Origin of the sequence: Candidatus Symbiopectobacterium sp. NZEC127, from assembly GCF_025962675.1 — a bacterium.
In the GTDB taxonomy this organism is placed as follows: Bacteria; Pseudomonadota; Gammaproteobacteria; order Enterobacterales; family Enterobacteriaceae; genus Symbiopectobacterium.
Window position 1 is genome coordinate 346,030 of sequence record NZ_JAGFPG010000002.1, and the last position, 115,343, is coordinate 461,372.

At 54.5% G+C, this 115,343-nt stretch carries 88 protein-coding genes and 5 tRNA genes (2 of these 93 only partly in view); 62 read left to right on the plus strand and 31 right to left on the minus strand.

Going from position 1 to position 115,343, the window contains the following annotated elements:
* A protein-coding gene (locus J5069_RS11675) for an SNF2-related protein (RefSeq protein WP_264644048.1) crosses the window boundary here: on the plus strand, positions 1–216 show its end. Its footprint begins 3,555 nt before the window's first position; the window shows 216 of its 3,771 coding nt (coding positions 3,556–3,771); its start codon lies beyond the left edge, outside the window; its stop codon occupies positions 214–216.
* 195 nt (positions 217–411) lie between these two features.
* Here the strand turns inward: J5069_RS11675 and J5069_RS11680 are convergent, their stop codons facing one another.
* From J5069_RS11680 to J5069_RS11705, 6 genes are all read right to left on the minus strand, one after another.
* Complete coding sequence (locus J5069_RS11680; protein ID WP_319801678.1) at positions 412–1,974, minus strand: TolC family protein; 1,563 nt, start codon at positions 1,972–1,974, stop codon at positions 412–414.
* 40 nt (positions 1,975–2,014) lie between these two features.
* Positions 2,015–11,065: a putative Ig domain-containing protein gene (locus J5069_RS11685; protein WP_264644050.1), complete on the minus strand. Its 9,051-nt coding sequence runs from the start codon at positions 11,063–11,065 to the stop codon at positions 2,015–2,017.
* A 278-nt stretch (positions 11,066–11,343) separates the two neighbouring features.
* The gene (locus J5069_RS11690) at positions 11,344–12,144 is read right to left on the minus strand and encodes a phage tail protein (RefSeq protein ID WP_264628213.1); all 801 of its coding nucleotides are present in this window, start codon (positions 12,142–12,144) and stop codon (positions 11,344–11,346) included.
* A gap of 306 nt (positions 12,145–12,450) precedes the next feature.
* Positions 12,451–14,556, minus strand: a complete 2,106-nt coding sequence (locus J5069_RS11695; RefSeq protein WP_264644051.1) for an HlyD family efflux transporter periplasmic adaptor subunit — start codon at positions 14,554–14,556, stop codon at positions 12,451–12,453.
* Complete coding sequence (locus J5069_RS11700) at positions 14,553–15,887, minus strand: efflux RND transporter periplasmic adaptor subunit (protein ID WP_264627906.1); 1,335 nt, start codon at positions 15,885–15,887, stop codon at positions 14,553–14,555. Before J5069_RS11700 ends, J5069_RS11695 begins: the two co-directional genes overlap by 4 nt.
* Positions 15,884–16,687: an efflux RND transporter periplasmic adaptor subunit gene (locus J5069_RS11705; protein ID WP_413542226.1), complete on the minus strand. Its 804-nt coding sequence runs from the start codon at positions 16,685–16,687 to the stop codon at positions 15,884–15,886. Before J5069_RS11705 ends, J5069_RS11700 begins: the two co-directional genes overlap by 4 nt.
* 371 nt (positions 16,688–17,058) lie before the next feature.
* Here J5069_RS11705 and J5069_RS11710 point away from each other — a divergent pair, with 371 nt between their 5' ends.
* The gene (locus J5069_RS11710; RefSeq protein WP_264644052.1) at positions 17,059–18,294 is read left to right on the plus strand and encodes a hypothetical protein; all 1,236 of its coding nucleotides are present in this window, start codon (positions 17,059–17,061) and stop codon (positions 18,292–18,294) included.
* A gap of 17 nt (positions 18,295–18,311) precedes the next feature.
* On the opposite strand, the gene J5069_RS11715 is transcribed toward J5069_RS11710, so the two are convergent.
* From J5069_RS11715 to J5069_RS11730, 4 genes are all read right to left on the minus strand, one after another.
* The gene (locus J5069_RS11715) at positions 18,312–18,989 is read right to left on the minus strand and encodes a two-component system response regulator DcuR (RefSeq protein ID WP_264644053.1); all 678 of its coding nucleotides are present in this window, start codon (positions 18,987–18,989) and stop codon (positions 18,312–18,314) included.
* A gap of 77 nt (positions 18,990–19,066) precedes the next feature.
* Positions 19,067–20,356, minus strand: coding sequence for a dicarboxylate/amino acid:cation symporter (locus J5069_RS11720; RefSeq protein WP_264644054.1), 1,290 nt, complete (start codon positions 20,354–20,356; stop codon positions 19,067–19,069).
* 625 nt (positions 20,357–20,981) lie between these two features.
* Positions 20,982–22,733 (minus strand): ShlB/FhaC/HecB family hemolysin secretion/activation protein, encoded by a 1,752-nt coding sequence (locus J5069_RS11725; protein ID WP_264644055.1) that lies wholly within the window; start codon positions 22,731–22,733, stop codon positions 20,982–20,984.
* A 16-nt stretch (positions 22,734–22,749) separates the two neighbouring features.
* Positions 22,750–28,035 carry a beta strand repeat-containing protein gene (locus J5069_RS11730; protein ID WP_264644056.1) on the minus strand — a complete coding sequence of 1,762 codons (5,286 nt, stop codon included), beginning with the start codon at positions 28,033–28,035 and terminating at the stop codon, positions 22,750–22,752.
* Between the two features lie 522 nt (positions 28,036–28,557).
* Between J5069_RS11730 and J5069_RS11735 the strand changes: the two genes are divergently transcribed.
* The 11 genes from J5069_RS11735 to cptA all read left to right on the plus strand — a co-directional run bounded on the left by J5069_RS11735 (position 28,558) and on the right by cptA (position 42,993).
* Positions 28,558–28,634 (plus strand) — tRNA-Met (locus tag J5069_RS11735).
* 218 nt (positions 28,635–28,852) lie between these two features.
* On the plus strand, positions 28,853–29,305 hold the full coding sequence (gene rimP, locus J5069_RS11740; protein WP_195312632.1) for a ribosome maturation factor RimP: 453 nt from the start codon (positions 28,853–28,855) through the stop codon (positions 29,303–29,305).
* A gap of 21 nt (positions 29,306–29,326) precedes the next feature.
* The gene (gene nusA / locus J5069_RS11745) at positions 29,327–30,838 is read left to right on the plus strand and encodes a transcription termination factor NusA (protein ID WP_264644057.1); all 1,512 of its coding nucleotides are present in this window, start codon (positions 29,327–29,329) and stop codon (positions 30,836–30,838) included.
* Positions 30,839–30,864: 26 nt separating this feature from the next.
* Positions 30,865–33,579, plus strand: a complete 2,715-nt coding sequence (gene infB, locus J5069_RS11750; RefSeq protein ID WP_264644058.1) for a translation initiation factor IF-2 — start codon at positions 30,865–30,867, stop codon at positions 33,577–33,579.
* 93 nt (positions 33,580–33,672) lie between these two features.
* Positions 33,673–34,074 (plus strand): 30S ribosome-binding factor RbfA, encoded by a 402-nt coding sequence (gene rbfA, locus J5069_RS11755; RefSeq protein WP_222159527.1) that lies wholly within the window; start codon positions 33,673–33,675, stop codon positions 34,072–34,074.
* Positions 34,074–35,018, plus strand: coding sequence for a tRNA pseudouridine(55) synthase TruB (gene truB, locus J5069_RS11760; protein ID WP_264644059.1), 945 nt, complete (start codon positions 34,074–34,076; stop codon positions 35,016–35,018). Before rbfA ends, truB begins: the two co-directional genes overlap by 1 nt.
* Positions 35,019–35,153: 135 nt before the next feature.
* Positions 35,154–35,423, plus strand: coding sequence for a 30S ribosomal protein S15 (rpsO, locus tag J5069_RS11765; protein WP_195312637.1), 270 nt, complete (start codon positions 35,154–35,156; stop codon positions 35,421–35,423).
* A gap of 300 nt (positions 35,424–35,723) precedes the next feature.
* Positions 35,724–37,850, plus strand: a complete 2,127-nt coding sequence (gene pnp, locus J5069_RS11770; RefSeq protein ID WP_264644060.1) for a polyribonucleotide nucleotidyltransferase — start codon at positions 35,724–35,726, stop codon at positions 37,848–37,850.
* A gap of 131 nt (positions 37,851–37,981) precedes the next feature.
* Entirely contained in the window at positions 37,982–38,866 is an 885-nt protein-coding gene (gene nlpI, locus J5069_RS11775) for a lipoprotein NlpI (protein WP_264644061.1), read from the plus strand.
* 176 nt (positions 38,867–39,042) lie between these two features.
* Entirely contained in the window at positions 39,043–40,953 is a 1,911-nt protein-coding gene (locus J5069_RS11780; protein ID WP_264644062.1) for a DEAD/DEAH family ATP-dependent RNA helicase, read from the plus strand.
* 315 nt (positions 40,954–41,268) lie between these two features.
* Positions 41,269–42,993, plus strand: coding sequence for a phosphoethanolamine transferase CptA (gene cptA / locus J5069_RS11785; protein ID WP_413542227.1), 1,725 nt, complete (start codon positions 41,269–41,271; stop codon positions 42,991–42,993).
* Positions 42,994–43,050: 57 nt separating this feature from the next.
* On the opposite strand, the gene J5069_RS11790 is transcribed toward cptA, so the two are convergent.
* From J5069_RS11790 to ubiU, 3 genes are all read right to left on the minus strand, one after another.
* Positions 43,051–44,082 (minus strand): luciferase-like monooxygenase, encoded by a 1,032-nt coding sequence (locus J5069_RS11790; RefSeq protein ID WP_264644064.1) that lies wholly within the window; start codon positions 44,080–44,082, stop codon positions 43,051–43,053.
* Between the two features lie 97 nt (positions 44,083–44,179).
* Entirely contained in the window at positions 44,180–45,058 is an 879-nt protein-coding gene (locus J5069_RS11795) for a U32 family peptidase (RefSeq protein ID WP_264644065.1), read from the minus strand.
* A gap of 25 nt (positions 45,059–45,083) precedes the next feature.
* Positions 45,084–46,079: a ubiquinone anaerobic biosynthesis protein UbiU gene (ubiU, locus tag J5069_RS11800; protein WP_264644066.1), complete on the minus strand. Its 996-nt coding sequence runs from the start codon at positions 46,077–46,079 to the stop codon at positions 45,084–45,086.
* A gap of 368 nt (positions 46,080–46,447) precedes the next feature.
* Here ubiU and ubiT point away from each other — a divergent pair, with 368 nt between their 5' ends.
* Both ubiT and J5069_RS11810 read left to right on the plus strand, forming a co-directional pair.
* Positions 46,448–46,972, plus strand: coding sequence for a ubiquinone anaerobic biosynthesis accessory factor UbiT (gene ubiT, locus J5069_RS11805; RefSeq protein WP_264644067.1), 525 nt, complete (start codon positions 46,448–46,450; stop codon positions 46,970–46,972).
* A complete protein-coding gene (locus J5069_RS11810) occupies positions 46,966–47,475 on the plus strand; it encodes a GNAT family N-acetyltransferase (protein WP_264644068.1) in 510 nt (169 codons plus the stop codon). Before ubiT ends, J5069_RS11810 begins: the two co-directional genes overlap by 7 nt.
* Before the next feature lie 204 nt (positions 47,476–47,679).
* Here the strand turns inward: J5069_RS11810 and J5069_RS11815 are convergent, their stop codons facing one another.
* Positions 47,680–47,982 (minus strand): GIY-YIG nuclease family protein, encoded by a 303-nt coding sequence (locus tag J5069_RS11815; RefSeq protein ID WP_264644370.1) that lies wholly within the window; start codon positions 47,980–47,982, stop codon positions 47,680–47,682.
* 290 nt (positions 47,983–48,272) lie between these two features.
* Between J5069_RS11815 and J5069_RS11820 the strand changes: the two genes are divergently transcribed.
* The 5 genes from J5069_RS11820 (at position 48,273) to deoD (ending at position 54,258) form a co-directional block, all read left to right on the plus strand.
* On the plus strand, positions 48,273–49,799 hold the full coding sequence (locus J5069_RS11820; RefSeq protein WP_264644069.1) for a methyl-accepting chemotaxis protein: 1,527 nt from the start codon (positions 48,273–48,275) through the stop codon (positions 49,797–49,799).
* 235 nt (positions 49,800–50,034) lie between these two features.
* Positions 50,035–50,814: a deoxyribose-phosphate aldolase gene (gene deoC / locus J5069_RS11825; protein ID WP_264644070.1), complete on the plus strand. Its 780-nt coding sequence runs from the start codon at positions 50,035–50,037 to the stop codon at positions 50,812–50,814.
* Positions 50,815–50,862: 48 nt separating this feature from the next.
* Entirely contained in the window at positions 50,863–52,197 is a 1,335-nt protein-coding gene (gene deoA / locus J5069_RS11830; protein WP_264644071.1) for a thymidine phosphorylase, read from the plus strand.
* A 67-nt stretch (positions 52,198–52,264) separates the two neighbouring features.
* Complete coding sequence (gene deoB / locus J5069_RS11835; RefSeq protein ID WP_264644072.1) at positions 52,265–53,488, plus strand: phosphopentomutase; 1,224 nt, start codon at positions 52,265–52,267, stop codon at positions 53,486–53,488.
* 50 nt (positions 53,489–53,538) lie between these two features.
* Positions 53,539–54,258 (plus strand): purine-nucleoside phosphorylase, encoded by a 720-nt coding sequence (gene deoD, locus J5069_RS11840; protein WP_264644073.1) that lies wholly within the window; start codon positions 53,539–53,541, stop codon positions 54,256–54,258.
* A gap of 90 nt (positions 54,259–54,348) precedes the next feature.
* Here the strand turns inward: deoD and J5069_RS11845 are convergent, their stop codons facing one another.
* Together J5069_RS11845 and fhuF are read right to left on the minus strand one after the other, a co-directional pair.
* Positions 54,349–54,828, minus strand: a complete 480-nt coding sequence (locus J5069_RS11845; protein ID WP_264644074.1) for a discoidin domain-containing protein — start codon at positions 54,826–54,828, stop codon at positions 54,349–54,351.
* A gap of 134 nt (positions 54,829–54,962) precedes the next feature.
* Entirely contained in the window at positions 54,963–55,709 is a 747-nt protein-coding gene (fhuF, locus tag J5069_RS11850; RefSeq protein ID WP_264644075.1) for a siderophore-iron reductase FhuF, read from the minus strand.
* 65 nt (positions 55,710–55,774) lie between these two features.
* On the opposite strand from fhuF, the gene fhuD reads away from it, so the two are divergent.
* The 3 genes from fhuD (at position 55,775) to J5069_RS11865 (ending at position 61,025) form a co-directional block, all read left to right on the plus strand.
* Positions 55,775–56,695, plus strand: coding sequence for a Fe(3+)-hydroxamate ABC transporter substrate-binding protein FhuD (gene fhuD / locus J5069_RS11855; protein WP_264644076.1), 921 nt, complete (start codon positions 55,775–55,777; stop codon positions 56,693–56,695).
* Positions 56,692–58,656, plus strand: a complete 1,965-nt coding sequence (fhuB, locus tag J5069_RS11860) for a Fe(3+)-hydroxamate ABC transporter permease FhuB (RefSeq protein WP_264644077.1) — start codon at positions 56,692–56,694, stop codon at positions 58,654–58,656. Before fhuD ends, fhuB begins: the two co-directional genes overlap by 4 nt.
* A 101-nt stretch (positions 58,657–58,757) precedes the next feature.
* On the plus strand, positions 58,758–61,025 hold the full coding sequence (locus J5069_RS11865) for a TonB-dependent receptor (RefSeq protein ID WP_264644078.1): 2,268 nt from the start codon (positions 58,758–58,760) through the stop codon (positions 61,023–61,025).
* A 49-nt stretch (positions 61,026–61,074) separates the two neighbouring features.
* Here J5069_RS11865 and rimI read toward each other — a convergent pair whose 3' ends face one another.
* The 3 genes from rimI to J5069_RS11880 all read right to left on the minus strand — a co-directional run bounded on the left by rimI (position 61,075) and on the right by J5069_RS11880 (position 62,655).
* On the minus strand, positions 61,075–61,515 hold the full coding sequence (rimI, locus tag J5069_RS11870; RefSeq protein WP_264644079.1) for a ribosomal protein S18-alanine N-acetyltransferase: 441 nt from the start codon (positions 61,513–61,515) through the stop codon (positions 61,075–61,077).
* Between the two features lie 15 nt (positions 61,516–61,530).
* On the minus strand, positions 61,531–61,947 hold the full coding sequence (locus tag J5069_RS11875; RefSeq protein ID WP_264644080.1) for a DNA polymerase III subunit psi: 417 nt from the start codon (positions 61,945–61,947) through the stop codon (positions 61,531–61,533).
* A gap of 162 nt (positions 61,948–62,109) precedes the next feature.
* Positions 62,110–62,655 (minus strand): chorismate mutase, encoded by a 546-nt coding sequence (locus J5069_RS11880; protein ID WP_264644081.1) that lies wholly within the window; start codon positions 62,653–62,655, stop codon positions 62,110–62,112.
* A gap of 243 nt (positions 62,656–62,898) precedes the next feature.
* On the opposite strand from J5069_RS11880, the gene rsmC reads away from it, so the two are divergent.
* Entirely contained in the window at positions 62,899–63,945 is a 1,047-nt protein-coding gene (rsmC, locus tag J5069_RS11885) for a 16S rRNA (guanine(1207)-N(2))-methyltransferase RsmC (protein WP_264644082.1), read from the plus strand.
* 68 nt (positions 63,946–64,013) lie between these two features.
* On the opposite strand, the gene J5069_RS11890 is transcribed toward rsmC, so the two are convergent.
* A complete protein-coding gene (locus tag J5069_RS11890) occupies positions 64,014–65,012 on the minus strand; it encodes an aldo/keto reductase (protein WP_264644083.1) in 999 nt (332 codons plus the stop codon).
* 112 nt (positions 65,013–65,124) lie between these two features.
* Between J5069_RS11890 and J5069_RS11895 the strand changes: the two genes are divergently transcribed.
* The 4 genes from J5069_RS11895 (at position 65,125) to J5069_RS11910 (ending at position 66,484) form a co-directional block, all read left to right on the plus strand.
* Positions 65,125–66,021: a LysR family transcriptional regulator gene (locus tag J5069_RS11895; RefSeq protein ID WP_264644084.1), complete on the plus strand. Its 897-nt coding sequence runs from the start codon at positions 65,125–65,127 to the stop codon at positions 66,019–66,021.
* Between the two features lie 121 nt (positions 66,022–66,142).
* A tRNA-Leu gene (locus J5069_RS11900) sits at positions 66,143–66,228 on the plus strand.
* Between the two features lie 49 nt (positions 66,229–66,277).
* Positions 66,278–66,363, plus strand: a tRNA-Leu gene (locus J5069_RS11905).
* Positions 66,364–66,397: 34 nt separating this feature from the next.
* Positions 66,398–66,484, plus strand: a tRNA-Leu gene (locus J5069_RS11910).
* 71 nt (positions 66,485–66,555) lie between these two features.
* On the opposite strand, the gene J5069_RS11915 is transcribed toward J5069_RS11910, so the two are convergent.
* Positions 66,556–66,846, minus strand: coding sequence for a DUF1435 domain-containing protein (locus tag J5069_RS11915; RefSeq protein ID WP_264644085.1), 291 nt, complete (start codon positions 66,844–66,846; stop codon positions 66,556–66,558).
* Between the two features lie 148 nt (positions 66,847–66,994).
* Positions 66,995–68,146, minus strand: coding sequence for a lactaldehyde reductase (gene fucO, locus J5069_RS11920; protein ID WP_264644086.1), 1,152 nt, complete (start codon positions 68,144–68,146; stop codon positions 66,995–66,997).
* Between the two features lie 778 nt (positions 68,147–68,924).
* On the opposite strand from fucO, the gene gcvT reads away from it, so the two are divergent.
* From gcvT to gcvP, 3 genes are all read left to right on the plus strand, one after another.
* Entirely contained in the window at positions 68,925–70,019 is a 1,095-nt protein-coding gene (gene gcvT / locus J5069_RS11925) for a glycine cleavage system aminomethyltransferase GcvT (protein WP_264644087.1), read from the plus strand.
* A gap of 133 nt (positions 70,020–70,152) precedes the next feature.
* The gene (gcvH, locus tag J5069_RS11930) at positions 70,153–70,548 is read left to right on the plus strand and encodes a glycine cleavage system protein GcvH (protein ID WP_264644088.1); all 396 of its coding nucleotides are present in this window, start codon (positions 70,153–70,155) and stop codon (positions 70,546–70,548) included.
* Positions 70,549–70,692: 144 nt separating this feature from the next.
* Positions 70,693–73,566, plus strand: coding sequence for an aminomethyl-transferring glycine dehydrogenase (gene gcvP / locus J5069_RS11935; RefSeq protein WP_264644089.1), 2,874 nt, complete (start codon positions 70,693–70,695; stop codon positions 73,564–73,566).
* Positions 73,567–73,742: 176 nt separating this feature from the next.
* Here gcvP and J5069_RS11940 read toward each other — a convergent pair whose 3' ends face one another.
* Entirely contained in the window at positions 73,743–74,351 is a 609-nt protein-coding gene (locus J5069_RS11940; RefSeq protein WP_264644090.1) for an HD domain-containing protein, read from the minus strand.
* Positions 74,352–74,653: 302 nt separating this feature from the next.
* Here J5069_RS11940 and J5069_RS11945 point away from each other — a divergent pair, with 302 nt between their 5' ends.
* Together J5069_RS11945 and trhA are read left to right on the plus strand one after the other, a co-directional pair.
* Positions 74,654–76,165 carry an alpha/beta hydrolase gene (locus J5069_RS11945; RefSeq protein WP_264644091.1) on the plus strand — a complete coding sequence of 504 codons (1,512 nt, stop codon included), beginning with the start codon at positions 74,654–74,656 and terminating at the stop codon, positions 76,163–76,165.
* A gap of 123 nt (positions 76,166–76,288) precedes the next feature.
* Positions 76,289–76,936, plus strand: coding sequence for a PAQR family membrane homeostasis protein TrhA (gene trhA, locus J5069_RS11950; RefSeq protein WP_264644092.1), 648 nt, complete (start codon positions 76,289–76,291; stop codon positions 76,934–76,936).
* A 61-nt stretch (positions 76,937–76,997) separates the two neighbouring features.
* Here the strand turns inward: trhA and ygfZ are convergent, their stop codons facing one another.
* Positions 76,998–77,999, minus strand: a complete 1,002-nt coding sequence (gene ygfZ, locus J5069_RS11955; RefSeq protein WP_264644093.1) for a tRNA-modifying protein YgfZ — start codon at positions 77,997–77,999, stop codon at positions 76,998–77,000.
* A 258-nt stretch (positions 78,000–78,257) separates the two neighbouring features.
* Here ygfZ and sdhE point away from each other — a divergent pair, with 258 nt between their 5' ends.
* Together sdhE and J5069_RS11965 are read left to right on the plus strand one after the other, a co-directional pair.
* Complete coding sequence (sdhE, locus tag J5069_RS11960) at positions 78,258–78,524, plus strand: FAD assembly factor SdhE (protein WP_196907542.1); 267 nt, start codon at positions 78,258–78,260, stop codon at positions 78,522–78,524.
* Positions 78,505–78,936 (plus strand): protein YgfX, encoded by a 432-nt coding sequence (locus tag J5069_RS11965; protein ID WP_264644094.1) that lies wholly within the window; start codon positions 78,505–78,507, stop codon positions 78,934–78,936. The genes sdhE and J5069_RS11965 overlap by 20 nt, the downstream gene beginning before the upstream one ends.
* 58 nt (positions 78,937–78,994) lie before the next feature.
* On the opposite strand, the gene fldB is transcribed toward J5069_RS11965, so the two are convergent.
* Together fldB and J5069_RS11975 are read right to left on the minus strand one after the other, a co-directional pair.
* The gene (fldB, locus tag J5069_RS11970) at positions 78,995–79,513 is read right to left on the minus strand and encodes a flavodoxin FldB (RefSeq protein WP_264644095.1); all 519 of its coding nucleotides are present in this window, start codon (positions 79,511–79,513) and stop codon (positions 78,995–78,997) included.
* A gap of 148 nt (positions 79,514–79,661) precedes the next feature.
* Positions 79,662–80,987 carry an MFS transporter gene (locus J5069_RS11975; protein ID WP_264644096.1) on the minus strand — a complete coding sequence of 442 codons (1,326 nt, stop codon included), beginning with the start codon at positions 80,985–80,987 and terminating at the stop codon, positions 79,662–79,664.
* 319 nt (positions 80,988–81,306) lie between these two features.
* Here J5069_RS11975 and xerD point away from each other — a divergent pair, with 319 nt between their 5' ends.
* From xerD to J5069_RS12030, 11 genes are all read left to right on the plus strand, one after another.
* Positions 81,307–82,206 (plus strand): site-specific tyrosine recombinase XerD, encoded by a 900-nt coding sequence (gene xerD, locus J5069_RS11980; RefSeq protein ID WP_264644097.1) that lies wholly within the window; start codon positions 81,307–81,309, stop codon positions 82,204–82,206.
* 78 nt (positions 82,207–82,284) lie between these two features.
* The gene (dsbC, locus tag J5069_RS11985) at positions 82,285–83,001 is read left to right on the plus strand and encodes a bifunctional protein-disulfide isomerase/oxidoreductase DsbC (protein WP_264644098.1); all 717 of its coding nucleotides are present in this window, start codon (positions 82,285–82,287) and stop codon (positions 82,999–83,001) included.
* Between the two features lie 74 nt (positions 83,002–83,075).
* Positions 83,076–84,809, plus strand: coding sequence for a single-stranded-DNA-specific exonuclease RecJ (recJ, locus tag J5069_RS11990; RefSeq protein ID WP_264644099.1), 1,734 nt, complete (start codon positions 83,076–83,078; stop codon positions 84,807–84,809).
* A gap of 124 nt (positions 84,810–84,933) precedes the next feature.
* Positions 84,934–86,032, plus strand: a protein-coding gene (gene prfB, locus J5069_RS11995) for a peptide chain release factor 2 (RefSeq protein ID WP_222159568.1) whose coding sequence is annotated in 2 segments (ribosomal slippage) — positions 84,934–85,008 and positions 85,010–86,032 — 1,098 coding nt in all. Because the reading frame shifts where the segments join, the coding sequence is not laid out codon by codon here.
* A gap of 8 nt (positions 86,033–86,040) precedes the next feature.
* Positions 86,041–87,558, plus strand: coding sequence for a lysine--tRNA ligase (lysS, locus tag J5069_RS12000; protein ID WP_264644100.1), 1,518 nt, complete (start codon positions 86,041–86,043; stop codon positions 87,556–87,558).
* A gap of 140 nt (positions 87,559–87,698) precedes the next feature.
* Positions 87,699–88,466, plus strand: coding sequence for an AraC family transcriptional regulator (locus tag J5069_RS12005; protein ID WP_264644101.1), 768 nt, complete (start codon positions 87,699–87,701; stop codon positions 88,464–88,466).
* A gap of 67 nt (positions 88,467–88,533) precedes the next feature.
* Positions 88,534–89,217: a LysE family translocator gene (locus J5069_RS12010; RefSeq protein ID WP_264644102.1), complete on the plus strand. Its 684-nt coding sequence runs from the start codon at positions 88,534–88,536 to the stop codon at positions 89,215–89,217.
* A gap of 82 nt (positions 89,218–89,299) precedes the next feature.
* Positions 89,300–89,373, plus strand: a tRNA-Gly gene (locus J5069_RS12015).
* A gap of 229 nt (positions 89,374–89,602) precedes the next feature.
* Entirely contained in the window at positions 89,603–89,812 is a 210-nt protein-coding gene (locus J5069_RS12020; protein ID WP_264628203.1) for a hypothetical protein, read from the plus strand.
* A 2-nt stretch (positions 89,813–89,814) separates the two neighbouring features.
* Positions 89,815–90,702 carry a hypothetical protein gene (locus J5069_RS12025; protein ID WP_264644103.1) on the plus strand — a complete coding sequence of 296 codons (888 nt, stop codon included), beginning with the start codon at positions 89,815–89,817 and terminating at the stop codon, positions 90,700–90,702.
* Positions 90,703–91,170: 468 nt separating this feature from the next.
* Positions 91,171–91,380, plus strand: coding sequence for a hypothetical protein (locus J5069_RS12030; RefSeq protein ID WP_264644104.1), 210 nt, complete (start codon positions 91,171–91,173; stop codon positions 91,378–91,380).
* A 102-nt stretch (positions 91,381–91,482) separates the two neighbouring features.
* On the opposite strand, the gene J5069_RS12035 is transcribed toward J5069_RS12030, so the two are convergent.
* Positions 91,483–91,767 (minus strand): HigA family addiction module antitoxin, encoded by a 285-nt coding sequence (locus tag J5069_RS12035; RefSeq protein WP_264644105.1) that lies wholly within the window; start codon positions 91,765–91,767, stop codon positions 91,483–91,485.
* A gap of 447 nt (positions 91,768–92,214) precedes the next feature.
* On the opposite strand from J5069_RS12035, the gene J5069_RS12040 reads away from it, so the two are divergent.
* The 16 genes from J5069_RS12040 to J5069_RS24220 all read left to right on the plus strand — a co-directional run bounded on the left by J5069_RS12040 (position 92,215) and on the right by J5069_RS24220 (position 109,589).
* Positions 92,215–94,650, plus strand: coding sequence for a DMSO/selenate family reductase complex A subunit (locus J5069_RS12040; RefSeq protein ID WP_264644106.1), 2,436 nt, complete (start codon positions 92,215–92,217; stop codon positions 94,648–94,650).
* Between the two features lie 13 nt (positions 94,651–94,663).
* The gene (locus tag J5069_RS12045) at positions 94,664–95,290 is read left to right on the plus strand and encodes a DMSO/selenate family reductase complex B subunit (RefSeq protein ID WP_264644107.1); all 627 of its coding nucleotides are present in this window, start codon (positions 94,664–94,666) and stop codon (positions 95,288–95,290) included.
* Complete coding sequence (locus J5069_RS12050) at positions 95,283–96,059, plus strand: dimethyl sulfoxide reductase anchor subunit family protein (protein ID WP_264644108.1); 777 nt, start codon at positions 95,283–95,285, stop codon at positions 96,057–96,059. The genes J5069_RS12045 and J5069_RS12050 overlap by 8 nt, the downstream gene beginning before the upstream one ends.
* 55 nt (positions 96,060–96,114) lie before the next feature.
* A complete protein-coding gene (locus tag J5069_RS12055) occupies positions 96,115–96,708 on the plus strand; it encodes a molecular chaperone (protein WP_264644109.1) in 594 nt (197 codons plus the stop codon).
* Positions 96,708–97,250: a ferredoxin-type protein NapF gene (napF, locus tag J5069_RS12060; protein ID WP_264644110.1), complete on the plus strand. Its 543-nt coding sequence runs from the start codon at positions 96,708–96,710 to the stop codon at positions 97,248–97,250. Before J5069_RS12055 ends, napF begins: the two co-directional genes overlap by 1 nt.
* Positions 97,251–97,647: 397 nt before the next feature.
* On the plus strand, positions 97,648–98,787 hold the full coding sequence (gene arnB / locus J5069_RS12065; RefSeq protein ID WP_264644111.1) for a UDP-4-amino-4-deoxy-L-arabinose aminotransferase: 1,140 nt from the start codon (positions 97,648–97,650) through the stop codon (positions 98,785–98,787).
* Between the two features lies 1 nt (position 98,788).
* Positions 98,789–99,781: an undecaprenyl-phosphate 4-deoxy-4-formamido-L-arabinose transferase gene (gene arnC, locus J5069_RS12070; protein WP_264644371.1), complete on the plus strand. Its 993-nt coding sequence runs from the start codon at positions 98,789–98,791 to the stop codon at positions 99,779–99,781.
* Entirely contained in the window at positions 99,778–101,757 is a 1,980-nt protein-coding gene (arnA, locus tag J5069_RS12075) for a bifunctional UDP-4-amino-4-deoxy-L-arabinose formyltransferase/UDP-glucuronic acid oxidase ArnA (RefSeq protein ID WP_264644112.1), read from the plus strand. Before arnC ends, arnA begins: the two co-directional genes overlap by 4 nt.
* Complete coding sequence (gene arnD, locus J5069_RS12080; RefSeq protein ID WP_264644113.1) at positions 101,754–102,671, plus strand: 4-deoxy-4-formamido-L-arabinose-phosphoundecaprenol deformylase; 918 nt, start codon at positions 101,754–101,756, stop codon at positions 102,669–102,671. Before arnA ends, arnD begins: the two co-directional genes overlap by 4 nt.
* The gene (gene arnT / locus J5069_RS12085) at positions 102,671–104,329 is read left to right on the plus strand and encodes a lipid IV(A) 4-amino-4-deoxy-L-arabinosyltransferase (protein ID WP_264644114.1); all 1,659 of its coding nucleotides are present in this window, start codon (positions 102,671–102,673) and stop codon (positions 104,327–104,329) included. The genes arnD and arnT overlap by 1 nt, the downstream gene beginning before the upstream one ends.
* A complete protein-coding gene (gene arnE / locus J5069_RS12090) occupies positions 104,326–104,652 on the plus strand; it encodes a 4-amino-4-deoxy-L-arabinose-phosphoundecaprenol flippase subunit ArnE (protein WP_264644115.1) in 327 nt (108 codons plus the stop codon). Before arnT ends, arnE begins: the two co-directional genes overlap by 4 nt.
* Positions 104,653–104,667: 15 nt before the next feature.
* Complete coding sequence (locus J5069_RS12095; RefSeq protein ID WP_264627815.1) at positions 104,668–105,057, plus strand: 4-amino-4-deoxy-L-arabinose-phospho-UDP flippase; 390 nt, start codon at positions 104,668–104,670, stop codon at positions 105,055–105,057.
* Positions 105,058–105,403: 346 nt separating this feature from the next.
* Positions 105,404–106,636, plus strand: coding sequence for a PocR ligand-binding domain-containing protein (locus tag J5069_RS12100; protein ID WP_264644372.1), 1,233 nt, complete (start codon positions 105,404–105,406; stop codon positions 106,634–106,636).
* Positions 106,637–106,652: 16 nt separating this feature from the next.
* Positions 106,653–107,747, plus strand: coding sequence for a response regulator transcription factor (locus J5069_RS12105; protein ID WP_264644116.1), 1,095 nt, complete (start codon positions 106,653–106,655; stop codon positions 107,745–107,747).
* 98 nt (positions 107,748–107,845) lie between these two features.
* The gene (metK, locus tag J5069_RS12110; protein ID WP_264644117.1) at positions 107,846–109,000 is read left to right on the plus strand and encodes a methionine adenosyltransferase; all 1,155 of its coding nucleotides are present in this window, start codon (positions 107,846–107,848) and stop codon (positions 108,998–109,000) included.
* A 19-nt stretch (positions 109,001–109,019) separates the two neighbouring features.
* Positions 109,020–109,589: a BMC domain-containing protein gene (locus tag J5069_RS24220; RefSeq protein WP_319801675.1), complete on the plus strand. Its 570-nt coding sequence runs from the start codon at positions 109,020–109,022 to the stop codon at positions 109,587–109,589.
* 462 nt (positions 109,590–110,051) lie between these two features.
* On the opposite strand, the gene J5069_RS12120 is transcribed toward J5069_RS24220, so the two are convergent.
* The 4 genes from J5069_RS12120 to J5069_RS12135 form a co-directional block, all read right to left on the minus strand.
* Complete coding sequence (locus J5069_RS12120; RefSeq protein WP_264644118.1) at positions 110,052–110,957, minus strand: permease; 906 nt, start codon at positions 110,955–110,957, stop codon at positions 110,052–110,054.
* A 152-nt stretch (positions 110,958–111,109) separates the two neighbouring features.
* Positions 111,110–112,027, minus strand: a complete 918-nt coding sequence (locus tag J5069_RS12125; RefSeq protein ID WP_264644119.1) for a glycyl-radical enzyme activating protein — start codon at positions 112,025–112,027, stop codon at positions 111,110–111,112.
* An 88-nt stretch (positions 112,028–112,115) separates the two neighbouring features.
* Positions 112,116–114,668 carry a glycyl radical diol dehydratase GrpM gene (gene grpM, locus J5069_RS12130; RefSeq protein ID WP_264644120.1) on the minus strand — a complete coding sequence of 851 codons (2,553 nt, stop codon included), beginning with the start codon at positions 114,666–114,668 and terminating at the stop codon, positions 112,116–112,118.
* 163 nt (positions 114,669–114,831) lie between these two features.
* Positions 114,832–115,343, minus strand: the 3' portion of a protein-coding gene (locus tag J5069_RS12135) for a DJ-1/PfpI family protein (protein ID WP_264644121.1). The gene runs 64 nt beyond the window's last position; 512 of the gene's 576 nt are visible here — the last part of the coding sequence; its start codon lies off the right edge, out of view — the gene reads right to left on this strand; its stop codon occupies positions 114,832–114,834.

Consider the following 115,343-nt stretch of genomic DNA (forward strand, 5'->3'; position numbering starts at 1 on the left):
AACGTTGTCTTCCGGAAAGTCTGTATCACCAACCAATTCTTCAATGGCCAAGCACATGAGCAAGCGGTATTCAATGATGTTTTGCTGATAGATCAAACCGGATTGGCCGACCTGTTGCAGCGTCACCTCGCGACAATGCTCGAACTCGACCAAATTCTCTATACCGAATGGGGGGCCATCCCCGAAGCAGTTGGGAACACTGTTAGAAGACATTGACAGTAAGGGAGGCGATGCTGGGGTTGACTGGCGAAGAACTGGCGTTCTATGACGCATTGACCCGTCCTCGGTACCAACATTAAGAAAAGACGTCGATTGACGTCTTTTTTTTATCTGTGTTTTACGAGTAACGGACTTTCCCTTCCTTCTCTCGCCGCGTTGCCCTGATGCCCGTTGGACATCAGGGCGGCTACCTTAGAACGATTGCAGCGTACTGATTTTACCCTGTTGCCATTCACTTTCTGATTGGCGCAGCGCTGTGCTGATGTCGACCAGTTTATCGGAAGGCAACGTTTTTGGCAGCAGGTCTAACCCGACGCTGGAGATAATCTGCCCGTAGGTATTGCGCAGCTCCGCATAGGCGAGATCCTGACGCAGGTCGGCATTCAATGCATTAAGCTCGCCCTGAATCAATTGCAGTTCACCGATGCTGTTGGCCTGGTAGCGGTTTCTCAACTGCTGGGCAATTTGACTATCCAAATCACGCAGCTCTGCGCTGGTTTTATACTGGCGCAGCGATTCGTTATAGTTGGCACGTGCCACATATAACTGCGCCATGATGGCCAGCGACATGGCTTGACGCTGGATCTCTGCCACCTGCTCGTTCGCCTGAGCCGTTTTACGTGCCGCAGGGCCGGACATCAGGTTAAACAGGTTCCAGGTGGCTTTGACGCCAACGTCGGCCCAACTGTTGTTAACCAGGAAGGAGTTACTGTCGTAATGGCCTCCCACACTCAGCTCAACGCCTGGCAGCATGCGCAGCAGCGCTTTACGGGTTTCAGCCGCGTGAATACGGACCTGATAATCCTGTTCCCGCAGTTCCGGTCGGCTGACCAGTGCGGCTTCTTCAAGGGTTTTTTGGTCTACGTTCAACTGCGGAACAATTTGCTCGCTGCTGCTCGGCAGTGCCAGTTTGAACGGGGTATCCAGCGGCAGGTTCATCAGAGTGGCAAGTTCAGTTTTGGCCAAGGACAGTGCCCGACGCTGTTCTTCCAACTGGCGGGTGGCATCGATCAGCGCCCGACGATAGCTCAATGCTTCAACAGGGTCACCGACCTGTTGCACCGTCATGCGCTCACTGGCCTCACGTGCCTGATTTACCCGTGCGATCAGCCCGTCAATTTGGCCCAATAAACGCTCAGCGGCGACCGCACGCCAATAGGCAGAACGCACATCTTGCAGAATGGTATGTACCACCTTGCGCTTGCGTTCCTCGGCAATCCAACGCTGATCGGATTTCTGTTTGGCGCTGACGTAGCTGACGCCGAAATCGAGTACGTTCCATACCATGGTGAGATCGGCCACGTCACGATCGCGATCTTGTGAGGTTGAATAAGGTACGGACGTGGCACCGGAATTCACGTTCCGGCTGCTGGATGCGCTGACGTTATTACGCCCCACGTAGCCCGCTGAGGCCGCCAGCTTTGGCAGCATGTCATAACGCGCCAACTCCAGTTGCTGCTGGGCCAGCGCATTCTCCATCACCTTTAAACGTGATTCGAGGTTGTATTTCAGAGCGCGCGCCATAGCGTCATACAGGCCAATCGGCGCGGTGACCGGTTCTTGCTGGCTGAACATCGCCACCCGATCCTGCTGGCTACGCTGCGTGCTTTCCGCCCTGGTAATGGGGTCGCTGGTCACGGCGCAACCGCTAAGTGCGACCACCAATGCACTCAGGCTAAAAAATTTGCGTCCCTTTATCCATATTTCACCGCTGCCCAAGGTTGTTAATGCCGACAACCGGCTTGCCACAAACATGTTCGTCATAACGTTAGCGCCTTCTGCTGTAGACTTGTTGTTATCCCTGTTGCTGACCCCTATCGGACAATGCCTGCTCAATGGCCGACAGGCGTTGTCCTTCAGCATCTCCAATCTGTTGTAATTGCTGATGCAACGACGGGGTAAATGTCGCTGCGGTTTGTTCGGTTACAGGAGTCGTGCCGCCTGCCCTCGCGGTATCTGGATTCGTGCCGATCCCCTTCCAACTGCCTTGGTCAAACACTTCCATTGGCGTTAGCGACGGCAAGTAAATGCCAGAGAACACGCTGGCAAGTGAGGATGAGCCACCCAATGCAGGATCCTTGCTGAAGCTTGGGAACGATCCCAATGAACTGTCAAACTGGGTACCGTTACTGTGTGCCCGCCCACCAGCGAAGGTCGAGGCCACCTCGCTGGTTGGCACGTTGTCCGCTGGGCGGTCGTGGCGCGTGGAGGCGAAGATGGTGGACATCATTGAACCTGCTGCGGCTGTATTTCCCGTGTTGAAACCGCCGAGCGAGTTTGATGAGAACAGTGAACCCAAGGTCTGTGGCGCAGCGCTCGCTGTCAGGGATTGCGGCGTTTGGCTTTCTCCCGAAGGGGATACGCTGACACCGTTGGACACGCGGAACTGCGGATCGCCGCTGGGAACATCCGTGCGGGTCACGGTCAGGGTAAAGTTGGTGCTGACCGACGCATCGCCATCATTGGCGGTCACCTTGATGCTCAGGTTGCCGACATCGCCATTGCCCGGCGTGCCAGAGAAGGTGCCGGTGGCCGGGTTAAAGCTCAGCCAGCTTGGCAGCGGAGAGCCGTTTGCCAGCGTGGCACTCAGTGTCAACGGGTCGCCATCCGGATCGGTGAAGGTGCCAGCCGGTACGGTGAAATTGAAGCTGCCATCCTGCGCCACGCTCTGCGGCGGGATAGTACCGGACACTACCGGTGCGTCATTGACGTTGGTGACGGTCAGGGTAAAGCTGGTACTGACCGAGGCATCGCCGTCGTTGGCGGTCACCTTGATGCTCAGGTTGCCGACATCGCCATTGCCCGGCGTGCCGGAGAAGGTGCCAGTGACCGGGTTAAAGCTCAGCCAGCTTGGCAGCGGAGAGCCGTCTGCCAGGGTGGCACTCAGCGTCAGCGTATCGCCATCCGGATCGGTGAAAGTGCCAGCCGGTACGGTGAAATTGAAGCTGCCATCCTGCGCCACGCTCTGCGGCGGGATGGTGCCGGACACTACCGGCGCGTCATTGACGTTGGTGACGGTCAGGGAAAAGCTGGTACTGACCGAGGCATCGCCGTCGTTGGCGGTCACCTTGATGCTCAGATTGCCGACATCGCCATTGCCCGGCGTGCCGGAGAAAGTGCCGGTGGCCGGGTTGAAGCTGAGCCAGCTTGGCAGCGGAGAGCCGTTTGCCAGGGTGGCACTCAGTGTCAGCGTATCGCCATCCGGATCGCTGAAGGTGCCTGCCGGTACGGTGAAAGTGAAGCTGCCATCCTGCGCCACGCTCTGTGGCGGGATGGTGCCGGACACCACCGGTGCGTCATTGACATTGGTGACGGTCAGGCCAAAGGTGGTGCTGACCGACGCATCGCCATCATTGGCGGTCACCTTGATGCTCAGGTTGCCGACATCGCCATTGCCCGGCGTGCCAGAGAAGGTGCCGGTGGCCGGGTTAAAGCTCAGCCAGCTTGGCAGCGGAGAGCCGTTTGCCAGCGTGGCACTCAGCGTCAGCGTATCGCCATCCGGATCGGTGAAAGTGCCAGCCGGTACGGTGAAATTGAAGCTGCCATCCTGCGCCACGCTCTGCGGCGGGATAGTACCGGACACTACCGGCGCATCATTGACGTTGGTGACGGTCAGGGTAAAGCTGGTACTGACCGAGGCATCGCCGTCGTTGGCGGTCACCTTGATGCTCAGATTGCCGACATCGCCATTGCCTGGCGTGCCGGAGAAGGTGCCGGTGGCCGGGTTAAAGCTCAGCCAGCTTGGCAGCGGAGAGCCGTTTGCCAGCGTGGCACTCAGTGTCAGCGTATCGCCATCCGGATCGGTGAAGGTGCCTGCCGGTACGGTGAAATTAAAGCTGCCATCCTGCGCCACGCTCTGTGGCGGGATAGTACCGGACACTACCGGCGCGTCATTGACGTTGGTGACGGTCAGGGTAAAGCTGGTACTGACCGAGGCATCGCCGTCGTTGGCGGTCACCTTGATGCTCAGGTTGCCGACATCACCATTGCCCGGTGTACCGGAGAAAGTGCCGGTGGCCGGGTTAAAGCTCAGCCAGCTTGGCAGCGGAGAGCCGTTTGCCAGGGTGGCACTCAGTGTCAACGGGTCACCATCCGGATCGGTGAAGGTGCCTGCCGGTACGGTGAAATTAAAGCTGCCATCCTGCGCCACGCTCTGTGGCGGGATAGTACCGGACACTACCGGTGCGTCATTGACGTTAGTCACGGTCAGGCCAAAAGTGGTGCTGACTGAGGCGTTGCTGCCATCGGTGGCGGTAACTTTGACGGTCAGGCTGCCAACATCGCCATTGCCCGGTGTACCGGAGAAGGTGCCGGTGGCCGGATTAAAGCTCAGCCAGCTTGGCAGCGGAGAGCCGTCTGCCAGCGTGGCACTCAGCGTCAGGGGGTCGCCATCCGGATCGGTAAAGGTGCCTGCCGGTACGGTGAAATTGAAGCTGCCATCCTGCGCCACGCTCTGTGGTGGGATGGTGCCGGACACCACCGGTGCTTCATTGGGCAGTGTTACTGTCAGGGTAAAGTTGGTGCTGACCGAGGCATCGCCGTCGTTGGCGGTCACCTTAATGCTCAGGCTACCGATATCGCCATTGCCCGGCGTACCGGAGAAGGTGCCAGTAGCTGGGTTAAAGCTCAGCCAGCTTGGCAGCGGAGAGCCGTCTGCCAACGTCGCGCTCAGCGTCAAGCTATCCCCGTCCGGATCGCTAAAGGTGCCAGCCGGTACAGCAAAGCTCAGGCTGCCATCCTGCGCCACGCTTTGCGCCGGGATCGGGGTTGCGACCACCGGTGCATCATTGACGTTAGCCACGGTCAGGCCAAAAGTGGTGCTGACTGAGGCGTTGCTGCCATCGGTGGCGGTAACCTTGATGGTCAGGCTGCCCACATCACCATTGGCGGGGGTGCCAGAGAAGGTACCGGTAGCCGGGTTAAACGATAGCCAGCTGGGCAGTGCCGTGCCGTCTGCCAGGGTGGCGCTGAGCGTCAGTGTGTCACCATCCGGATCGCTAAAGGTGCCTGCCGGTACGGTAAAGTTCAGGTTGTTATCCTGATCTACACTTTGCGCCGGGATAGGGGTTGCGACCACCGGTGCGTCATTGACGTTGGTGACGGTCAGGCCAAAGGTGGTGCTGACCGAGGCGTTGCTGCCATCGGTGGCGGTAACCTTGATGGTCAGGCTGCCAACATCACCATTGGCGGGGGTGCCCGAGAAGGTACCGGTAGCCGGATTAAACGACAGCCAACTGGGCAGTGCCGTACCGTCAGCCAGCGTGGCGCTGAGCGTCAGGGTATCGCCATCCGGATCGGTAAAGGTACCGGCGGGTACGGTGACACTCAGGCTGCCCCCTTGTGCAATGCTCTGTGCCGGAATTGTATTGGAGACTACCGGCGCATCATTGACGTTAGTCACGGTCAGGCCAAAAGTGGTGCTGACCGAGGCATTGCTGCCATCGGTGGCGGTGACCTTGATGGTCAGGCTGCCAACATCACCATTGGCGGGGGTGCCAGAGAAGGTACCGGTAGCCGGGTTAAACGACAGCCAACTGGGCAGTGCCGTGCCGTCAGCCAGTGTGGCGCTGAGCGTCAGGGTATCGCCATCCGGATCGCTAAAGGTACCTGCCGGTACGGTAAAGTTCAGGCTACCATCCTGCGCCACGCTTTGTGCCGGGATCGGGGTTGCGACCACTGGCGCGTCGTTAACGTTGGTGACGGTCAGGGTGAAACTGGTACTGACCGAGGCATCGCCGTCGTTGGCAGTGACCTTGATACTCAGGTTGCCGACATCGCCATTGCCCGGCGTACCGGAGATGGTGCCAGTGGCGGCATTAAAGCTGAGCCAGCTTGGCAGCGGTGAACCGTCTGCCAGCGTAGCGCTCAGGGTCAGCGTGTCACCATCCGGATCGCTAAAGGTGCCAGCCGGTACGGTGAAACTCAGGCTGCTATCCTGCGCCACGCTTTGCGCCGGAATTGGGGTTGCGACGATCGGCGCGTCATTGATGTTAGCCACGGTCAGGCTAAAAGTGGTGCTGACCGAGGCGTTGCTGCCATCGGTGGCGGTCACTTTGATGCTCAGGCTGCCAACATCACCGTTGGCGGGCGTACCCGAGAAGGTGCCGGTAGCCGGGTTAAACGACAGCCAACTGGGCAGTGCCGTGCCGTCTGCCAGCGTGGCGCTGAGCGTCAGGGTATCCCCATCCGGATCGCTAAAGGTGCCTGCCGGTACGGTAAAGTTCAGGCTGCTCTCCTGATCGACACTTTGTGCCGGGATCGGGGTTGCAACCACCGGTGCATCATTGACGTTGGTGACGGTCAGGCCAAAGGTGGTGCTGACCGAGGCGTTGCTGCCATCGGTGGCGGTAACCTTGATGGTCAGGCTGCCAACATCACCATTGGCGGGGGTGCCCGAGAAGGTACTGGTAGCCGGATTAAATGACAGCCAGCTTGGCAGTGCCGTGCCGTCTGCCAGTGTGGCGCTGAGTGTCAGCGTATCTCCGTCCGGATCGCTAAAGGTGCCTGCCGGTACGGTGAAGTTCAGGCTACCTCCCTGCGCCACGCTTTGCGCCGGGATCGGGGTCGCCACCACCGGTGGATTCCCTGCGATCAGCGTCAAGGTGGAGGTCGCGGTGCTGGTGGCATCATCGTTGACCGTGACCGACACGGTACGGCTACCCGCCGTCGGCGTTACGGCAGCATTGTTATACACAATGGCGCGCAGCGCGATCTGGAAAGCTTCCACCGTCGCACCGCCCGTCAGTGTCACCGTCTGGCTACCATTACCGGTGACGTTGATACCGGCAGCATGGGCGGCGAGTAACGCCTGCTGTGAAAGGGATAAGGACTCACTATTGCCGTTTGTCGTCCCGGCCAAACTGAGCGTCAGTGTCCAGAGGCGGGAATCCCCGTCGGTTTGACTCAGGGTTGCCAACGCATCCGTCACCGCAATGCCCGTAGCAGCGGATGTTGGCACCGTGGTGGTGTAATTAGTGCCAGTGGTACTGCCATTCAAATCGACCTGCGGGGCGGTGCCGGAAGCAAACTGTGATTCATAGGCACCGATATCCACACCGCCCTGACGAACGCGATCCAGCCCGCGCACATCCGTCTCGCCAGTAACATAAAATCGGCTGCCCTGATTGATGGCGTTGCTGGCCGTGGCGGCCAGTCGCGGATCGGATGACGACACCTGATCCACACTGCCACTCAGAATGTTGTTGCCGCCGTACAGGGTGTAGCTGCCGCCACCCGGTTGTCCTATTGGGGTGTAGGCTACAATATCCTGGCTGGTGCCGGTAATGATGGAATTGCGCACGCTGGCGACCCAACTGAGGGCATTGTTAATGAATTCAAACACGATGCCGGTGTCCTGACCGGTGATGGTGGTGTTTGCCAGACTCAGATAGGTGGTAGTGGGATTGCCTTGGTTGCCCGTTAGCCAGAGACCGGCCACACCGAAGGTGCTGCCCGCCGGGTTGATACCGGTATTGTTGTGGATGGCTGAGTTGCTGATCGACAAGGAGACGTTTTGCTGGGTACTCGACACGAACAGCCTGATCACACCTTCATTCAGATTGCCAATCATCAAGTTATCGTGAATATTGACCCGATCCAGATCGATGTTGTAGCTGCCGGGGGCGAGAGCGTTCAAGTCGATCATCCCGTTGCCAAAGGCGGTGTCACGGTTGCCGGAAATATCGACGTTGTACAGCCGGAAGTTGACATCGCTGGCACTGTAACTCAAGCCCAACACGCCGCCGGTGCTGTCACTGTAGTCTGTGGTGAAATTCGTTAGCGTCAGATTTTGGATCGCCAGGGTGATGGATCCGGTGACAATCTGAAAACCGGAGTAGCCACCGCCATTCAGGGTGAAGCTCTGGCCGTCAATCAACAGGGTATCTGTCGGTGACAGCAGTGAACTGGCCAGGGTGACGTCGGTCTGGAATACGATGCGGTCGACGCCGACTGTCTGGTTGGCCCAATACAGTGCTTCGCGTAGGCTGAGTCCGCCGCCGTCATTGGCGTCCTCTTGCAGGGAACTGCCGAAGGCGGAATCAGCGCCGGTGTCGTTGCCTGAGGTGACATACAACGCGCCATTGCTGGCCAGCACATTCACCGATGAAGTGACATTAAGTGCCGCACTGTTGTTGCTGCTGCCGCTATCGTTGACGGCGTTCAACGTGATCTCCCGGGCTGCTGCGGTGACACTGGCGCTGCTATTGCCATAGCGCAAGCCATCTACCAACCCGGCGATCTCACTGTTACTGGCGCTCATGCCGCTTAATTGCAGCGTGACGGTGTTACCGGAGCGTATCACGCTGTAGTTGCCGATACCGGTCAGAGTGCCGCTGCTGTTGGCGCTCAGATTGATATTGTTGCCGCCAACGTTGATAAATTCACCGCTGTCGGTGACATTGGAAACGGTCAAGGTCAGCGAACTGAAGGTCTGGCCGCTGTCGTTGGTATTGGCTAGCACGCCGCTGAACAGATCAACTGAGCCCGCCATCCCGCCGATAAACACCGGGTTGCTGCCGGTGGCACTCAATGTCGGCGCATGGCCTGCGCTGGCCGTGGTGGCATCCACCTTGACCACACTGACCGTATTATTACCCGCGCTGTCCCTGGCCACCACATACACATCATACGCGGTGCTGGCGGCAAGGCCGGTCAAGGTAAAGCTGAAATTGTAGGGCGCGCTGTTCAGCACCTGGCTGCCCGAGGCGGGGGCGGAACCCCCTGCGGCATTTTGCCCGGCAATTACCTGTGCGGCGGTCGGCGCGCTGGCACCATCGGCCACCACCACATAATAGACATTCCCCCCCTCACTGACGCTGCCGCTGAGATTGAAGCCGCCCGCTGTGGCGTTGGAGACCGCTGGCGACTGGTCGAACGTCGGGGCGATATCATCGGCTACCACCAGCGTCACTACCTTGTCATAGGTGGCTTCGCCATCAGACACTTGCAAGCGTACCGAGTAGGTGCCCGCCGCCATGCCGTTGGCGTTGACCGCTTTCAGGGTGTTGCCGCTAATGGTGAACAGGGCGTTATCGGTGCTGCCGTTACCGCTGACCAGACTGTAGGTAAACACGCTGGAATCCACATCGGTCGCCGTCAGGGTGGCGACAGTCCCGTTGCTGCCGAGCGATTGCGCAAAGGTGGTGGAGGAGAGCGTAATATCGGTCGGTGCATCGTTCACCGGTACCACGGTGACTTCGCTGCTGATATTCGGCGCAACGGTATTGTTGCTGGTGCCGGAATCGGTCAATTGCGTTAGCGTGACCGTGCGTGTGGCATTGCCGGGGTTGTCGCTGCTGTTGCCGTAGGTTATGCCGGACAGCAGGCTGCCCATGTCGCTGTTGCTTAGCGTGGCACCGGTGATGCTGACGGTGGCGATACCGCCGCTCAGGCTGACACTGGCGGTGCCAAAACCGCTGCCGAGCGAGACGCTGTTACCGTTGCTGAGCGCGACATTGATGCCGTGAATGGTCAGGTATTCGGTGCTGCCCGCCACGTTGCTGACGGTAAATGCCGCGCTGGAGAAGGTTTGCCCTGTGTCATGGGTGTCGACACTGATGCCGGTAAACACACCGACTTCTGCGCCGTTCTCGGTGAACGTGGGGTTGGTCCCGCTGCCGCTGGCCGTGGGGGCATTATCGGCAGATTGACCCGAATTGGTGGAGGTAAAGTGCCACACCAGTACGCCGTCACCACTGGTGTTTTGTGTGTTGACGTGAAAGGTGATGGTTTTATCATTGCCATTGACCGTGGCAGAGATATCCGCCGCACTGGTAGTTGCTGCGTTGTCCTTGGTGACTGAGGTGATAGCCAGTAGCGTGCTGCCGGAGAAGGTAAAATCAAACGATTCCAGTCCGTCGCTGGCGTAGATGCCATTAAGCATGACCATGGTAATGGTCGAGTGGACGGGGTCGATATCGGCGTACCAGTTGGAATTGTCGACATCAAACCCGCCATCAAGAAACAGTTCGACCCCGGAACCCACTGTGCCAGTGGAAAAGGGAAAATCGTCAATCAGGAAATCGACCGTGGTACCGCTGACATCGAGCGTGTGGCGATAACCGTCAATATGTATTGCGCTGGTTTCGATACTGCCGCTCTGACTTTCCAAAACCCAATCGCCGCCCAGTCCGCTGGCACCCGTAGTATCACTGGAGGCCGCCACATCAGCGCCAGTGAGCTGTGCCAACAGCGTGACGAAACTTTGCCCGGAGTCCTGCGCCACGTCGCAACCGTAAATCAGCAAATCCCCCGAATCTGTTAGCGCGGCACCCAAGGTGGCGAGATCGGCGGCACGGGTGTTAGCGGTGTCGCTGTTTAGCGTCAGGCTGCCTAACTGGATTTCCCCTTCTGAACCGTGGCTCAGAATATGGATGGCGTCATAGCCGTTGTGGCTTTGTGCCCACTGCACCAACTGGCTGAGGCCATCTTTGCTGCCGTCAAACAGCTCGACTTCAATGCCCGCCGGGACGTTATCCACCAGCGTTTGGTAATCGGTGACAGAGGTATCGATAAACACCACTTCTTTACGTACTGTTTCGCCGACGACCGCAATATCGCTGGTACCGCTGCTGTCATCGTGATTGTTGGTGTGATCGGTTTGGCTATTTTGCGTCTGGGTACCGTCCCCTGCATGGGGCGCGTCGCTGCTGTCGTTCGCGGCGGTGGCGTTGGCATCCGGTGCCGATGACGCGGTGTCCGTCTGGGCGACAGTGGCGGCGACAGCACCATCAAACATCATGCGTGCTTCAAGTAGCACCCCGAGTGGGGTCGGTGAGGTAGCATTGAATGCGGCAGTGTTTCGGTCGCTGTTTCTGCGGGTTTGTAACAAATGGCGCCATAGCATAAAAATACTCCCAAAATCATTGCCTGGTGATCACAATCGGAAGGGGAGACGCTAAACCTCACGTAACAAAACAGCGAAAAAAAGTTGCCACATGATTGTTTTGTTGTCTTGGTGTAAATCTAAGTTAAAAACTTATCCTTGGAAATGTAAATTTAGCAATCGGTGCTAAAAAAATAGAGCGTCTTTTGGCAATGCCAGGTTAATAACCGTGAGTGGCAGATCATTGCAAAAAAAACCCTATCGACCTGATGTTGCCAATAGGGTCTAGGGGATAACACTTACTGACGCTGTGGGTAAATTCCTTGTGCGGCGATGCAGGCGGTCAGCCCTAACGCTGGGTCTCGAACCGAGAAGGCCGCGCCGGAGCCGGTCACGCCGACTGAGACGTCAGGCACCTTGAACGAAAACGCCGGGATGGTAGGCGAACCCGTAACGGCAACATCGGCCTCCAGCTTGGAACCGACAGGTGGTTTGGTCTGCACATAGGGCCCTTTGAAAGTGGCATTCTGGTTGCCGGCACCCACTGGCACCGTGGCGCTTATCACTGACAGATAGTTAGTCCCTGCCGCGGGTACGGCGGTGCCGCTGCTGGGTATCGTGGTGGAAAGCGGCAGGCTGGCGGTGACGCTCAGCGTACCTGGCACGGCCGGTATGGTGACGTTATCCGCAGTCGGCTGCACCTTGGTGACGACATGGGTGTGCGGTGCCAGATTGCTGGTGTTGAGCGCGATGCTTTCCGTCCCCATCACTTGCCCACGGGTGATGGTGCTCAACCCCGGCCCTTGGCCGACGCCGACAGCACTCCTGCCGCGCAGGTCAGGAATACCGAAGGTGCCTTGTGCCTGGTTTCCGCCGAAGGTGTTGCCGACCAGTGTGAAAAGCGCCTGATAGGCATTGATCGAGAGAATTTGTCCTTGTGCGGGCAGGTATCCCTGCGGGCAGAAATCGGTGACCATATAGCAGACAGACCCGGTTAGCGGGTCTGCCGCGCATGCAGAAGCCTCTTCCGGGTGCAGTAAGACAACAGCCAGAGAGGTTGCCAGCGCAGTTTTGGCAAATAACGATGCAGTGAATTTCATATTGACTCTCCTTGCGAAAAACTCGTCTTTAGGGAACAACATGGATGTAAAAAATGATTAGCTTTCTTATTATTTTAAATAAGGACTAAAATGCAGAAATAATTGCTATCTAAACACCATAGCTCAGCGTTTTTGATTTGTTAGTGTTAGAGAGAAAATTTTAATTTATTTAAAACACTCCCCAGGCTTGATAGGGGGTATACGCGGGAATAACCGAATTATCTCAGTTAATGTGTGGTATTCATTATCTAATAAAATAGGTAACGCATTGAAATGTAATTACATGTGATGATTTTTTATCCGGAATTAAAATCCGCTCTCTCTTATTCCCAACGCTGCGATACGTCGCCACGCTGCACCCAACAACGATTCTTTCTCGCCTTGTAAAATAACGCTGCCGCGTAAAGGTTGCTGTGGCAATGGGGTTTGCGACATCAGCGTGAAGCGCACGCTGTAGTGCGCCTGTACCGGTTGGGGATATTGCTGATTGTCGCGGCGAACAGCAATGGGGCCATGGCGGTCAGACGCCAGCATTTCCTGTTGCAAATAAGCGCTACCGGTAGGCGCAATCGTGGCTAAGCGCACTGCCTGACGTGGAAAGGCCGGGTCATCGGCGAGGAAGACGCCCTCCATACCTTGCTGAGCGCGTGTCAGGCGATCTTCGGGAATATAACCCATCACTCGTCCTTGAAGGGGGTCTATGACCCGTAACAGGGGCGTATCCGCGGTTACCCAGCGGCCAAGGGTGGTATCCCGGGCAATGTCACGCACTACCCCGGCTTGCGGTGCGCGTAGCACCAGGCGTTGCTGTTGCGCAGCCAAGCCCCGGTAGCGAGCCAGTGATTCCGCCAATTGCCTGTCGAACACCTGCGTTTCACTGGCCGTCTCCTGACGAGCGGCTCCCCGCCGTAACTGCTGTTGCAACAGTGCAATACGCTGGCGTTCAATATCGAGGCGATAATCGAGGTCGCTGGATCCCAGCTCCAGCAGGATATCTCCGGCATTAACCTGCTGACCATCGGTAACATAGAGGCGTTTTACCTGTGCGGGCAGCGGTGAGTAAAGGGTGCTGACGTTGGCGGCTTCCAGTACTGCCGGGATATGCACGCTACCGCGCCAGGGATAAAGCAGGACAAGCAGCGCCAACAGGCAAAACAGGATGGCGCGCAGCAGGGATGCAGGCTGTATGGATGACCGCATAGACCACCAGATATAAGCTTCTTTTAAGATAGGCAACGCGATAAACCAGGCAATCTCAATCAGCATCAGGCCGATACCGATCACCTTGATAAAAAAGTGGTACACCACCAATGCGATGCCAAAGAACAGGAAGAAACGCCAGATCCACGAGGCGTATCCCCAGATAAGCAGTTTACGTTGCAGGTCAGGTGACCAGGTTTCCGGCGGCGGATGTCCGTAGCCAAACAGGCTTTCACGCAGTCGCCAACGGCATAGGGCGTAAGCACGCTCCTGCAAGTTTTCCACGCGCCAGAAATCGCTCAGTAAAAAGTAACCGTCAAAGCGCATCAGGGGGTTCAGGTTTACCGCCAGCGTGGTGACCCAGGTTGCACTGGAAAGCATAAAGGCCGCGGTGCGCATCGGGCCATCGGGCAGCAACGCCCAAACCAACAGCGCAATCCCGGCCAGCAGCATTTCGGCCAGAATGCCGCCAGCGCCAATCAACAGGCGTGAGCGCCGATCCTTAAGTTTCCAGGCATCGCTGACGTCAGTATAAAACAAGGGAAACATGACAATAAAGGCCACCCCCATGCTTTGCACCCGACAGCCGGCCCGTTTGGCCATGAAGGCATGGCCTAGCTCATGAATAAATTTGGCGAACACCAGAGAGACACCGAACACCGCCATGCCGGACAGGCTGAACAGATGAGGAAACGCGTGGGTATAGCGCACCCAGTCACGGCTGACCAGAAACAGGCCCAACGCCAATAGCAGCGGAAACACGCCAATGAGAAAAGGCGTGCCATAGCGCTGTAACCAGGGCCAGCAACGATTGAGAATCGGGTCCGGACGCCACAGCGGAATGCGAAAAAACAGATATTGATGCAGTATCTTTTTCCACCAACGGGTATGCAGGGCGCGCGCTTTGTCCAGATAGCGTTGGCGCTGCTCGGCATCCCCGGAACTAACCAAATCGTGCTGACGCAAAAACTGCAACAGTTGCTCCAGCTCCTTTACCCGCAGCGGCAAACCCGGTTCCTGATTGGCTGCGGCCAGAATCTGCTGCGGATGGCGCAGCGACCAATAGCGCAGCATCCGGATCGCGGACGGTGCCAGCGTGAAGTAACGCCCGGTGATCGGATCGGAAAGCACCCATTGTGGTGCGCCGTTGCTGCCGGGGGCGGATTCTGTCAATTGAAGATCGGCGCGCAGTGCTGGCAACAGCGGATTCATAGCCCAATAGCCTGACGGATCACGGCCAGCGGCCGACGGAACAGATAAACCGCCAATGGAACGTAGTCGCCAGACAGTTTAGCCGTACCGCGCAGGCCAATACGCGGCGGTGCGTCGGTAAAGCGACCATCCAGTCGGTAAGCCAGATTCCCTGCCGGTGTCTGCTCTGATTCATAGGCGATACGCGACAACTGCGCCGCGTGGGGCGTCAGGGGATCGCTGTCGAGGAACAGCGTAATCGGTGCATCCTGCTGCAATTGAATGGCATCGCCGACATCCAGCTCGATACGCAATGCGGCCAGCATCGGGTCCGCCAGTTCCATCAACCGTTCGCCGGTGCGCACGGGTTTACCCGTCCAACGGTCCGCGTCGGCGAATACGGCGATACCGTCACGGTCGGCCCGAATCTCCGCTCGGTTAAGCAGGGCAGTGGAATAATCACGCTCGGCGCGCTTTTGCGCTACCTGAGCAGACAGGAAGTCCAGACGCGCTTTGGAATCCGCATCCTGAAACGCACGCTGCGAGCTAGCGCGGTATTCCGCTTCGGCGACGTTGAGCGCTCGCTCCGCCACGTCAGCTTGCGCTTTTAGGGTGGTGTCATCAAAACGCACCAGCACGTCGCCCTGATGGACGCGTTGGTTCGGTTGCACGACAAAAGATTGAATCACGCCATCCAGTGGAGCCGCCACGACGCGGCCCTGATGAGGGACCACTTCCGCGGGTGCGAGCACAGACTGACGCACCGGAATAAACAGGCAGGCAACTATTAGTAGCAGTGGCACGGCGATTTTCCAGCCAGCCCGGCGCTTGCGCCAGCGCGAGGTTTGCGGCTCAAGCGCCAGCCAGGCGTGGCTAAAGGCCCCGCCAAGCTGCTCTGCCAGAACCCGATCGGCGTTCTGCCACGGCTGCTCACGCGCATACCAGATGGCTCCAAAGGTGTTTCCTTTACGATCGGTTAGCGGCGACCACAGCGCTTCGGGAGCGGATAACGCTTGCCAGTCACGACGGCTCTGCTCATCAAGCTGTGTGGCTTCGATCACCGAGCATTGCCGAAATGTGTCGTTATCTGCTGCTTGCAACTGGGTGCAAGCTCGCTCGATAAACGCGACAAACGGCGCATGGGGCGCCGGTTGCGTAACGCCGGTCACTGCGCGTACCCGTCCATTGACGATCAGGGCGGCATGGCGAAAGCCAAACAGCGGTTGGCTATCGTTGACGATGCAGTAGGCCAGTTCTTCGCTGGTGGCCGCCGCACGAGCCTGCCTTTCGACGTCGAGAAAACGGGCGAATACCGCGGCACTGGCCGTGGTAGGCGAGGCGGGGCTGGTCACTTCGCCTCCGGGAACTGCGCAGTACCGCTCATTCCTGCCATCAGGCTCTGATCGGGATGCGCCAGGGATCCGGTCAGACCGAGGGTCTGGCTGCTCTCATCAATGCGCGCACCCAGTCTTGCTACTGTGGCTTGCAGCGGTTTGCCGGTTTCGTCAGGTGTAAACGTGAAGGTTAAACCGGGTTTTAACACTGACAGCAGGCGTGACGAAACCAGTAAGTTAATTTCCAGATGGCGGTTGTTCACGACATCCAGCAGCGGTGCGCCTTGCGCGACACTCTCATAGGTCTGAGCGCGGCGTTTAACGACTTGTCCGTCGAAGGGGGCGTTGATGCGACAACGATTGACCTGAATCTGGTACACCTGGCTTTCCGCCTGCGCCTGCGCAAGATGGGCGGCGGACAATGCCACGGCGTGTTTACCAACGGATTTCAACTGGGCCAACTGCTGATTTTGGTTCAGTTCAGCCTCTGCCGCCCGCGTTGCCGCTTGCGATGCGTTGAGTTGGGCTTGATAAATGGCGCAATCAAAACGCACGACTACGTCGCCTTTTTTGAACGCTTCCCCCTCCTTGAACGGCATCTCGACAATGCGTCCCGGCAGATCGCTGGAGAGGGTGGCCTGATCGACCGCGACCAAAATGCCGCGCGCTTGATTATCGGTGCGGTTCATCGGCGTATCGCTGGCGACAGTGGGGGCGAGAAGCGGATCCGACACATTCGCCCGTACTGGCTGAAGCAGTGAACCAAGAAAAAGCAGACCTACCGTACAGCGGTAACCCAACATGTTAACTCTATTCACTCTCGCCTGCCTTTGCTGCGAAGGTCGTGATTAACACCGAGAATACACGATGGAATTCGGTGTTACGTTCTGTTAATTGTTTGTATTTTAATGTTTCGCAGTATAGCAAATGGGGCCAAAGTCGGAAGAGGGTGACGATCGGTTCCGGTAAAAATTCCTTGTGACAGCGATCTTTCCGCAAACGCACGCTTCAAACCCGACCCTATACGTGATAGGCGTTTTGTTTACGCCTCATCGCGTAAAGGCGTTCCCTTAAAATTTCATTGTGCTGGTTATGAAATAATCATCGTCACACATGTTGCCGCTCTATTGGCAATCTACATAGTTGTAAGTCATGAAATGATGAGTAATTAACGAGAGGTACAAGCGTAATGACGGTAAACAATAGCGGGATCATACAATCAACGCGAGTGAATGGAGCAAGGGCCACCAGCATCGGAGACGGTGGTGTGAATACGCGTACTGAACCCCAAAAAGCGGCACCGAAGGGTAAATGGCAACAGCTCTTATCGGGCATCAGCAACCGTTCTTGTGCCTTTACTCATACTGTAAAAAAAGTATTTGTCGGTATCGGTGACGTTTTCAAAGGCATTACAGCCAAATGGGGAAGGGATGCGTCCACTCCCTCGCGTATGCCGATGCAAAAGGCTTCCGCTAATGATGGAACGGCTTGCAAAATGGACCCGGTGGTAGCAATGGTCTATCACGAGAGAGCCAATATCGTGACGGCAAAAAGCATCTTGAGCCCACTGTTTAACGACGGAAAGTCTAATAGTAGTGCTAGCAGTATCGACAGCGATGAAAAAATGATTTCTGATTACCTCCTTAAAAATCCAACGAGCCATTTGTTTAGCAGCGACAATATCCGTTGCCAGGGCGATTACATCTATTTCAACAAGCCTATTTCACTGGTTCGACAGGGTAACGATCTCTTATTTATCACCAATCCTATGGAAGGACGGGCGATCTCCAAGGTGAAGATTGATATGCGTCCTGGAACGAATGGGGAGTTCCGTGGTGAAACCGCCATGAAAGTTTTGCAAGACAAAACGCTAACATTCACAAGTCTGGCCGATCTATGCCAAAAAATGACCGCGAATCCGCAACGTAATATCAGCGCGATGATGACAGGTAATACACTTAAAACCTTTTTCAATGGTGATAAAGCCCAGGCAAAATTACTCCTTTCCGGCGAGCACGCTGAGCGGTTTAAGGCATTTGTTTCAGTCGATGCCTCCGGGAATTATATCTCGAAATATCCTGTCAGCGATCTGGCGCAACCGACAACGTGGCAGCGTGTCGAGACTAATGGCGCGCTGAACGCATCGGACGCCCCCGCTGTGCCGCATCATGCCTCTTCCCGGGCTTCCTCCAACAACCTGTCCGCTACCCGTCGCACCATCAGCCCTGGCGCGGGACATGTGCGTGAGATGGCTAAGCGTTTTGATGCGCGACCGCCTGTTACTGACCACGCTTCGGCTCAGCATGAGGCACCAGCCCGCAAGCAGGAGATATCTTCTAAGATTAAGGCTCTGCAAGATACATTGGCTGCGAAGGTGAACCAGAACAAACCGTTAGGTGGCGGTATTCGCCAACGCTCCCGGTGATAGCGCTACTATGCTGATTACTGAGCGGAATGAGAGAATAAGCGGTACATATACATAGGCCTTCCTGAGGTGCCATAGTGAAACTGTGCAGTAAGCATCTGTTTTTCAGAAAGATAGAGCAGATATTTTCGACAAGATACGCATGATAAACCGATAGCGTTTGCCAGCATTTTGGTGGAGAAGGCTTGCTCTTGATTGCTTTTAATCCAAGCAAACACGATGCGTAATGTCACGTTCGTTAGCCCTTTGGGTAATGCACGTGATGCTGTTGGGATTAAAACGGGTGTATCACTTGCCCATTGTCTATATACCGCTAATTTTTCCCGATAGGCACTTAAATTATGCTCAAGCCGGGTGAATTGAAAAGGCGCTAATAACCAATCAACCATGCGGTGAGCATACGGGGCATCTTTTTGGTTGAGGACATGACAGTCTTTTTTGGAAGCGATAAGCATGACATGGACATGGTCATTCTCCTCACACAGCTCAGAAAGTAAGCTGCCTTCATGGGTATAGGGGATGTTTTGATTGAGTAGCACAAGGTCGACCTTAGGTTCATCCTGTGCTAAGAAACATTTTGCTTGTATGAGCGAAGAGGCTATTCCTGAGCAGTTAAATCCGCGAACATGGTTGACGTAGATCCGGTTTAATTCTGCGACCGGCATATTATCGTCAACAATCAGTACATTAATCACTGTATCTCGTCTCCATTCGCACGATAATAGGCGGGCAATAGCACGTCTATTATCGTTTCGATTTTTCTATGTATAAATCAGCTGGATTTTGTTTCTGCCATTACCAATATTGTTTCCTCTTCGGAATGGTCATAATCGTCTTCCAGTTTGGCAACGACAGCGGTAGCGATACCATTTCCAATGACGTTGGTCGCTGTACGCCCCATATCAAGGAACTGATCGATACCAATGATGAGCAAAATGCCAGCTTCCGGTAAATTGAACATCGGTAATGTCGCGGCTACGACAACAACGGCTGCACGAGCGACACCTGCCATTCCCTTGCTTGTTATCATCAGCGTCAGAAGAATCATGATTTGCTGTGACAGATCCAGATGGATGTTGTAAGCCTGAGCGATAAACAGGATGGCAAACGCTTGGTAGATCATGGAACCCACAAGATTAAACGAATACCCTAATGGCAGAACAAAACTGGTGATTTTCTTCGGCACGCCAAAGGTATCGAGTGCATCCATGGTTTTAGGATAGGCCGCTTCACTGCTTGCGGTAGCAAATGCCAGCATGCACGGTTCACGTAACAATCGCGCCAGATTCCACGTTGCATTTTTACCCAGAAACAATGAACCGACGCCCAGCATCAATGCCCACAACAGCAGTAGACCGAGGTAAAACTCACCAATCAATTTACCAAAATCAAACAGCAGGCCCATTCCTTGTGTTGTGATTGACGATGCGAGTGAGGAGAAGACAGCAAGCGGAGCCAGGCGCATCACGTAGTCTGTGATACGAAACATCACTTTGGCCAATTCTTCAATCATCTTTTCCATGCTTACGCCGTGCTTACTTTGCCCTTTGACGTAAGCTAACGCAGAACCAAAAAACAATGAGAACACGAGAATTTGTAAGATCTCATTATTTGCCATGGCTTCGACGATGCTGCGTGGGAAGATATGACTAATAAAACTTTTCAGCGTAAAGCCTGTCACGTTCATCCCAGTATCAATTGTGGCTGTTGCCGCCGGGATCTCCAGGTTCATACCGACGCCTGGTTGAAATATATTTGCGAACAGAATACCGATGAAAAGTGAAACGAGAGAGGCGCTGACAAACCACGCCATGGCTTTTAAACCAATGCGTCCTACAGATGAGGAATTTCCCATGCTGGCTAATCCTGAAACCAGAGTGGCAAATACCAGCGGTGCGATGATCATTTTGATCAGACGGAGGAATACATCGGTGATCAGGTTAAAATATGAAGCAATATTTTTGGCTTCATCAATACGCAGGTACGTGTGACAAGCTCCACCGACGATAATACCTAGGATAATCGCCAGTACGATATAAAACAGCAATCTATTTTTTTTCATTCTAGGGAACCTTTTGAGGGTGAAGTAGCCAGGCAATAATCTATCTCTGCAATATTTTTTAACATATTATAATGGGGCGTTTTTTTTGCCCTCTATAGAGTGATGCTGAAGTAAGATGCTATATAACAGCCATAAGTTGTACCTTGCTTTTAATGATAAAGATAAAATGATTACGTTAAAGAATAGGGAAATAAAAACCACCTGATAAAGTATCTGCAATTGAATGCGGTAGTTTGTGTCAACCTATCTGCTACACCTTTCCCTGTGTGATCGCTATTTAATATGATGTGTAAATAGGTATCTATCACAGCGCGCTCACATCAACCGTCACGGAGCATTGCGTCTTTTCAACACCAAATAGAAATATCACATAGGTAGAGTGCAATATGGCAATCGTTGGATGCAGTCTAGTGGAGCGTATAGCGGTAAAATGGGCAATTTATCACTAATTAATCGTTTCTAATGAAGAGATGTAGCCAAAATGTATCTGAGTGAAAAATCTAATCCCATAATAAAGTGGTAGGTAATCAGTAGAGATCGCTACGTGGTGGTATATGCCTGCGGTTGTGGTGAGGAGTGCGGAAAAAATCCGCATACCTATAAGGCATGCGGATTAACAAAGGGATCAGAAGAAGGTTAGTACGCGCAGATTGACACGATCGTCATCAGGTTCGCCGCTTTGTTTACCTCGGGCATATTCAACGGAGACCATGGCGCTGTTAGGGCTGGCTATCTGGCTGGTACTCAGACGTAAACCCAGACCGTAAGCGCTACCGTGCACTTCTTTTTGTTCTAACGCTGTCGGTTTTGAGAGCCCAACGGTGCCCAGTGAGCCAAAGGCGTAAGGCATCAGTGCATTTCCAAAGGTTGGTGCCCAGGAAAATGCGCCTAATGGCTGTGGCAGACCCACTTCTGCGCGCCCTATCAACGCACTGTCACCGCTCATCGTGCCAGCGTCGAAAGCGGAGATCCAACTTGAACCGCCCATAGAGACTTGCTCGGAAGAGGGCAATACGTTGTTAAATGCCGTTTGTGCCAATCCAGCCAGTGAGAGCTGCACCTTGCCGTCAGCCAACCCCTGGCTGTAGTTCATGGTCAATTCCAATTTTTGAAAATCGGGTTTGGCACCGTCTTTGCTCATGGGGAGGTCAACGCTTCCCTTTCTGGCTCCGAGCCCATCGATGCCGAAAGAGGCGGTCAGGGAGGAAGAAAAGCGGGAGGCGTAATCCGTTGTGACATCGAACGACTGCGTCACACGCAAGATGCGGAGCTTATCCTGTGTAAACGGGATATCGAGATTGTTGAGTTGCAGATCCTGCTGCTCATTCTGAATATCAAAAGCCACCAGCGTCGAGGTATTGATATCGCGGGCGCGCAGCCAATGGTACCCCACGCGGGTTGAAAAACGGTGATACCGATCGCGGGTGGTGACAGCTGTTTCCGATGTCGGTTTGGTGCGGCTATCAACCCCTTCAAGGTTTAGCCAGAAACCGTCGGTGCCTAAGGGGACGACAAGCCCAAGCGCAAACTGGCGGCTGCGCGGCTCGCTGTCCATGATGGCATCATCGCCGCGTGGATAACCGTTCAAACGCATATAGAGCTGATCGCCCAAACCGGTGATGTTGTTGAGCTCTCCGCCGACGCCGAGTGAATATTTGCCGAGCTCATCGGACTGCCCGTTATCGAGTGAGACGCTCCCGGTGATAGGGTTATAACGCCCATCGACGATCAACACGGTGGATCCGGGTTTGCTTCCCGGTTGCAGGGTTGATTTGAGCATTACGCCCGGCGTATCGCCCGCCAGCAGTAAACGACGTTCTAGCAGGCTACGCGTAAGGCGTTTTTCTCCCACAAGCGGAGCCAGCACGCTTTCCATCCGGCGGCGGGCCGTGATCGGAAAGGCGGAGGCATCGATTTTTTCAATAAAGCCATCGGTGATAATCACCCTCAGCGGCGCGCCGTCATTAATTTGCTGAGGTGGCAAGGTGACGCGCGTTAGCAGGTAGCCTGCGTTGGCATACGCGGCTTCCAACTCTCGTGCCGCAGCAAATAGCAGGGCAGCCGAAACGCGCTTGCCTTTGAGCGTGGACTCAATACGGGCTGTTTCTTGCGCCAGTTCAGGATAGCCACCCTCAACGATGATGCCTGATGGCACAACGTACAACTGCTCTGAACCTTGCGGCGCATGCAGACCCGTGGTTGCAGGCAAGGTGATCCGCCCGCTATCCCGTTGCTGCACGGGGGCGTAAGTAGGTTGTGCTAACTGGCCCGCCGATGGCGCAGCCGATGCTGCGCTGGTGCTGAGGCCGATACCGATGCACAGGCTGAGCAGCGTCGGTGACAAAAATGCTGGTGAAAACAAAGATGATACTCGCATCAAAAATCTCTTTTTATTATTTGCCTGAGCAAGAAAGTGCGTAGTCCGCGCCTAACATACATACCGCGCCTGCAAGGCGAGGCTCGACGGTGGCCATGACGTCATTGTTGGCACTGCTGCTATCCGTTTGTCCCGATGCCGTTGAGGCTGTAGTGGCATCGTGCGTTACCACCATGCTTGAGCCGGTGAGCTGTTGCGTCAGGTTTTGGGTAGCGAAACGGTTACCAATATTGGCAGCGAGCGGTAAATCCGTGGGGATCGGCAGGTCGACGGTTAGTGCGCCATTTACATAGGTAATGTTGTAGTTGGCAAGGCGATCGCCCAGCGCATTTTCAGCCACGACAGCATATTGACCCACCGCCGCAGAACGATCGGCACCTGAACTTGATACGGTTACCGACTCGACGGTATCCCCGTTCAACAGTCCATTAGCCTGATAGCCGAGGGTTGCTGTTTGACCATAAAGCTTGCTGGCGTTATCGGCGCTAATGGTGAGTGCCGCCGGGGTTACGGTCAGTGCGCCATCGTTATAGCTGATGGTGTAGTTGCCCAGTTTGCTACCGGTTGCATCGCTGGCGGCGATGCCGTAGCTGCCGACGTTGGCGGTGCTGGCGTTACCGGTGCTGGTCAGGGTTAACCCATCAACCGTATCGCCGTTCACCAGACCTGCGGTGGTATAACCGAGATTTGCACTGTTGCCGTAGATCTTGCTGGTGTTATCGGCACTGATAGTGAGTGCCGCCGGGGTAACAGTCAGCGTGCCATTGTTATAGCTGATGGTGTAGTTACCCAGTTTGCTGCCGGTTGCATCGCTGGCGGTGATGCCGTAGCTGCCAACGTTGGCAGTGCTGGCGTTACCGGCGCTGGTCAGGGTTAACCCGTTAACCGTATCGCCGTTCACCAGACCTACTGCGGTATAACCGAGGTTTGCACTGTTGCCGTAGACCTTGCTGGCATTGTCGGCGCTGATAGTAAGTGCCGCCGGGGTAACGGTCAGCGTGCCATTGTTATAGCTGATGGTGTAGTTGCCCAGTTTGCTGCCCGTGGCGTTGCTGGCTGCAATACCATAGCTGCCGACATTGGCGCTGGCGGCGTTACCGGCGCTGGTCAGGGTTAACCCGTCAACCTTATCACCGTTGACCAGTCCTGCGGCGGTATAGCCGAGATTCGCGCTGTTGCCGTAGATTTTGCTGGCGTTGTCAGCGCTGATGGTGAGTGCCGCAGGTGTCACGGTTAGGGTGCCGTCGTTATAGCTGATGGTGTAGTTACCCAGACCCGTTCCGGTCGCATTGCTGGCCGCGATACCGTAGCTGCCGACATTAGCGCTGGTGGCGTTACCGGCGCTGGTCAGCGTCAGTCCGTCAACCGTATCGCCGTTCACCAGACCTGCGGTGGTATAGCCGAGATTCGCGCTGTTGCCGTAGATTTTGCTGGCGTTGTCGGCGCTGATAGTCAGTGCGGCGGGTGTCACGCTTAGGGTGCCGTTGTTGTAGCTGATGGTGTAGTTACCCAGCCCAGTGCCGCTAGCATTGCTGGCCGCGATACCGTAGCTGCCGACAGTGGCGCTGGCAGCGTTACCGGCGCTGGTCAGCGTCAGTCCGTCAACCGTATCACCGTTTACCAGCCCCTCAGTGGTATAACCAAGGTTTGCACTGCTGCCATAGATTTTGCTGGCGTTATCAGCGCTGATGGTAAGCGCCGCCGGAGTGACGGTCAGCGTGCCGTTGTTGTAGCTGATAGTGTAGTTACCCAGACCCGTTCCGGTCGCATTGCTGGCCGCGATGCTGTAGCTGCCGACGTTGGCGGTAGTAGCGTTACCAACGCTGGTCAGCGTCAACTCATTAACCGCATCGCCGTTTACCAGCCCCTCAGTGGTATAACCGAGGTTTGCACTGTTGCCATAGATCTTGCTGGCGTTGTCGGCGCTGATGGTAAGTGCCGCAGGCGTTACGGTCAGCGTGCCATCGTTATAGCTGATGGTGTAGTTGCCCAGTTTGCTGCCGGTAGCATTGCTGGCCGCGATACCATAGCTACCGACAGTGGCGCTGGTGGCGTTACCGGCGCTGGTCAGCGCCAGCCCGTCAACCGTATCGCCGTTCACCAGACCTGCGGCGCTATAACCGAGATTTGCACTGTTGCCATAGATCTTGCTGGCGTTGTCAGCGCTGATGGTGAGCGCCGCCGGGGTGACGTTCAAAGCACCACTGTTATAACTGATGGTATAGTTGGACAGCCCGACACCGCCTGCACCACTTACTGCGAGACTATAGCTGCCAACGTTGGCCGTGGAGGAGAAACCTAAGCTTGTATAGCCCATCGAGGTAATATAATCCCCATTGACTAATCCGGAAGCGGTGTAGGAAAGGAAGGGGAAGCTGCTGCCATAGACTTTACTGGTGTTATTCGCGGTGATGGTCAGCAGCGCGGGCGTAACGGTGCCGCCAAGGCTGATAATACTTGCCGCTTGTCCGCTCGCGCTCGTAGCGGTCAGCCCTGCGGTGCTTAATGTGTGAGTGCCAACGCTGTCTGTAAGCTGAAGCCCATCGGTTAAACGGCCGCTTATCGCGTTCCAGAAACCGGCACCGTAGTAGGTTGTCGTGGGTGTCGCGCCGTAAACGGCATTCTGTGCCACACCGACGACGCCTGAGAAACCAAACAGTGCGGGGGACGCGGAACCGCTAGCGGGTGCCCAAACTGTGCTATCAAGCCCGCTAAAGTTACTGGCGTTTTTCATTTGAGCGGTAGTGAGCCCAACGACAGTGCTGTTGCTGCTGCCGGAGCCTACCCCCACCGAGGAGGAGGTTTGGGTATTCCAATAGAGATTTTGCAGCGTGCTGAAGCCGTTATATCCGATCAATCCGCCATAGAAGGAGGGCGGCGTCGAGTAGTTAAAGACAGCGGCGGCATAACTATTGGCGACAGTACCACTTGCGTTATAGCCGACCAATCCCCCTGCCCAAGAGTTAATGCCTGTATTCAAGGTACTGGTGGTGTAGACATTATTCAATGCACCGGCGTTATAACCGACCAGTCCTCCGATAAAGGATGCGGCACCGCCCATACCCGATGCGGTTATATTGGCAGCAGAGTAGCTCTGGTTAACTTTAGCCCCGAACGCGTTGTATCCGACTAGTCCCCCGACATTCTGTGAGCCATTGCCGGATGTTCCTGAGAGATTGATGGTGCCATCGGCATAGCTTTGCAGAATATCTTTATTATTTTGCCCCACCAGTCCGCCCCAATAGGAACCGTTTGAACTGTTGGTCGCTGTGATGTTGGCACCAGAATGGCTGTATTTCACTGTTCCGATATTTTGCCCAACCAGTCCACCCATATAGGTGGTGGCTGTGGAAGTGCGCGTCAAGCTACCGGCCGCAGAGGCATAGGCCACCGTACCGGTGTTATAGGCGGCCAACAGGCCAGCATAGAAGGTGGCGGCGGATGAGCCGGTCAATTGCGCTGCCGTCAGCGCGACATTTCTGATGGTGCCGGTGTTGTAACCAAACAGCCCTACATACGCATCGGCACTGTTGATTTTCAGGTTGGAGAGGGTGTTGCCAAGACCGGTGAAGATACCGCTGAATGCAGTTCCTGACGATGTTCCGACAAGAGCATTGCTGTAAGTTGTGCCGTTGGCATTCACATTCTGTGCCAGCGCATAACGACCCGATAATCCGGTGGTATCAATGGCATCCAACTGCGCCATCGAGCGTATCAGCGTGTAGTTCTCGCCGCCGATAGAAAGTGATGAATTGGCGCCAGACAGGGTGACGGATTTGCCCGATAGCAACGTATAGTCTTTTCCACTACCATAATTGAGCGCCAGACCCGCGTTGGTGCCGGTCGCAGCGATATTGCCGTTAAGGGCAATGTTGCCAGCAGCCTCCAGCGTTAACGTGGTATCAGCGGACCAGCCAATATTGCTGGCAACGGTAATATCACCGCTCTGTGTACCGCTGGAGCCTGTTGAAACGGTCACATTCGCCAATGCCAGCGCCCCTTGCAGCGTGCCTGCATTGATGACGCTATCATCAGCGCTGGCGCTGAACCCCGATCCTGTATCGGCGGCCGATGAGATAATCACATTGTGCGGATCGAGCAGCAGGTTACCGTATTTACCACTGTCCGCCGACAGATCGGTTTTGCCCGTGTAAGCGAGTGTCGCTTTGCCTGAGACTTCTGCTTCGCCACCGCTGCCAGCACCCGCACCGCGTGCGCTGATGTTGCCGGCAAAGCGGGTATGCTTATCTGACCACACAACAACGTTACCGCCGTTGCCCTCGATGATCGCATCCGCTTTTACTACGGTGGAGGCATCAAGCGTGGTAGTTGTGGCGCGCTGTGTGCTGCCTTTACCTTGACGTTCACCGCCAATGTTGACGGTGCCACCGCCGGTTTTACCGGAGACATCCACCTTGGCACCCGCCAGAGCAATCGAATCGCCGGTAATGTTCACCTTACCGCCATTTCCCTGCGCCGCGGTGGCGGTAACGGTGCCCGATACGGCAACGTTGCCACCCTCGCCGCCGCCAATGGTGATGGCGCCGTTTTGGCCGCCCACGCTGTTGGCTTCAACCACGCCGGAGAGATTGATGGCGTTGCGTACCGCATTGCGCGCGGTTGCGGCCGTCATGATAACCGCCCCTCCGTTGGCCGATACGGTCCCGTTATTCTGAATCAATGCTTCTTTCACGCCGGAAGTGCTCGGTACGGCAACCTGGAGGAAACCATCGCCAGAGAGATCGAGGGTCGCTTTCTCGGCTGCTCCCAAGCCCACTTTGCCTACCGGTACATTGATAAGTCCGTCATTTTTTACGCTCCCTCCCATCAACGCTGCATATCCGCCGCGCCCGACGCTGATGATCCCGGCGTTACTCACCTCTGCCGAGTTTCCGTTTCCGGTAAACTGACGTTTCCCTTTAAGGAAATCCTCATCTTTGATGTCCAGCGTTGAAGCGACAAATCCGCCGCCCACCTTGACCGAACCGGAGGAGGTAATCGCAATTCCGTTCGGGTTAATCAGATAAACCTGCCCGTTCCCGGTGACCGCGCCCGCTATCGAGGAGCGAGTGGCGCCGGTTACCCGATTGAGAATCGCAGAGGAACTGCTCGGCTGGATAAAATTAACTGATTGGCCCTGACCGACAGAAAAACTGTTCCAGTTAACAATGGCCGTATTGGATTGCTGCGTTACCGTCATCGCATTGCCGTTTCCGCCAATAGACACGTTACCCGCTGCGACCGAGGCACCGCCTGGCAATTCTCCGCCCAGGGTGGGGGCGGTGATTGCGGTGCTGACCAAAAGTGCGATGATACGTTTGTTAAACCTGGTGTTAATTTTGCTGTGCTGCGTATAACAAGATGTTACTAAAAAAGGCGATGTCATTAGCATCATTCCTAAAAATGGTGATAGTTGTAAATTTCGTTTCCTTATTATCACACTCTAAATTTACGGTAAATTTACATTTGCACTCATTGGGTTACAAAGTGAGCAAGTGAACAGCGCGAAGGATTAAAGCTGATTAGACGCGCTGTTGATTGTTTTAAATGCGTTTATCACCAGGATGTGGAGCGTTTTTTGCCAATGGAGTTTCTTAAAAAATGGGATACGACTTTAATGCTGTTTTTTTCATCGTTTTTGCGCTGAATTGAGACGTTTTTCTCTGTTTTTTGTGAGCGCGCGGCGGGCTGTTTTTCAAGGGTTGACAACTGTCTTTTCTTTTCAATAGAATACGGGAAGATTTCAGATCTTGTCCTCGCATCATCTCTGATTGATAGCTTGCATTTTCACGGTTGGCGGCGTACTATTTGCCACGTTTTCGGACGCGGGGTGGAGCAGCCTGGTAGCTCGTCGGGCTCATAACCCGAAGGTCGTCGGTTCAAATCCGGCCCCCGCAACCAAATCACTTCTTTCGCTTAAGTTTTTTTTCAAATGAACTGTGAGTGGCGGTATGACACCCACAGCGGTTTTTTGAAAAAATCCTTGCGAGAAGTAATGCCGCAGCCTGTAGCGGTATATAGGGTCCAGTTGCATAAAGCCCCGATATTTCGGGGTTTTTTGTTATTTGGCAACAACATGACTGGGCTTTTAGCCCTTTTTTTATGTCTTGGGGGTGGGCTTGTCCACATTAGAACAGAAATTGACAGCGATGATCTCGGCACCCGTTGAAGCATTAGGCTACGAATTGGTGGGCGTTGAGTTTATCCGTGGTCGCCAATCGACGCTGCGTATCTATATTGATAGTGAAGACGGCATCACAGTTGATGATTGTGCTGATGTCAGCCACCAGGTGAGTGCGGTGCTGGATGTTGAAGATCCCATTACGGTTGCCTATAACCTGGAAGTGTCATCACCTGGCCTGGATCGTCCTTTATTCATCGCAGAACATTACGTGCGTTTCCTCGGCGAAGAAGTGACCCTGGTGTTGCGCATGGCGGTACAAAACCGTCGTAAATGGGCGGGAATTATCAAATCCGTTGAAGGTGAGATGATTACCGTAACAGTGGAAGGCAAAGATGAAGTGTTCGCACTGAGCAACATCCAGAAGGCGAACCTGGTACCCCACTTTTAAAGTTTGGATGAGGCAACTAGGATGAACAAAGAGATTCTGGCTGTTGTTGAAGCAGTTTCCAACGAAAAAGCCGTTCCGCGCGAAAAAATTTTTGAAGCACTGGAAACTGCGTTAGCGACAGCGACAAAGAAAAAATACGAACAGGAAATTGACGTTCGGGTTTGCATCGATCGCAAAACCGGCGATTTCGATACGTTTCGCCGTTGGGTTGCCGTTCATGAAGTGACACAACCAACGCGTGAAATCACGTTGGAAGCGGCCCAATTTGAAGATCCGAGCATCGAGCTCGGCGGTTACGTTGAAGACCAGATTGAATCCGTCACGTTTGACCGTATCACCACGCAAACGGCCAAACAGGTTATCGTGCAGAAAGTACGTGAAGCTGAACGTGCCATGGTGGTCGATCAGTTCCGTGAGCAGGAAGGCGATATTGTTACCGGCGTCGTCAAAAAAGTGAACCGCGACAACATTTCGTTGGATCTGGGCAACAACGCAGAAGCGGTGATTGGCCGTGAAGATATGCTGCCGCGTGAAAACTTCCGTCCGGGCGACCGCATTCGCGGCGTGCTGTACTCAGTAAGACCGGAAGCGCGTGGCGCACAGCTGTTTGTCAGCCGTTCACGCCCTGAGATGCTGGTGGAACTGTTCCGCATCGAAGTGCCGGAAATTGGCGAAGAAGTTATCGAGATCAAAGCGGCTGCTCGCGATCCAGGTTCTCGCGCCAAAATCGCGGTGAAAACCAACGACAAGCGTATCGATCCGGTGGGTGCGTGCGTGGGTATGCGCGGTGCGCGTGTACAGGCCGTCTCCAGCGAACTGGGCGGCGAACGCATTGACATCATTCTGTGGGACGATCATCCGGCACAGTTCGTCATCAATGCCATGGCACCGGCAGACGTCGTTTCCATCGTGGTTGACGAAGATACCTGCACCATGGATATCGCCGTGGAATCCGGCAACCTGGCGCAGGCGATTGGCCGCAACGGGCAGAACGTGCGTCTGGCTTCCCAACTGCTGAAACAGCACCGTTCAGATGACCGCTGGGAACTGAACGTGATGACCGTGGAAGACCTGCAAGCCAAGCATCAGGCGGAAGCACACGCGGCGATCGACGTATTTACCAAGCACCTCGATATCGACGAAGAGTTCGCCACCGTGCTGGTAGAAGAAGGTTTCTCCTCACTTGAAGAACTGGCCTATGTGCCTATCAAGGAACTCCAGGAGATCGATGGTCTGGATGAGGAAACCATCGAAGCACTGCGTGAACGTGCCAAAGCGGCATTGACCACGTTGGCGTTGGCGCAGGAAGAGAGCCGTGGCGGTGGCCAACCGGCGGAAGATTTGCTCAGTTTACCGGGTTTACCGCGCGAGTTGGCGTTCACTCTCGCCGCGCGCGGAGTATGTACGCTGGAAGATCTTGCTGAGCAGGGCGTTGACGATCTGACGGATATTGAAGGGTTGAACGATGAGAAGGCCGGTGAGTTGATCATGGCCGCCCGTAATATCTGCTGGTTCGGCGACGAAAACGAATAATGACACTGTAGCAGGAAAGGAACAGCATGACAGAAGTGACCATACAATCGCTGGCCGTAGAGATTCAGACTCCGGTAGACCGCCTGATACAGCAATTTGCTGATGCGGGAATCACCAAGTCTGCATCGGATAACGTGTCCCAGCAGGAAAAAGAGACGCTGCTGGCGCATTTGAACCGCGAACGCGGTTCTGCGGCCGGTAAGTTGACTCTGCAACGTAAAACGCGTAGCACCTTGAATATTCCGAGCACTGGCGGAAAAAGTAAATCAGTGCAGATTGAAGTCCGCAAAAAACGCACGTATGTTCAGCGCGATCCGCTGAACAGTCAGCAGGCTGAAGAAGAAGAGCGTGCACGGCAGGAAGCGGAAGAACTGGCTCAACGTGAAGCTGAAGAGCAGGCCCAACGTGAAGCTGAAGCAAAAGCTCAGCGTGAAGCGGCTGAAAAAGCGAAACGTGAAGCTGAAGAGCAAGCCAAGCGAGAGGCCGCTGAAAAAGCCAAGCGTGACACAGCGGAAAAAGACAAATTGAGCAACCAACATAATCATAGTACGACAAAGTCTGTTCCGGCGACAGACAAGGCCCGCCGTGAAGCTGAGGCTGCTGAACTGAAGCGTAAATCTGAAGATGCTGTTCGCAGCAAAGTCGAAGAAGATGCACGCCGTGTTGCGGAAGAAGCACGCCGTATGGCGGAAGAGAACGCTGCCAAATGGGCCAGCGAGACACCGCGTGAAGAAGAGGATAGCACTGACTATCACGTCACTACCTCGCATCATGCCCGCGTCGCTGAAGATGAAAACGATCGTGAAGTCGAGAGTAATTCTCGCAGTCGCACCCGGACAGCTAAAGCGCCCAAGCAGAAGAAAGGCAACCGCCTGTCTGAAAATAAAGCTGATCGTGAAGAGGCGCGCGCCGCAACCCGTGGTGGTAAAGGCAAGCGTAAGCCCAGTACGTTACAGCAAAGTTTTAACAAGCCGGTTCAGGCTGTTAACCGTGATGTGATGATTGGTGAAACCGTTACGGTTGCCGAATTGGCGAACAAAATGGCGGTGAAAGGCTCTCAGGTCATCAAGACGATGATGAAGCTGGGTGCCATGGCGACCATCAATCAGGTTATCGATCAGGAAACGGCGCAGTTAGTGGCGGAAGAAATGGGCCACAAGGTTATCCTGCGTCGCGAAAACGAGCTTGAAGAAGCGGTAATGAGTGACCGTGATATGGGTGTTGCGGCAGAATCGCGCGCACCGGTCGTGACCATTATGGGCCACGTTGACCACGGTAAAACCTCACTGCTGGACTACATTCGCTCCACTAAAGTGGCTGCGGGCGAAGCAGGCGGGATTACCCAGCATATCGGTGCCTATCACGTTGAAACTGACAATGGCATGATCACCTTCCTGGATACCCCGGGCCACGCCGCGTTTACCGCGATGCGTGCGCGTGGTGCGCAGGCAACGGATATCGTGGTGTTGGTGGTTGCTGCTGATGACGGCGTGATGCCACAAACCATCGAAGCGATTCAACATGCCAAAGCGGCCAAGGTGCCAGTGGTGGTTGCGGTCAACAAGGTTGACAAGCCAGAAGCCGATCCGGATCGCGTCAAAAATGAACTGACGCAATACGGCATCATTCCGGAAGAGTGGGGCGGTGAGTGCCAGTTTGTCCCTGTATCAGCCAAAGCCGGTACCGGTATCGATGATTTGCTTAACGCCATTCTGCTGCAAGCAGAAGTGCTGGAACTGACGGCTGTCCGTAAAGGTATGGCAAGCGGCGTGGTGATTGAATCCTTCCTGGACAAAGGCCGTGGCCCGGTAGCAACGGTACTGGTGCGTGAAGGTACGCTCAACAAGGGCGATATCGTGCTGTGTGGTTTCGAGTATGGCCGCGTGCGTGCCATGCGTGATGAGCTGGGCCGCGAAATTACCGAAGCGGGTCCGTCCATTCCGGTAGAAATCCTCGGCATGTCCGGTGTTCCGGCTGCGGGTGATGAAGCCACCGTGGTGCGTGACGAGAAGAAAGCCCGTGAAGTGGCGCTCTATCGTCAAGGCAAATTCCGCGAAGTGAAACTGGCGCGTCAGCAGAAATCCAAGCTGGAAAACATGTTCGCCAACATGACCGAAGGCGAAGTGTCCGAACTGAACATCGTGATGAAAGCCGACGTTCAGGGCTCTGTGGAAGCGATTGCCGATTCGTTGCAGAAACTCTCCACCGACGAAGTGAAAGTGAAGATTGTGGGCTCCGGCGTAGGTGGGATCACCGAAACCGACGCGACGCTGGCCGCAGCGTCCAACGCCATCATTCTCGGCTTCAACGTCCGTGCCGATGCCTCTGCCCGTCGCGTTGTCGAAGCGGAAAGTCTGGATCTGCGTTACTACTCCGTCATCTATGATCTGATCGACGAAGTGAAGCAGGCGATGAGCGGTATGCTGGCACCGGAATACAAGCAAGAGATCATCGGCCTGGCCGAAGTTCGCGACGTATTCAAATCACCGAAGTTTGGCGCAATCGCTGGCTGTATGGTGACGGAAGGTATCGTGAAACGTCACAACCCGATTCGCGTGCTGCGTGACAACGTGGTTATCTACGAAGGCGAGCTGGAATCTCTGCGCCGCTTCAAAGATGACGTTAACGAAGTGCGTAACGGCATGGAATGCGGTATCGGCGTGAAGAACTACAACGACGTGCGTGTTGGCGATAACATCGAAGTGTTCGAAATTATCGAGATCAAACGTACTATCGCTTAACCTGTCAGGGTAGGGCGAGACGCGCAACGTTTGCACGTCATATTGACTTATAGGGGGCCTAGTGCCCCCTGATTTTTCCTTGAGGACTCGATTATGGCTAGAGAATTCAGTCGCACTCAGCGCGTGTCGCAAGAGATGCAGAAAGAGATCGCCATTATTCTTCAGCGTGAAGTGAAGGATCCGCGCGTGGGCATGGCGACAGTTTCTGGTGTCGATCTGTCACGCGATTTGGCGTATGCCAAGGTATTTGTGACGTTTCTGAACGATAATGAACCTGAGCAGGTGAAAGCGGGTATCAAAGCATTGCAGGATGCCTCTGGTTTTATTCGTGTGCTGCTCGGTAAGGCAATGCGTTTGCGCGTGGTGCCGGAATTGACTTTCGCCTACGACAACTCGTTGGTGGAAGGGATGCGGATGTCCAACCTGGTGACCAATGTCTTGCGCAGTGATGCCGAGAAGCGTTCTGCCAACGGTGACGACGATCGGGAGGATTGATGAGTCGTCCTCGTCGTCGCGGCCGTGATATCCACGGCGTGTTATTGCTGGATAAACCGCAAGGTGCGTCATCCAATGACGTGCTGCAAAAGGTAAAACGCATTTTTAATGCCAACCGGGCCGGACACACCGGTGCGCTGGATCCGCTTGCTACCGGTATGCTGCCGATCTGCCTGGGGGAAGCCACCAAGTTCTCTCAGTATTTGCTGGATTCGGATAAGCGTTACCGGGTGATTGCTCGTCTGGGGCAGCGTACTGACACCTCAGATGCCGATGGCAATGTGGTGGAAACGCGCGCGGTGACGTTTACCGAGCAGGCATTGGCGGATGCACTGGAAAGTTTTCGTGGCACTACGCAGCAGGTGCCATCGATGTATTCTGCGCTGAAGCATCAGGGCCGTCCGCTGTATGAGTATGCGCGCCAGGGGATCACTGTCCCGCGTGAAGCGCGCGATATTACCGTGTATGAACTGCTGTTTATCCGCCACGATGCCGATGAGTTGGAGCTGGAAATTCACTGTTCCAAAGGTACCTACATTCGTACCATCATCGACGATCTCGGTGAAAAGCTCGGCTGTGGTGCCCATGTGACTTATCTGCGCCGCGTGCAGGTTGCCACTTATCCGGCAGAGCGCATGGTGACATTGGACAGTCTGCAAGCCCTGTTGACGCAGGCGCAAGCGGAAGGGCAACCCCTTGAAGCGGTGCTGGATCCGCTGCTGATGCCGATGGACAGCCCGGTCAGTGATTATCCTGAGGTGAATTTGCCGCCAGCCGTGGCGGGTTACCTCAAGCTCGGGCAGGCTGTTGCAGCGGCTAACGCCCCCGCAGAAGGGATGGTACGCATCACCGAAGGTGACGCCCATTCGTTCATTGGCATGGGGATTATCGATGATGCCGGACGCGTGGCTCCCAAGCGTCTGGTGGTCGAATTCTCGGAATAAGGCTCACCGCGTCTGCCTTGCGATCGGCCATGGCTGAGAGTAGAATGGCGCGGCCTATTTTTAATAGGTTACAGAGGTCGCTGAATTAGAGATCGGCACCTGTTTTTTTTATCTATACTGTTTTGGAGTATTACAATGTCTCTAAGCGTTGAAGCTAAAGCAAAAATCGTCGCAGAATTCGGTCGCGGCACTAACGACAGTGGTTCTACCGAAGTGCAGGTTGCTCTGTTGACCGCGCAGATTAACCATCTGCAAGGCCACTTCTCCGAGCACAAAAAGGATCACCACAGCCGTCGTGGTCTGCTGCGTATGGTTTCTCAGCGCCGTAAGCTGCTGGACTACCTGAAGCGTAAAGATGTAGCGCGTTATGCTACCCTGATCGAGCGTCTGGGTCTGCGTCGCTAATCTGGCGAGTTTCAGTGGAAAGGGGCCTCATAGGGCCCCTTTCTTCTAGGAAGTGCTTGCAAAACAGAGTAATGTATCACCGACTTTGTCGTCGCCGTTCGCTACAGAGGTTCGCGCGGCTAATGAGAAACTTTATGTCTCTTTCTGGACCTGTTCCAGCGTGGCGTGAGGGTTGTCATTAGTCGCGAGGATGTAGTGAGATGGTTTGTAATCAACGGGGAGACGCTGCGTCGAGCATAACGACATCGGCTGGCATCTGGTAAACCCGAGAATGATAAACCCTGAGTAAAGGATATTATTTTGCTAAATCCTATCGTACGTAAGTTTCAATACGGTCAGAACACCGTCACGCTCGAAACGGGCATGATGGCACGTCAGGCCACTGCTGCCGTAATGGTCAGCATGGATGACACCGCTGTTTTCGTTACCGTTGTCGGGGCGAAAAAGGCCAAAACGGGTCAGGACTTTTTCCCGCTGACCGTTAACTATCAAGAGCGTACTTACGCTGCGGGCCGCTTCCCTGGCGGGTTCTTCCGTCGTGAAGGCCGTCCTAGCGAAGGCGAAACCCTGATTTCTCGCCTGATCGACCGCCCGATCCGTCCGCTGTTCGCCGACGGCTTTGTGAATGAAGTGCAGGTTATTGCAACCGTGGTTTCGGTAAATCCGCAGATCAACCCGGATATCGTGGCGATGATCGGTGCTTCTGCGGCGCTGAGCCTGTCCGGTCTGCCGTTTAACGGGCCGATTGGTGCTGCTCGCGTTGGCTACATCAACGATCAGTTTGTACTGAACCCGACCATCGATGAACTGAAACAGAGCCGTCTGGATCTGGTCGTTGCCGGTACGCAGGGCGCGGTACTGATGGTGGAATCCGAAGCGGATCTGCTGAGCGAAGATCAAATGTTGGGTGCGGTGGTGTTTGGCCACGAGCAGCAACAGGTGGTTATCGACAACATCAATGAACTGGTGAAAGAAGCGGGTAAACCGCGTTGGGATTGGCAGGCACCCGCCGTCAACGTTGCGCTGTTGGAACGTGTGCAAGCACTGTCTGAAACGCGCCTGGGCGATGCCTACCGCATCACCGAGAAACAACAACGTTACGAACAAATCAACGTTATCAAAGCTGACGCTGAGGCCCAATTGTTGGCTGCGGATGACACGCTGGATGCGGGTGAGATCCAGGATATCCTGGGCAGCATCGAGAAAAACGTGGTGCGTAGCCGCGTACTGCGTGGCGAACCGCGTATCGATGGCCGTGAAAAAGACATGATCCGTGCGCTGGATGTGCGTACTGGCGTGCTGCCGAGAACCCACGGTTCTGCACTGTTCACCCGTGGTGAAACACAGGCGCTGGTAACAGCGACGCTGGGTACCGAGCGTGATGCGCAGAATATTGATGGATTGACCGGCGAAACGACCGATCGCTTCCTGCTGCACTACAACTTCCCTCCGTACTCTGTGGGCGAAACCGGTATGGTTGGCTCGCCGAAACGTCGTGAGATTGGTCACGGCCGTCTGGCGAAACGCGGCGTACTGGCAGTGATGCCTACCGCAGCTGAGTTCCCGTACACGGTGCGTGTGGTGTCTGAAATCACGGAATCCAACGGCTCTTCTTCCATGGCTTCTGTCTGCGGTGCCTCTCTGGCGCTGATGGACGCGGGCGTGCCGATCAAAGCCGCCGTTGCGGGTATCGCAATGGGTCTGGTGAAAGAAGGCGATAACTTTGTGGTGCTGTCCGACATTCTGGGTGACGAAGATCATCTGGGCGATATGGACTTCAAAGTGGCCGGTAGCCGTGAAGGCGTTACCGCACTGCAAATGGATATCAAGATTGAAGGTATCACCCGCGAAATCATGCAGGTTGCTCTGAATCAGGCCAAAGGTGCACGTCTGCACATTCTGGGCGTGATGGAACAGGCTATCGGCGCGCCGCGTGGCGACATTTCTCAGTTTGCACCGCGTATCCACACCATCAAGATCAGCGTTGACAAGATCAAAGACGTGATCGGTAAAGGTGGTTCTGTGATCCGTGCGCTGACCGAAGAGACGGGCACCACTATCGAGATCGAAGATGACGGTACGGTGAAAATCGCCGCAACCGACGGCGATAAAGCGCGTCATGCCATTCGTCGTATCGAAGAGATCACCGCAGAGATCGAAGTAGGTCGCGTCTACCAGGGTAAGGTAACGCGCATCGTTGATTTCGGCGCGTTCGTTGCCATTGGCGGCGGCAAAGAAGGTCTGGTACACATCTCTCAAATCGCTGACAAGCGCGTTGAGAAAGTCACTGACTACCTGCAAATGGGTCAGGAAGTTCCGGTTAAAGTACTGGAAGTTGACCGTCAGGGCCGTGTACGTTTGAGTATCAAGGAAGCAACTGCTCAGTCTCAGGATGCCGCTGCTACAGCGCCTTCTGAGGAAGAATAACAGCCGTTTTGCTGTTGTTTTGCCACTCCCCGCTCAGGCGGGGAGTTGGGCATTTTGTGAGGCGCGGATAGCCTTACATTGAGCGTGCGGGGACAGGATGTTCATCCAATGTTTGTCTTCGGGAGTGGGAAATGAAGCCTTTCTTACGCTGGTGTTATGTTGCGACAGCACTTATGCTGGCAGGATGCAGCAACACGGATTGGCGTAATAACGCGGTATTGGCAATTCCAGTGCAGCCTGCTTTACAGCAGGAAGTCATTTTGGCGCGCATGGAACAAATTCTTGCCAGTCGGGCGTTAACCGATGACGAACGCGCACAGCTATTATATGAGCGCGGAGTGCTGTATGATAGTCTCGGACTGAGAGCGTTAGCGCGTAATGATTTTTCACAAGCGCTATCAATCCGTCCGGATATGCCGGAAGTGTTTAACTATCTCGGCATTTATTTAACGCAGGCAGGCAATTTTGATGCTGCCTATGAAGCGTTTGATTCTGTACTAGAGCTTGATCCAACTTACAATTATGCGCGTTTGAACCGGGGCATCGCTTTGTATTATGGCGGTCGTTACCTGTTAGCGCAGGATGATCTGCTGGCGTTTTATCGAGACGATCCGAACGATCCTTTCCGCACGTTATGGCTGTATCTGGCTGAACGGGAGATAGATCCCAACACAGCCAAGGCCGCGCTGAAGCAGCGTTATGACAGTGCAGAAAGAGGTCCTTGGGGATGGAATATTGTCGAATTCTACCTGGGCAACATCAGTGAAGCTGTGCTGATGGAGCGCCTGAAGGCAGAAGCAACGGATAACACTTCGCTCGCTGAGCATCTCAGTGAAACTGACTTCTATTTAGGTAAGCACTACCTAAGTCTGGGGGACAAGAATAACGCCATGGCGTTGTTCAAGCTGACGGTTGCCAACAACGTACATAACTTTGTTGAGCACCGCTATGCATTGTTGGAATTGGCATTGTTAGGCCAAGAACAAGACGACCTATCAGGATCGGACCAGCAATAGCTGACGAACGTAATCAGCCGGGAACCACCGTTTCCATCGCCTTAACGGGCGAGGGCTTTTTTGTTCGTTTTTTAATCTAATTTGAGCCGGTTCACACTTTTCAATGAAAATGACTGAGTATTTTCTCGACAAGTTACGTGTAGACTGGCCGCCATTTCACTATGAGGCACGTTTACATGGCAGAGTTTGAAACCTCTTTTGCTGACCTGGGGCTGTCCGCTCCTATTCTGAATGCACTGTCGGATCTGGGATATGAGAAACCCTCTCCCATCCAGGCAGAATGTATTCCTCATTTGCTTAATGGTCGCGACGTGCTGGGTATGGCCCAGACCGGTAGCGGCAAGACAGCAGCGTTTTCATTACCGCTGTTGCACAATCTCAAACCTGAATTGAAAGCACCGCAAATGCTGGTGCTGGCACCGACCCGTGAGTTGGCGGTGCAGGTTGCTGAAGCTTGTAATGATTTCTCCAAACACATGCACGGTGTAAGCGTAGTAGCGCTCTATGGCGGCCAGCGCTATGACGTTCAATTGCGTGCATTGCGCCAGGGTGCGCAAATTGTGGTGGGTACACCAGGACGTCTGCTGGATCACCTGAAACGCGGTACGCTGGATCTCTCCAACCTGAGCGGTCTGGTGCTGGATGAAGCTGACGAAATGTTGCGTATGGGCTTCATTGATGATGTCGAAAACATCATGGCCCAGATCCCGGCTCAGCACCAAACGGCGCTGTTCTCGGCAACCATGCCGGAAGCGATTCGCCGTATTACGCGCCGCTTCATGAAAGATCCGCAGGAAGTGCGCATTCAGTCAAGCGTGACGACGCGCCCGGACATCAGCCAGAGCTACTGGACTGTGCACGGCATGCGTAAGAACGAAGCGCTGGTGCGTTTCCTGGAAGCGGAAGATTTTGACGCTGCCATCATTTTCGTGCGTACCAAAAACGCAACGCTGGAAGTGGCTGAAGCCCTGGAGCGTAGCGGGTACAACAGCGCGGCACTGAACGGTGACATGAACCAGGCGCTGCGTGAGCAGACGCTGGAACGCCTGAAAGATGGTCGTCTGGATATTTTGATCGCCACCGACGTTGCGGCACGCGGTCTGGATGTAGAACGTATCAGCCTGGTAGTGAACTACGATATTCCGATGGATGCAGAATCCTACGTGCACCGTATTGGCCGTACTGGCCGCGCCGGTCGTGCAGGTCGTGCATTACTGTTCGTGGAAAACCGTGAACGTCGCCTGCTGCGCAACGTTGAACGCACCATGAAGCTGACCATTCCGGAAGTGGAATTGCCGAACGTTGAACTGTTAGGCGAGCGCCGTCTGGCGAAGTTCGCTGCCAAAGTGCAGTCACAGCTCGAAAGCAGCGATCTGGATATGTACCGTGCGTTGCTGGCTAAACTGCAACCGGCTGAAGAGCTGGATATCGAAACGCTGGCTGCGGCATTGCTGAAAATGGCGCAAGGTGAGCGTCCGCTGATCCTGCCGCCGGAACCAGCGATTGAGCGTCGTCCGCGCCGCGAATTCCGCGATCGTGACGAGCGTAATGATCGTAATGACCGTGGCGATCGTCGCCCCGGTAATGATGGCGATCGTCCGCAGCGTCGTGAGCGCCGTGATGTGGGTGAGATGCAACTGTATCGCATCGAAGTGGGTCGTGATGACGGCGTTGAAGTTCGCCATATCGTGGGTGCTATTGCCAACGAAGGGGATATCAGCAGCCGCTACATCGGCAACATCAAGCTGTTCGCATCGCATTCAACCATCGAATTGCCGAAGGGGATGCCGGGCGATCTGCTGACGCACTTTACCCGCACACGCATCCTGAACAAGCCGATGAACATGCAACTGATCGGTGATGCACAGCCGTTCGAACGTCGTGAACGCAGCGACAGCCGTGGCGCACCGCGTTCTGGTGCTGGTGCTGGCGATCGTCGTGAAGGTGGACGTCGTTCATTCGGTGGGCAGGGTGATGCTCGCCGTGAAGGTCAGGGCGAACGTCGCGAACGCAATTTCAACCGCGACGGTCAACGCAGTGAAGGTCAACGCGCTCCGCGCCGCCGTCCTGCGGATGTTGGTCAATAAAAATCACATTGGGTAATCGGTGTATTGGCTTATCTTTGGGGCGAAGTTCAACACTTCGCTTCAAATAATAAAATAGTGCCTTACATAACTTTTACCCTTGTTTTTTTTTTGGTATAAAAAGCGGCCCGCCGATAATGGGGGGCCGCTTTTTTTTTGACTCACCGGCTGAACTTAATTTTATATTAAGGTCTTAAACGGATAGTGCTGCTCTTCGGTGTTGATTATTGCGGTGCCGGACGAGAGGTAATCAAAAAATAGACCTCATTAAAGTAGTGCTATTTGGCGCTGCATAAAAAATAACAACGTTGTGTGGAATTGAATATGTCTGAACTCTTTGTTAAAGAACGCTTTAGTTGGCGTTCGCTCGGATGGCTTTTGCTCTATTTTTGGTTTTTCTCCTGCGCACTTCAGCTTGTCATCGTTTTGACTGGTCACAGCGGCACCACGGGGCTACGTGATTCGTTACTTTACAGTTTGTTATGGCTGATCCCCGTTTTCGTTTTCCCTGCCAGAACCAAAATCATCAGCAGCGTACTGGGTATCCTGTTATGGGCTACCTCTTTGATCGCACTGGGTTATTACTCGATATACAAACAAGAGTTCTCACAGAGCGTCATGTTTGTGATGTTCGAGTCTAATAGCAAAGAAGCTGGTGAATATGTAAGCCAATATTTCAGTCTGAAAGTTTTGGCTATATTGATTTTTTATACGCTGATAGTCGGATTCCTGTGGCGTAAAGTGCGCCCGGTTTACCTGCCGTTAAAATATAAAGTCACGGTGTGCACCTTAATTGCCGTGGTGCTGTTTGGTGTCCCCCTTTATAAAAAAATGCACAATGAGGGAGAAACGCTGGCAGAAGCCAGTGGCTATCTGGCAAGCCGTATGTCGACCACCGCACCGTGGCAGTATATTGCCGGTTATGTTGAGTACCGCCAGCAATTAGAAAGCATGACGGAAATGCTCAAGCAGAATGCGGCATTGCCCCCTCTGGCAAACCTGAAAGATGCTAATGGCGATACGCCGCGTACGTTGGTGTTGGTGATCGGTGAATCAACCACCAGCAGCCGTATGAGCCTGTACGGCTATGGTCGTCAGACCACGCCGCGTCTGGATGCACTGCGTAAAAGCGATCCCAATCTGGTGGTGTTCAACGATGTGGTGACTTCACGCCCCTACACCATTGAAATCTTGCAGCAGGCACTGACGTTTGCCGATGAGCAGCAGCCGGATCTCTATCTGACCAAGCCCTCGCTGATGAACATGATGAAACAGGCCGGATACAAAACGTTCTGGATCACCAATCAGCAGACAATGACCAAACGGAATACGTTGCTGACAGTATTCTCTCAGCAGACTGACGAACAGTTCTATATGAACAATCAGCGCACTCAAAGCGCGCGTCAGTACGATGACGTGGTGTTCGCGCCGTTTGAAAAGGTGCTGACCGATCCCGCAGAGAAGAAGTTTATTGTGGTGCACCTGCTAGGCACTCACATGAAATACAAATTCCGTTATCCAGAAGATGCAACCAAATTTGTCGGGCGCGAAGGGATTCCTGACGGTGTGAGCGACAGCGATGTCGAAGTCTATAACGATTACGACAATGCCGAGCTGTACAACGATTACGTGGTTGAAACGCTGATCCGCACCTTTGAAAAAACGCAGCCGAATGGTTTCCTGCTCTACTTCTCGGATCACGGTGAAGACGTTTACGAGACGCCGCCGCACACCGTGCTCGGACGCGATGAGTCTGCACCGACGCGTACCATGTACACGGTGCCGTTCATTCTCTGGAATTCGCCACAGTGGCAGAAAGATCACCCGATCGACTATGCCCCTTACGTAGACCGGAAATACAGCAATGCGCATCTACTGCATACCTGGTCAACGCTGGCGGGACTCAGCTACGATCTTCAGGAGCCCGGAAAAAGCCTGGTCAGCCCTGCGTTTCGTCAATCAGAGCGTTGGATAGGCGATCCCTACAGTAAGAAAGGGCTGCGAACTTTTGATAGCTTGCCTTACACCGCAGGCGGAAAATAATCCTCAGGCCGTCACTGTGGTGGAGAGGGGATTCCCTCTCCACCAGACGGAATGGCGCTAGCCGATCACCGCCTGACGTATCTGCATGATCCGCTCGAAAGAGTCTTTTCGCGCTTGATGATCAAAAATCTGTCCGTTGATCATGATCTCATCTGCTTTTGTCTCTCGCAGCAGGCTACGCAAGCCGTGCTGCACTTTACTGTTGTCACCCACGATCGCCAAACGCAGCGCTTGATCCACGCCAAACTGTTCGGCTGGAGACCAGAGTGATTCCATATCTTGCACTGGCGCGGGCAGCGGTCCGGGTTGTCCGCGACGTAAATTCAGAAACTGCTGTTGGACCGAAGTGAACAAGAAACGCGCATCGCGTTCACTTTCAGCCGCAATGACATTCACGCACACCATGGCATAGGGCTTGTTCAGCGTAGCAGAGGGTTTGAATTTCTCCCGGTACAGCGCCATCGCCTGAAGCAACATATCCGGGGCGAAATGCGCGGCGAAGGCGAACGGTAAACCCAATGCCGCCGCTAACTGCGCGCTGTAGAGACTGGAGCCCAACAGCCAGAGAGGCACCTGCAAGCCTTGGCCCGGCACGGCGCGCACCGCTTGGTCTGGCTGAGCATCGGAAAAATAGCGTTGTAATTCCTGTACATCGCGGGGGAAATCGTCGATTTCCGCATTCTGGTGGCGACGCAGGGCCATCATGGTGCGTTGATCGGTGCCCGGCGCACGTCCCAGACCCAAATCGATACGTCCGGGGTAGAGTGATTCCAGCGTGCCGAACTGCTCGGCGATCACCAGCGGGGAGTGGTTTGGCAGCATGACGCCACCGGATCCTAGCCGGATACGCTCTGTGCCGGACGCAAGATAGCCGATCAGCACCGAGGTTGCGGCGCTGGCAATACCGGTCATGTTGTGATGTTCGGCTAACCAATAACGGTGGTAGCCCCATTTTTCCGCGTGCTGCGCCAGATCGAGCGAGTGATGAAACGCGTCTCTCGGCGTTGCCCCTTGTGGGATCGGCGCTAAATCCAAAACGGAAAATGGGATATCGTGAGAAAACAGGGCGGTTTGATTATTCGTTGACATTGCGGCAGGCTCACTGTGTTTTTTTCACAGTATTGCGCACGTTCGCACATTTTTATATTCAAAACGGGCGATCGGGCGGCGAGCCGCCCGTCGCCTATCAGGACACCAATTCCAGACCGGCAACGCGTCGCCAGTAGCCGTTACAATCGGCATCTTGCGTCAGGGCCAGTGGTGCCTGCCCGCGCTCGTTAGCCCGAAAGTTATCGACCAGAGCCAGTGTATCCAGCGATTGCGGTGACAGGCGGACGATATCTACCAGGCCTTTCATCGATGCCAGTTCGTTGCCGAGGTTATAGCAATAGCCGCTCATGGTCTGGATACCGTTGAGCACAAACACCTGTTGGTTTTCCTGCGACAGCATGGCGCGTCCCTGCGGGTACTTGATGCAGCAGGTTTCGCACTCATCCTTGGCGCGGTTTTCTGAGCGAGCGGTGAAACAGCGCGCCGAATAAGCCAGCGGTAAGTGTCCGTAGCCCAGCACTTCTACCTCGAACTGATGGCGAAAACCGAGCGCATCGCATTGGTCGAGCAGATCGCTCAGCCAGTCGCGGGAAAGCTCTACCGGCATGCACCAGCGCATCATCCCTTGCTTATGCAACAGGCGCAGCGTGTGGGCGTTGTAGCAGTTGAGCGCATGACCCGCGACAAACGGTAAATGGCGGTCCGCCGCCATGTTCACCGCGCCGAGATCGTTGGCTTCCAGCAGGAACTCGCCGTTCTCCACATAGCGTTTCAATTCGCTCAGTTCTGAAGGGGCCTGAATCAACGCCAACGAGGACAAAACGATCTGCTTGCCGCTGGCAGCGAGCTGTTTCGCCAGATCGAGCCAGTCGCCCACTTTGATGGCGCGTCGCTTGCTGCACACCGTTTCACCCAGATAGATAATATCGGCGCTGCTCTGGCTGGCTGCCTGATAAAAGGCTTCCACATCCGTTTTTTGCCAATAGTAGAGGATGGCACCTAACGCATATTTCATAGTGTTCTCTTCTCTCACCTGCCGCTTATTGCCATTTACGGTGGTACGCACCCAGCGTGGTTTGCGTGCCTTCCGCCACTGCTCCGAGCGCTGACATCCACTCCGCACTCGGGGTGAAAGTGCTGGGGGAGGCGAGGCAACGGTCAATGGCTTGTCGCCAGACGCGGGTGATTTGGCTGACGTAGGCCGGGCTGCGCTGGCGTCCTTCGATTTTTACCGAGGCAATATTGGCTGCCAGCAGGTCCGGCAGTAACTCCAGCGTATTCAGGCTAGTGGGTTCTTCCAGGGCGTGGTAACGCTCACCGCCAACCAGATAGCGACCTTTGCACAGCGTAGGATAACCGGCATTTTCATCGTCCTGATATCTGTCGATCAGGACATTGTTCAAGCGCGATTCCATCCCTTTTTCGGTTTGCTGCCAGCGCACAAAACGGGCGGGCGAACAGGCACCTACGGTATTGGGGGATTCCCCGGTCAGGTAGGAGGAGAGGTAACAGCGGCCTTCTGCCATGATGCACAGGCTGCCGAAGGCAAACACTTCCAGCGGCACCGGGCTGGTACGCGCCAATTGTTTGACCTGATGGATCGACAACACGCGAGGCAGTACGATGCGGTGAACCGCAAAATGGCGCTGATAAAAACGAATTGCCTCTTCGTTAGTCGCAGATGCTTGTACAGAGACGTGCCGTTCAATATGCGGATAGCGCTCTGCGGCATACTCAAGCATGGCAAGGTCGGCCAGGATCAACGCATCGGCACCCATGTTGGCGGCCATATCGACAGCGCGCTCCCAGCGTTGATAGCCGTTTGGGTGGGCGAAGGTATTGATAGCGATATGCAATTTGCGCTGATGGCGATGCACATAATCGCTCGCCTCCTGCAACTTCTTGTCCGTGAAGTTCAACCCGGCAAAGTGGCGGGCGTTGGTATCGTCTTTTAGCCCGATGTAAACGGCGTCGGCACCGTTATCAATTGCCGCTTTCAGTGCGGGCAGGTTCCCTGCGGGACACAGTAATTCCATACGGGTTTCCTCATTCATCAGGCTGCCTGATGTCATGTCAGGGCTGATGCAGGACGGGGACATGCGGAAAATGAGAATATCAACGCATAACCCTTCTTTAACGTTAGGGAATCTTAATTAACCCGCTGGTGCAGGACTTTGATTTAGGCCAGCTTATCGTGTAATGAATAGGGATTGCTTGCAGCATTACCGAGATTTCCGTGCATAATAATGAAATTATTGACCCGGTATCGCGTCTGCTTTACCGGGCTGTGGCAAAATAGCGTGATGAGAAAAGCAGCGCCTGCGGTACGCATGGCCTGAGCGGACTATGCGTTCAGCGGGTGAGTAGCTTGCATTGAACGGTTTGCTTTATAAGGGGTACGTCAGTGTTGGAAAAACTACGGGCACAGATTGTGCGTCAAGGTCCGGGCTTGTTAGGTAAGCCTCTGAAGTTTACCCCATTTGCCCTACAGCGGCAGGTGTTGGAACGGGTGCTGCGCTGGCAGTTTCAACAGGCGCTGGATGAAGGCGAGCTGTCATTTCTGACAGAACGCTGGCTGAAAGTGGAAGTCCGCGATGTCGGGCTGACCTGGTTCGTTACCTTGCGAGACGATCGTCTGGTGGTGAGCCAGCATGAAGTGGAAGATGTCAGCTTCAGCGCCGAAGCCAACGATCTGGTGCTGATCGCTGCGCGCCGTGAAGATCCCGATACGCTGTTTTTCCAGCGTCGCTTGCGTATTGAAGGCGATACCGAGTTGGGTCTGTACGTTAAAAACCTGATGGATTCTATCGATCTGGATGCCATGCCAGCGCCGTTGCGTATTGGCCTGCTGCGTTTGGCCGATTTTATTGAGGCGGGATTACACGAGGGCGCGATGCACGCTGACGATCGCGCACCCACCACATGTTAGTACGGGTGGAAATTCCGGTAGATGCAGCGGGTATTGATGCGTTGCTGCGTCGTGCGTTTCCCACCTCGGCAGAGGCCGAGCTGGTTCATCAACTGCGGGAAGACGGGCTGTTAACGCTTGGCGTTGTCGCGACGGATGACGAAGGCGTGGTGATGGGATACGTTGCTTTTAGCCCGGTAACCATCGCAGAGGAAGACCGGCAGTGGGTCGCTTTGGGGCCGCTGGCGGTGGATGAAACGCTGCGCCGTCAAGGGTGGGGGGAAAAACTGGTTTACGAAGGGCTGGATGCGTTAAACGAGTTTGGCTACACCGCCGTGGTGGTGCTCGGCTCTCCCGCTTATTATGCCCGTTTTGGCTTTGTGCCTGCCCGGGAGCAGCAGTTATGTTGCCGCTGGCCCGATAGCGACGATGCCTTCCAGATGTACCCGCTTTCCGATAACCATTTTGAAGGCGTGAGTGGCACTGTGGATTACGCCGCGCCCTTCCAACTTTTTATACCTTAAATAATTCGAGTTGCAGGAAGGCGGCAAATGAGTGACAAATCTGTCTGGAACAGATTTGAACAGCGCTTGCGCTGGCCCGCAGGGTGAATCTCAGGGATGAGATTCATTAATCCCGATGAGCTTACTCAAGTAAGTGATTCGGGTGAGTGAGTGCAGCCAACACACCTGCAACTTGAAGTATGACGGGTATATCCCCTGAGCGCTTCAGGGGATATCAAGGCGTATATAGTCAGAGAGCGCCGTAGGCTGGTCGCGTACCAGCCTCTCTTTTTGCTGCTTGCTCAGCTGCTTCAGGCGGTATTCCAACCGTAACGCCGTGGTGTGATCCCCCACGTCACAGTGATACACCAACGTCAGTTCGCCTTTTCCTCGCAGTGCCTTTGCGCCTTTTCCACCCTGATGCTGTGCCACTCTGCGCGTTACATCGCGTGTGATGCCGGTATAAAGCGCGCCGTTAGCGGTGCGCAGCATATAGAGTTGCCACTGGGGGCGTGAGGCGTCTGTCATGGTTAAGGAGGCATCTTTATCAGTCATGATAATGGCAGTGTAGCCCGAAGCGCTGAATTCAAAAAACCTTATATTTTCTAGGTCTTTGATGTAACGATAACTTTACTTACATTGATAATATAACGATATGCGCTTCCTTTTTAGTATGAACAGCCCCCTTTTGAAATGGCATAAGAAGTAAATATATCTCATTGGGTCTTTCATCGTTTTTAAAATTTTTTTTGAGAGGACATGAATACTTTAATCTAAGGATCGATATGCTGATAAATCTTCTATCCAGGGATTTTTCTATGAGCATTAAATTAAAATTGATTTCAGTCATGACGTTGATGGCATTGCTACTGGGTGTCGTCACGGTAATAGGACTGTCGGGTATTAATAACGTTAATCAGTCGATGAAAACCCTGTATAACGACAGGTTGGTTGCTTTGGGGTATCTGGCTAATGTCACTCGCCAGACGGACAGCGTGATGTTTGAAATTGCCAGCGTTGATCTGGCTCAGCCAGATAACCTCAGCAATGCGCTCAGCCAGATTGAGAATGCACTTAAATCCTATAACCAACAGTGGACGCTCTACAGCAATACCTATCTGACTGGCGAAGAGAAAACGCTGTTTGAAAAATATGCAGTATTACGTGAAGCCTATCATCAGAACGTTATTATTTCTGCTATCAATGCCATAAAGAACAATGACAAAGATAAGTTGGAAGATATTATTAATCATTCGCTTAAAAAAGAGTATTTGCCGCTGCAACGGGTTATCGACCAGCTTATCAAGCTCCAGTCTGACGTCGGCAGTACACTGTATTCTGAATCTCAAAATGATTTTAGTCGGATATTATCCATCGTAGTGATGATATTTTTAGCTGGGGTGTTGATTGTGGCGCTTTCCGGCTGGCGATTGATTATGTCGATTGCGGTTCCTATCAAACATGCGGTGGAATTGGCAAGGAAAGTCGCGAATGGCGATCTTACCCATCAGGTAGAGATCACGTCGCGTGATGAAATGGGGCAGCTTCAGACAGCATTACAAGAGATGATGCTGAACCTGACCGGCATCGTTGAGCGCGTTCACCGCAATGCCGATATCATTGCCACGGCATCCGGCCAGATTAGCAGCGGTAATATCGATCTCTCCTCTCGCACCGAGCAACAGGCCAGCTCTTTGGAAGAGACGGCCGCTTCAATGGAGCAAATCACATCGTCGGTGACGTTGAATGCGACCAATGCGGCACATGCCAGCCAACTGGCGGTTTCCGCCTCTCAGCAGGCCGTCAAGGGAGGGGACATGATGGTGGATGTGACCGCCGCGATGGAACTGATGGTGGCCTCATCAGAGAAAATCACCAGCATCATTAACGTTATCGAAGGTATCTCTTTTCAAACCAATATTCTGGCACTTAACGCCGCGGTAGAAGCGGCGAGAGCCGGTGAACAAGGGCGTGGTTTTGCCGTGGTGGCCGGAGAGGTGCGATCGCTGGCACAGCGCAGCGCCAGTGCGGCTAAAGAGATTAATGAGCTTATCAACGCCTCGGTTGAACAAGTGAGTCAAGGCCGCCATGTCGTCAGGAATGCGGGTAACGCCATTCAAGAGGTGGTGACGGAGATTAAGCAAGTGGCCTCACTGGTGACCGAAATCTCCACCGCCAGCCACGAACAAAGTTTAGGGATTGGGCAAATCAATACGGCGATTTCGCAAATGGAGACGGTCACACAGCAGAACGCCGCATTGGTGAATGAATCCGCTGCTGCGGCGAGTTCACTGGCCGAGCGTGCCGAAGAGCTCAGTATGGCCGTCGGCGCATTCCGTATCTGATTGTCATCACGTGAAACACATGGATGTGTTTCTCTCCAACCCGTCACAATATCCTCGCCGCTTAGGTTAATAGCCTACGGCACGTCGCTATCTCTCCTCCCGTCTTATACTGATAGAACAGCATGGTGGAAGGGTGACCCTCACCGCATTAATGTTGTTTAAATTACATTAAACTTTTTTTTTGTTATTATTCTCACAATAAAGCGTGAAAAACCATAACATACAGGATATTGCTATGACTGACTTAACTGCTGTAGCGCAACGTGCGCTGGGGCTAATGGATTTGACCACTCTGAACGACGACGACACACCAGCGCGGGTGGTCGCACTTTGTCAGCAGGCGCGTAGCGCGGCAGGAAACACGGCCGCCATCTGTATTTATCCCCGTTTTATCCCTCTGGCGCGTAAAACCCTGCGTGAGCAGGGCACGCCAGAGATCCGCATTGCGACCGTAACCAACTTCCCAGAGGGCGGTGATGATATCGATATCGCCTGCGCGGAAACCCTGGCGGCGATAGCCTACGGTGCCGATGAAGTGGACGTGGTGTTTCCCTATCGCGCGTTAATGGCTGGGGACACGGAAACCGGTCATACGCTGGTGGCCGCCTGCCACACGCTGTGCCAGAAGGCTGGCGTGGTGCTGAAAGTGATTATTGAAAGCGGCGAGTTGAAAACCGATGCCTTGATTCGTCAGGCGAGTGAAATTGCCATCGACGCTGGTGCCGATTTTATTAAAACCTCCACGGGGAAGGTGGCGGTTAACGCCACGCCGCACAGCGCTGAAATCATGCTGCAAACCCTCCATGATAAAAACGTCGGCGACCGCGTGGGCTTCAAAGCCGCAGGCGGTGTGCGCACCGCACAGGATGCAGCGATTTACCTGAAACTGGCTGATGACATCATGGGCGAAGGCTGGGCCGATGCCCGCCACTTCCGCTTTGGCGCATCCGGCCTGTTAGGCGATCTCCTTACTACGTTGGGGCAGAAGGGCGCTCCCTCGTCGTCGGGCTATTGATTATTGATGGCGTGGTGCATAACGGCAGTTTGATCGGGAGGCATGGCTGTGTTTCTGACTCAGGAAATCATTCGTAACAAGCGTGATGGCAAGACGCTGAGCGAAGATGAAATTCGTTTTTTCATCAATGGGATATGCGATAACAGCGTCTCAGAGGGGCAGATCGCCGCGCTGGCGATGGCCATCTGTTTTCGCGATATGACCATGGATGAACGCGTGGCGCTGACGCTGGCGATGCGCGATTCGGGCAGCCGATTACACTGGGGCGATCTCAACCTGAATGGTCCACTGGTGGATAAGCACTCGACGGGCGGCGTCGGCGATGTCACCTCCCTGATGCTGGGGCCGATGGTGGCGGCGTGCGGCGGCTATGTGCCGATGATATCCGGGCGCGGTTTGGGTCACACGGGCGGAACGCTGGACAAGCTGGAGTCGATTCCTGGCCTCAACATCTTCCCCGAAGACGAGCAGTTCCGCGACATCATCCGTCAGGTCGGCGTAGCGATCATCGGGCAAACCCGCTCTCTGGCACCTGCCGATAAGCGTTTTTACGCCACGCGTGATATCACCGCGACGGTCGACTCTATCCCATTGATCACCGCCTCAATACTGTGTAAAAAGCTGGCGGAAGGGCTGGATGCGTTGGTGATGGATGTCAAAGTGGGATCGGGTGCCTTTATGCCCACTTACGCGCTGTCGGAACAGCTGGCGCAATCCATCGTCAGCGTGGCAAACCGGGCGGGGTGCCGCACCACGGCGCTGTTAACCGACATGAATCAGGTGCTGGCGTCGAGTGCCGGTAATGCGTTGGAAGTCCGTGAAGCAGTTCGGTTTTTAACGGGTGAGCACCGTAATTCCCGGCTGTATGATGTTACCATGTCGCTTTGCATTGAGATGTTGCTGGCTGGCCGTCTGGCAGAAAATCCTGATGTGGCGCGCCAGCGTCTGCAAGCTGTGCTGGATAATGGACGTGCCGCTGAAGTATTCGGTCGTATGGTGGCAGCACAGGGCGGACCAACGGATTTTGTCGAGCAGATGGACGCTTATTTACCGGTAGCCGTGCTCAGTAAACCGGTGTTTGCCGCCCGCAGCGGTGTCGTTACCGCGATGGACACCCGGGCGCTTGGCATGGCGGTGGTCGCGTTAGGCGGCGGGCGTCGTCAGGCGGGGGACACTATCGATCACAGCGTCGGGTTGGATGCCGTGGTCAGCCTGGGCGATAGCGTGGATGCAGAGCGTCCTCTGGCGGTGATTCATGCCAACAGTGAAGCCGCATGGCAAGAGGCGGCGCAGGCGGTTCGAGCCGCCATCAGCATGGGTGATGAACCGCCAATAGCAATGCCGATGATTTATCGCTGTATCGGTGCCGATCAGGCTGATTAACACCGAGTCACCGGCTTGGGCAACGGCGAGCAACGCAAACGCCGCTTACGAAAGATGAGAGAAAACAATGAAACGTGCATTTATTATGGTTCTGGATTCATTCGGCATCGGCAGCAGCGCAGATGCGGCGCGTTTTGGCGATGCCGGTTCCGATACCCTTGGTCACATTGCGCAAGCCTGCGCCGAGGGCAAGGCCAATCAAGGCCGCAATGGGCCGCTTAACCTGCCGAATTTAACCCGTTTGGGGCTGGGCAAGGCGGCAGAAGCCTCTACCGGGCATTTCCCTGCGGGGTTGGATGCGCAAGCCGACATCATCGGTGCGTATGCGCACGCCAGTGAAATTTCCTCCGGTAAAGACACGCCGTCGGGCCACTGGGAACTGGCCGGGGTACCGGTATTGTTCGATTGGGGCTATTTCAGCGATCATGAAAACAGCTTCCCGCAGCCACTGCTGGATTTGCTGGTGGAACGCGCCAACCTGCCGGGTTATCTGGGCAATTGCCACTCTTCCGGCACCGTTATCCTCGAGCAACTGGGCGAAGAGCACATGAAAACCGGGAAGCCGATTTTCTATACCTCGGCCGATTCTGTGTTCCAAATCGCCTGTCACGAAGAGACTTTCGGGCTGGACCGGTTGTATGAGCTGTGCGAAATCGCGCGCGAGGCGCTTACCGATGGGGGCTACAACATTGGGCGTGTTATCGCTCGCCCCTTTATTGGTGACAAGCCGGAAAATTTCCAGCGCACTGGCAACCGTCACGATTTGGCCGTCGAACCGCCTGCACCTACCGTACTGAAAAAACTGGTGGATGAAAAAGACGGGCAGGTGGTTTCCGTGGGCAAGATTGCCGATATCTATGCCCAGGTAGGGATCACTAAAAAGGTCAAAGCGACCGGTATTGATGCGTTGTTTGATGCCACGCTGAAAGAGATGGACGCCGCAGGCGACGATACCATTGTCTTTACCAATTTCGTTGATTTTGACTCTTCCTATGGTCACCGACGTGACGTTGCGGGCTACGCAGCGGCGCTGGAACTGTTCGATCGCCGCCTGCCGGAGATGCTGGAGCGGGTCAAACAGGGCGATATTCTGATCCTGACCGCCGATCACGGATGCGATCCTACCTGGCCGGGCACCGATCATACCCGTGAACATGTGCCGGTTTTGATCTATGGGCCGACGGTGACGCCGGGTTCACGCGGGCACCGCACCACGTTTGCCGATGTCGGGCAAACCGTAGCGCACTATTTTGGCGTGTCCGACATGGACTACGGCACCTCGATGCTGTGATCGCCGGCACTTACTGAATTCACACGACGTACTCTATAAGGAATCAAAGAATGGCAACGCCACATATCAATGCGGAAAAAGGGGATTTTGCCGATGTTGTACTGATGCCGGGCGACCCGCTGCGTGCGAAGTACATTGCCGAAACCTTTTTGGAAAATGCCCGTGAAGTCAATAATGTGCGCGGCATGCTGGGCTACACCGGCAGCTACAAAGGGCGCGCGATTTCGGTGATGGGGCACGGTATGGGTATTCCATCCTGCTCTATCTACACCAAAGAACTGATCACCGAATATGATGTGAAAACCATTATCCGCGTTGGCTCCTGCGGTGCGGTACGCGAGGACGTGAAGCTGTATGACGTGGTGATTGGTATGGGTGCCTGTACGGATTCAAAAGTAAACCGTCTGCGCTTTAAAGATCATGACTTTGCCGCCATCGCCGATTTCGAACTGGTGCGTAACGCGGTTGATGCGGCTCAGGATAAAGGCATCACCGTTCGGGTAGGCAACCTGTTTTCTGCTGACCTGTTCTACACGCCAGATCCGCAGATGTTCGACGTGATGGAAAAATACGGCATTCTCGGCGTAGAGATGGAAGCGGCGGGGATTTATGGCGTTGCGGCCGAATTTGGTGCCAAGGCGCTGGCCATTTGCACCGTCTCTGACCATATTCGCACCGGTGAACAGACCACGTCGCACGAACGCCAAACCGCGTTTAACGACATGATCACTATTGCGCTGGAGTCAGTGCTGTTGGGCGATCGTCGCTAGTCTGGCCTGTATGCATTTATAAAAAAGCCCCGTCAAAATATTTGCCGGGGCTTTTTCTTATCAGCACAACAGGGTTAGGACAACACGGACTTATTTAATGGCCCGGCTAGGGACTTGTGCCGCACTGTTAAATGTCACTTCGTTGATGGCACTCCATTTATTGGTATCGGTGCCAAACGTATCCAGCTTGATAAAACGCGCGTTGATAGCCGGGAAGGTGAATTTCTCACCGTCTTTGGCATCGTTAGAGGTGACCAGATTATCAGCCAGTTTGGTCCAGCTCTTACCATCGGCGGAATAGGATACAGAGAACTTCAGCTTGCGCTCTTCCGCTTTGAACGGCACCAAGACAAAGTTTTCAATGGATTGTGCCTTATCGAGTTCCAACTGCACCCAACCTTCACCGTTTACCGCCCAGCGCGTTTTGTTGTTGCCATCAGCAATGTTGGCCGGGGTATGGCCCTTATCGGCGTCATAGCCGGAAGCGGTAACATTGGTGACTTGCGCGGCGGTAGCAGAGAGTGAGAACAGCCCGAACACACAGGCAGTGACCAGAGCGTATTTTTTCATTTTTTTACCTCATTCACAGGGATAACGGAACGCAGATCCATTGCGTTAATGTGAAATGAGAGTATGAAAAAAAAGAAATGCCATTTCAGTTAGCCGCGTCGCGTTATTGCGATTAGTGCAGCAGCAAAATGTTGTCACACCTTCACGCGCGTTGCGCGCTTGCTGTTTTCTGCGCGCAGACGCGGACAACTCGGGCACAGCGCCCCGCCTTCCAGACGATAAATCAGGCAGCAATGTCGCCGCTCCTTTTTTTGCTCACCGGAGGGAAGGGTACGTAAACGAATCGGTTGATATAGGCGATTTTTTTCGCCATTGGCCAGCTCTGCTCTATCGAGTAAATCTGCGGCGTGCTGCACGTCAACGCCCTCTTGTGCCGCCAGATTCATTCCCTGGTAAAAACGCACCCCAGCATTATTCCAAAACAGTGTTGCACTCAGCCCGGAGAGCGCGGAGAGCTGTTGGCATACGGGAGCGATGTGTTCATCAATCAGCGGTAAAAAAGCCTGCCACTGGCGATCCGCAACCGGACTGCCGAGCGAGGAGAGGACAAAACGCTGTGGCGTACCTTGTTCACTCTGCACATAAGCAATGTCCGCCAAACGGTAAGGGAGTTGCCACTGATGGCGCAGGTGAATATAGACCCAGGGTGCAACCAGTAACGCAAAATACCACTGCGACCATCTGGACATCAGGTAGGGAATCGCCTGCTCTGGCTGCCCTTGGGTCAGCGTGTGCAGCCATGATGGAACTTCCGCTGTTAGCGGCGCTTGCAGCAGCGTAGTGGGAAAGAGCGTGGCGCCGTCAGGCGCAGAGAGCGAAAAACGCGTTTCTATCGCGCGTCTGATTTCGGCATGTTGTGGTTCTAGGCCATGGCTATTCACACCGACTCCGCTGGTGGGCATTGGCAACAGAAGGAGGATTTTGCATAATACGACGCAAAATTGGAATGATAATAATTACTTTTCTCATGATTGGCTTATCGGGTCCCTTTTCTCGCCGTCATTTATTGAAACTGGCCGCGCTCTCTCCCTGGTTCACGTCGGGCTTTGTCTCGGCGTCTGATCCTATTGTCAGTCTCGAGCGGATTATTGCGCTGGAGTGGCGGCCGGTGGAGCTGTTGATGGCGCTCGGCATTACGCCGCTTGCCGTGGCGGAGAAGGGCAATTATCACCGCTGGGTGGTCGAGCCTGCGTTGTCTGACCGTGTGATTGATGTCGGGCTGCGCAATGAACCCAACATGGAGTTGTTGCAACGCCTCAACCCCTCTCTGTTTTTGGTGTCACAGGGTTTTGGGCCCGATATTGAACCACTGACCCGTTTGGCACCGTGCTTCGCTTCGGGTTTCCGCGATGCGCAGCACCAACCGCTTGATGCAGCCCGGCGCGATCTGCTTTTGCTCGGCCAGCGGTTGAACCTGACTCGTATTGCCGAGCAGCATCTGCTCGAGTTTGATCGTGAACTGGACACCCTGGCACAACGTCTTCGTGCTTATTCGCCCCGTCCTTTGCTGCTGTTCTCACTGCTTGATAGCCGCCGTGCGCTGGTTATGGGCAATAACAGCTTGTTTAACAACGTGCTCACTCGGCTCGGTTTAACCAATGCCTGGCAGGAAGAAACCAACTTTTGGGGGAGCGCCGTAGTGGGCATTGAGCGTCTGGTGCGTTATGAAGAGGTGCAGGCACTGTTCTTTGTTCAGGGCGATACCGCACTGCTGGATGCGGTGTCCCAGTCAGCGCTGTGGCGCATGATGCCCTTTGTTCGGGACAATCGCTGGCAGACCTTGCCTGCGGTCTGGTTTTATGGCGCCACGTTCTCGGCGTTACGCTTTGCGCGGCTTCTGGCGCAGGCATTGGAGCCGAAGGCATGAGAACCTTTGGCCTGCTGTGGTTATCTGCGTTGGCGTTGGTGGCGATTGGGCTGACTGGCGTGAATTTTAGTCAACTGGTACCGGCACCTCTGTGGTGGCACAGCGTATGGAGCCCGGACGGGCAAGATGCCAGCCAGATGCTGTTTCATTTCAGCCTGCTACCACGGACCGTGCTGTCTCTGCTGGTCGGTGCCTCGCTGGGGCTGGTTGGCGTCTTGTTTCAGCAAATTTTGCGTAACCCGCTGGCGGAGCCTGCGACGCTCGGCGTTTCCGCCGGGGCGCAATTAGGGTTGGCACTGGCAACGCTGTGGGCGTTGCCAGGAGGGGAAACCACGCGACAGTTAGCCACTATCGTCGGGGCTGTAGGGGCGGGTGCCATTGTGTTTGGTGTGGCATCGGGACGGCGCATGTCGCCCATTACCCTGATTCTCGCCGGATTGGTGGTGGGGCTGTATTGTGGTGCGGTGAAAAGCTTACTGACGCTGTTCAACCATGAACGCTTGCAAAGCCTGTTCCTGTGGGGCAGCGGTATGCTCAATCAGTATGACTGGAGCGCCGTTTCGTTCCTCTGGCCCCGCATGCTGATCGGCCTGGTTATCGTGTTGCTCATGATCCGTCCGTTGGCGATGCTGGCATTGGACGATGCGGTTATCCGCAGTCTGGGGGTAAACCTGACGGTGGCGCGTATTGCCGGATTGGGTATTGCCATGGTGCTCAGCGCCATGCTGGTTAGCGTAGCGGGTGTGATCGGATTTATTGGTCTGTTTGCTCCGCTATTGGCACGCATGTTGGGTGCCAGAAGGTTAGGGCCGCAACTGGCGTTGGCGATGCTGGTGGGGGCACTGCTGCTGGCGATCAGCGATCAATGTATTATTCTGCTCGCGCGCTACTGGCGCGAGGTGCCGACGGGGGTTGCGACCGCGCTGGTGGGCGCGCCGGTCATGCTGTGGTTACTGCCACACCTGCGCCATGTGAATGTGCCTGCGGTGGACACCGTTCGCCAATCCGTGCGTGAACGTGCGCTGAGCACGCCGCTATTGGCCCTTTACGCTGCGTTGCTGCTGCTTCTGTTGCTGATCGCGCTGGGCAGCGGGCAGGATCAAAACGGCTGGGACTGGTCGTTGTATGAGATGTGGCAATGGCGCTGGCCGCGCGTGGTTGCTGCGCTTTCGGCCGGTGCGATGCTTGCTGTTGCGGGAACCTTGATGCAGAAGCTGACCGGGAATCCAATGGCCAGCCCGGAAGTCTTGGGGGTTACCTCGGGCGCTGCTTTTGGCGTGGTTCTGCTGCTGTTACTGGTTCCGGGGGATGTGTCATCGTGGCGTTGGCTGGCCGGCAGTGCTGGCGCGGGTGGCACGCTGCTGCTGATCATGCTGCTGGCAAACCGTGGCGGTTATTCTTCCAGCCGCCTTTTGCTGGTGGGGATTGCCTTGAGCACCGTATTTTCTACCCTGCTGACCTTTATTCTGGCGAGTGGCGATCCGCGCACCGGATCGCTATTAGCCTGGCTGGCCGGTTCAACCTATAAGGTCAGCCCGCAGCAGGCGTACATTTCGGCGCTTATTGCGCTGGTATTGCTGAGCGCCACCCCGCTGATTCGCCGTTGGATTGCCATCATGCCGTTGGGCGCAAGCGTGGCCCAGTCCGTTGGGGTTGCACTGCGTCCTGCGCGTATGTTGATTTTACTGCTGGCGGCAGGATTGGTTGCCACCGCGACATTGGTGATCGGTCCGCTGAGTTTTGTTGGCCTGATGGCTCCCCATCTTGCCCGTTTTCTCGGGTTTCGCCGCGCATTGCAACAGATCGTTATCGCTTCGCTGCTGGGCGGCATGCTGATGCTGATTGCCGATTGGCTGGGGCGCGTATTGATTTTTCCTTATCAAATTCCCGCCGGTCTGTTAGCGACATTCATAGGGGCTCCGTATTTTATCCTGCTGTTACGTCGGCAACATTCTGCCTGAGTGCGGAAAGTAAACCGTATCGCCGCTTGCATTTGTAAATCGAATTCGCATAATTGCGAAGCAGAATAATAATGATTTACATTTGCAATTAAGGGATAAGAATGACAGCGTTAATTCATATAGCACGCAAGCCAACCCGGCTTGCGGTGCTCATCGGGGCGTTTTGTGGCACGATAGCATTGCCGATTTTGGCGCAGGACACCTCCTCAGTGGCTGCAAGCGCAGCAGCACAACCGACCTCTCCTGGCGATAGCGCAAACAGCAAAGATACCATGACGGTGATTGCCAAACCGGAAGATAACTTCCGTGCCGGTGGCGATCAGTTGGTGCCCGCTTATCTGGATGGACAGATCGCCAACGGCGGACGCGTCGGTTTCCTCGGTCAGCAAAACGCGCGCGATGTGCCGTTCAACGTCGTCAGCTATACCAGCAGAATGATTGAATCACAGCAGGCGCAAACCCTGGGCGATGTGGTCAAGAATGATGCCTCGGTGCAAAGCGTACGCGGCTACGGCAACTTCGCCGAAGCCTACCGTATTCGCGGCTTTAAACTGGACGGTGATGACATCACCATGGGCGGCCTGTTTGGCTTGATGCCGCGTCAGATTGTTTCCACCAATATGATTGACCGGGTTGAGATCCTGAAAGGGTCCAACGCGTTTCTTAACGGTGTTTCCGCCGGTGGCAGCGGCGTGGGCGGTGCGGTGAATGTCGAGCCCAAACACGCTGATGATGTGCCGCTAACGCGCGCCACGGTCGACTACACCTCTTCCTCACAGGTTGGGGGCGCGCTCGATATCGGGCGACGTTTCGGCGACGATAACCGCTTTGGCGTGCGCGTTAACCTGCTGCACCGGGAAGGTGAAGCCGCGATTGACGATCAGCGCAAGCGGGTTTCATTGGCCGCTGTCGGGCTGGATTATCGTGGCGATCGTTTCCGTTCCTCGCTGGATGCGGGCTACCAGCACCAGTATCTGCACGGTGGCCGTCTGGGGATTAACGTTTCGGCTGTGGGGCTACAAGCGATTCCAGAACCACCAAGCAATACCCACAACTACAGCCAGCGCTGGGTCTATAGCGATATGAAATCCCGCTTCGGGATGCTGCGCGGCGAGTACGATCTGGATAATCGTTGGACGCTCTATTCTGGCCTTGGCCTAAGCAACACCGAAGAGATTGGTAATTACAGCACGCCGAAATTGACACTGGTCGGTAACGGTAACGCTGAACTGGGGCGCTTAAGCTCAGTTTATATTGCCCAGAACACCGCCTCGTTGGCGGGCATTCGCGGTAATTTTGATACCGGTCCGGTCAAGCACGAAGTCAACTTGGGTTATTCGGGTATCCATACCAAGACCAAAGTGGCGTTCACCATGTCCAAGTATGACTACGCCACGAATATCTATAACACGCCAGTAGTGGATTTCCCTGCGACAACCCCCACAGGGTTTGGGGGGCGTATGGACTCACCGAAAATACGCAACCGCATGCAAAACTGGGGGCTGGCGCTGTCAGATACGCTCTCGGTGCTGGATGACAGCGTGCGCTTTACCGCTGGGCTGCGCCGTCAGGAGATCCTGGTGCGCAATTATGGATACTCGGGAATTGAGAGCGGCACCGGGGGGCGTTTCGATCGCACCAAGGTGAGCCCGGTATACGGCGTGGTGGTAAAACCGTGGGAACACGTTTCACTCTATGCCAACCATATTGAGGCGTTGCAGCCGGGCACGAAAGCCCCGACGACGAGCGGAGTGTTAAACGCAGGACAGATTTCAGGTATCTACGTTGCTAAGCAAAATGAAGTTGGGGTTAAATTTGATTATCAGCGTGTAGGTGGCTCGCTGGCGGTTTACGAGATCAAACGGCCAAACGGTGCTATCGATGATAATACAAAACTCTACGGCCTGAACGGCGAGCAGCGTAATCGCGGCGTGGAACTGAATGTGTTTGGTGAGCCGATGTACGGTCTGCGCCTCAACGGCAGCGCTACCTGGCTGGATGCCACGCTGACCAAAACCTACAAAGGTGCCAACGACGGCAATGACGTGGTGGGTACACCCGGTTACCAGTTGGTGTTTGGCAGTGAATATGATATCCCTTCGGTGGAAGGCTTGACGCTGTCTGGCACCGTGTTGCGTTACGGTTCACAGTACGCCAACGAAGCCAATACGTTAAAACTGAAGCCGTGGACGCGATTGGATCTGGGCGTGCGCTACAGTACGCCACTCAACGATCATACGCTGATATGGCGTGCCAACGTCGAGAACGTCACTAACGAAAAATATTGGGCATCGGTGGATGATACCGGCATCTATGTGACACAGGGCGATCCGCGCTCGCTGAAACTTTCGGTATCCGTGGATTTCTAATACTGACCGCGCCTGTTGTCAGGGTTAACTGGCGCAGGCGCGTTATGGTTTACAGCGGCAATGCCATGATCACCGCATCTTCGCGCCCGTTAGCTGCCGGGTAGTAGTTGCGCCTTAGTGACACTTCGTTAAACCCTAACTGTTCATACAGGGCGATGGCGTTGGCGTTGGATGCGCGAACTTCCAACCACAGCGTAGTAATGCCGCGCGCCTCCAGCGTTTCAATCAACTGTTCCAGCAGATGCCGACCGTGGCCTTGCCGTTGGTGGGTGGGATGAACGGCAATATTGAACAACGTCGCTTCATCCAGCACCACCTGGGTAATGGCAAACGCCACCAGCGTGTCGTCGAGCGTTAATTTCAGGTTCAGGTAGCGTTCACCCTGATTACTGGTAAAGGTGCTTTCCGTCCACGGAAAAGCGTGGCTAGCCTTTTCAATGGCAAAGGCGGCAGGCAAATCGTGGGCCGTGAGGGGAGAAATAACGTGCATGATAAACAACCTGAATTAATGGGCCTCTGAGGCTGCCAGCAAGGGAAGATGTTCACTGATTTGTTGCCACAGGGCGCGTTTGGCACTGGGGTTGGCATACAACTCGTCCAGCGTTGGACTACTCAATTGCACACCCGTCCATGCGGGCGGCACATCAACTCCCAGGCACCAGGTATGACAATGTGTCGAGGCGGGCAGCATGGCAATCTGTTCCGGCGTGAGCGGATACACCTGTTCCGGGCGCAGTGACAAACTGTGCAGCACATCGCCAATCAAGGGGTCATGGGAGGCAGGGAGCGGGGCGGCGACAATCACCAGACGCGTTTGTGTCGGCAGGGTAACGGCAATTTCGCCCTGCAACACCGTGGGGCGACGTAACGTCCACTGCGTAATCCCCATCTGTTGTAAAAGCCAATCGCGTCTTGGTGCCATAATTTCCGATGCTCTGTTCGCCATGATAGCCGCGCTATGCTAACAAACCTGATACGGATGCGCCAATAAAGTGAACCGCAGCAGCGTTTTCCCCTTTAATAGCGCTAATGGCCAATACCGTATTTTTCAAACCTATCGCAGTGGAAAATAAAAGCCCTTAGGTTAGGGGCTCTTCAAGGTGATTTGTTGCAATGAGTACCATATGCGCGCTTTGTCGCTCTCCTTTAAGTTAGCCTGGTCAAGCACACGGAGAAAGGCGGTTTTGTTGGTGAATCGTTCGCCTTGGAGCAGGGTTGCATTAATACAAGAGAGAATGTCGGTGTTCAACCCGCTTATTTTTGATCTGACCTGTGGCAGTGGATCCGGTCGCCAGTTATTTTCTGCAACAGACAGCCAGTCAGCGCGATAACGATATTGGATGGCTTTAGCGGCATCCATTTGCGCCTGAATAAACGGTTTTACTGACTCGCCGTGCAAGCCCAGCTTTTCTGCCACCGCGACTGAATTGGCCAACACGTTGACTTCCTGCGGCACGTCTTCAATGGCAAGGTGTTTTTCTGCTTTATATCCCGCCACATCCTTCATGTAAGACAAACGCTGGTTAATCAATGAGGCCAGATCGCCGCATTGGGTGGGTGAGGCCAGTGCGGTTTCAGAAAAAAACAGTCCGGCCAAAAGTAGCGATCCTGCTGACACTTTACTAAACATTTAACGTCACCTTTTGCTGTAAGGGGGATATATGTCTTCGATGCAGACTCCAACGCTGGGAATAATAGCGGGTTAGCAAAACGCGTTGATAAACGCTGGCTTAATAGAGAGCGATCTCGTGTACCAGCGCGTCACCTTCAAGGCTGGCGACTGAACTGTGTTTGCATTGTTGCCTTTTGCGCCCCTGCAACCGGGATAATTTAGGGTATAATCGCCGTTCTATTTTTGAGGAGCGAACACCTGATGTCAGCATTAACCCCCGCCAGTGAAGTGATACTGCGCCACAGTGACGAATTTATTTCACGCCGCGTGCTGTTTGCCGGCGACATTCAAGACACGTTACCAGCGCAGTTTGACGCGGCGGAGGTGCACGTGCATCTCACGCAATATCACCATTGGCTGCCGCTGAACAAAACCATGGGCGACAACGCGCAGTTTGGCTTGCTGGTGGATGCTGAGCAGGTGGCTGCCTGCGATACCCTGATTTACTACTGGCCGAAGAGCAAACAGGAAGCGCAGTTCCAGCTCGCCGACCTGCTGTCGCATCTTGCCGTGGGCAGCGAGATTTTTGTGGTGGGTGAGAACCGCAGCGGTGTGCGCAGCGCGGAAGGCATCCTTGAAGGCTTTGCCACCATGACCAAAATTGACAGCGCGCGGCGCTGTGGGCTTTATCATGGTCAATTAGAGGCTGCCGCTGAGTTTAACCTCGATGACTGGAAAGACAGTTACTACGTTGAGGATGTGCCGGTTGCGACCTTGCCCGGCGTCTTTAGCCGTGATGGTCTCGATGTCGGCAGTGCGCTGCTGTTATCCACCTTCGAGCCGCACATGAAAGGCAAGGTGCTGGATATCGCCAGCGGCAGTGGTGTGGTGGCGGCGGTGTTGGCAAAACAGTCGCCTAAACTGCGTTTGACGCTGAGCGATGTCAATGCGGCGGCGTTGCTGACCAGCCGTGCCACGCTTGCGTTAAACGAATTGGAAGGTGATGTGATTGCCAGCGATGTCTATTCGGATATCGCCGGGCGTTTTGACCTGATCGTTTCCAACCCACCGTTTCATGATGGTTTGCAAACCAGCCTGAGTGCGGCCGATCGTCTGATTCGCGAAGCGCCCAAGCATTTGAATATCGGCGGACAGTTACGCATTGTCGCTAACGCCTTCCTGCCTTATCCGGCCTTGCTGGATGCCACTTTCGGTAATCACGAAGTGCTGGCGCAAACCGGACGCTTCAAGGTGTATCAGGCCACATTAACGCGCGCCAGCAAGCATGCCAAACCGGCTGCGCGCTAACCGTGTGCGGGCCTCGTTGATACTCCGAGGCCCGCAATTTTGCTACTGGTATTGAGTGTAACGCGCTGTTAGCGGAGATTGTTAATGGTAGCCATGCTCTCCGTGCCGTAACGATCGCCCGCGGCGGCCGCGAACGGGAAGATGGCTTCAATCGCTGCCAGTTCCTCTGGTGTTAGCTGAACATCCAGCGCGGCGATATTCTCTTCCAGATAGCGGCGGCGTTTGGTGCCCGGAATCGGCACGATATCATCACCCTGCGCCAACACCCATGCCAGCGCCAACTGCGAAGGGGTGACGCCTTTCACCTGCGCCAGTTTTTCTACCTGCTCAACCAGCGCCAGGTTTTTGGCAAAGTTGTCCCCCATAAAGCGCGGGTTGCTGCGACGGAAATCGTCCGGTGCCAAATCTTCCGGGCTGCGTAACGTACCGCTCAGAAAGCCACGCCCAAGCGGGCTATAGGGCACAAAACCAATACCCAACCGACGACACGCCGGGAGGATCTCCGCTTCCACATCGCGCGTCCAGAGCGAATATTCCGTTTGCAGTGCGGTAATCGGGTGTTCGCGGTGCGCTCGCTCCAGCAACGAAACCGGCGCTTCACTTAATCCGATATAGCGGATCTTGCCTGCGCTGACCAAATCGCTCAATGCACCGACGGTTTCTTCAATCGGTACGCTCGGATCGACGCGGTGCTGATAGTAAAGGTCGATCTCATCCACGCCGAGACGCTTCAGGCTGCCTTCGACCGCCTGACGCACGTAATCCGGGCGACCACAGACACCGCGAGCATGCGGGTTGCTCGGATCGCGCATTATCCCGAATTTGGTGGCAAGCACCACCTGTTGACGTTTGCCTTTGATGGCGCGCCCGACCAACGCTTCATTGGTGTGCGGGCCGTACATATCGGCGGTATCCAGCAGGGTAACGCCCAGTTCCAGTGCGCGGTGCAGCGTGGCGATCGCCTCTTTTTCATCCTGCGCGGTCGAGTAAAAATCACTCATGCCCATGCAGCCAAGCCCGATGTTGGAAACCAGCGGTCCCGTTTTGCCAAGTTGACGTTGTTGCATTGTGTGTTCTCCCTCGCTCGTAAGATGGACGCAGTGTGATTGTTCAGGGAATAAAGATAAATGGCGGATAATGTGCAACACTGTTCAAAAATCACCAACAATGGCGGTGTTGATGGACCATATTCAGGCGATGCGTACCTTTGTGCGAATTATCGAACTGGGCAATTTCAGTCGGGCAGCCGAAAAACTGAATTTGCCGCGTGCCACCGTCAGCCATACCATCAAACGGCTCGAGGCTCGCCTTGGTGTCCGGTTGTTGCTGCGCACCACGCGTCAGGTACAGGTGACGGCTGAAGGCGAGATTTACTACCAGCGCTGCCTGCGGTTGCTGGCGGAAATAGACGAAACGGATACGTTGTTCTCACGCCAGAAATTGCGTCCTTCCGGGCGAATTCGCGTCGATATGCCGCACTCGCTGGCGCGCGAGATTGTGATTCCCGCACTGCCGCAGTTTTATCAGCGCTACCCCGAGATTACGCTGTGCCTGAGCGCCAATGATGCAGCGATTGATGTGCTGCGCGAAGGCGTAGACTGCGTACTGCGCGCCTGGCAGGTGGAAGATGAGTCGTTGATTGCGCGCCATCTGCCCGCGTTGGAGCAGGTAACCTGCGCCTCCGCAGCCTATATTAAGCGCTATGGTATGCCGCAAACGCTGGATGATTTAGCCACACACCAGGCGGTAGGCTATTTCTCTCAGCGTACCACCCGCCACTATCCGCTGGATTTTATGTCGCAGGGGGTGTGCGAGCAGCGTACCCTACACAGTCAGATTGATGTCAGCGGGGCGGATGTCTACGTGGCAGCCTGTCGCGCCGGGTTGGGGCTGATCCAGTCTCCGCGCTATGGCGTGCGACACTGGCTGGAAAGCGGCGAACTGGTGGAGATTCTGCCTGAGATGCCGCCACCGGATATGCCGTTGTATATCATGTACCCTGCCGGGCATTTCCTTGCTCCGCGCGTCAGCGTGTTTATCGATTGGCTGCGGGAGTGCTTCGCGCGTCCGTTATAAGGCCAATATGACGATTTTTGCAGCAAACCCAGCGCCCAAGCGGAAATAATCATTGACGTTGTTGAGAAAATCTCTAGAATTCGCCCCCGTGGTGGCACGATGCAGATCGTGTGACGGCGTTGCGAAGGTGGCGGAATTGGTAGACGCGCTAGCTTCAGGTGTTAGTGTCCTTCGGACGTGAGGGTTCAAGTCCCTCTCTTCGCACCAACATCACCACATGTGTTATCAACACAACGGTTTGTCTCGCATAGCATCTGCGAAGGTGGCGGAATTGGTAGACGCGCTAGCTTCAGGTGTTAGTGTCCTTTGGACGTGAGGGTTCAAGTCCCTCTCTTCGCACCATGTGTGCGTGGCAAACAACAGAGCAGTACCCAGTGCGAAGGTGGCGGAATTGGTAGACGCGCTAGCTTCAGGTGTTAGTGTCCTTTGGACGTGAGGGTTCAAGTCCCTCTTCTTCGCACCATTTCTCAATGCTTTTCCCTTCTTTTTATTCTCTTGTACTGATCAACACGTTTTCCCGGTGCTGTTTGCCCGTTACGGCCACGTCGTTTGAAAAGCCACTACCAATGCGCTTAATCCGCCAGCCAGCGCGACGCAGGAAGGCAGCAGCAGGTAATGACGCAAGCGAGGATGGAACAGCATGACGGCGGTCGCCAGCAGCGCAATCGCTACAATCAGCTTCCAACTGTTGAGTTGAAGATCGAGCAGCGCAAGCAACGGCATCAGTGCGGCAGGCAGCAGAATGCCCCAGGCACTGCTCAGGCGTTTACCCAGACACCAGCTGGCACTCCATAACCCGCATGCGGTAATCATTGCGGTCAGCATGGCTGCGCTCCTCTATGGATGATGAAACTCATGATTGATAATGATAACCAATATCATATGTGAATTTATATCATTTACGAGCGGGCGTAAACCCCGGCAAGCGATGCCGGGGCAGGGAAATAGTGAGGGAAATTGCGGGGGGAGGGAATCAGTAGATAGACTGATATAGCGCCTTGATGTGCTCCAGTGTGACATCACGTGGGTTGCCGCCAGTGCAAACGTCGTCGAAGGCAGCCTGCGCCAACGCCGGAATATCCTCTTCCTTCATGCCCACCTGACGCAGACGTGCCGGGATATCCACATCCTGAGACAGTTGCTTCACGGCGGCAATGGCGGCTTCCCGCGCTTGGGCGATCGGCATCTGTTGTGCGCCCTCGACGCCCATCGCTACCGCGATTTGGCGGAACTTGTCGCCGGTGTAATCAGCGTTGAATGCCATGATATGCGGCAGCAGGATCGCGTTTGCTACGCCGTGCGGGGTGTCATAGAAAGCGCCCAGCGGGTGCGCCATACCGTGTACTAATCCTAATCCCACGTTCGAGAAACCCATGCCTGCGACATACTGTCCCAGCGCCATCGCTTCCACCCCTGCGGCATTGCCCGCAACGGAATCGCGCAGCGAACGGCTGATGATCTCGATAGCTTTCAGATGTAGCATGTCGGTCAGTTCCCATGCGCCTTTGGTGGTAAAGCCTTCAATCGCGTGCGTCAGGGCATCCAGGCCGGTTGCCGCCTTCAGTGAGGCGGGCATGCTAGCCATCATGTTGGCATCGATAAACGAGACGATAGGAATGTCGTGCGGATCGACGCAGACGAACTTGCGCCGTTTTTCTTCATCGGTGATCACGTAGTTAATCGTGACCTCGGCAGCGGTGCCTGCGGTGGTCGGGATGGCGAAAATCGGTACGCTGGGGCGGCGCGTAGGCGCAACGCCTTCCAGACTGCGTACATCGGCATATTCCGGGTTGTTGATGATGATACCAATCGCTTTACAGGTGTCCTGCGGTGAACCGCCGCCAATGGCAATCAGATAATCGGCCTGCGCGGCCTTGTAGCGTTCAATGCCTGCGGTCACCACGCGGATAGTGGGGTTAGGCACCACGTCATCGTAAACCTCGTAGGGCAGGCCCGCCTGATCGAGCAGGGTGATGACTTTACTCACCACACCATATTTCACCAGGTCTTTGTCGGTGACCACCAACGCTTTGTGGAAACCACGTCGGGTTATCTCTTCCACGATATGGTTAATCGCCCCCGCACCAAAATACGAGGTTTCGTTAAGGATCATTCTTTGGGTCATCGTCGTATTCTCCATAACATTTTGATTTTAAGATACCCGTCATACTTCAAGTTGCAGGTGTGTTGGCTGCACTCGCTTACCCGAATCACTTACTTGAGTAAGCTCATCGGGATTCCCTCGTTTGCCGCCTTCCTGCAACTCGAATTATTTAGGGTATAGATGCTGAAAAGGGTTGGGTGGCGCAAGCGGTCGGGGCGGGAAACGCCCTCAAGGCGCGAAACGTTAATCTTCATAGCGTTAGCTTCTATGCCATCAACAACGGAAAGACCGTGATGGATCGCTGATAAATAGATATTACCCATTCAATCAGTATGGATACGTGACAGGGGAATTGCCTTCCCCTCGTTGCCATCGTCGGTGACGCGGTGGCAGTGAGCGCAAGGTGGGTGTGATCGTCGTCATCTTTAGCGTTTTTGGCACCGCGGCATAACCGTAGCCTTTGGTTGAAATATTCTAATTCCAGCTATTTTTTTGCATTATAAAAACTAATCCATTGCAAATATCGCTGTGGCGATCATTCTCTAACGATGCGAATATTTGTGTCATTATTTTTGTTTTAAATCCATATTATTGGTTTTTTATCCTAATTAATGATTTTAATTTGGCGATTTTCGTTGCCTTGTGCTCTGGCACTCTTTTTGTCTTTCACGGCTGATATATAGTTTAACTTATGACAGAGGGTGTGGTAGCCCTGTGGAAGAGGTGGTAAGTTCAACGCAAAGAAAGCGTTTGCGTGGCGTGATTCGCGCCGTTTGCAAGGAGAGGTTCGGGAGAAAAAATGACACAGCAAACTCCGTTGTATCAGCAACATGTAGCCGATGGCGCGAAGATGGTCGACTTTCACGGCTGGATGATGCCGCTGCACTACGGCTCACAGTTGGATGAACATCACAGCGTTAGACGTCATGCAGGCATGTTCGATGTGTCGCACATGACCATTGTGGATTTACTCGGCCCGCGCGTACGCGAATTCCTGCGTTATCTGCTGGCGAATGACGTAGCCAAACTCACGCAACCGGGCAAGGCGCTTTATACCGGGATGTTAAACGCCTCGGGTGGCGTCATTGACGATCTCATCGTCTACTTTTTGACTGAAACGCATTTCCGGCTGGTGGTGAACTCCGCCACGCGGGAGAAAGATCTGGCCTGGATCGCCGAACATGCCAAAGCGTTTAACGTGGAGTGGCAGGAACGCGACGAACTGGCGTTGATTGCCGTGCAAGGGCCGTTGGCACAAGAGAAAGTGCAGGCGTTGCTCAGTGCGGAACAGCGCGCGGCAACGGCGGGTATGAAACCCTTTTTCGGTGTACAAACCGGCGACTATTTTATTGCTACCACCGGGTATACCGGTGAGTCAGGCTATGAAATCGCCCTGCCCGAACAGCAGGCGGTGACGTTCTGGCAACAGCTGCTGGCGGCTGGTGTGCAGCCGTGCGGCCTCGGTGCGCGTGATACGTTGCGCCTCGAAGCGGGCATGAATCTTTATGGTCAGGACATGGACGAAGGCGTTTCGCCGCTGGCCGCCAATATGGGCTGGACCATCGCCTGGCAACCGGAAGAGCGTGATTTTATTGGTCGGCAAGCGCTGACCCACCAACGCAGCGAAGGCACTGAGCAGTTGGTTGGATTGGTGCTGCGTGAAAAAGGGGTGCTGCGCCATGAAATGCCGGTGCGCTTTACCGATGCGAGTGGCACGGTACAGGAAGGCATGATAACCAGCGGGACCTTTTCTCCCACGCTGGGCTTCAGTATTGCACTGGCTCGCGTGCCGCAGGGTATTGGTGAAACGGCGTTGGTGCAAATTCGCCAGCGCGAAGTGCCCGTAGAGGTGACTAAACCGGTATTTATTCGCGGCGGCAAGGCGCTGGTTTGACGCCGTGCCCGATGTGACCATGATTATTTATTGATTAACGTTAGCGCGATATATACCCAAACGCCTGCGCGTTGCAGCAAGGCGGGTATTGCGCGATTCGATACGACGAAGCGATTTTAAGGAGAGCAGGGCAATGAGCAGCACAATTCCAAACGCATTGAAATACACCTCATCCCATGAGTGGGTCCAGGCCGAAGGCGAGGGTGTCTATCGTGTTGGTATCACCGAACATGCCCAGGAGCTGTTGGGAGATATGGTTTTCGTCGATTTGCCTGACGTCGGTACGCAGGTTGCGATGGGTGACGACTGCGCTGTCGCCGAGTCGGTCAAAGCCGCCTCAGATATCTACGCGCCATTGAGCGGTGAGATCGTGGCAGTGAACGATGCGCTGGAAGGACAGCCGGAGCTGGTCAACAGTGCGCCTTATGCCGATGGATGGCTGTTTAGCATCAAGGCGTCTGATGAAAGCGAATTGAACGAATTGCTGGATGCCACGGCTTATCAGGCGCTGTTAGAAGAAGACGAATAACCTTGTTGCCCCGTGATGGCTTTCCGCGCATCACGGGGTAAATCGATTTATCAGCCTGTAAGACGTTGAGCGCCGTCTACCGCGTTCGCACTTGTAGTTTGCCATGAACGTTCTAACCATTGCTTGAAGCAGGAAATCCCCCTAATGACTCAGACTCTCAGCCAACTCGAACATGACGCCGCTTTTGTGGAGCGTCATATCGGCCCTACGCCCGCGCAGCAGGCGCATATGCTGGAAACGCTCGGCGCGGATTCATTGTCGGCGTTGATTCGGCAGATTGTGCCGGCAGATATCCAGTTGCCCAACCCGCCAGCGGTGGGCGATGCGCTGCCCGAGCATCAGGCGTTGGCGGAGCTCAAGTCGATTGCCAGCCGCAATCAGCGCTACAAGAGCTATATCGGTATGGGGTACAGCGCCGTGCATATGCCGCCGGTCATCTTGCGCAACCTGCTGGAAAATCCCGGCTGGTACACGGCCTATACGCCTTATCAGCCTGAAGTCTCGCAAGGGCGGTTAGAAGCCTTGCTGAATTTCCAGCAAATGACGCAGGATTTGACCGGGCTGGAACTGGCTTCTGCCTCTCTGCTGGATGAAGCGACAGCGGCGGCGGAAGCGATGGCAATGGCCAAACGCGTCAGCAAGCTGAAACAGGCTAATCGTTTCTTCGTGGCGGAGCATGTGCATCCGCAAACGCTGGACGTGGTGCGCACCCGTGCCGAAACCTTTGGCTTTGAAGTGGTGGTTGGCGATGCTGCTGCGGCATTGGAAACGGAAGGGGTGTTCGGCGTGCTGTTGCAGCAGGTGAACACCTATGGTGAAGTGCATGATTATCGTGAACTTATCGCGCAACTGAATGCGCGCAAGGTCATTGTCAGCGTCGCCGCCGATATCATGGCTCTGGTGCTGCTGGCGGCGCCGGGCAAGCAGGGGGCCGATATTGTGTTTGGCTCCGCCCAGCGTTTTGGCGTGCCAATGGGCTACGGTGGTCCGCATGCGGCCTTCTTCGCCTGCAAGGATGAATATAAACGTGCCATGCCGGGGCGTATTATCGGCGTTTCACGTGATGCAGCGGGTAACACCGCACTGCGCATGGCGATGCAGACGCGCGAGCAACATATTCGCCGCGAAAAAGCCAACTCCAACATCTGCACCTCTCAGGTACTGCTGGCGAATATCGCCGGTTTCTATGCGGTTTATCACGGACCGCAGGGGCTTAAACGTATCGCTGAGCGGATTCATCGTTTGACCGATATTCTGGCTGCCGGCTTGCAACAGGGCGGCTTGAAACTGTGGCACACCACCTGGTTTGATACGCTGGCGGTTGAGGTAGCAGACAAGAACGCCATTATCGCTCGCGCGCAGAATGCCGGGATCAACCTGCGCACCGATCTCTATCACGGGGTCGGCATCACGCTGGACGAAACCACCACCCGTGAGGATGTTCAGGCGCTGTTTGACGTGCTGCTGGGAGACGATCACGGTCTGTCGATTGCTGCGTTGGATGCGGCGCTCAGCGGCGGCTCATCATCCATTCCTGCTGCGTTGGTGCGCACGGATGCCATTCTGACCCACCCGGTGTTCAACCGTTATCACAGTGAAACCGAGATGATGCGTTACCTGCATCGCTTGGCACATAAAGATCTGGCGCTGAACCGGGCCATGATCCCGCTGGGTTCCTGCACCATGAAGCTGAACGCGGCGGCGGAAATGCTGCCGATTACCTGGCCGGAGTTTGCGGAACTGCATCCGTTCTGTCCGCCGGAACAGGCGCAAGGTTATCGTTTGATGATCGAACAGCTTTCCGGTTGGCTGGTGCAACTTACCGGTTATGACGCCGTGTGCATGCAGCCCAACTCGGGCGCGCAGGGCGAGTATGCCGGTTTGCTGGCGATTCGCCGCTACCATGAGAGCCGAGGTGACGATCAGCGCACGCTGTGTCTGATTCCAAGCTCTGCACACGGCACTAACCCGGCATCGGCCCAGATGGCAGGGATGGCGGTAGACGTGGTGGCTTGTGACAAGCAGGGGAATATCGATCTGCACGATCTGCGGGAGAAAGCCGCGCAGGCGGGCGATCGTCTTTCCTGCATCATGGTGACCTATCCCTCCACGCACGGTGTCTATGAAGAGACCATTCGTGAAGTGTGTCAGATTGTCCATCAACACGGTGGGCAAGTGTATCTGGACGGCGCGAACATGAACGCGCAGGTGGGGATCACCACGCCGGGATACATTGGTGCAGATGTGTCGCACCTTAACCTGCATAAAACGTTCTGCATTCCGCACGGCGGCGGTGGGCCGGGCATGGGACCGATCGGGGTGAAAGCGCATCTGGCACCGTTCGTCCCAGGGCATCAGGTGGTGCAGATTGATGGCTTGCTGACCACGCAGGGTGCGGTATCCGCGGCGCCTTTTGGCAGCGCGTCCATCCTGCCTATCAGTTGGATGTATATCCGCATGATGGGCGCTGAAGGGCTGAAGAGCGCCAGTCAGGTGGCGATCCTCAATGCCAACTACATTGCCACGCGTTTGAAGGACGCCTATCCGGTGCTGTACACCGGCCGTGATGGCCGTGTGGCGCACGAGTGCATTCTGGATATTCGCCCGCTGAAAGAGAGCACCGGTATCAGCGAAATGGATATCGCCAAGCGCTTGATTGACTATGGCTTCCACGCGCCGACCATGTCGTTCCCGGTGGCGGGAACGCTGATGGTAGAGCCGACCGAATCTGAGAGTCAGGTCGAGCTGGATCGCTTTATTGATGCGATGCTGGCGATCCGTGCTGAAATTCAGCGTGTGGCACAAGGTGAATGGCCGCTGGAGGATAACCCGTTGGTGAATGCGCCGCATACCCAGCAGGAGATTGTCGGTGAGTGGTCACATCCCTACAGCCGCGAACTGGCGGTATTCCCGGCAGGGGCTGAGCATAAATACTGGCCGAGCGTAAAACGCCTGGATGACGTGTACGGCGATCGCAACCTGTTCTGCTCTTGCGTACCGATTGGCGATTATGCCTAATCTCCTGCGCACTGACTCGCACTCTCTCGTCATCCTCGGTTTTCCCCCTCGTCATCCTCGGCGAAAGCCGGGGATCTCTGGCAGGAGGAACGCGTTTGGCCTGTAGGAGATTCCCGCCTGCGCGGGAATGACGGCGGTGGGCGGGAATCACTGGGGTAGGCGGGCAAGCCGGAGACTTACCCCAACCACCCTTTGGCCTGCGCCGTTTCCAGATGATCTTTCAGATAGCGCCACAGTTCGGGATTGATCTCGGCAATAAAGCTGGCGCGTCCTATTACTTGCTCCAGTCGGATGCCGTTTTCGACCCAGCTTTGTCCACCGTTATGCAGGTTCATCAGGATCGGTAAAATGCGGTCGATCATCAGCGCAAAGCGCGCGTTCGCGGTGTCACCCGCTTCATATTCCTGCCACAGTTGCAGGAAATGTTGGTGTTGTGGCTCGGGCAGTAGGCCAAACAATCGAACGGCTGCGGCCTCTTCCTGCGCCTGAATCGCTTCTCGAGCGCTCAGATCGTAGACCATCACGTCGCCAGCGTCGATCTCGACGATATCGTGTACCAAGGCCATTTGAATCACGCGCTGAATATCCACGTCCTGACTGGCATAAGGTGCCAGGCTCATCGCGGCAACGGCAAAGTGCCAACTGTGCTCTGCGGAATCTTCGTGACGGGAACTACCGATGATTTTTGAACGACGCTGTACGCTTTTTAGCTTATCAATTTCCATCAGGAAACCAACTACTTCGGTCAGCGCACCGAACTCGAGAGTGGGTAAAGCCAGGGACATCAAAACCACCTTACATCCATTGATGTGTCAAACGCGGCTGTAGCAAACACTGCGCAGTCAAACAAAACCGGCTCATTGTAGGGGATGCTGGTGAGAATTTACACGCTTTATTCCGCGATGATGTCCCTTTGGCACTGACTGTTCCGTCTGATAACAGACCTTTCGGGCGGGTAGATTGTCGACTATCGTTATAGTCAGGGCACGAAATAATCAGTTTGACGGGGCTTCCCTCAACGCAGTGTGCGCAATGCATTCTGCAAAGTAAAAACCAAAATAAAAGCGCTAATAATAAGGGGGCAATGATGCCTGTTCGTATCATTCGACGCACGATTAAATATGTTGTTGTTATCGTGTTAGCCATTGCATTGACGTTTCTGGTTATTCGGGTGTTTGACTCACAGCGGGGACCCGCACTGGCTCCCTGGCATATTTATGTGCCGACAGAGATGACGCCAGACCAACTCGATCGTGCCAACTGGGAGCAGTATTTGGCTCATGAGGATCGCTTGTTTCAACAAGTAACCGAGCAAGTCACCCAGACGCTGGACAGGGATGAACAGGTCGCCTTAAACCGTTATTTTGTCGGCAGCCCCGTCTATCCGGGTCGCTTCGCCCACAACTGGAACCACTCTTATGAACTGATGCCGGAAGGTCAGCCCAAAGGGGCGGTGGTGCTGTTGCACGGGCTGACCGACTCGCCCTACAGTATGCGAAATGTCGCAGAGCTTTATCGTCAGCACGGTTTTGTCGCTATCGGGCTGCGTATTCCCGCGCACGGCACCGTGCCCGGCGCGTTGACCAAGGTTCGTTGGGAAGATTGGTTGGCGGCTACGCGTTTAGCAGTGCGCGAGGCTGCGCATTTTGTTACACCCGCGAACGGGGGAGAACGCTTACCGCTGCATATCGTTGGTTTTTCTAACGGCGGGGCGCTCACACTGAAATACGCGCTCGATACGCTCAGCGATCCCGCGCTGCCCAAGGCAGATCGTCTGGTCCTGATCTCCCCGATGATTGGCATTACGGCTTACGCGCGTTTTGCCGGTTTGGCCGGGTTACCGGCGATTTTTCCGCCGTTTGCCAAAGCGGCCTGGCTCGGCATTGTGCCGGAATTCAACCCGTTCAAATACAACTCCTTCCCGGTGAACGGTGCGCGCCAGTCTTATCTGCTTACCAGCGTGTTGCAGTCGCAGCTTGAGCAGGAAGCGCGGCAGCGCAGGCTGTCGGAGCTGCCGCCGATTTTAACCTTCCAGTCGGTGATGGATTTTACCGTCAGTACACGGGCAGTGATCAGCGCGTTCTATAATCTGCTGCCGCAAAACGACAATGATTTGGTGCTGTTTGATGTCAACCGCACCATCAATTTCGGTCTGTTACTGCGGGATGCGTCAGCGGCGGCGATTGGGCAATGGCTGCCGCCTACGCCGCGTCTGTACGGCACCACGGTTATCACTAACGCCTCAGTACAGAGCGCCAAGGCGGTCGCGTTTGACACCAAATCAGGCAGTATGGAAGTCACGCGCCGCGATCTCGGGATGGATTACCCCGAAGATGTCTATTCGTTATCGCACGTCGCGCTGCCGTTTTCTGACAGCGATTCGCTTTATGGCCGTTTCTCCACGCCGCCGTATGAGTTTGGTATTCCACTTGGGCGTATTGCCGCTCGTGGTGAACGTGGCGTACTGATTCTCGATTTGGATACGTTGCTGCGCCTTTCTTCAAACCCTTTCTATGACTACATGATGCAGCGCATTGATGAGGTTATTCCCGGCGAAAGGGAACCGGGGCCAATGCCGGGTTCGGTTCAAGCCCAGTAACGTGCCGGGTTGATAAATAGTTTCAGCGTACGCTTGTACTCTGAAACTATTCTCGATTACACTCTGCCCGATGAGATTGCGCGAAGTTTGTACAGCCAACCGTACCGGGAGCAAAAACGGAATATGGTGAAATCAGAGAGTAATGCCGCTTATACGTTGGCGGAAGAGATAGCCAACAGTATCAGTCACGGTGCTGGCGTGGTGTTGGGGATTGTCGGGTTGGTGCTGCTGCTGGTACAAGCGGTGGATAATGGCGCGACGAGCATGGCTATCGCCAGCTACAGTTTGTACGGTGGCACCATTATTCTGCTGTTCCTCGCCTCCACGCTCTACCATGCGATTCCCAGTCCGCGCGCTAAACCCTGGCTCAAACGGTTCGATCACTGCGCCATCTATTTGCTGATAGCCGGCACTTACACGCCGTTTCTGTTGGTGGGGCTGGATTCGCCGTTGGCGCGTGGCTTGATGATTGTCATTTGGAGCATGGCGCTGGTGGGGGTGTTGTTCAAACTCGCTTTTGCGCATCGTTTTGAAGTGTTGTCGCTGGTGACGTATCTGGTGATGGGATGGCTGTCACTGATTGTGATTTATCAGTTGGTGCAGGTGTTGGCACCGGCTGGCGTCACCTTGCTGGCGGTGGGCGGCGCGGTGTATACCTTGGGCGTCGTGTTTTACGTGAGTAAACGTATCCCCTATAACCACGCCATCTGGCATGGCTTTGTGCTGGGTGGCAGCCTGTGCCATTTTCTGGCGATCTACCTTTACGTTTAGCCGCGAAATACCCTTCTGGCACCGTTTCTTGATGAAGCAGAAACGGTGCTCAGTGACGACATTATTCAGACAATGAATAAGGCAGCGGTTGCAGACTCAATTGACTTTCCGCCGCGTCGCGCACGCGCAACACGCTATCCGCTTCCAGATCGTTATTCAGTACCGCTTGCACCCACAGCGTGCCATCGCTTAACTGGCAGGCGGCGAGTATCGTACCGGTACGACGCCAGTTTTCACCCATTTTCAGCTCCAGATCTTCGCCCGCTTCTGGCACGCGCGGTGAGGTGCCCGCCAGCCAATAGAGCGCCCGCTTGTTGGCACCGCGGAATTTTGCCCGCGCCACCATCTCCTGCCCGGTGTAGCAGCCTTTATTAAAACTGATGCCGTTAAGTGCCTGTATATTCGTTGCTTGCGGGATGAACTGCGCGATGTTTACGTTGTCAATAATCGGCAGTGCGGATTCAATATCCAGTGCCAGCCACTGTTGACTGTCGGCCCATTGCACGCTGTCTGCCAGTTTGGCACCTAGCGCGGCGGTACCTTCTTGGTTCAGTACCAGAAGGAAACGTTCAGCAGGAAGCGCAAAATGCAGCAGTGTACCGAAGGGGTGACTGATCACAGGATGTTCAACGTCCGGCAGCGTGGAGAAGACCTCTGCTAAACGTTCGCGTATAGTGCTTCCCGCAGCGCCGATCAGTTGGAGATTGTCATCTGCGACGATAGTGGTTTTGGCAAAGACGGCGTATTTTTTTAACTCATTTAACTGCGTATCGCGCAGATTGCGACGTACCAGATAGGCGAAGCCATCGTTGTGGGCAAACAGGCGCAGTGCGCTCCACATTTTGCCTTTGGCATCGCAATGGCCGCAAAGGACATGTTGATCGGGGGCTAACGCGTTAACATCGGCCGTCACCTGGCCTTGCAGGTAAGTGCGCGTGTCCGGGCCGGTAAGCGTCACCAGTGCCCAGTCATCAAGGGCGATTAGCGTAGCGGGAAGCTGCGCCGAGGCCATGATGGCGTGTGATTTAACCGTTTGTGCAGCAAAGGGAAGTGGGGTTGCCATGTAACCATCCTCGCGAAGGTTTGCGTTTGGCCTAATGGTAAAAGAGCTTGCAGGGTTTGCAAGCAGTTATTCGTGCCATTGCCCCCGTGATTTTCAGTTAGCATATTTGAAAGCGTTACTGAGCGTGCGCGATCGATGACCTTCTGCGCGATACGCTGATATGCGCTAAAATATGTCAAAATGTTACATTTAGTTGAGTGTTTATCTAGACATCCGAGTTACACTACACATTGGCGTCGATAAAAAGTAGGAAAAGCAATGGATATCGATAATAAGGCGCGAATTCACTGGGCGTGCCGCCGAGGAATGCGAGAATTGGATATCGCCATCATGCCCTTTTTTGAACATGAGTATGATGTGCTGAACGATGATGACAAACGCGCGTTTGTGCGTTTATTGCAGTGCGATGACCCTGACCTGTTCAACTGGTTGATGAACCACGGTGAGCCGGAAGATGGGGAACTGAAACGCATGATCTCTCTTATTCAGACGCGAAATAAAGATCGTGGCCCTGTGGCGCTGTGATTTACGCGTCTCCTGGCGCATGCAGGTCTTTTCTTTGCTGGTGCACGGGCTGTTGCTGTTACTGATTCTGCTGGCACCGTGGCCTGACGGTTATGCTGTGCTGTGGTTATCGCTGATGACACTGGTGGTGTTCGGGTTTATCCGCAGCCAGCGTAATATCAAAGCGCGTCACGGCGAAATCGTGTTGCAGGATAAAGCGAGTATTGAATGGCAGCAGCATCGCTGGCGCATTATCCGCCGTCCGTGGATGTTGAAAAACGGTATCTTGCTGTCGCTGCGGCGCAGTGACGGCAAACGGCGGCAGCGGCTCTGGCTGGCATCTGACAATATGGATAAGCAGGAATGGCGGCATTTGCGTCAGCTGCTGCTGGAGAGTAACGCGTGGGCGGGAGAAAACCCGGACGTGCACTAGTTTCAGGTTCAGCCGACAGCACGCTGTCGGCTGATGTCTCTCGGGGTATCCCCGACGCTTACAACTGCTCAGCCATTTCCTGTAGAATTTGCTCGCACCACTGCTGCAAGCGCTCATCGCTCAGGTCATACTGATTCACTTCATCAAGCGCCAGCCCGACAAAGTGTTTCCCATCCGGCGTGAGCGGTTTGGTGGTGGTGAACTCATAGCCTTCTGTGGGCCAATAGCCAATAAAGATTGCGCCGCTTGCGGCCAACTGCTGATGCAACATACCGAGCGCATCAAGGAACCATTCACCGTAGCCTAGCTGGTCACCCATGCCATACAGCGCAACGATTCTCCCTTGCAGCTTCAACGAGGATAGCTGTCCCCAAATGGCTTCCCAATCTTCCTGAATCTCACCGAAATCCCAGGTTGGGATACCCAGAATCAGGAATTCATACTCTTCCATCTTCTGCGGATCGACATCTTTCACGTTATGCAGGTCAACCAGCGATTCACCCAAAATATCGCGAATTTTTTCCGCTGCCATCTCGGTGTAGCAGGTGCTGGAGCCGTAGAACAAACCAATTTTCATATGCAATTGCAGCGTGTTAAACAAACTTGTTATTAGCCTAACCGAATCTTGTGGCGAGGTATAGCGTGCGAGCCGTTTGAGAAAAAGCGCAGGAGAAAAAAAAGGGTGAAGGTTACCCTTCACCCCTCTTCACGTTTGCCTGTGAGGCTTAACCGAGCGTTTGGTGACGCGTTTCTTTGGTCAGCAACAACGCGATAAGCGTTAAGGACGCCATGGCGAACAGATAAACACCCACGTAGAACAGCCCGTAGTTAGCGGTCAGCCAGGCCGCGATATAAGGCGCAACCGATGCTCCCAGAATCGAGGAGACGTTATAGGAGAACGAGGCCCCGGTATAACGCACTTCGGTGGGGAACAGTTCAGGCAGCAATGCACCCATCGGGCCAAAAGTCAGCCCCATCAGACCCAGTCCCAGCACCAGAAACAGCATCACCAGCGGTTGGCTGCCAGACCCTAACAGGGACGGGAACAGCATCGAGAACACCAGCATGCCGCAGGTAACCACGATCATGGTCTTGCGGCGGCCATAGGCATCTGCCAGCAGCCCGGCAACCGGGATCAGCAGACCAAAGGCGATAACCGCTACCATCAGCATCCACAGGAAGCTGTTACGCGAGAAACCCAGCCCTTTGGGGATTGGCGAGGTGCCATAGGTCATGGAGTAGACCGTCATGATGTAGAACAGCGTATAGGTGGCAAGCATAATAAAGGTACCAAGAATGGTCGCTTTCAGATGCTTGTTCAGCAGCGTTCCCAGCGGGATGCGGACTTTCTTACCAGCTTCGATAGCTTTGGTAAACACCGGCGCTTCGTGCAGAGAGACACGTACATACAGGCCGATCAAGACCAATACCGCAGAAGCAACGAAAGGCACGCGCCATCCCCAGGTCATGAACTGCTCTTCGCTTAACAACCAGGAGAGCAGCAGGAACGTGCCGTTGGCGAAGAAGAAGCCGATCGGCGCGCCCAACTGTGGGAATGAGCCATACAGCGCACGCTTGTGGGCTGGTGCGTTTTCGGTGGCCAGCAAGGCTGCGCCGCCCCATTCGCCGCCCAGACCCAAGCCCTGACCAAAACGCGCCAACGCCAGCAGCAACGGTGCGAAAATACCGATGCTGTCATAGGTCGGCAGCAGGCCGATCAGCACGGTAGAGATCCCCATGGTCAGCAGGGAAGCAACCAGCGTCACCTTACGGCCGACGCGGTCGCCGAAGTGACCAAACAGCGCAGAACCAATCGGGCGAGCCACAAAGGCAATGGCAAAGGTTGCGAGCGACTGTAGCGTCGCGGCGGTCGGATCGCCCTGCGGGAAGAAGATATGCGGGAAAATCAGCACCGCGGCAGTGGCATAGATATAAAAATCGAAAAATTCGATCGCGGTTCCGATCAATGAAGCGACAACAACCTTACTGCGGGAGTTAACCGGGGCTGCGTCCGCCTCTACATCGAGAGTGGGCGTGATGGTGGCTTGCATAGGACTCTATTATCTTTTTTTATCGACAGAACTGTCATTCTAGTCACAGAAAAAAAAGCATTTCAATGCTAGCCCAAAAAGCGTAAAAGCGGCTACAGAGCCTGCTTTGGTGAGTTGCGCGATTGTAAATACTTCCTGTGAGATAAGTTATGCTTTACCCTATTTTGTAGTGCAGAGCGGCGAATAACACAGCATAAAATAAATTTGCATAAAAAACCGGCGGCGCGAATTCAGGTGATGATCCTGCCCCTTTTATCGTCACTTCGGGCATAATAACCACAGGGTTTTACCCTGCACGCCGTTCAGCGAGGAGAAGCGTATGCAAGCACAGGATCGGGCACACATTGAACAGTTTCTTGAAGCTATGTGGCTGGAGCGAAACCTGGCTGATAATACGCTGACCTCTTACCGGCGAGATTTAACTGCACTGGCTGATTGGCTGGAGCATGCTGACAGTGATTTATTGCAGGTGCAGGCACTGGATCTGCAAGCGTATCTTGCCGAACGCGTGGAAGGGGGATACAAAGCGACCAGTTCGGCGCGTTTGCTGAGTGCCATGCGTCGCTTTTTTCAATATTTATATCGGGAAAAACGGCGTAGCGACGATCCCAGCGCGGTATTGTCCTCTCCCAAATTGCCCCAGCGCTTGCCCAAAGATCTCAGCGAGGCGCAGGTGAATGCGTTGCTGCAAGCGCCCTGTGTCGATGAACCGCTTGAACTGCGCGATAAGGCCATGCTTGAGGTGCTGTATGCCACCGGGCTGCGCGTCTCGGAGCTGGTAGGGCTGACCATCGCCGATGTCAGTTTGCGCCAGGGCGTGGTGCGGGTGATTGGTAAAGGCAATAAAGAACGGCTGGTGCCGCTGGGGGAAGAGGCCATTTATTGGCTGGAGCGCTACCTTGAGCACGGCAGGCCCTGGCTGCTGCACGGACAAACGCTTGATGTGCTGTTTCCAAGCTCGAGAGCGCAGCAGATGACGCGCCAAACCTTTTGGCACCGTATCAAACACTATGCCATGCTGGCATCCATTGACAGTGAGAAGCTTTCACCGCATGTTTTACGCCATGCATTCGCTACGCACTTGCTGAACCACGGGGCTGATTTGCGTGTCGTACAGATGTTGTTGGGGCATAGCGATCTTTCAACAACGCAAATTTACACACACGTTGCCACTGAACGGCTGAAGCAGTTGCATCAACAGCATCATCCGCGCGCCTGACATTGCAGGCGACATAAGGGCCAGACGGCTGAACGCGCCCTTTACAGGCGGAATACACCATGAACGGGACTGAATACGATGAAAAAAGGGCTAATGGCGCTTTCTTTACTGCTCGCGGCGACGAGTAGCGCAGTACACGCCGATGATGCGGCGATTAAACAGACACTGACCAAACTGGGTATTGAAAAAATGGATATCCAGCCTGCGCCCGTCGCTGGCCTTAAAACCGTGCTGACGGAAAGCGGTGTGCTCTACGTAACGGAAGATGGCAAACATCTGCTGCAAGGGCCGCTTTACGCATTGGACAGCGGCACGCCGGTGAACGTGACCAACCAGATTCTGAAAGGAAAACTGGATGCCTTGCAGGATCAAATGATCGTCTATAAAGCGGCGCAGGAAAAACATGTGATTACCGTTTTCACTGATATCACCTGCGGTTACTGCCACAAACTGCACGAGCAGATGAAAGACTACAACGATTTGGGCATCACCATCCGTTATCTGGCTTTCCCGCGTCAGGGGCTGAATTCACCGACGGAAAAGGACATGCAGTCTATCTGGTGTACCGCTAACCGTAACAAGGCGTATGACGCCGCGTCGCGCGGCGAAGCTATCTCCCCGGCAACCTGTAAAACCGATATCGGTGCCCATTACGAGCTGGGCGTTCAGTTCGGCGTGCAGGGTACACCCGCGATCGTGCTGGAGGACGGCACCGTGGTACCGGGGTATCAGGCACCGAAAGAGATGTTAGCCATGCTGAACGCACATCGGGCTGCGGCCAAACCGGGCGCATAAATCGCAGTCAGGTTGTCCCATTGAAAAGCGATAACGTGTGATGCACTCCGTTATGCAGTGGAATTGAAAATAAAGTGGAATTAAAAACCATACTCCGCCGGCGTCCGCTGGCGGAAGGCTCTGGGCTTCCCGCAACGCTTCCTCCGTTATTACGTCGGCTGTATGCGCAGCGCGGCGTCACCGAGGGCCAGGAATTGGATCGCAGCCTGCGCGGCCTGCTTGATTATCGCCTGCTTGATGGCATTGACGATGCGGTGGTGTTGTTGCAACAGGCGCTGGCAGAACAACGGCGCATCGTCGTGGTCGGTGATTTTGACGCCGACGGCGCGACCAGTACCGCACTGGCCGTGCTGGCGCTGCGCAGCATGGGCGGTAGCCAGGTGACCTATCTGGTACCGAACCGTTTTGAAGATGGCTATGGCCTGAGCCCGGAAGTGGTGGTGCAGGCAGAGAAGCTGGGTGCAGAGCTGATCCTGACGGTGGATAACGGCATTTCATCCCACGCAGGGGTTGACGATGCGCATCAGCGCGGTATTCAAGTGTTAGTGACCGACCATCACCTGCCGGGGGAAACGCTGCCCGCCGCCGATGCCATGATTAACCCCAATCTGCGCGACTGCGCCTTTCCTTCCAAATCGCTGGCCGGCGTTGGTGTGACGTTTTACCTGATGATGGCGCTGTTTGTGCGTCTGCGCGACAGCGGCTGGTTTAGCCTGAAAGGGTTGGCGGAACCGAAACTGGCCGAACTGCTCGATTTGGTGGCGTTAGGCACGGTGGCCGACGTGGTGCCACTCGATGCCAACAACCGTATTCTGGTGTCGCAAGGGTTGAATCGTATTCGTGCTGGCAAGTGTCGCCCTGGCATTCGTGCCTTGCTGGAAATTGCCAACCGCGATGCCAGCCAACTGGTGGCAAGCGATCTGGGTTTTGCGATTGGGCCACGTCTCAATGCGGCAGGACGTTTGGATGATATGTCGATTGGCGTGGCGCTGCTGCTGTGTGATGACATCGTCGACGCGCGGATGCAGGCCAGCGATCTGGATGCGCTCAATCTGGCGCGGCGTGAAATCGAGCAAGAGATGCAGGCGGAAGCCATGCAACTGTGCGAAAAGCTGGAGCACGGCCTTGAACAACTGCCGCTGGGGATCGCCATGTATCATCCCGAATGGCATCAGGGCGTGGTCGGTATTTTGGCATCGCGGCTTAAAGAGCGTTTCCATCGCCCGGTGATCGCGTTTGCACCGGCGGGCGAAGGGGTACTCAAAGGCTCTGGTCGTTCGATTCCCGGTCTGCACTTGCGCGATGCGCTGGAGCGACTGGATACCCGCTATCCGGGGCTGATGGTTAAATTCGGCGGCCACGCGATGGCGGCGGGGCTATCGCTGGAAGAACATCTGTTTGATACTTTCCGTGAGCGCTTTGGTGAACTGGTCGGCGAGTGGCTGGATGAATCACATCTGGAAGGGGTTATCTGGTCGGACGGCGAACTGATACAAACCGAGCTGAATCTGGTGACGGCAGAGATGCTGCGCGATGCCGGGCCGTGGGGACAAGCGTTTCCTGAACCCACGTTTGACGGGCGTTTTCGTATCTTGCAGCAGAAGCTGTTGAAAGAGCGCCATCTGAAGCTGATGCTGGAGCCGGTCAACGGCGGGCCGCTGCTGGACGGTATCGCGTTTAACGTGGATACCCGTTGCTGGCCCGACAGTAGCATTCGCGAGGCGGAACTGGCCTACCGCCTTGAAGTTAACGAGTTTCGCGGTAAACGCAGCGTGCAATTGTTGATACAGCATTTGTGGCCGGTGTAGCGAGTCATCGTCCGTATGGGGAAAATTGCGCCAGACGGCTATAAACCTGGGGTGTATTCCGCTAGAATAACCGGTTTATATCCATTTTTCTCCGTCGCTTGACGGCTAACGTAAGACGCTAATCATGTTTGAAATTAATCCGGTAAAAAACCGCATTCAGGACCTGTCTGACCGGACAGCTGTTCTGAGGGGGTATCTTTGACTACGATGCCAAGAAAGAACGCCTGGAAGAAGTAAACGCCGAGCTGGAACAGCCCGACGTCTGGAATGAGCCTGAGCGTGCGCAAGCGCTGGGTAAAGAGCGCTCCTCGCTGGAAGCGATCGTCGATACCATCGATCAGATGACGCAGGGACTGGAAGACGTTTCCGGCCTGCTCGAACTGGCGGTGGAAGAGGACGACGAAGAGACGTTTAACGACACCATCACCGAAGTGGATGGGCTGGAAGCCAAGCTGGCACAGCTTGAGTTCCGCCGCATGTTCTCCGGCGAATACGACAGCGCCGACTGCTACCTCGATATTCAATCCGGCTCCGGCGGGACCGAAGCGCAAGACTGGGCCAGCATGCTGCTGCGCATGTACCTGCGTTGGGCCGAGAGCAAAGGCTTTAAGACCGAAGTGATTGAAGAGTCTGAAGGGGAAGTCGCGGGCCTCAAATCGGCCACCATCAAGATTATCGGTGACTATGCGTTTGGCTGGTTGCGTACCGAAACCGGGGTGCACCGTTTGGTGCGTAAAAGCCCGTTTGACTCCGGTGGTCGCCGTCACACCTCATTCAGTTCCGCGTTTGTCTATCCGGAAGTGGATGACGATATTGATATCGAAATCAACCCGGCAGATCTGCGAATTGATGTGTATCGCGCCTCCGGTGCTGGTGGACAGCACGTTAACCGTACCGAATCTGCGGTGCGTATTACCCACTTACCCACCAACATTGTTACCCAGTGTCAGAACGACCGTTCCCAGCATAAGAACAAAGATCAAGCGATGAAACAGCTGAAAGCGAAGCTGTACGAGTTTGAGATGCAAAAGAAAAACGCTGAGAAGCAGGTGCTGGAAGACAACAAGTCCGATATCGGTTGGGGCAGCCAGATTCGTTCCTACGTACTGGATGATTCCCGAATCAAAGACCTGCGCACCGGGGTGGAAACGCGTAATACCCAGGCCGTGCTGGATGGCGATCTGGACCGATTTATTGAAGCAAGTTTAAAAGCGGGGTTATAACAAGTCACATGGCTGAGTCACAATCACAGGGTGCCGATCAGGCGCTGGATCTGAACAACGAATTGAAAACGCGCCGCGAAAAACTCTCGGCGCTGCGTGAGCACGGCATCGCTTTTCCTAATGATTTCCGCCGTGATTCCACTTCTGATGCGCTGCACGCCGCTTACGACGATAAAGAAAACGAAGAGCTGGAAGCGCTGGGCATTGAAGTGACCGTGGCGGGTCGTATGATGACGCGCCGCATCATGGGTAAAGCCTCGTTCGTGACGTTACAGGATGTGGGTGGCCGCATTCAGCTGTACGTGGCGCGTGACGATCTGGCGGAAGGCATCTATAACGAACAGTTCAAAAAGTGGGATCTGGGCGATATCCTGGGCGCGCGCGGCAAGGTGTTCAAAACCAAGACCGGTGAGCTTTCCATCCATTGTACTGAACTGCGTCTGCTGACCAAGGCGCTGCGCCCGCTGCCGGACAAATTCCACGGTCTGGCGGATCAGGAAACCCGTTATCGTCAACGCTATCTGGATCTGATCGCCAACGACGAATCGCGCAACACCTTCCGCGTGCGTTCACAGATCATGTCCGGTATCCGCCGTTTCATGGTGGAGCGTGGGTTTATGGAAGTTGAAACCCCGATGATGCAGGTGATCCCCGGTGGTGCTTCCGCACGTCCTTTTGTGACTCACCATAATGCGCTGGATATTGACATGTATCTGCGTATTGCGCCGGAACTGTACCTGAAGCGTCTGGTGGTCGGTGGTTTTGAGCGTGTGTTCGAAATTAACCGTAACTTCCGTAACGAAGGGGTTTCGCCGCGTCACAACCCGGAATTCACCATGATGGAACTTTATATGGCCTATGCCGATTATAAAGATCTCATCGAGTTGACCGAGAGCCTGTTCCGCACCCTGACGCAAGACGTGCTGGGTAGCACCACGGTGCCTTACGGCGATCAGACGTTTGATTTTGGCAAACCGTTTGAGAAGCTGACCATGCGCGAGGCGATCTGTAAATATCGCCCGGAAACCAACGTGGCGGATCTCGACGATTTCGATAAAGCATCGGCCATCGCGACATCTCTGGGAATCAAGATCGAGAAAGGCTGGGGTCTGGGCCGTATCGTGACCGAGATCTTTGAAGAAACCGCAGAAGCGAATCTGATCCAACCGACCTTTATCACTGAATATCCGGCGGAAGTTTCACCGCTGGCGCGTCGTAATGATGACAACCCGGAAATCACCGATCGTTTCGAGTTCTTTATTGGTGGACGTGAAATCGGTAACGGCTTCTCCGAGTTGAACGACGCAGAAGATCAGGCAGAGCGCTTTGCCGATCAGGTACGCGCCAAAGACGCGGGCGACGACGAAGCCATGTTCTATGACGAAGACTACGTCACCGCGCTGGAACACGGCCTGCCGCCAACTGCGGGCCTGGGCATTGGTATCGACCGTATGGTGATGCTGTTTACCAACAGCCACACCATTCGTGACGTGATCCTGTTCCCGGCGATGCGTCCGCAGAAGTAAGCTTCTTCGAACGACGGATGCGTAATAAACCCCATGCTTGCATGGGGTTTTTTTATCCCTAATCATCCCACGAGTCATGCTGGTAAACCCACAGAGAAAAATGCTACCGTCACGCTTCTGTTTCGGGGGGAAGTGGCTCCATGATCACCTATCGTGATGGCTGGTTTGAACTGGCGTTGTTAGAAAATACCGGCGGATTTCCACGCCATACCCATGATGAATATGTGATTAGCGCCAACCTCAACGGCGTGGAGCATGTCTGGCTGGATGGCAACACCTTTGATGTCGATCCCCAGATGGTGACCACCTACAATCCGCATCAGCTACAAAGCGGTGATAACAGCGATGGGCGCTGGCAATGTGCCTCGCTCTACGTACAACCCGGCGCTTTCGAGCATTTCTTTGGTCGCACCTTTCGGTTTGCACAAGGGGTGCAACAGGCTCCCGCTCTGGCGCAACAGTTGAAACTATTGGCAAGCCCCAGCGATGAGCCGGTCGATGGCGCGATGTATCAGGAGCGGCTGGTGCTGCTATTGGCCGCGTTGATGGACAACGACATGGGCAGCCCTGTGCCGTTAAAAATGGTTAGCGAGGGCGGCAGAGTCAAACGCATCAAGGCGCGTTTACTCGATTGCCTCGCAGAGCCGCCCAATCTGGATGCGTTGGCGCGTGATGAGCACATTACCGTGGCGCATCTGGTGCGCAGTTTTCACCAGGAAGCCGGTATGCCGCCGTTGGCCTGGCTGATGCAACGCCGTATCAGCAAGGCCCGTGAGCTGCTGCGTCAGGGCATGAGCATCACTGAGGTTGCGCTTAGTCTGGGTTTTGCCGATCAGGCGCACTTCACCAAAACCTTCAACCGCTTTAACGCCATGACGCCGGGGCGTTTTCAGCGTATCAATTTCTGACAATACGTCCTGTCATCGACCCCGTAGACTTGCGTTTATTGTTGATGTCTGCGGAGCTGTGGCGGTTATGTTGTTAGTGGTGCTAAATGGCATTTTGCTTTCCCTCTCGCTGTGCCTGGATTTGGGGATGGTGAATACGGCGATCATTAACCGGGGTATGCGTGACGGGCCGCGCGCCGCGTTTATGATTGGCTTTGGTTCCTGTTTTGGCGATCTGGTCTACGCGGCACTTTCTGCGTTTGGCTTAGCGGTGATCTTTACCGCGCTGCCGGTACGCTGGGCGCTGTGGATTGGCGGCGGTGCGATTCTGCTGTGGATGACGTGGAACATGGCGCGCATGGCTTGGCGTGATTATCAGACGCAGCGGTTAGCGCCCGTGGACGCCGATGTGACTGATGTTCCGGTGGTGGCAAAACGATTTCGCGGCTACGATTTTCTGAGCGGGATGGGGATGGCGCTGGCATCACCGACCGCGCTGCTGTGGTTTGCGGCGATTGGCGGCTCGATTATCGCGCAATCAACGGACGGCTCAACGCTGATGGTGAGCGTGTTTCTCAGTGGCTTCTTTATCGGTGGATTGCTGTGGACGCTGTTTCTGGCCGGCATGATCAAGTATGGCCGACAGGCCTTGCAAGGGCGGTTGACCTTTTACTGTTATGTCATCTCGGCACTGCTGTTTGCCTATTTTTCCGTGCAGGTTATCTATCACGGCTACCAAACGCTGCTGATCCCACTGACAACCGTTGACTGATCGCTCAATACGCCACCACTTTCGCCGGGTTTTTGCTTGCCCGGCAAGCGGATAGCGCTATAATGCCCAACGCACACCTGATGCGAGTGTAGTTCAATGGTAGAACGAGAGCTTCCCAAGCTCTATACGAGGGTTCGATTCCCTTCACTCGCTCCAAACACACTTCTCACGATGTCCAGTAAAGTCAACCAAACCCGGATACCGCAGCCTTTCACTAAATACTGATTATCTCGACGTCTACTCCCGACTACCATGCCGAAGGCAGATACTCGCGTATGGATGCGCTAACCGCCGCGCAAAATCATTCTGATTGATTTTGCATCATTGCTCATTTTTGAGTACGATTACCCCAGAGGTAAACACAATGTTTGCTAAGGAGGATGACATGGGAATTTGGTTCTCTCGCAAAAAAACGAGTAACAATTGTTCCGATCCTCAGGCTAATAGCACAGATGTTACGGCGTCAGCACAGGTTGACAAACGTGGTGGGGTTTACATCTCATCTCAGCAGATATCTGAACTTCCTGAGGTTAAAGAGATGCGCCGTCTTGCTGCTACAATTGTTAAACAGGATCTTGCCACTGTAAGGAAATAGTATTGCTGGCCTTGTTAATTATCCCTATCTTGGTTAGCGGCTATATTATGATAACCGCTAATCAATACCACTATTTCCGCTTGTATCGTCATGAAGGTCAACTGCTCTATATGAAGGTTGCTGCTCTGGGCACATTCTGCTTGGTTGCAGCAGTTATCATCGCGGCAGGCGTCAAATATTGTTACCCAGATTTCCGCCTTGTTTCTGATATGATTAATATCTTTAAGGTAACATCTAAACCAGAGATAGACAGGGTTTATATGTGGTTAATTTTATTATCAGCCACATCAATATGTTTTTCTTTGCTTTATGTTTCGGTCGTTTGGGTTAAGGACTTCATACGTGGTTGCTATTACAAACGCGAAGTTTATAACGATATAACTCAGGCAATGAGAGCGCGAGTATTACGAAAAACATACTCTCAGGGTTCACGTGATATACTTTTACTGGATGCCATTGAATCAGTACCGAAAAGGCCAATGTTGCTCACGCTTTCATCAAACAAAGTATATGTTGGTTTAATCAATGGAGCTGGCGAGCCAACGGAAAATCAGGGACCACATCAGCATATTTCATTCGTTCCGCTAATGTCAGGGTACCGGCACAAAGAGAATTTATCAGTTACTTTTACTAACGCTTACCCCGGTGAAATACAGGTTAAAAGGAATGCTGCGGTACAGGGCGTCAGTAAGAGGAAAGTACAAGGTCTTGAAATTATGATATCCATTGATGAAATCAGTTATATATCATGGTTTGATTTTCAGGTGTATCAAGCGACTAACAACAAAATTGAAAGCAGAGGCCATGTTATTGGCGTTACGAAAAACGGAAGAAATATTTACCGAAGGCCGAATAAACCGAGTGAACTCGCATCACGAACTTCTTTGTGAGTTGTGGTATGCATAAATGAATTTAATTAGTACCTATCATCCTACGCACTATACCCAAGCCGTTTATGCATAATCAGCGCTTACTCTATAACACTCTCGCTGCCGTCACTAAACCAATGTAACGTTTTATCATGCTCAGCAATTAAATTGGGTGACATTGGTTTTTTTGACTTATCTTTTCAATAAAAAACTCTACTGCTCGTTGCGAGAAGTTCACATTTACATTTTTGAGGTCATTCCAAAGCGATGCTTGGTTAACTGGGATTGATTGCCCGTCTCTTTCAATGGTCACCTCTGCAACCGGCTTCACTTTCGAATAAGAGGGTGTATTTCCCCAATCTGAACGTAACACCATGGCTGACGCACAGTCAGCCCAAACTCGCCTCAAATATCAGTACTGTATTTATCGAGGCTCCCCGCAGGATAAGGCGTTAACGCGTTGCCAACTGCTCTCTAAGGCGGTGCCCCATGTTTGATAATACACCGTTGGACGTGGAGGAGATTATCGATCAGTGTCGCGCGCTGGCGTATGCAATGGTTGAGCTGGAGCCGTCTGAGGCGACAGACATTCTGGCGTTTATCCTGTCTGAACAACTGGATTGCCTATATCGCACCTTTCACCATCCGGTAGCGGCGGGGGGAGTACCACTAACGCTGTGGTTGTGTGTAGCACCGTGAAGTGTCTGTTAATCGATATTCAAAAAGTTCGTCTCGGGAACATGGAGCTGATAGTCAATATATCGCCCTACTTGGCCCTCTATGCCTCAACATTTTTTACTATTACGCAAAAGACAGTTTATGCAGGTGGCTCAAGTCGAAGGTTTTTTTTGCTTCGTGCAGGCTGTAGTTTGCCTGAATTTTTAGCCAGGTTTCCGGTGTGCTACCGACAACAACAGACAGGCGTAACGCCATTTCAGGTGTAACCGATGTATGACCGGAAAGCAGACGGCTGGCTGTAGAGGGGGCGATATCCATTGCTTTAGCGAATTGCCGCAGGCTGATGTGCATATCTTCCAGTATTTCCCCGATAACGTCGCCGGGGCGGGCGGGGTTAGCCATAACCATGTCATATACCTTCACATGTTCCTCATTAGGGGAACAGTATAACCAGTGTTCCCTAATGAGGAACATATCATTGTTTATTGACAGAGACGGGGTTTGAGATTGGTTTTATTTAACTTATTGATTTTATATATAAATAATTAATAGGCTATTTTTTGTTCTTCAAGGTAAATATTTTTTACAAATCCTGTGTCGTGATATTTTCACTTACTTATATATAGATGAAATACTATTCATAAATGGCAATAAATATCATTATCATTACCTGCGTTTTTACAAAAATGCAGCATTTAACACCAAAATCTCTATGTATTTAAGTAAATAACGCCTTGTCACGATCACATTTCTACCCTTTTAGGGGTAATAGGCCTTACCCGCTTGATCGATATCAATCCCACATTATTAGCAAGCCTTTATGGTTAGCAGGGTAAGCAAAGTGGGATAATAATCATGAAGAAAATTATTGAAGACCTTTTACACCAGGAAATATCTCGTCGGGACGCGGTGATCGATGCCGCCAAGATCGGTTCGGCGGTGGCGATTACCAGTGCCATCACCTTGCCGTTTTCTGCCAATGCTCAACCGTCGGTGACGCCAACCGGTGTGGTGAATGGCAATGAAACCGTTCGTCACAGTGCGTGTTTGGTTAACTGCGGCAGTCGCTGCCCTCTGAAGGTGATTGTGAAGGACGATCGCATCGTGCGTATCGAGCCGGAAGATGCCAAAGATGACAGCGTGTTCGGTGAACATCAGATTCGCCCTTGCCTGCGCGGGCGTTCTAACCGCTGGCGTGTTTACAGCCCGGACCGTATTAAATACCCGATGAAGCGTGTCGGTAAACGCGGTGAAGGCAAATTCAAACGCATCAGTTGGGAAGAGGCGACCGCGTTTGTCGCCTCGGAAATGAAGCGCATTGCTGAGAAATATGGCAACGAGGCGATCTACTACAACTATCAATCCGGTGCCTATTACCACAATCAGGGAACGCACGCGTGGAAACGCCTGCTGAACCTGACGGGCGGCTACCTGAACTATCACAACACCTACTCTACCGCGCAAATCGCCACCGCCACGCCGTACACGCACGGCACCTATGTCGGCAGCCACTTTACGCAAATTGCTCATTCCGATCTGGTGGTGTTTTTTGGCCTCAATCTGTCGGAAACCCGTATGTCCGGCGGCGGACAGGTGGAAGAGTTGCGCCGTGCGTTAGAAAAATCTCAGGCTCGCGTGGTGATCATCGATCCGCGTTACACCGATTCCGTCATCACCGAGCATGCAGAATGGCTGGCGATTCGCCCGACCACCGATGCGGCGTTGGTCGCGGGGTTGGCTCACACCCTGATTAGCGAAAACCTGATCGATGAAGCGTTGGTCAACCGTTACAGCGTCGGGTTTGATGCCAGCACGTTGCCCGCGTCTGCGGCACCGAATGCCAGCTACAAGGATTATATTCTGGGAACCGGGCCAGATGGCATTGCCAAAACGCCGGAATGGGCGGCGAACGTCACGGGCATTCCGGCGGTGCGCATTCGCCAATTGGCACGGGAAATCGCGGGCGCACGTGCCTGCTATATCGGTCAGGGCTGGGGGCCGCAGCGCCACGCCAACGGCGAGCAAACCGTGCGCGCTATCCAGACGTTGCCAGCGCTCACCGGTCACTTTGGCTTGCAGGGCACCAACAACGGTAACTGGCCTTATGGCACACCTTACGGTGTTCCAACCTTGCCGGTGGGCAGCAACCCGATCAAAACCTCGATCCCTTGTTACCTCTGGACGGATGCCATTCTTAATCCCGAAAAAATGACCGCCACTACCATGGGCGTGAAAGGCGCAGATAAGCTGCGCGTCGGCATTAAGATGGTGGTCAATCAGGCAGGGCAGGCGCTGTTGAACCAACACGGTGATATCAACCGCACGCGTAAAATTCTGGCGGATGACACCTTGTGTGAAACCATCGTGGTGATTGATAACCACATCACACCCAGCGCCAAGTTCGCCGATATCCTGTTGCCGGAAACCAGCTATCTGGAAGCGGAAGATCTGGTTGATAGCTCGTATTCAACGGGCTCGCACAACTACATGATCGCTATCCAGAAAACCATCACGCCGATGTGGGAAGTGCGTAGCACCTATGATATCTGTGCCGATATCGCCGGTCATCTTGGACTGAAAGCGCAATTCACCGAAGGCCGCACGCAGGCGCAGTGGGTAGAAAAACATTACCAGCAGGTGAAAGAGAAACGCACTTACTTGCCAGAATGGTCGGTTGCAAAAGAAAAGGGCGTTATCGATCAACAGATCGCGACGGAAAAACAGAGCATCGCTTTTCTGGATTTCCGGGCTGATCCGCAGGCCAATCCGCTGAAAACACCGTCAGGCAAGATCGAGATCTATTCCGAAGCGCTAGCCAAACTGGCTCAAACCTGGACGCTACCCGAAGGCGATCGTATTCCGGCGATCCCTGAGTTTTGCGTGGTGCGTGAATCTCATCTCAATAAAACCATGACGGCCAAATATCCGCTGCAACTTAGTGGGTTCCATACCAAGGGCCACACCCACTCTACCTACAGTAACGTGCAATTCCTGCATGAAGCGGCACCGGATGAAGTCTGGATCAACCCGATCGATGCGGCCGCGCGCCAACTGAAATCTGGCGATCGCGTGCGTGTATTTAACGATCGCGGTGTGGTGGAAATTCCCTGCAAGGTCACTCCCCGCATTCTCCCGGGCGTCGCCGCTATGCCGCAAGGGGCCTGGACACGCCTTGACAGCGCGGGTGTCGATGTTGGCGGGTGCATCAACACCCTGACGTCCCAGGATCCTTCGCCGCTGGCGAAAGGCAATCCGCAACATACCAACCTGGTTGAGATTCAGCGCGCTTAAGGGGATATGACTGATGACACAATATGGCTTTTACGTTGACTCCTCGCGCTGCTCGGGCTGCAAAACCTGTCAGGTCAGCTGTAAGGATAATAAAGATCTGGATCTTGGGCCGAAGCTGCGCCGGGTCTATGAATACGGCGGCGGCAGTTGGGTGAAAGAGGGCGAGTCCTGGCAAAACGACACCTACAGTTACTACCTGTCGATCGCCTGTAACCACTGTGACGATCCGACCTGTGTGGCCGGTTGTCCGACCGGTGCCATGCACAAGCGCAAAGAAGATGGGTTGGTGCTGGTGGATGAGAACGTGTGCGTTGGCTGCCGTTACTGTGAGATGCGTTGCCCCTACGGTGCGCCGCAGTTTGATGCGCACGCCAAGGTGATGCGCAAATGTGACGGCTGTCTGGATCGATTACAGAAAAATCTGCGCCCGATCTGTGTCGATTCCTGTCCGCAGCGCGCGCTGGATTTTGGGCCCATTGATGAACTGCGTGCCAAATACGGTACTGAAAACCAGATCGCACCGTTGCCTTCTGCGTCGCTGACGCACCCGAATCTGATCGTCAAACCGCACCCGAAAGCGCGGCCGAGCGGCGATAAAGACGGTGCTATTCAAAACTTGCAGGAGGTGCGCCATGCATGAGTTGCCTTTGGTGTTTTTTACCGTGCTTACGCAGAGTGCGGTGGGGGCGTTTATTCTGCTGTTGGTGGCGGGGACGTTAAAACAGCTGGAGGCGCGGCCGTTAGCGATTGGGCTGTTTGCTGCAATGTGTCTGTTTGGTCTGGCCTTGCCGATTGCGGGGCTGCATCTCGGGCAGCCACTGCGTGCCATGAACGTGCTGCTGCGCGCCGGGCACTCGCCGATGAGCAACGAAATCGTGCTTTCGTCGCTGTTTTGCGCGTTCGGCGGCCTCGGGGCGCTGGGGTTGCTGCTTAATCGCGGCGCACAGCGCCTGTTCAGCGCGCTGACCTGGATTGCCGCCGTGGTGGGGGTGCTGTTCTTGTTGGCTATCCCGCGCATTTATCAGTTGCCGACAGTAGCGACCTGGAACACCAGCTACACGCTGTTGATGATGCTGTTGACGCCAATGATTGGTGGCGGTGCGCTGGCGGCGGTATTGGGTGCGCGCCGGATTGGGCTGGCCGTGAGCGTATTGGCGACGCTGGTGAGCTTCTGCCTGCGTCCGGGCTACATGGCAACCTTGATGAGCGCAGACAGTGCGCTAACCAGTGCACAGCTTGCCTGGTTCAGTGCGCAAGCAGTTCTGCTCGCCGTGGGGGTAGTCGGGGCGATGGTGCATGTCCGTTATAAAACCGGACGCTCACTGCTGGCGGCCACTGCGCTGGTGGTGATTGTCGCTGAGCTGGCGGGCCGTGTCGCGTTCTACAACCTGTGGACGTTGCCGATGTAATGCCGTGCCGCCCTGCAAGCTATTGCCCAGGGCGGCATCCTAAGGGGAGAGCCCGATGTCATCTATTGCCGTGTTGCCGCGTTTTTTAGGCGCACTCTTTTACTACCCGCCGACACACCCCGATGTGCAGGCGATCGTTGCGAGCTTATCTGCGCTGCCTGCGCTGTGTCCCTGGGCAGAACGCACCGAAATGGAAGCGCTGTGTCAGCGCTGGCCGGTGCCTGATGCAGAAGCGTTTATCTGGCAACACTCGGTGCTGTTCGAAGGGCAGGGAGAGATGTTTGCACCGCCTTGGGCGTCGGTTTATCTGGAAAACGACAACCTGCTAATGGGAGAAAGTACGGTGCGTTATCGTGCTTTTCTGCACCAGCACGGGCTGTCGTTTACCGGTGTGCAGCAGGAGCCTGAGGATCAGTTCGGGTTGATGCTGCTGGCGTTCGCGGCACTGTTGGAACAAGAGAAAGAGCAGGCGGCACACACGCTGCTGGAAACGTATTTGCTGCCCTGGAGCGATCGCTATCTGGAACGCTTACAGCAAAATCCTCACAGCCCGTTCTATGCCCAACTGGCAGCGGTAACCCGATTGCTGCTACGGGGCATGCAGCGTCATTATGGGTTGCAGCCCGAAACGCCACGGATGTTTTTCTGATGGAAAAGGATGAGCGCTACTATCGCGGGTATTTGTCTCATCGCTACGTCAGTCGGCGCGGGTTATTCCGCGCCTTTCTTAACGCTTCGCATCCGCGAGAGTCGCTACCCGATCGCGCCCAACCGCGTGCGCCACTTCCTCCCGGTGCGCTGCCTGCACCGCAGTTTTATCAACAGTGCAATCGTTGCCAGCAGTGCGTTAACGCTTGCCCGATGGGCGTGTTGATCGTCAATGACGAGGGTTATCCGCAGTTGGCTATCGAGTACGCCAGCTGCGATGGCTGTCAGACATGTATTTCGCACTGCCCCTCGGGGGCGCTATTGCCACAGGCACACTTTGATACCGGATTACGTCCGGCGATCGGTGCCACCTGCATCAGTCAGCAACGTCATTGCCGCAGTTGCATCGATACCTGCCCAAGTCAGGCGCTTTCCCTCAGTGAGCGTGGGTTGCCTGATGTGGACAGCACGCGTTGTCATGGCTGTGGAGAGTGCTTGATTCAATGTGAAATTCAGGCAATTTCGCTGACGCCTTTCGCTTAAATAACACCTCAATATCGACCCCGCCCTACAATCATTTACGCAGTGGTAATGTGATTTTTATTTTTGAACGTGATGTTATTGTGACGTCAATGGCTATTATTGTTTTTTAAATAAAACCTCAATGAATATATAAAATAAGAAGAGACGATTGAACTTTTAATTTAATCGCTTTATTAAACGTATTTTAAACACAGTTCGGATGAGACGTGTTTAGGGTGTTCATCTGAGTTATTTTAGTAATGCGTACCTGTATCATTATTTGTAATGGTTAAAAAACAGGGCTCGACTATATTTACCAGCCAACTTTTTTCTTATTTCCTTTCAGGGAGTAATAGAAATTAAGGCGGTGAAATCATGATGTTTTTTACGTTTATTATTTTATCACCAGGATATTGTCATGCTTGATTTTTTACCTTTCTCTCGCCCCTCTCTGGGAGAGGAGGAGATTGCTGCCGTGAATGCGGTCATGTTATCCGGGTGGATCACCTCAGGGCCAAAAAATCAGCAATTGGAAGCTGCTTTTTGTTCGCTAACCGGCAACAAGCACGCCATTGCTGTCAGTTCTGCGACGGGCGGGATGCATGTAACCTTGATGGCGCTGGATATCTCCCCTGGCGATGAAGTCATTACCCCCTCGCTGACCTGGGTTTCTACCCTCAACATGATTGTCTTGCTCGGTGCTGTGCCGGTGATGGTGGACGTCGATCGCGATACGCTGATGGTTACGCCGGAGGCCATTGCTGCCGCTATCACGCCGCGTACGCGTGCCATTATTCCGGTGCATTATGCTGGTGCGCCGGCCGATATGGATGGGATTCGCGCTATTGGTCATCGTCACGGCATTCCCGTTATTGAAGATGCCGCTCATGCCGTTGGGGCTGAGTATCGCGGCGCCCCCGTTGGGGCGCAAGGCACCGCGATTTTCTCCTTTCATGCCATCAAAAATATGACCAGCGCTGAGGGCGGACTGGTGGTCACGGATGATGACCAGCTTGCCGAGCGTATCCGTAGTCTTAAATTTCACGGCCTGGGCGTGAATGCTTACGACAGACTTGCACAGGGACGTGCACCCCAGGCAGAAGTAATAACGCCGGGCTACAAATACAATCTCAGTGATATTCATGCTGCCATTGCGTTAGTGCAATTTGGCAAGCTGGCGCACGTTAACCAACGGCGTCAGGAGATTGCGCAGCGCTATTTATCTGAGCTTGCCGATACGCCACTGCTGCCGCTACGCCTGCCTGAATGGCCGCATCACCACGCCTGGCATCTGTTTATTTTGCGTGTGGATGCTGAACGCTGCGGTATTTCACGCGATGCGTTAATGGCCGCGCTGCAAGCACAAGGGATTGGCACCGGTCTGCATTTTCGCGCGGTCCATACCCAGAAGTATTACCGTGAGCGTTTTCCCGCACTTGAACTTCCTCATACGGAATGGAACAGCGAGCGCCTGTTATCCATTCCCCTGTTTCCGGATATGACCCATGACGACACATCACGCGTTATCGATGCGCTGCGCAAACTTGCCCGCGGTTGATATGTTCACCTTGCCACCGATAAACAAAGTCTCCGTTGTCATCCCGGTATTCAACGAGCAGGAGAGCCTGCCCACGCTGATTCAGCGCACGTTGGCTACCTGTGAGACGCTGGGTAAGGCCTATGAGATTGTGCTGGTCGACGATGGCAGCAATGACAACTCGGCGCGACTGATGACGCAATTCAGCGAAATGCCGAATAGCCACACGATCGCCGTATTGCTTAACCGGAATTACGGCCAGCACGCCGCGATCATGGCGGGGTTCAGCCATGTGACGGGCGATTTGATCATTACGCTGGATGCCGATCTCCAGAATCCGCCGGAAGAGATCCCGCGTCTGGTGGCAAAGGCCGATGAGGGCTATGACGTAGTGGGCTCGGTGCGCCAAAACCGCCAGGATAGCCTGTTTCGCAAAATGTCATCGCGCCTGATAAACCGTTTTATCCAGCGCACCACCGGCAAGGCCATGGGCGATTATGGCTGTATGCTACGCGCTTATCGACGCCATATCGTCGATGCCATGTTGACCTGCCACGAACGCAGCACCTTTATCCCCATCCTGGCCAATATCTTTGCGCGTAAGGCGACGGAGATTCCTGTCGAGCACGCTGAGCGCCTGCACGGTGATTCCAAGTACAGTGTGATCGGTTTGATCAGCCTGATGTATGACCTGGTGACCTGCCTGACCACCACCCCTTTGCGTCTGCTCAGCGTGATCGGTAGCGCCATCGCGCTGTCCGGGTTCTTGCTGACCTTTGTGCTGGTGGCGTTGCGTCTGGTATTCGGGCCCGAATGGGCGGCCGAGGGTGTTTTCATGTTGTTCGCCCTGCTGTTCAGCTTTATTGGCGCGCAGTTCGTGGGGATGGGAATACTGGGTGAATATATTGGCCGTATTTACAACGATGTGCGTGCTCGCCCTCGTTATTTTGTGCAACGCGTCGTTAAGGGCGAGGCCTGCAAAGACGAGACTCGCCAAGAGAGAAATGTGAAATGAATACCGTTGTTTTTGCTTATCACGATATGGGATGCGTTGGCATCAATGCCTTGCTGGCCTGTGGCTATCGCATCAGTGCTATTTTTACCCATGCGGATACGCCCGGTGAAAATCCTTTTTTTGGCTCGGTGGCTCGTATTGCCGCCAGAACGGGCATTCCTGTCTATACACCGGAAGACGTGAATCACCCGCTGTGGCGTGAACGCATTCGCGCGCTCGCACCGCAGGCCATTTTTTCTTTCTATTACCGCCGTGTGCTGAGTGAAGACATTTTGCAGTGCGCACCCTTAGGCGCGTTTAACCTGCATGGCTCGCTATTGCCGCAATACCGTGGCCGCGCACCGCTGAATTGGGTATTGGTCAACGGAGAAACGCAAACGGGCGTCACGCTGCACCGCATGACGTCAGAACCCGACGCGGGCCCGATCGTCGCACAACGGCGGGTCGATATCGCACCCGATGACAATGCGCCTGGCTTGCATCATAAACTGTGCGAATCCGCAGACCGTCTGTTACGCGATATTCTGCCGGTGATTAAATCCGGTAACTATCCGCAACAGGAGCAGGATCACGCACAGGCCAGCTATGTCACCCGGCGAACCCCGGAGGCGGGGCGGATGGACTGGTCACGGCCCGCGCATGAATTATACAACCTGGTGCGTGCGGTCACGGATCCGTGGCCGGGCGCCTTTTGCTATGCCGGTGCGACACGCTTGACGGTGTGGTCTTCCCGTCTGCGGCCAGATTTCCCTAGCGCACCGAGTGGAACCGTGTTGTCCGTTTCACCGCTGGTGGTTGCCTGCGGTAGCGGTGCGCTGGAGATTGTGACCGGGCAGAGTGACAACAGCGTGTTTATGGCGGGTGAGCAACTGGCACAAACCGTAGGCATGGTGGAAGGGGCCAGGCTGAACGCCTGCTTGCCATGCCAAGCTAAGCGCGTACGGGTATTGATCCTCGGGGTAAACGGTTTTATCGGCAACCACCTGACGGAACGGTTGCTGCAAGATGAAAATTACGAAGTCTACGGCTTGGATATCGGTTCCGATGCCATTGCCCGTTTCCTGCTCAATCCGCGTTTTCACTTTGTTGAAGGCGACATCACCATCCACTCGGAGTGGATTGAGTATCACATCAAGAAATGTGATGTCGTTCTGCCGCTGGTTGCTATTGCCACGCCGATTGAATACACGCGCAATCCGCTACGGGTGTTCGAACTGGATTTTGAAGAGAACCTGAAAATCGTGCGTAGCTGCGTCAAACACCAGAAGCGCATCATCTTCCCTTCCACCTCTGAAGTGTACGGGATGTGTAGCGATAAGGTGTTCGATGAAGATCGCTCATCGCTGGTGGTGGGGCCGATTAACAAACAACGTTGGATCTATTCGGTGTCGAAGCAACTGCTGGACCGAGTGATCTGGGCCTATGGTGAAAAGCAGGGACTGCGTTTTACGCTGTTCCGCCCCTTCAACTGGATGGGGCCACGGCTTGATAGCCTGGATGCCGCCCGCATCGGCAGCTCGCGCGCCATCACGCAGTTGATTCTGAATCTGGTGGAGGGATCGCCCATCAAACTGATTGATGGCGGTGAACAGAAGCGCTGTTTTACCGATATCAACGACGGCATCGACGCGTTATTCCGCATCATTGAAAACCGTGACAACAAGTGTGACGGGCGAATCATCAATATCGGTAATCCGAGCAATGAGGCCAGTATCCGCGAACTCGCGGAGCTGTTGCTCGAAAGCTTTGAACGCCATCCGTTACGGCACATTTATCCGCCGTTTGCCGGCATGTGCGTGGTGGAGAGCGGCAGTTACTACGGTAAAGGCTATCAGGATGTGGAACACCGCAAACCAAGCATCGCCAATGCGCGCCGCCTTCTGGGTTGGGAGCCACAGGTCGAAATCCGCCAGACGATTGACGAAACGTTGGACTTTTTCCTGCGCGCTCACCCTACACCGGATTCCACCCCATGAAACGTGTCGGGCTGCGTATTGATGTTGACACCTGGCGCGGCACGCGAGTCGGCATGCCGCGCCTGCTGGAAACGTTGGATCAGCATGGGGTTCAGGCAAGCGTCTTTTTCAGCGTTGGGCCAGACAATATGGGACGTCACCTTTGGCGTCTGGCCAAACCGGCTTTTTTGTGGAAGATGCTGCGCTCCAAGGCGGTTTCTCTGTATGGCTGGGATATCCTGCTGGCGGGGACTGCCTGGCCGGGCCGCCTGATTGGGCGCGGTAATGCGGACGTTATGCGACAAACGGCGCGTACCCACGAAGTGGGGCTTCATGCCTGGGATCACTTTGCCTGGCAAACCTGGGCGGGTATTTGGCAGCCAGCACAGTTACATCGCCATATCGACCTGGGTAAAACGGCGCTGGAGGATGTGCTGGGTCAGGCCGTCACCTGTTCCGCCGTGGCCGGGTGGCGGGCGGATCAGCGCATCATTGAAGCCAAGCAGTGCTTTGGTTTCCGCTACAACAGCGATTGTCGCGGAAGCACGCCATTTCGGCCCCGCCTGGCAGACGGTACATTAGGTACCGTTCAGGTCCCGGTCTCATTGCCCACCTGGGATGAGGTTATCGGTTCCACCGTACAACCGCAGCAGTTCAACCGCTATTTGCTCAACGCCATGCACAGCGCGCGAGGTACACCCGTGTATACCGTACACGCGGAGGTGGAGGGCATTGCCTTCCAGCGAGAATTCTCGGCGTTGCTCTCCATGGCACGTCTCGAAGGACTTGAGTTTTGCCCTCTGGGGACGTTGCTTCCAGAATCAGAAGCAGATTTGCCCGTTGGGCATGTAGTACGCAGCGCCATCGAAGGGCGGGAAGGATGGCTAGGCTGCCAACAGTGGTTGAATAGTCAACAATATCAGGTCGGTCAGTAATGAAGGCAGTAACCTACACGCTCGCATTGGTCGCTTTGTGGGCGCTCTATTACGTTATTCCCGTTGAATACCGCTTGCTCTGGCAGCCGGATGAAACCCGCTATGCAGAAATCAGCCGTGGCTTACTGGCCTCGGGGGATTGGGCGGTGCCGCGTTTTTTAGGTATTCGCTACTTTGAAAAGCCGATAGCGGGTTACTGGATCAACAATCTGGGTCAATGGTTTTTTGGTCATTCCAATTTTGCAGTGCGTGCGGGAGCGATATTCTCCTCTTCACTGACCGCCTGTCTGGTGGCGTGGCTCTCCTGGCGGATCTGGCGAGACACGCGTACTGCGCTGCTGGCGGCAGTCATCTACCTTACCTGCTTGCTGGTCTACGGCGTAGGGACTTACGCCGTGCTCGATCCTATGCTTGCGCTGTGGCTCTCGCTTGCCATGTGCAGTTTCTGGTATGCCGCAGAATCCGAGTCCGTAGGCAAAAAGGCCATCGGGTATCTGGTGCTGGGTGTGGCTTGTGGCATGGGGGTGATGACCAAAGGCTTTTTGGCGCTGGCGGTGCCCGTTATTAGCGTGCTGCCGTGGGTGGCAGAAAAGAAACAGTGGAAATCACTGTTGATGTATGGACCGTTAGCCGTGTTGAGTGCGGCGGCGGTGACATTGCCGTGGGCGCTAACCATCGCAGAGCGTGAACCGACATTCTGGCACTACTTTTTCTGGGTAGAGCATATCCAGCGCTTTGCGGAGGAGGGGGCGCAGCACCGGGCACCGTTTTGGTATTACCTGCCGCTGTTTCTGCTGGGCGCATTACCCTGGCTGGGCTTTCTTCCTGGTGCGCTGCGCCAGGGCTGGCGAGACAGGAAACAGAATAGCGGCCTGATCTATTTGCTGGGCTGGACACTCCTGCCGCTGCTGTTTTTCAGCCTCGCGAAGGGAAAGTTGCTGACCTATATTCTGCCCTGCTACGCGCCGCTGGCCGCATTGCTGGCGCATCATGTGCTGGGTGCTGCCCGCGAAGGTGGCAAGGCGCTGCGCGCCAACGCACTCATCAATATGCTGTTTGGTTTTACCGGTCTGCTGGCCGTGGTGCTGGTATTGGCTCCTCATCGGTTGGCGAGTTATCCGCTCTATACGCCGCAGGAGTATTGCAAGATGCTGGCGGCAGCGGTGATATTTCTCTGCTGGGCGCTGATAGGGGGGCTGGCGTTGGTGCAACCGCGTAACCGGTGGCCCTGCGCGGCACTGTGTCCGCTGGCATTGGCGCTGCTGGTGGGCGTTGCCATTCCCGATCGTGTAGAGAATGCCAAACAGCCTCAGGCGATGATTGAGCCCGCTCGCGCGCAGCTGCAAGCGAGCCGCTATGTGCTGTCCAACAGCGTAGGGGTTGCCTCAGCGATTGCCTGGGAGTTACAGCGTGACGATATTTTTCTCTACAGCCGCCGCGGGGAACTGGCCTGGGGCTTGGCGTTTGAGGACAGCGCAGAACGGTTTGTCTCTGAAGAGGCTTTCCCTGACTGGCTCGCCGCTCACCGTCAGCAAGGCAATATTACGCTGATGCTGCTGCTTGACGATGACGACAGAACGACGATACATGCGCTGCCAACGCCGGACTGTGTCTATCAGCAAGGACGTTTTGCCGTTGTCGAGTATCACGCGCAGTGAGTGCATGGTTAGGGGTTTTGCTGGTCAGCATGCTGAGCTGCATGGGGCAGATGTGCCAAAAACAGGCGGCTGGCGCGCCTCATCGTACCTATGCGGTGCGATGGCTGTTTGCTGCCCTGCTGCTGCTGGCGCTTGCGCTATTGCTGTGGCTGGTCGTGCTACAGCAGCTTCCGGTCGGCGTAGCCTATCCGATGTTGAGCCTGAATCTGGTTTGGATCACGTTGGTGGCTCGCTGGATTTGGCGGGAACCTATTGATGCGCGGCACATCCTCGGCATTCTGTTTATCATCTCGGGCGTCGTTTTGCTCGGTGTTACGGCTTAGCGTGGAGGCGATAGCATGGGATATCTAGCGGCGTGCCTCAGTGTCATGTCGGTCAGCATCGCGCAGTTGGCGATTAAATACGCCCTGTCCGGATTGCCACCGGTATGGTCGATGCGTACGCTGTGGGACGGCGCACTGTGCCAGTGGCTGCTGCTTGCCGCTGGGCTGGGGTGCTATGTGCTGTCGCTGATTGTCTGGCAATTCGCGTTACAGCGCCTGGCGCTGGGAAAAGCCTACGCATTTTTGAGCCTGAGCTATGTGCTGGTGTGGCTTGGCTCGCTTCTGTTACCCGACTATTCAGAGCATTTTTCATGGCTGGCGTGCATCGGCGTGTTCGCCATCATGGTGGGCGTATTGTTGGTCTGCTGGCCGTCACGCGAAGAAAAACCCTCTACTTCGTCATAGTGCAAGAGTCGATCGGGCTCAAACAAAACAAACATGTTCAGGTGTAATTTCTTGTCATTCTTATGGCAATGGCACCGTGTGAGATAGGTCATAGCATCCTTACCGTAGATCGTAAATAATACAAGACCGTTATCAATAGGAATATACCCGTCATACTTCACGTTGCAGATGCGTTGGCTGCGTTCGCTCACCCGAATCACTTACTTGAGTAAGCTCATCGGGCTTCCCTCACTTGCCGCCTTCCCGCAACCCGAATTATTTAGGGTATAGAAGGGATATTCCTACGGCGGCGGAGGGGCGAAAACGGATTCTCAGACACGGTGTCTGACTGACAGAAAAGAGCATGATGAACAACAAATATCCATTGCAAGAAATCCTTGACGTTGAACGGCTGCAAACGTTGCAGGATAACTTCAGCAAATCCATGATGATTGCATTGGTGGTTGTTGATGAAAAAGGCGTCCCGGTTACCAAACCCAGCGGATTTTCTGATTTTTGCGCCCGTTCGCGGCGTAATCCTGCATTAGCCCAGCACTGCTACGACTGTGATGACGCTGGAGGAAGGGCAGCCATGGCGGCCTGCCGCCCGGTGGTGTATCGCTGCTACTGCGGATTCGTTGAGTTCGCGGTGCCTATCATGATAGACAACCACTATCTCGGTGCGTTTATCTCCGGTCAGGTCAAAGTCGAAACCTCAAAAGAGACCGAAATCCCCTACATTCTGGCGGAAAATGGCGTGTGGGAAGAGAACCCCATGCTGGTGAACCTGCATGAAAACACCAAACGCATGCCCTACGAGCGTTTTGAGTCTACCGCCTATACGCTGTTGCACGTCGCGTCTTACCTGGTAGAACAGGCTTACGCCAACAATATCCAGCGCGAGTTGCATCAAAAAGATCTGGCGTTGACCAATGAATTGCGCAAACGCGTGGATATCGAGCGCTCTCTGCATGAGGCGGAGTTTAAAGCGCTTTCCTATCAGATAAACCCTCATTTCCTGTTTAACGTACTCAATACTATCGGCCGTTTAGCCTTTTTGGAGAACGCCCAGCGCACCGAAAACATGGTGCATGATTTCTCCGACATGATGCGCTATCTGCTACGCAAAAGTAATAATGGGCTTATCACGCTGCGTAATGAGATCAATTACGTCAACAGCTATATGTCAATTCAAAAAGTCCGCATGAGCGATCGTTTTGATTACATGTTCAGCATCCCGGACAAATACCTGGATGTGATCTGTCCTTTTCTTATTTTGCAGCCGCTGGTGGAGAACTTCTTTAACTACGTGGTCGAGCCACGAGAAATAAAAAGTCACATTCATATTAAAGCCACCGACGATGGCCACGATGTGATTATTGAAGTGACGGACAATGGCGATGGTATTTCGCCGCAGGATATCGAGCATATTCTCTCCGGTAATGAGAATCGCCAAAAAGGCGGCATCGGTATCAACAACATTCAAAATCGACTTCAGTTGCTGTTCGGCGAGCGTTATGGACTGGAGATTGCCAGTCCGCATAAACCGAAGCAGGGAACCTCTATCAAGCTGCGTTTCCCGATGCTGGAAGTCCATTAATCCGGGGAGAAACACAATGTACAATTTTGTGATTGTGGAAGATGAACACATTGAATCCGAGTCTTTGCGCCGCATGATCTCGGAGCATATCGAAAATGCCACCATTCATGAAGCATCGACCGGACGCAAAGCCATTCAACTGATCGATCAGCTTAATCATATCGACATGATCCTGGTGGATATCAATATTCCGCTGCCGAATGGAAGAGAAGTGATCGAGTACCTGCGTCGTAAAAACGATCAGACCAAAGTGATCGTCACCACTGCCAATGATGATTTCGATATTGTGCGCAGCATGCTGAGCCTGAAAGTGGATGATTACCTGCTCAAACCGGTCAAACAGAGCATCATGACCGAGGTAATCAAAAAGGTGCTGCACTACGATGAGCAGGATAATCAGGTAACACGCGAGCTGAAACAGAAAGTGTTTGCTCTGATTGACGATGGCGATTATCCCGCCTGGCATGAGTTGGTGTTTCAGACCATCGACGGTGCCTACTGGGATAAATCCGGCGATCGCCGCCAGACGGTGGTGGATTTTCTTGCGCTGCTCGACCAATACGTGACGGCACAAGGCGACAAGTTTGCCGCTTCTCATGCTGCGGCGCTCAAAGGGGTGACGCGCGACGTTGCCAGCCGTGGGCTGACGGAAGGGCTTTACTACCGTATTCTGCGCAGCGTGTTTACCCTGAGTGAAGCGCTGTTTGAGCGGGCGTTTAAAAGCGCTGCGCCGCAGGGGGATTTTATCGAACGCGCCCGTTACCACATCGAGAAGAATATTTTCAGCAACATCACCCTGGATGATATCGCCGAACGCGCTTTTGTCAGCGCCTGTTATCTGAGCCGGGCTTTCAAGAAGGCCACCGGTACCGGTTTTTCCACCTATGTGGCAAATCGAAAAATAAAAATTGCCAAATCTCTGCTGCAATTCAGTGATTTAAAGGTCAATACTATCGCGCTGGAACTGGCGTATCAGGATGCGAACTATTTCTGCCGCATCTTCAAAAAAGAGACCAACATGTCTCCTTCCGACTACCGCAAGCTGATGGTGTTTAACCCGCAGGTTGTCCCACCGGCGGCGGGGAACAGCGTAGTGCTACCCGCGCGGTGATAACGCAAAATAGTCCAACCTGACAGCAAGAAAGTTTACCGGAGCCGTTAGCCCCCCCGAGTAAAATAACGGGATACTCTCAGTGGGGCGAGGCTTGCGTGGACGAGTACCTGTTTACTTCCGAATCAGTGGCGGAAGGCCATCCGGACAAAATCGCCGATCAGATTTCTGATGCGATTTTGGATGCGGTGTTGCTACAAGATCCCTGGGGCCGCGTGGCGTGCGAATGTCTGGTGAAGACCGGTGTCGCCATAGTGGCGGGAGAAATCACCACCAGCGCATCGATTGATGTGGAAAGCGTGGTGCGCCACACCATCAAACAGATCGGTTATAACCACTCTTCGCTCGGCTACGACGGCAATACCTGCGGCGTGCTCAACCTGATCGGCCGGCAGTCGGCGGATATTGCCAGCGGCATTCAGGGTGAGGCGTTAACCGAGCTGGGTGCTGGCGATCAGGGCATTACCTTTGGCTACGCCACGGACGAAACGCCGGAATTGATGCCTGCAACCCTGGTCTATGCGCATCAACTGATGGCGCGTCAGGCCCAGTTGCGTAAATCCGGTCGCTTGCCCTTTCTACGTCCAGATGCCAAAAGCCAGGTGACGCTGCGCTACCGCGATCGTCAGGTGATTGCAGCGGACACTATCGTCATTTCCACGCAGCACGCGCCTGATATCTCACTTGAAACGCTGCGCGAAGCGGTGATCGAAGAGATCGTCAAACCGGTGCTTCCCACACGCTGGCTGACGCCGTACACCCGTATTCTGGTCAATCCGGCCGGATCGTTTGTTACGGGGGGGCCGGTGGGTGACTGCGGGCTCACCGGGCGCAAGATTATCGTCGATACCTATGGCGGTGCGGCTTGCCACGGTGGCGGTGCGTTTTCGGGCAAAGATCCTTCCAAAGTCGATCGCTCAGCGGCCTATGCGGCGCGCTATGTAGCCAAGAACATCGTGGCCGCCGGGTTGGCGGCACGTTGTGAGGTGCAGTTGGCCTGGGCTATCGGCATCGCGCGTCCGGTGGCGGTGCGCATCAACACGTTTGGCACCGAGCGGGTGAGTCGCGATCGGTTGCAGCACCTGGTGGACGCGCATTTCGATCTCAGCGTCTACGGCATGATTACGTCGCTTGATTTACTGGCGCCGCGTTATCGCCACACGGCATGTTACGGGCATTTCGGGCGATCCGATTTTCCCTGGGAATTCACCGATAAAGTCGCGTCGTTACAGAGCGCGGCTTCATTGATATAACGATACACAGGAATAGCTTATGGCTAAGCAAAGTTTGGGTCTGATAGAAACCGTGGGGCTTGCCGCGGCCGTTGAGGCAGCGGATGCGGCGGTGAAATCTGCCAACGTCAATCTGGTCGGCTATGAGCTGACCAAAGGCGGCGGCATGGTCACCGTGAAGCTGGAAGGGGAAGTGGGGGCAGTCAATGCCGCGATTGCAGCGGCAAGCGTTGCCGCCGCCAAAGTGGGGCAGGTGTATGCCCATAAGGTCATTGCGCGCACCGCTGAAGGGATTGAAGCCATCACGCACTCGGCAGAGACGGTAGGCGTTGCCAAATCGGAGCCGCTGGCACCGGAAGTGGTCATCACGCCGCCTGCCGCGCCTGAACCAGAAACCAAAGCAACCACGATTCCCGTGGTGACGCTTGAGCCGAGCGACAATGGGACATCATGCGGGGATATCTCCGAGCCGCCAGCGCCAGCACCACAACCGGCGGCGCAAGCGCCTGCTGCACCAGATGCTACGCCAAAGACAGAGACTGAACCGCCCGCGAAAAAACCAACGCCGCGTCCTGTGGGCAAAAACACCCCGCGTAAGGGTGACAAATAATCACGATGTGATTTCAGACCGACGACAACCTGCTTTACTCACTCGTCATCCCCGGCGAAAGCCGGGGATCTCTGTCAGAAGGAACGCGTTTACTCTGTAGGAGATTCCCGCTTGCGCGGGAATGACGGCGCGAGCGGTGATTTCTCTTCCTACTATCCCTGGCAACCGCCGGGGATTTTTTTGTTCTGATTATGCGGATTAATTAAGGGGGTGATTGACCTACAGCATACAGGGTTTTGCTATTGACTTACCCGCGTCAAATGGCACCCATTTCCGAAGGTATCGCGCAGCGACGCCATTACGCAAAAAGCGCGGGGTCGAGGGGAGTGGGCGACTGCACACCCCTCGTCGGGCGCGTGCCACGCGAATGGCAGAGAAACACAGCGTTTTTCGCGCACGAAACCTTACGCAATGCCAACAGAAATACTCATCCTATCTTTTGGGGGGTTAATACCCCCAACATCAAAACAACGGCACCGCCGCAAAAAAACCAATGGTTGCCAGCAGGTTGACCAACGTCGTCATTATCGCAATGGTGAACGCCGGTGGGTCAATATGGGTATCGCCATGAACCAAAAACAGGCGGGATATCAGTTCACCCAGCAGTGCGCACAGAACGCCGACCACTGCCGCCCAGATCAGGCTGCCGGAGGCCGCTGCTGCCAGTGCGGCAGGAAGGGCAATATGGTGGGACACCGGCACCTGGGTATTGAAATGCAGGAATACCAACGAGAACGCTGAAATCCCAAAGGCCAGCAACGCACCGCTGCCTCCGAAGCTGTGACCCAGATAGCCAGCCATCAACCCAATGCCGATGCCCAAGACCGATAGCTGAGGAATGCGGCTGTGATAGGGCATCCAGCACTGATCCTGCGGCGGGTAGCAGCGACGTACCCCGCTTTGTGGTTTACCCAGCAGACCGGTAGTCCCGAACATCAGCCGCACGATCATGCCAGAGAGCACCACGGTTAACGCCACCGTGTCGGTCCATGCCAACCCCGAAGAGAAGGCAGGCACTTGATTGAACAGCCAGGCGATCACAAAGCCGATGGCACCGAACGCACCGCCGACCAGCAGCACATCGGGGGCCCCCAATCCGCTGAGTCCGGCCGTGATATCACGGCCAGAGGCCAGTTTGCCTTTTTTCGCCGCATAGGCGGTTGCGGCCACCCCGGCGGCAAAACCGCCGACGTGTGGGCCGAATACGCCAAAAGGAAACTGAATAAATGTGGTGGCGCTGCCGGTGACAATTTGCGATATCGCCATGGCAATCACCAAGAGGCCGACAAATTCAAAGGCCGCAAGGGCTCCGATCGCGGCACCGAAAATACCGCCGCCGAAAGCGACTAAAATATCAATGCTGTTCATTACACTCACCTTGATTGTGTGGGTACAAGAAATAAGCGACGTAATACATCACGTCGGTATTATTGATGTGAAAATAATTATTTTTAATAATAACAAGCTAAAAATCGGGCAACGTGAAAATACGTTTCCCGATAATGTTTTATACCGTGCGATTAACCCCCAATATGACATTGGAAACCCAATGATTCGATTTCCTGTTTGAGGATAATTATGGTTTCTTCCGGTATGCTGGGCGCGTCACCCATCGGGTATTCACGGCCAAGTAACGTGTATTTATTTTCACCGTAGGTGTGATAAGGCAATAAATGAATGGTGTCGACATTCGACATCATACGGGCAAATTCGGCAATGGCGTGAATTTCTTCGCGATTGTCATTCACGCCGGGTACCAGCGGAATTCTCACGATGGTTTTGGTAATAAATGAAATTCTAATCAGGTTTTCTAATATACGCTGATTATCCACTCCGGTATTACAGCGATGCACGGCTGGATTGATTGCCTTGATATCCGTAAGCGCCAAATCAATATACGGGAATACGTCTTCGATGGTTTGTGCAGACGTCAGTCCGGTGGTTTCAATGGCGGTATGCCAGCCCTTTTCTTTACAGGCCTTCAGCAGTTCGCGGGCGAATTCCGGCTGCGCCAGCGGCTCGCCGCCAGAGAGCGTAATGCCGCCGCCAGAACGGCGATACACGTTCTCTTCTTTTTGTAGCTCTTGTATCACTTCACGCACGGTGATGCGCTTGCCTTTCATTTCCAACGCGCCGGTCGGACACACGCGGGTGCAATCACCGCAGTTAACACAGCGTTGGCGATCGACAAAATGCGGTGCGGTGATGGACAGCGCCTGGTGTTGACAGGCTTCCAGACATTTACCGCAGTGGATACAGTCATTCTTTTTGAACAGCAGCTCAGGGGTTGGCCGCTGCGATTCCGGGTTGCTGCACCATTTGCAAGAGAGCGGGCAGCCTTTAAAAAAGGGGATGGTACGGATACCGGGACCATCGTGCAGGGAATAGCGTTGAATATTGAAAATCACGCCTTCCGTATCATAGTGTACTTTATTCATAACATGGCTCATGGGCGACGCGTACCCTCGGGAGTGTGGTGAACCCAGGGCGACACTCAAAAGTGTCGCCCTGACCCTCAGCAGGGCATCAGAAGTGCTGTTCCGTGCGGCTGATGATGTCGTCCTGTACTTCTTTCGCCAGCACCACGAACTGGGCGCTGTAACCGGCGACACGCACCACCAGATCGTTGTGTTTTTCCGGGTGTGCCTGTGCCTCGATCAGCACATTGCGGTCCACCACGTTGAACTGGACGTGCATCCCTTTGCGATCGAAGTAGCTTCTTACCATGCCGCCGAAGTTAACCAGACCTTTGTCCCCGGCCAGTGCAGAAGGCAGGAATTTCTGGTTGTACAGGGTGCCGTTGGAGGCGCTGAAGTGGTCCAGTTTCGCCACCGAGTTCGCCGCAGCGGTTGGGCCCAATGTGTCTTTGCCCTGACGCGGTGAAACGCCATCGGCCAGCGGTTCTTTCGCCAGACGACCATCGGGCAGCGCCGCGACGTCTTTACCGAACAGCACGTTAGCGGATACCGGGTAGATACCGGCCTGGAACTGGCCGCCGCGTGGGTTGGTGTATTTCTCCACTTCCTGGCAGTAGATCAGCGCACAGCGACGTGCCACCAAATCCACATCATCGATGTCGTTACCGAAGCACGGTGTGCTTTCCAGAATGCGGCGAATTTCCTGATGGCGATTTTCGCTGGCACCGTAAGTCGGGGTTGCCGGTGCACTGGCAGAAAGCTGACGGTACACTTCGTTCTTGATGGCGGACGGATCCAGCGTACCGTTCTGTTCCACGATACGTTTCACGATGTCATAGACATCTTGCTCGTTCAGCGAGGATTTCGCTGCGCCAGCGTGAGGCGCAGCGCCAACGGCGTAACCGAAGTTGGCATCCAGCGCGCCTTTCAGCTCTTGCAGCGTTAGTTTACGGTCCTCAAACACCTGTTTCTGGATGGCGTAAACGGAGTCACCGGTATCGGCCACGCCGAACGCCTGCGGGCCAGTAAAGTTGTAGATGGCACCGCCGTCTTGCAACGATTTACCGCGTCCGATGCAGTCATCGACCATGGCGGAAAGGAACGGCAGCGGGCAGCGCTCGGCGTGCGCGATATCCACGCTGTTACAGGCTTCGACCAGCTGATGGACAAAGTGCGCCATCTGTTTTTGGAACGCGGTATAGAACGCTTCGATGTTACCGAACTGCGGCAGTTCGCCCGTGACTGGGCCGATCTGTTTGTTGCCCGCACGACCGTTGTTCAGGGTGATTTCCAGCACTTTAGCGACGTTAAAGAACGCGGCATCGTGCCAGCCTTCGGTACGGTGCGGCGCTTGCGGTTCCACACAGCCGATGATGCAGTAATCACGCGCATCGTGCAGAGACACGCCACGGTTTTGCAGTGCCGGGATAATCACTTCATCGTTGTACATCGCGGGAACACCGAGTCCCAGACGCGCCACTTCACACGCGCGATACAGGAATTCATCCGGCGTGCCTTGCCATACGCGGATCGAGAAAGAGGGCTGCGGCAAGCGAACATGTGCGGTCGCTTCCATACACATGTAGCTCATTTCGTTGGTGGCATCGCGTCCGTCTTCGGTTTGGCCGCCCACGCACAGGTTTTGGAACACCGCGAAACCGGCGAATGCCTGCGCGGAGACTTCATCACGGGTTTTGTTGATGTCGTTCAGCTTGATCCAGCAGCAGTCCACCAGTTCCTGCGCAAATTCTTTGGTGATGTTTTTGTCGGCGGCGTAGTACGGGTACATGTACTGGTCGAAACGCCCCGGGGAGATGGAGTGACCGCTGGATTCAATCTGCAACATGCTTTGCAGGAACCAGAAGGTCTGGCACGCTTCCCAGAAGGTGGATGCGCCGAATTCTGGAACGCGCTGGCAGTTTTGGGCAATTTGCAGCAGCTCTTGCTTACGCGTTGGGTTGCTTTCCTGCTGCGCCAACTGTGCCGCGTGTTCTGCATAGCGGTGGGCGTAACGGATCGCTGCGGTGTAGCTGATGATCACCGAGTGATAGAACTGCTCTTTTTTAATGTAATCCGGTGAGCTGCGATCCAGTTTTTCCAGCGCGCGCTGCACTTCATCAATGATGCCACGGAACCCGATTTTCAGGATTTTGCCGTAGTCCACGCTGACGTGGCCGACGCCGCCGTAGAAGTAGTTGCCGACGGTGAATACGCCGCTCGCCATGCTCTCTTTGGTGGCATCGGACATATAGGATGCAGCCAGCGCACTGGTGGTTTTACCCGGCCAGTAGGTGAAGGCATCATGCAGTTCTTTGGCGGTTTCTTTCGGAATGATAAACGGGTCAGCGACGCGGGAACCCATGGTCTCGAACTCTTTTTCCACCCAGTCGTAAGAGAATTCCGGGCAGATTTCGGTAGAGCGCGGGTTTTTGGTTACCGCACCGACGATCAACTCGTCCGGGCGAATGGTCACCGGCAGATTATTGAAGATCTTTTCTACCACTTTGGCGCGACGCATGATCGGCGGTAAGCCTTCGGTTTCTTTATAGGCTTCGGTGGCCAATACGGCGCGTTCAGATTCGACATAGGGCTTTGCCGTCAGAATCATATTTTTCAGTCTGACAACACGGTCGGTCGGATTGGAAAAACCTTTCTCTAACATATCCAGGACTCCTGCATATTTAAAATTATTCATGATGTAGGCAATACAGAGGCATCCTTCGGGGAAAAAGGGATACCCAGACTGCTGACCAATATTATTTATACCCGTCATTCATCACATTATTTAACGTGACGAATGACGGTAGGAAATATTTGCTGTGCGCTTAGATCTGCACAGTGGTGCCAATCAACGAAATAAACTGACGCAACAGTGCCGGATGCCCCATCCAGGTAGTTGCCGTCACCAGATGGCCGTCGAGAATGGCTTCGTCATCGGCGGCAGAACGATAAATACCACCCGCCAATTCGATTTCTGGTTTCATCGTGAAATACCCGGTCAGGGTTCGGCCTTTTAATACGCCTGCGGCCACCAATATTTGTGGGCCGTGACAAATAGCGGCGATCGGCACGGAAAAATTAAACGCATAGTGAACTATATTCAGAACGGATTTATTCAGACGCAAATATTCAGGGGCGCGTCCGCCAGCAATATAAAACCCGCAATAGTCCTGCAAACGAATGTCATCAAACGAGGCGGTCAGCCGAAACAGATGTCCGGGCTTTTCGCTGTAAGTCTGATCGCCTTCAAAATCATGAATGGCGGTTTTAATAAATTCGCCTGCGCGCTTTCCCGGACAGACGGCATCCACCCGGAAACCCAATGCGCTTAATGCCT

Excerpts from the sequence above, each read along its gene's own strand:
- J5069_RS11890 (WP_264644083.1), bottom strand. The coding sequence starts at position 65,012 with ATGCAACAACGTCAACTTGGCAAAACGGGACCGCTGGTTTCCAACATC.
- ubiU (WP_264644066.1), bottom strand. The coding sequence starts at position 46,079 with ATGGAATTACTGTGTCCCGCAGGGAACCTGCCCGCACTGAAAGCGGCA.
- J5069_RS12035 (WP_264644105.1), bottom strand. The coding sequence starts at position 91,767 with ATGGTTATGGCTAACCCCGCCCGCCCCGGCGACGTTATCGGGGAAATA.
- rpsO (WP_195312637.1), top strand. The coding sequence starts at position 35,154 with ATGTCTCTAAGCGTTGAAGCTAAAGCAAAAATCGTCGCAGAATTCGGT.
- J5069_RS11725 (WP_264644055.1), bottom strand. The coding sequence starts at position 22,733 with ATGCGAGTATCATCTTTGTTTTCACCAGCATTTTTGTCACCGACGCTG.
- J5069_RS11780 (WP_264644062.1), top strand. The coding sequence starts at position 39,043 with ATGGCAGAGTTTGAAACCTCTTTTGCTGACCTGGGGCTGTCCGCTCCT.
- ygfZ (WP_264644093.1), bottom strand. The coding sequence starts at position 77,999 with ATGGCAACCCCACTTCCCTTTGCTGCACAAACGGTTAAATCACACGCC.
- J5069_RS11720 (WP_264644054.1), bottom strand. The coding sequence starts at position 20,356 with ATGAAAAAAAATAGATTGCTGTTTTATATCGTACTGGCGATTATCCTA.
- rimI (WP_264644079.1), bottom strand. The coding sequence starts at position 61,515 with ATGCACGTTATTTCTCCCCTCACGGCCCACGATTTGCCTGCCGCCTTT.
- J5069_RS11680 (WP_319801678.1), bottom strand. The coding sequence starts at position 1,974 with ATGTTTGTGGCAAGCCGGTTGTCGGCATTAACAACCTTGGGCAGCGGT.
- lysS (WP_264644100.1), top strand. The coding sequence starts at position 86,041 with ATGGCTGAGTCACAATCACAGGGTGCCGATCAGGCGCTGGATCTGAAC.
- J5069_RS11945 (WP_264644091.1), top strand. The coding sequence starts at position 74,654 with ATGCCTGTTCGTATCATTCGACGCACGATTAAATATGTTGTTGTTATC.
- J5069_RS12030 (WP_264644104.1), top strand. The coding sequence starts at position 91,171 with ATGTTTGATAATACACCGTTGGACGTGGAGGAGATTATCGATCAGTGT.
- rbfA (WP_222159527.1), top strand. The coding sequence starts at position 33,673 with ATGGCTAGAGAATTCAGTCGCACTCAGCGCGTGTCGCAAGAGATGCAG.
- arnT (WP_264644114.1), top strand. The coding sequence starts at position 102,671 with ATGAAGGCAGTAACCTACACGCTCGCATTGGTCGCTTTGTGGGCGCTC.
- J5069_RS12010 (WP_264644102.1), top strand. The coding sequence starts at position 88,534 with ATGTTGTTAGTGGTGCTAAATGGCATTTTGCTTTCCCTCTCGCTGTGC.
- J5069_RS11875 (WP_264644080.1), bottom strand. The coding sequence starts at position 61,947 with ATGGCACCAAGACGCGATTGGCTTTTACAACAGATGGGGATTACGCAG.
- fhuD (WP_264644076.1), top strand. The coding sequence starts at position 55,775 with ATGATAATAATTACTTTTCTCATGATTGGCTTATCGGGTCCCTTTTCT.
- dsbC (WP_264644098.1), top strand. The coding sequence starts at position 82,285 with ATGAAAAAAGGGCTAATGGCGCTTTCTTTACTGCTCGCGGCGACGAGT.
- J5069_RS12020 (WP_264628203.1), top strand. The coding sequence starts at position 89,603 with ATGGGAATTTGGTTCTCTCGCAAAAAAACGAGTAACAATTGTTCCGAT.
- grpM (WP_264644120.1), bottom strand. The coding sequence starts at position 114,668 with ATGTTAGAGAAAGGTTTTTCCAATCCGACCGACCGTGTTGTCAGACTG.
- arnA (WP_264644112.1), top strand. The coding sequence starts at position 99,778 with ATGAATACCGTTGTTTTTGCTTATCACGATATGGGATGCGTTGGCATC.
- J5069_RS11895 (WP_264644084.1), top strand. The coding sequence starts at position 65,125 with ATGGACCATATTCAGGCGATGCGTACCTTTGTGCGAATTATCGAACTG.
- J5069_RS11880 (WP_264644081.1), bottom strand. The coding sequence starts at position 62,655 with ATGTTTAGTAAAGTGTCAGCAGGATCGCTACTTTTGGCCGGACTGTTT.
- J5069_RS11915 (WP_264644085.1), bottom strand. The coding sequence starts at position 66,846 with ATGCTGACCGCAATGATTACCGCATGCGGGTTATGGAGTGCCAGCTGG.
- J5069_RS12105 (WP_264644116.1), top strand. The coding sequence starts at position 106,653 with ATGTACAATTTTGTGATTGTGGAAGATGAACACATTGAATCCGAGTCT.
- J5069_RS12040 (WP_264644106.1), top strand. The coding sequence starts at position 92,215 with ATGAAGAAAATTATTGAAGACCTTTTACACCAGGAAATATCTCGTCGG.
- deoD (WP_264644073.1), top strand. The coding sequence starts at position 53,539 with ATGGCAACGCCACATATCAATGCGGAAAAAGGGGATTTTGCCGATGTT.
- J5069_RS12120 (WP_264644118.1), bottom strand. The coding sequence starts at position 110,957 with ATGAACAGCATTGATATTTTAGTCGCTTTCGGCGGCGGTATTTTCGGT.
- J5069_RS11795 (WP_264644065.1), bottom strand. The coding sequence starts at position 45,058 with ATGAAATATGCGTTAGGTGCCATCCTCTACTATTGGCAAAAAACGGAT.
- deoC (WP_264644070.1), top strand. The coding sequence starts at position 50,035 with ATGACTGACTTAACTGCTGTAGCGCAACGTGCGCTGGGGCTAATGGAT.
- J5069_RS11845 (WP_264644074.1), bottom strand. The coding sequence starts at position 54,828 with ATGAAAAAATACGCTCTGGTCACTGCCTGTGTGTTCGGGCTGTTCTCA.
- fucO (WP_264644086.1), bottom strand. The coding sequence starts at position 68,146 with ATGACCCAAAGAATGATCCTTAACGAAACCTCGTATTTTGGTGCGGGG.
- J5069_RS24220 (WP_319801675.1), top strand. The coding sequence starts at position 109,020 with ATGGCTAAGCAAAGTTTGGGTCTGATAGAAACCGTGGGGCTTGCCGCG.
- arnC (WP_264644371.1), top strand. The coding sequence starts at position 98,789 with ATGTTCACCTTGCCACCGATAAACAAAGTCTCCGTTGTCATCCCGGTA.
- J5069_RS12045 (WP_264644107.1), top strand. The coding sequence starts at position 94,664 with ATGACACAATATGGCTTTTACGTTGACTCCTCGCGCTGCTCGGGCTGC.
- J5069_RS11975 (WP_264644096.1), bottom strand. The coding sequence starts at position 80,987 with ATGCAAGCCACCATCACGCCCACTCTCGATGTAGAGGCGGACGCAGCC.
- nusA (WP_264644057.1), top strand. The coding sequence starts at position 29,327 with ATGAACAAAGAGATTCTGGCTGTTGTTGAAGCAGTTTCCAACGAAAAA.
- J5069_RS12050 (WP_264644108.1), top strand. The coding sequence starts at position 95,283 with ATGCATGAGTTGCCTTTGGTGTTTTTTACCGTGCTTACGCAGAGTGCG.
- J5069_RS11690 (WP_264628213.1), bottom strand. The coding sequence starts at position 12,144 with ATGAAATTCACTGCATCGTTATTTGCCAAAACTGCGCTGGCAACCTCT.
- J5069_RS12100 (WP_264644372.1), top strand. The coding sequence starts at position 105,404 with ATGAACAACAAATATCCATTGCAAGAAATCCTTGACGTTGAACGGCTG.
- J5069_RS12005 (WP_264644101.1), top strand. The coding sequence starts at position 87,699 with ATGATCACCTATCGTGATGGCTGGTTTGAACTGGCGTTGTTAGAAAAT.
- J5069_RS11695 (WP_264644051.1), bottom strand. The coding sequence starts at position 14,556 with ATGAATCCGCTGTTGCCAGCACTGCGCGCCGATCTTCAATTGACAGAA.
- fhuB (WP_264644077.1), top strand. The coding sequence starts at position 56,692 with ATGAGAACCTTTGGCCTGCTGTGGTTATCTGCGTTGGCGTTGGTGGCG.
- arnB (WP_264644111.1), top strand. The coding sequence starts at position 97,648 with ATGCTTGATTTTTTACCTTTCTCTCGCCCCTCTCTGGGAGAGGAGGAG.
- J5069_RS11815 (WP_264644370.1), bottom strand. The coding sequence starts at position 47,982 with ATGACAGACGCCTCACGCCCCCAGTGGCAACTCTATATGCTGCGCACC.
- xerD (WP_264644097.1), top strand. The coding sequence starts at position 81,307 with ATGCAAGCACAGGATCGGGCACACATTGAACAGTTTCTTGAAGCTATG.
- infB (WP_264644058.1), top strand. The coding sequence starts at position 30,865 with ATGACAGAAGTGACCATACAATCGCTGGCCGTAGAGATTCAGACTCCG.
- J5069_RS11710 (WP_264644052.1), top strand. The coding sequence starts at position 17,059 with ATGACGGTAAACAATAGCGGGATCATACAATCAACGCGAGTGAATGGA.
- J5069_RS11810 (WP_264644068.1), top strand. The coding sequence starts at position 46,966 with ATGTTAGTACGGGTGGAAATTCCGGTAGATGCAGCGGGTATTGATGCG.
- J5069_RS12125 (WP_264644119.1), bottom strand. The coding sequence starts at position 112,027 with ATGAATAAAGTACACTATGATACGGAAGGCGTGATTTTCAATATTCAA.
- gcvP (WP_264644089.1), top strand. The coding sequence starts at position 70,693 with ATGACTCAGACTCTCAGCCAACTCGAACATGACGCCGCTTTTGTGGAG.
- J5069_RS11940 (WP_264644090.1), bottom strand. The coding sequence starts at position 74,351 with ATGTCCCTGGCTTTACCCACTCTCGAGTTCGGTGCGCTGACCGAAGTA.
- truB (WP_264644059.1), top strand. The coding sequence starts at position 34,074 with ATGAGTCGTCCTCGTCGTCGCGGCCGTGATATCCACGGCGTGTTATTG.
- sdhE (WP_196907542.1), top strand. The coding sequence starts at position 78,258 with ATGGATATCGATAATAAGGCGCGAATTCACTGGGCGTGCCGCCGAGGA.
- J5069_RS11865 (WP_264644078.1), top strand. The coding sequence starts at position 58,758 with ATGACAGCGTTAATTCATATAGCACGCAAGCCAACCCGGCTTGCGGTG.
- napF (WP_264644110.1), top strand. The coding sequence starts at position 96,708 with ATGGAAAAGGATGAGCGCTACTATCGCGGGTATTTGTCTCATCGCTAC.
- fldB (WP_264644095.1), bottom strand. The coding sequence starts at position 79,513 with ATGAAAATTGGTTTGTTCTACGGCTCCAGCACCTGCTACACCGAGATG.
- gcvT (WP_264644087.1), top strand. The coding sequence starts at position 68,925 with ATGACACAGCAAACTCCGTTGTATCAGCAACATGTAGCCGATGGCGCG.
- J5069_RS11685 (WP_264644050.1), bottom strand. The coding sequence starts at position 11,065 with ATGCTATGGCGCCATTTGTTACAAACCCGCAGAAACAGCGACCGAAAC.
- rsmC (WP_264644082.1), top strand. The coding sequence starts at position 62,899 with ATGTCAGCATTAACCCCCGCCAGTGAAGTGATACTGCGCCACAGTGAC.
- J5069_RS12095 (WP_264627815.1), top strand. The coding sequence starts at position 104,668 with ATGGGATATCTAGCGGCGTGCCTCAGTGTCATGTCGGTCAGCATCGCG.
- J5069_RS12055 (WP_264644109.1), top strand. The coding sequence starts at position 96,115 with ATGTCATCTATTGCCGTGTTGCCGCGTTTTTTAGGCGCACTCTTTTAC.
- J5069_RS11820 (WP_264644069.1), top strand. The coding sequence starts at position 48,273 with ATGAGCATTAAATTAAAATTGATTTCAGTCATGACGTTGATGGCATTG.
- trhA (WP_264644092.1), top strand. The coding sequence starts at position 76,289 with ATGGTGAAATCAGAGAGTAATGCCGCTTATACGTTGGCGGAAGAGATA.
- J5069_RS11790 (WP_264644064.1), bottom strand. The coding sequence starts at position 44,082 with ATGTCAACGAATAATCAAACCGCCCTGTTTTCTCACGATATCCCATTT.
- arnD (WP_264644113.1), top strand. The coding sequence starts at position 101,754 with ATGAAACGTGTCGGGCTGCGTATTGATGTTGACACCTGGCGCGGCACG.
- nlpI (WP_264644061.1), top strand. The coding sequence starts at position 37,982 with ATGAAGCCTTTCTTACGCTGGTGTTATGTTGCGACAGCACTTATGCTG.
- gcvH (WP_264644088.1), top strand. The coding sequence starts at position 70,153 with ATGAGCAGCACAATTCCAAACGCATTGAAATACACCTCATCCCATGAG.
- deoB (WP_264644072.1), top strand. The coding sequence starts at position 52,265 with ATGAAACGTGCATTTATTATGGTTCTGGATTCATTCGGCATCGGCAGC.